At 58.6% G+C, this 115,343-nt stretch carries 80 protein-coding genes, 14 pseudogenes and 1 other annotated feature (1 of these 95 running past the window's edge); of the genes and pseudogenes, 42 read left to right on the top strand and 52 right to left on the bottom strand.

Annotated features, from left to right (window positions below):
• Positions 1 to 53: 53 nt before the first annotated feature.
• A pseudogene (locus IVA93_RS30605) lies at positions 54 to 232 on the bottom strand (DDE-type integrase/transposase/recombinase); the annotation flags it as partial.
• 130 nt (positions 233 to 362) lie between these two features.
• Between IVA93_RS30605 and IVA93_RS30610 the strand changes: the two are divergent.
• Positions 363 to 764, top strand: a pseudogene (locus tag IVA93_RS30610) (IS21 family transposase); the annotation flags it as partial.
• Positions 765 to 1,172: 408 nt separating this feature from the next.
• Here the strand turns inward: IVA93_RS30610 and IVA93_RS30620 are convergent.
• Positions 1,173 to 1,634 carry a hypothetical protein gene (locus IVA93_RS30620; RefSeq protein WP_345946784.1) on the bottom strand — a complete coding sequence of 154 codons (462 nt, stop codon included), beginning with the start codon at positions 1,632 to 1,634 and terminating at the stop codon, positions 1,173 to 1,175.
• A gap of 954 nt (positions 1,635 to 2,588) precedes the next feature.
• On the opposite strand from IVA93_RS30620, the gene IVA93_RS30625 reads away from it, so the two are divergent.
• Positions 2,589 to 3,581 (top strand): hypothetical protein, encoded by a 993-nt coding sequence (locus IVA93_RS30625; protein ID WP_247363776.1) that lies wholly within the window; start codon positions 2,589 to 2,591, stop codon positions 3,579 to 3,581.
• A 278-nt stretch (positions 3,582 to 3,859) separates the two neighbouring features.
• Here IVA93_RS30625 and IVA93_RS30630 read toward each other — a convergent pair whose 3' ends face one another.
• The 4 genes and pseudogenes from IVA93_RS30630 to IVA93_RS30645 form a co-directional block, all read right to left on the bottom strand.
• On the bottom strand, positions 3,860 to 4,180 hold the full coding sequence (locus tag IVA93_RS30630) for a hypothetical protein (protein WP_157643128.1): 321 nt from the start codon (positions 4,178 to 4,180) through the stop codon (positions 3,860 to 3,862).
• A gap of 126 nt (positions 4,181 to 4,306) precedes the next feature.
• Positions 4,307 to 4,567 (bottom strand): hypothetical protein, encoded by a 261-nt coding sequence (locus IVA93_RS30635; protein ID WP_245288554.1) that lies wholly within the window; start codon positions 4,565 to 4,567, stop codon positions 4,307 to 4,309.
• 65 nt (positions 4,568 to 4,632) lie between these two features.
• Positions 4,633 to 4,983, bottom strand: a complete 351-nt coding sequence (locus tag IVA93_RS30640; RefSeq protein ID WP_245288556.1) for a Fic family protein — start codon at positions 4,981 to 4,983, stop codon at positions 4,633 to 4,635.
• A gap of 273 nt (positions 4,984 to 5,256) precedes the next feature.
• Positions 5,257 to 5,337: pseudogene (locus IVA93_RS30645) on the bottom strand (FitA-like ribbon-helix-helix domain-containing protein); the annotation flags it as partial.
• Positions 5,338 to 5,881: 544 nt separating this feature from the next.
• Between IVA93_RS30645 and IVA93_RS30650 the strand changes: the two are divergent.
• From IVA93_RS30650 to IVA93_RS30665, 5 genes and pseudogenes are all read left to right on the top strand, one after another.
• Positions 5,882 to 6,312, top strand: a pseudogene (locus IVA93_RS30650) (integrase core domain-containing protein); the annotation flags it as partial.
• 1,036 nt (positions 6,313 to 7,348) lie between these two features.
• The gene (locus IVA93_RS30655; protein WP_083926576.1) at positions 7,349 to 7,675 is read left to right on the top strand and encodes a GcrA family cell cycle regulator; all 327 of its coding nucleotides are present in this window, start codon (positions 7,349 to 7,351) and stop codon (positions 7,673 to 7,675) included.
• Between the two features lie 1,135 nt (positions 7,676 to 8,810).
• Entirely contained in the window at positions 8,811 to 10,145 is a 1,335-nt protein-coding gene (hemN, locus tag IVA93_RS30660; protein WP_018459901.1) for an oxygen-independent coproporphyrinogen III oxidase, read from the top strand.
• 231 nt (positions 10,146 to 10,376) lie between these two features.
• Positions 10,377 to 10,502: a hypothetical protein gene (locus IVA93_RS40820; RefSeq protein ID WP_256374451.1), complete on the top strand. Its 126-nt coding sequence runs from the start codon at positions 10,377 to 10,379 to the stop codon at positions 10,500 to 10,502.
• A gap of 1,284 nt (positions 10,503 to 11,786) precedes the next feature.
• Complete coding sequence (locus IVA93_RS30665; RefSeq protein ID WP_247282780.1) at positions 11,787 to 13,340, top strand: carbohydrate porin; 1,554 nt, start codon at positions 11,787 to 11,789, stop codon at positions 13,338 to 13,340.
• Positions 13,341 to 14,123: 783 nt separating this feature from the next.
• Here IVA93_RS30665 and IVA93_RS30670 read toward each other — a convergent pair.
• From IVA93_RS30670 to IVA93_RS30680, 3 genes are all read right to left on the bottom strand, one after another.
• On the bottom strand, positions 14,124 to 15,053 hold the full coding sequence (locus tag IVA93_RS30670) for a TauD/TfdA dioxygenase family protein (protein ID WP_018459905.1): 930 nt from the start codon (positions 15,051 to 15,053) through the stop codon (positions 14,124 to 14,126).
• Positions 15,054 to 15,459: 406 nt separating this feature from the next.
• Positions 15,460 to 15,963 (bottom strand): pectate lyase family protein, encoded by a 504-nt coding sequence (locus IVA93_RS30675; protein WP_247541869.1) that lies wholly within the window; start codon positions 15,961 to 15,963, stop codon positions 15,460 to 15,462.
• 12 nt (positions 15,964 to 15,975) lie between these two features.
• Positions 15,976 to 16,701 (bottom strand): pectate lyase family protein, encoded by a 726-nt coding sequence (locus IVA93_RS30680; protein WP_247789318.1) that lies wholly within the window; start codon positions 16,699 to 16,701, stop codon positions 15,976 to 15,978.
• A gap of 360 nt (positions 16,702 to 17,061) precedes the next feature.
• On the opposite strand from IVA93_RS30680, the pseudogene IVA93_RS30685 reads away from it, so the two are divergent.
• The 5 genes and pseudogenes from IVA93_RS30685 to IVA93_RS30695 form a co-directional block, all read left to right on the top strand.
• Positions 17,062 to 17,673: pseudogene (locus tag IVA93_RS30685) on the top strand (transposase family protein); the annotation flags it as partial.
• A gap of 117 nt (positions 17,674 to 17,790) precedes the next feature.
• On the top strand, positions 17,791 to 18,081 hold the full coding sequence (locus IVA93_RS41290) for a transposase (RefSeq protein WP_245288390.1): 291 nt from the start codon (positions 17,791 to 17,793) through the stop codon (positions 18,079 to 18,081).
• A 10-nt stretch (positions 18,082 to 18,091) separates the two neighbouring features.
• Positions 18,092 to 18,649: pseudogene (locus IVA93_RS41295) on the top strand (DDE-type integrase/transposase/recombinase); the annotation flags it as partial.
• Between the two features lie 13 nt (positions 18,650 to 18,662).
• Positions 18,663 to 18,920, top strand: a complete 258-nt coding sequence (locus IVA93_RS41300; RefSeq protein ID WP_524536219.1) for an integrase core domain-containing protein — start codon at positions 18,663 to 18,665, stop codon at positions 18,918 to 18,920.
• A 169-nt stretch (positions 18,921 to 19,089) separates the two neighbouring features.
• Positions 19,090 to 19,278: pseudogene (locus tag IVA93_RS30695) on the top strand (transposase); the annotation flags it as partial.
• Positions 19,279 to 19,556: 278 nt separating this feature from the next.
• Here IVA93_RS30695 and IVA93_RS30700 read toward each other — a convergent pair.
• From IVA93_RS30700 to IVA93_RS30715, 4 genes and pseudogenes are all read right to left on the bottom strand, one after another.
• Complete coding sequence (locus IVA93_RS30700; RefSeq protein ID WP_524536218.1) at positions 19,557 to 22,712, bottom strand: Ulp1 family isopeptidase; 3,156 nt, start codon at positions 22,710 to 22,712, stop codon at positions 19,557 to 19,559.
• Positions 22,713 to 23,346: 634 nt separating this feature from the next.
• Positions 23,347 to 23,715: a hypothetical protein gene (locus IVA93_RS30705; protein WP_026233973.1), complete on the bottom strand. Its 369-nt coding sequence runs from the start codon at positions 23,713 to 23,715 to the stop codon at positions 23,347 to 23,349.
• A gap of 90 nt (positions 23,716 to 23,805) precedes the next feature.
• A pseudogene (locus IVA93_RS30710) lies at positions 23,806 to 24,155 on the bottom strand (transposase); the annotation flags it as partial.
• Positions 24,156 to 24,393: 238 nt separating this feature from the next.
• Positions 24,394 to 25,614 (bottom strand): IS701 family transposase, encoded by a 1,221-nt coding sequence (locus IVA93_RS30715; protein ID WP_247285483.1) that lies wholly within the window; start codon positions 25,612 to 25,614, stop codon positions 24,394 to 24,396.
• Between the two features lie 758 nt (positions 25,615 to 26,372).
• On the opposite strand from IVA93_RS30715, the gene IVA93_RS30720 reads away from it, so the two are divergent.
• The gene (locus tag IVA93_RS30720; protein ID WP_018455512.1) at positions 26,373 to 27,017 is read left to right on the top strand and encodes an FMN-binding negative transcriptional regulator; all 645 of its coding nucleotides are present in this window, start codon (positions 26,373 to 26,375) and stop codon (positions 27,015 to 27,017) included.
• 726 nt (positions 27,018 to 27,743) lie between these two features.
• Here IVA93_RS30720 and IVA93_RS30725 read toward each other — a convergent pair.
• Complete coding sequence (locus tag IVA93_RS30725; protein WP_018455510.1) at positions 27,744 to 33,311, bottom strand: trifunctional serine/threonine-protein kinase/ATP-binding protein/sensor histidine kinase; 5,568 nt, start codon at positions 33,309 to 33,311, stop codon at positions 27,744 to 27,746.
• 2,103 nt (positions 33,312 to 35,414) lie between these two features.
• Between IVA93_RS30725 and IVA93_RS30730 the strand changes: the two genes are divergently transcribed.
• The 5 genes and pseudogenes from IVA93_RS30730 to nolL all read left to right on the top strand — a co-directional run bounded on the left by IVA93_RS30730 (position 35,415) and on the right by nolL (position 42,491).
• The gene (locus IVA93_RS30730; protein WP_018455509.1) at positions 35,415 to 36,098 is read left to right on the top strand and encodes a response regulator transcription factor; all 684 of its coding nucleotides are present in this window, start codon (positions 35,415 to 35,417) and stop codon (positions 36,096 to 36,098) included.
• Between the two features lie 49 nt (positions 36,099 to 36,147).
• Complete coding sequence (locus IVA93_RS30735) at positions 36,148 to 36,576, top strand: response regulator transcription factor (protein ID WP_051112988.1); 429 nt, start codon at positions 36,148 to 36,150, stop codon at positions 36,574 to 36,576.
• Between the two features lie 1,204 nt (positions 36,577 to 37,780).
• Positions 37,781 to 39,043 carry a diaminobutyrate--2-oxoglutarate transaminase gene (gene ectB, locus IVA93_RS30740; RefSeq protein ID WP_018455506.1) on the top strand — a complete coding sequence of 421 codons (1,263 nt, stop codon included), beginning with the start codon at positions 37,781 to 37,783 and terminating at the stop codon, positions 39,041 to 39,043.
• A gap of 591 nt (positions 39,044 to 39,634) precedes the next feature.
• Positions 39,635 to 40,795, top strand: a pseudogene (locus IVA93_RS30745) (transposase).
• Between the two features lie 574 nt (positions 40,796 to 41,369).
• Complete coding sequence (gene nolL / locus IVA93_RS30750) at positions 41,370 to 42,491, top strand: nodulation factor fucose acetyltransferase NolL (RefSeq protein ID WP_018455501.1); 1,122 nt, start codon at positions 41,370 to 41,372, stop codon at positions 42,489 to 42,491.
• A gap of 517 nt (positions 42,492 to 43,008) precedes the next feature.
• Here the strand turns inward: nolL and IVA93_RS30755 are convergent.
• From IVA93_RS30755 to IVA93_RS41305, 7 genes and pseudogenes are all read right to left on the bottom strand, one after another.
• A pseudogene (locus IVA93_RS30755) lies at positions 43,009 to 43,397 on the bottom strand (3-methyl-2-oxobutanoate hydroxymethyltransferase); the annotation flags it as partial.
• Between the two features lie 228 nt (positions 43,398 to 43,625).
• A complete protein-coding gene (locus IVA93_RS30760) occupies positions 43,626 to 44,627 on the bottom strand; it encodes an aminotransferase class III-fold pyridoxal phosphate-dependent enzyme (protein ID WP_247368784.1) in 1,002 nt (333 codons plus the stop codon).
• Between the two features lie 177 nt (positions 44,628 to 44,804).
• The gene (gene bioD / locus IVA93_RS30765; protein WP_039799456.1) at positions 44,805 to 45,437 is read right to left on the bottom strand and encodes a dethiobiotin synthase; all 633 of its coding nucleotides are present in this window, start codon (positions 45,435 to 45,437) and stop codon (positions 44,805 to 44,807) included.
• Positions 45,434 to 46,588 (bottom strand): 8-amino-7-oxononanoate synthase, encoded by a 1,155-nt coding sequence (locus tag IVA93_RS30770; RefSeq protein WP_247363780.1) that lies wholly within the window; start codon positions 46,586 to 46,588, stop codon positions 45,434 to 45,436. Before IVA93_RS30770 ends, bioD begins: the two co-directional genes overlap by 4 nt.
• A gap of 86 nt (positions 46,589 to 46,674) precedes the next feature.
• Positions 46,675 to 47,028 carry an aspartate 1-decarboxylase gene (panD, locus tag IVA93_RS30775; RefSeq protein WP_018455497.1) on the bottom strand — a complete coding sequence of 118 codons (354 nt, stop codon included), beginning with the start codon at positions 47,026 to 47,028 and terminating at the stop codon, positions 46,675 to 46,677.
• 50 nt (positions 47,029 to 47,078) lie between these two features.
• A pseudogene (locus IVA93_RS30780) lies at positions 47,079 to 47,875 on the bottom strand (radical SAM protein).
• Positions 47,876 to 48,435: 560 nt separating this feature from the next.
• A complete protein-coding gene (locus tag IVA93_RS41305) occupies positions 48,436 to 48,936 on the bottom strand; it encodes a DUF7694 domain-containing protein (RefSeq protein ID WP_524536842.1) in 501 nt (166 codons plus the stop codon).
• A gap of 1,831 nt (positions 48,937 to 50,767) precedes the next feature.
• Here IVA93_RS41305 and IVA93_RS30785 point away from each other — a divergent pair.
• From IVA93_RS30785 to IVA93_RS30815, 7 genes and pseudogenes are all read left to right on the top strand, one after another.
• Positions 50,768 to 50,989, top strand: coding sequence for a hypothetical protein (locus IVA93_RS30785; protein WP_157642944.1), 222 nt, complete (start codon positions 50,768 to 50,770; stop codon positions 50,987 to 50,989).
• A gap of 2,025 nt (positions 50,990 to 53,014) precedes the next feature.
• Positions 53,015 to 54,235, top strand: a complete 1,221-nt coding sequence (locus IVA93_RS30790) for an IS701 family transposase (protein WP_247285483.1) — start codon at positions 53,015 to 53,017, stop codon at positions 54,233 to 54,235.
• A gap of 238 nt (positions 54,236 to 54,473) precedes the next feature.
• A pseudogene (locus IVA93_RS30795) lies at positions 54,474 to 55,234 on the top strand (IS5 family transposase).
• A gap of 865 nt (positions 55,235 to 56,099) precedes the next feature.
• A complete protein-coding gene (gene gmd, locus IVA93_RS30800) occupies positions 56,100 to 57,185 on the top strand; it encodes a GDP-mannose 4,6-dehydratase (protein WP_018455490.1) in 1,086 nt (361 codons plus the stop codon).
• Positions 57,166 to 58,143, top strand: coding sequence for a GDP-L-fucose synthase (gene fcl / locus IVA93_RS30805; RefSeq protein WP_276003505.1), 978 nt, complete (start codon positions 57,166 to 57,168; stop codon positions 58,141 to 58,143). Before gmd ends, fcl begins: the two co-directional genes overlap by 20 nt.
• Before the next feature lie 219 nt (positions 58,144 to 58,362).
• Complete coding sequence (gene glmS / locus IVA93_RS30810) at positions 58,363 to 60,189, top strand: glutamine--fructose-6-phosphate transaminase (isomerizing) (RefSeq protein WP_018455488.1); 1,827 nt, start codon at positions 58,363 to 58,365, stop codon at positions 60,187 to 60,189.
• A gap of 973 nt (positions 60,190 to 61,162) precedes the next feature.
• Entirely contained in the window at positions 61,163 to 62,512 is a 1,350-nt protein-coding gene (locus IVA93_RS30815; RefSeq protein ID WP_018455486.1) for an MFS transporter, read from the top strand.
• 474 nt (positions 62,513 to 62,986) lie between these two features.
• Here IVA93_RS30815 and IVA93_RS30820 read toward each other — a convergent pair whose 3' ends face one another.
• From IVA93_RS30820 to IVA93_RS30880, 13 genes are all read right to left on the bottom strand, one after another.
• Positions 62,987 to 63,853, bottom strand: coding sequence for an electron transfer flavoprotein subunit beta/FixA family protein (locus IVA93_RS30820; protein ID WP_018455485.1), 867 nt, complete (start codon positions 63,851 to 63,853; stop codon positions 62,987 to 62,989).
• Between the two features lie 412 nt (positions 63,854 to 64,265).
• Positions 64,266 to 66,026 carry a nif-specific transcriptional activator NifA gene (gene nifA, locus IVA93_RS30825; protein WP_157642943.1) on the bottom strand — a complete coding sequence of 587 codons (1,761 nt, stop codon included), beginning with the start codon at positions 66,024 to 66,026 and terminating at the stop codon, positions 64,266 to 64,268.
• Between the two features lie 259 nt (positions 66,027 to 66,285).
• Positions 66,286 to 67,122, bottom strand: coding sequence for an SDR family NAD(P)-dependent oxidoreductase (locus IVA93_RS30830; protein WP_026232961.1), 837 nt, complete (start codon positions 67,120 to 67,122; stop codon positions 66,286 to 66,288).
• Positions 67,123 to 68,039: 917 nt separating this feature from the next.
• Positions 68,040 to 69,068 (bottom strand): nodulation protein NodZ, encoded by a 1,029-nt coding sequence (locus IVA93_RS30835; protein WP_524536843.1) that lies wholly within the window; start codon positions 69,066 to 69,068, stop codon positions 68,040 to 68,042.
• 144 nt (positions 69,069 to 69,212) lie between these two features.
• A complete protein-coding gene (locus IVA93_RS30840; RefSeq protein ID WP_247363789.1) occupies positions 69,213 to 71,219 on the bottom strand; it encodes a carbamoyltransferase family protein in 2,007 nt (668 codons plus the stop codon).
• 189 nt (positions 71,220 to 71,408) lie between these two features.
• Positions 71,409 to 72,197 carry a nodulation factor ABC transporter permease subunit NodJ gene (gene nodJ / locus IVA93_RS30845; RefSeq protein ID WP_026232959.1) on the bottom strand — a complete coding sequence of 263 codons (789 nt, stop codon included), beginning with the start codon at positions 72,195 to 72,197 and terminating at the stop codon, positions 71,409 to 71,411.
• 3 nt (positions 72,198 to 72,200) lie between these two features.
• On the bottom strand, positions 72,201 to 73,115 hold the full coding sequence (gene nodI, locus IVA93_RS30850; protein WP_018455479.1) for a nodulation factor ABC transporter ATP-binding protein NodI: 915 nt from the start codon (positions 73,113 to 73,115) through the stop codon (positions 72,201 to 72,203).
• A 4-nt stretch (positions 73,116 to 73,119) separates the two neighbouring features.
• Positions 73,120 to 74,832: a nodulation protein NodU gene (gene nodU / locus IVA93_RS30855; protein WP_018455478.1), complete on the bottom strand. Its 1,713-nt coding sequence runs from the start codon at positions 74,830 to 74,832 to the stop codon at positions 73,120 to 73,122.
• 11 nt (positions 74,833 to 74,843) lie between these two features.
• On the bottom strand, positions 74,844 to 75,521 hold the full coding sequence (nodS, locus tag IVA93_RS30860) for a nodulation methyltransferase NodS (protein ID WP_198293358.1): 678 nt from the start codon (positions 75,519 to 75,521) through the stop codon (positions 74,844 to 74,846).
• A complete protein-coding gene (gene nodC / locus IVA93_RS30865) occupies positions 75,496 to 76,854 on the bottom strand; it encodes a chitooligosaccharide synthase NodC (protein ID WP_018455476.1) in 1,359 nt (452 codons plus the stop codon). The genes nodS and nodC overlap by 26 nt, the downstream gene beginning before the upstream one ends.
• A gap of 14 nt (positions 76,855 to 76,868) precedes the next feature.
• Positions 76,869 to 77,528: a chitooligosaccharide deacetylase NodB gene (nodB, locus tag IVA93_RS30870; RefSeq protein WP_247363790.1), complete on the bottom strand. Its 660-nt coding sequence runs from the start codon at positions 77,526 to 77,528 to the stop codon at positions 76,869 to 76,871.
• The gene (locus IVA93_RS30875) at positions 77,525 to 78,157 is read right to left on the bottom strand and encodes a NodA family N-acyltransferase (protein ID WP_018455474.1); all 633 of its coding nucleotides are present in this window, start codon (positions 78,155 to 78,157) and stop codon (positions 77,525 to 77,527) included. Before IVA93_RS30875 ends, nodB begins: the two co-directional genes overlap by 4 nt.
• Positions 78,154 to 78,570: a response regulator transcription factor gene (locus tag IVA93_RS30880; protein ID WP_247289263.1), complete on the bottom strand. Its 417-nt coding sequence runs from the start codon at positions 78,568 to 78,570 to the stop codon at positions 78,154 to 78,156. Before IVA93_RS30880 ends, IVA93_RS30875 begins: the two co-directional genes overlap by 4 nt.
• A gap of 442 nt (positions 78,571 to 79,012) precedes the next feature.
• Here IVA93_RS30880 and IVA93_RS30885 point away from each other — a divergent pair, with 442 nt between their 5' ends.
• The 7 genes from IVA93_RS30885 to IVA93_RS30915 all read left to right on the top strand — a co-directional run bounded on the left by IVA93_RS30885 (position 79,013) and on the right by IVA93_RS30915 (position 89,676).
• Positions 79,013 to 79,957 carry a LysR family transcriptional regulator gene (locus tag IVA93_RS30885; RefSeq protein ID WP_018455472.1) on the top strand — a complete coding sequence of 315 codons (945 nt, stop codon included), beginning with the start codon at positions 79,013 to 79,015 and terminating at the stop codon, positions 79,955 to 79,957.
• Between the two features lie 1,793 nt (positions 79,958 to 81,750).
• Complete coding sequence (locus IVA93_RS30890) at positions 81,751 to 82,470, top strand: MerR family transcriptional regulator (RefSeq protein WP_026232958.1); 720 nt, start codon at positions 81,751 to 81,753, stop codon at positions 82,468 to 82,470.
• A 1,340-nt stretch (positions 82,471 to 83,810) separates the two neighbouring features.
• A complete protein-coding gene (gene hisC, locus IVA93_RS30895) occupies positions 83,811 to 84,887 on the top strand; it encodes a histidinol-phosphate transaminase (protein ID WP_198293360.1) in 1,077 nt (358 codons plus the stop codon).
• A 209-nt stretch (positions 84,888 to 85,096) separates the two neighbouring features.
• Positions 85,097 to 86,125, top strand: coding sequence for an LLM class flavin-dependent oxidoreductase (locus tag IVA93_RS30900; RefSeq protein ID WP_039799450.1), 1,029 nt, complete (start codon positions 85,097 to 85,099; stop codon positions 86,123 to 86,125).
• 330 nt (positions 86,126 to 86,455) lie between these two features.
• Positions 86,456 to 86,731 carry a hypothetical protein gene (locus tag IVA93_RS30905; RefSeq protein ID WP_026232955.1) on the top strand — a complete coding sequence of 92 codons (276 nt, stop codon included), beginning with the start codon at positions 86,456 to 86,458 and terminating at the stop codon, positions 86,729 to 86,731.
• Between the two features lie 554 nt (positions 86,732 to 87,285).
• Positions 87,286 to 87,630 carry a hypothetical protein gene (locus tag IVA93_RS30910; RefSeq protein WP_247289248.1) on the top strand — a complete coding sequence of 115 codons (345 nt, stop codon included), beginning with the start codon at positions 87,286 to 87,288 and terminating at the stop codon, positions 87,628 to 87,630.
• A 1,308-nt stretch (positions 87,631 to 88,938) separates the two neighbouring features.
• Positions 88,939 to 89,676, top strand: a complete 738-nt coding sequence (locus IVA93_RS30915) for an outer membrane protein (RefSeq protein WP_018455462.1) — start codon at positions 88,939 to 88,941, stop codon at positions 89,674 to 89,676.
• Between the two features lie 608 nt (positions 89,677 to 90,284).
• On the opposite strand, the gene IVA93_RS30920 is transcribed toward IVA93_RS30915, so the two are convergent.
• Positions 90,285 to 90,878 carry an autoinducer binding domain-containing protein gene (locus IVA93_RS30920; RefSeq protein WP_247789319.1) on the bottom strand — a complete coding sequence of 198 codons (594 nt, stop codon included), beginning with the start codon at positions 90,876 to 90,878 and terminating at the stop codon, positions 90,285 to 90,287.
• An 805-nt stretch (positions 90,879 to 91,683) separates the two neighbouring features.
• Positions 91,684 to 93,030, bottom strand: a complete 1,347-nt coding sequence (metC, locus tag IVA93_RS30925) for a cystathionine beta-lyase (RefSeq protein ID WP_247289243.1) — start codon at positions 93,028 to 93,030, stop codon at positions 91,684 to 91,686.
• 375 nt (positions 93,031 to 93,405) lie between these two features.
• Positions 93,406 to 93,521 (bottom strand) — a sequence feature (AL1L pseudoknot).
• Positions 93,522 to 94,516: 995 nt separating this feature from the next.
• Here metC and IVA93_RS30935 point away from each other — a divergent pair.
• Positions 94,517 to 95,341, top strand: a complete 825-nt coding sequence (locus IVA93_RS30935) for a transglycosylase domain-containing protein (RefSeq protein WP_247563817.1) — start codon at positions 94,517 to 94,519, stop codon at positions 95,339 to 95,341.
• A gap of 132 nt (positions 95,342 to 95,473) precedes the next feature.
• Here IVA93_RS30935 and IVA93_RS41020 read toward each other — a convergent pair.
• The 4 genes and pseudogenes from IVA93_RS41020 to IVA93_RS30950 all read right to left on the bottom strand — a co-directional run bounded on the left by IVA93_RS41020 (position 95,474) and on the right by IVA93_RS30950 (position 97,113).
• A pseudogene (locus tag IVA93_RS41020) lies at positions 95,474 to 95,970 on the bottom strand (FMN-binding negative transcriptional regulator).
• Positions 95,960 to 96,067: an FMN-binding negative transcriptional regulator gene (locus IVA93_RS41025; RefSeq protein WP_346771676.1), complete on the bottom strand. Its 108-nt coding sequence runs from the start codon at positions 96,065 to 96,067 to the stop codon at positions 95,960 to 95,962. The pseudogene IVA93_RS41020 and the gene IVA93_RS41025 overlap by 11 nt, the downstream one beginning before the upstream one ends.
• Positions 96,068 to 96,131: 64 nt before the next feature.
• On the bottom strand, positions 96,132 to 96,350 hold the full coding sequence (locus IVA93_RS30945; RefSeq protein WP_524536844.1) for a rubredoxin: 219 nt from the start codon (positions 96,348 to 96,350) through the stop codon (positions 96,132 to 96,134).
• Positions 96,351 to 96,378: 28 nt separating this feature from the next.
• On the bottom strand, positions 96,379 to 97,113 hold the full coding sequence (locus IVA93_RS30950) for an MFS transporter (protein WP_247789320.1): 735 nt from the start codon (positions 97,111 to 97,113) through the stop codon (positions 96,379 to 96,381).
• 85 nt (positions 97,114 to 97,198) lie between these two features.
• On the opposite strand from IVA93_RS30950, the gene IVA93_RS30955 reads away from it, so the two are divergent.
• Together IVA93_RS30955 and IVA93_RS30960 are read left to right on the top strand one after the other, a co-directional pair.
• Positions 97,199 to 97,417, top strand: coding sequence for a hypothetical protein (locus IVA93_RS30955; RefSeq protein WP_247789322.1), 219 nt, complete (start codon positions 97,199 to 97,201; stop codon positions 97,415 to 97,417).
• A gap of 931 nt (positions 97,418 to 98,348) precedes the next feature.
• Positions 98,349 to 98,717, top strand: coding sequence for a hypothetical protein (locus IVA93_RS30960; RefSeq protein WP_247789323.1), 369 nt, complete (start codon positions 98,349 to 98,351; stop codon positions 98,715 to 98,717).
• Between the two features lie 213 nt (positions 98,718 to 98,930).
• On the opposite strand, the pseudogene IVA93_RS30965 reads toward IVA93_RS30960, so the two are convergent.
• Positions 98,931 to 99,137: pseudogene (locus IVA93_RS30965) on the bottom strand (DNA -binding domain-containing protein); the annotation flags it as partial.
• 1,200 nt (positions 99,138 to 100,337) lie between these two features.
• Here IVA93_RS30965 and IVA93_RS30970 point away from each other — a divergent pair.
• Together IVA93_RS30970 and IVA93_RS30975 are read left to right on the top strand one after the other, a co-directional pair.
• Positions 100,338 to 100,571, top strand: a complete 234-nt coding sequence (locus tag IVA93_RS30970; RefSeq protein WP_026232951.1) for a hypothetical protein — start codon at positions 100,338 to 100,340, stop codon at positions 100,569 to 100,571.
• 3 nt (positions 100,572 to 100,574) lie between these two features.
• Positions 100,575 to 100,796 (top strand): hypothetical protein, encoded by a 222-nt coding sequence (locus IVA93_RS30975; RefSeq protein ID WP_247285874.1) that lies wholly within the window; start codon positions 100,575 to 100,577, stop codon positions 100,794 to 100,796.
• 1,377 nt (positions 100,797 to 102,173) lie between these two features.
• On the opposite strand, the gene IVA93_RS30985 is transcribed toward IVA93_RS30975, so the two are convergent.
• Together IVA93_RS30985 and IVA93_RS30990 are read right to left on the bottom strand one after the other, a co-directional pair.
• Complete coding sequence (locus IVA93_RS30985) at positions 102,174 to 102,596, bottom strand: hypothetical protein (protein WP_247789325.1); 423 nt, start codon at positions 102,594 to 102,596, stop codon at positions 102,174 to 102,176.
• A gap of 19 nt (positions 102,597 to 102,615) precedes the next feature.
• On the bottom strand, positions 102,616 to 102,837 hold the full coding sequence (locus IVA93_RS30990) for a hypothetical protein (protein ID WP_247369965.1): 222 nt from the start codon (positions 102,835 to 102,837) through the stop codon (positions 102,616 to 102,618).
• Between the two features lie 836 nt (positions 102,838 to 103,673).
• Here IVA93_RS30990 and IVA93_RS30995 point away from each other — a divergent pair.
• Positions 103,674 to 104,078: a hypothetical protein gene (locus IVA93_RS30995; RefSeq protein WP_247789326.1), complete on the top strand. Its 405-nt coding sequence runs from the start codon at positions 103,674 to 103,676 to the stop codon at positions 104,076 to 104,078.
• A gap of 53 nt (positions 104,079 to 104,131) precedes the next feature.
• A complete protein-coding gene (locus tag IVA93_RS31000; protein WP_247452795.1) occupies positions 104,132 to 104,338 on the top strand; it encodes a hypothetical protein in 207 nt (68 codons plus the stop codon).
• Positions 104,339 to 104,944: 606 nt separating this feature from the next.
• Here the strand turns inward: IVA93_RS31000 and IVA93_RS31005 are convergent.
• The 8 genes from IVA93_RS31005 to IVA93_RS31040 form a co-directional block, all read right to left on the bottom strand.
• A complete protein-coding gene (locus IVA93_RS31005) occupies positions 104,945 to 105,382 on the bottom strand; it encodes a hypothetical protein (protein ID WP_247385644.1) in 438 nt (145 codons plus the stop codon).
• A 465-nt stretch (positions 105,383 to 105,847) separates the two neighbouring features.
• Positions 105,848 to 106,186: a hypothetical protein gene (locus IVA93_RS31010; RefSeq protein ID WP_247789327.1), complete on the bottom strand. Its 339-nt coding sequence runs from the start codon at positions 106,184 to 106,186 to the stop codon at positions 105,848 to 105,850.
• The gene (locus IVA93_RS31015) at positions 106,183 to 106,548 is read right to left on the bottom strand and encodes a DUF6074 family protein (protein ID WP_018455442.1); all 366 of its coding nucleotides are present in this window, start codon (positions 106,546 to 106,548) and stop codon (positions 106,183 to 106,185) included. The genes IVA93_RS31010 and IVA93_RS31015 overlap by 4 nt, the downstream gene beginning before the upstream one ends.
• Positions 106,533 to 106,808: a DUF6074 family protein gene (locus tag IVA93_RS41310; RefSeq protein ID WP_371258530.1), complete on the bottom strand. Its 276-nt coding sequence runs from the start codon at positions 106,806 to 106,808 to the stop codon at positions 106,533 to 106,535. Before IVA93_RS41310 ends, IVA93_RS31015 begins: the two co-directional genes overlap by 16 nt.
• A gap of 150 nt (positions 106,809 to 106,958) precedes the next feature.
• Positions 106,959 to 107,222, bottom strand: a complete 264-nt coding sequence (locus tag IVA93_RS31025) for a hypothetical protein (RefSeq protein WP_157642940.1) — start codon at positions 107,220 to 107,222, stop codon at positions 106,959 to 106,961.
• Between the two features lie 856 nt (positions 107,223 to 108,078).
• Complete coding sequence (locus IVA93_RS31030) at positions 108,079 to 109,560, bottom strand: RES family NAD+ phosphorylase (RefSeq protein WP_247789328.1); 1,482 nt, start codon at positions 109,558 to 109,560, stop codon at positions 108,079 to 108,081.
• Positions 109,561 to 109,632: 72 nt separating this feature from the next.
• Complete coding sequence (locus IVA93_RS31035) at positions 109,633 to 110,766, bottom strand: DUF6035 family protein (RefSeq protein ID WP_247789329.1); 1,134 nt, start codon at positions 110,764 to 110,766, stop codon at positions 109,633 to 109,635.
• Between the two features lie 338 nt (positions 110,767 to 111,104).
• Entirely contained in the window at positions 111,105 to 112,301 is a 1,197-nt protein-coding gene (locus IVA93_RS31040) for a Fic family protein (protein WP_247789331.1), read from the bottom strand.
• A 174-nt stretch (positions 112,302 to 112,475) separates the two neighbouring features.
• Between IVA93_RS31040 and IVA93_RS31045 the strand changes: the two genes are divergently transcribed.
• From IVA93_RS31045 to IVA93_RS31055, 3 genes are all read left to right on the top strand, one after another.
• The gene (locus IVA93_RS31045) at positions 112,476 to 113,042 is read left to right on the top strand and encodes a hypothetical protein (RefSeq protein ID WP_157642939.1); all 567 of its coding nucleotides are present in this window, start codon (positions 112,476 to 112,478) and stop codon (positions 113,040 to 113,042) included.
• Positions 113,043 to 113,498: 456 nt separating this feature from the next.
• Complete coding sequence (locus IVA93_RS31050) at positions 113,499 to 114,143, top strand: S1 family peptidase (protein ID WP_247363814.1); 645 nt, start codon at positions 113,499 to 113,501, stop codon at positions 114,141 to 114,143.
• 96 nt (positions 114,144 to 114,239) lie between these two features.
• Positions 114,240 to 115,280, top strand: a complete 1,041-nt coding sequence (locus IVA93_RS31055; RefSeq protein ID WP_247789332.1) for a hypothetical protein — start codon at positions 114,240 to 114,242, stop codon at positions 115,278 to 115,280.
• Here the strand turns inward: IVA93_RS31055 and IVA93_RS31060 are convergent.
• Positions 115,197 to 115,343, bottom strand: partial view of a DUF2937 family protein gene (locus IVA93_RS31060; protein ID WP_247369958.1) — the final stretch only. 462 nt of this gene lie beyond the right edge of the window; the window shows 147 of its 609 coding nt (coding positions 463-609); its start codon lies beyond the right edge, outside the window; it ends in the stop codon at positions 115,197 to 115,199. The genes IVA93_RS31055 and IVA93_RS31060 overlap by 84 nt on opposite strands.

Here is a 115,343-nt window from a genome sequence, read left to right on the forward strand (position 1 = left end):
CTGGGCCTGCGATCAGGCGCTGTCACCTTATCTAAGGAGCGGGAGCTGGCTTGGACGAAGAGATTACGGAAGGTTGAGAATATCGAGACGAAGCGCTGCAGGCTTCCCCGGCGAACGGAAGCCCTGCATCGTCCGCTCCCGCTTTCGCAGCGGCACATGGCAATTCTCGGCCCTATTGTTGAAGCCCCTGTGCGCGGTGCTCGGCATCCGGCATGACCTGCCGTTTCGTCGCTCAATAGGACCGCAGTGTGATTTTTCATGGAATAAGGACCCTGCTTGAGGGGTCGTTTTCATCCAAACGGGCCCCCCTTAACGCAAGGGCGTGACACTGCTTCCGGTTTCATCGGAGGCATTTGTTTTGGATGTTGGTTGTGAAGCCGATTGCAAAGATGCGCCGGCTTTCGCTGGTTCAAATCGATCAAGCAGATCTGCCGGGAATTGAAGGTCTCTCGGGAGGTGGTCCGCAAGGTCCCTGCGTTCGGGGCAAACGGAGTTCCGCTACGTGCGCAAGCATCAGCCGTTGCCTCGGCTGGGTGCATGGCGCGATGAGCTTGAGCGGCTTTTGGCGACCAATGCGACGAAGCCGTCGCCGGAACGGCTGACGCTGATCCGGATTTCTATCTTGTCGAGCCGGTGGCCTGCACGCCGGCGTCGGGCTGGGAGAAGGGCCAGGTCGAGAACCAGGTCGGGCTGTGCGCGAGCGCTTCTTCACGCCGAGGCTCCGCTTCAAAAACCTGGAGGAACTCAACGCCTCGCTGCTCGACCATGCATCGCTGTGCGGGAAGGCCTCGCGAAGCCTGAACTTGTCCAGCGCGCGCAGCGACGACAGCCGGAGGATCGATTGATGACACTCGTTCGCCGGCATTGCCATTTCCGATCCGGACCTCAGTCTGCGGGCGATCGCGGCACAGCTCGAGACAATGCGGGAGCGGACGCCGGGCGGCGGCTGGCAATGGGCGGCCTCGTCGGTCGAGCATCTGCTCGATCACGCGGGGCGTCTCGGTTTAACGGTGCACGAACCCGCTGACGGCTGAAAGCGGGCATCCGCCGCCGTTCTCCTGCCCTCCCGTTTCGTCCTGGTGTGACAAATAAGGAGAAATTCTACTCTCCCTCTGGCGTAACGTCGGAGCCTGCCCACAAGCGCGGAAGACCGGCGTTGTGATTCCTGATGTTCAAAGCCTTCCTTGCAGCGCGGGGAAGTTCTCTATCGCGTGCTTGACGGCGGCATCGCCTTGGAGACTGCTGACGTCGATCCGTCCCTCTTCCAAGAGAGCATCAAGGAACGACATCTCGCCGCGATCATGTTCGAACAAGGGCGCCAGTCGTTCTTGCCATTCGGCCAGCACGAGCTCGCGCCAGGCTTCCGGGCGGCCGTCCTTGTCGAACATGTCGCTCTTCACGACGGTTAGCAATTTTCCGCGGAGTTCGTTGGCGTCGTAGCTATATCCGTCCAGCGAGGCCGTCCGCCAGTTCAGGTCCCGTGTGGCCGCCCCGATCGCGAGCGTAGCGAGCTTGACCTGTTTCCAATCCAGCCCGCGGACGTGCAGCAGGCGCCATGCGTCGTAGAGATCGCGCAATGCGCAGCGCGCGGCCATCGCGACGCTTTGTCCGGCTGCGATCTCGCGCAGATCCACGACTGGGATTTTCTTCGCGGTGTAGCCGCCCAGAGGAACGGAATTCATTAGCGACGTCCCGAAGAACGGCGTGCGGTACATGTAGTTGACGTCGACCTCGATCGTGCCGGGCCGCCGATGGGCCGTCCCAGCCGTTGCCCAGCGGTGTGCACGGAAATCGGCGTTGCTCAGTCGCGAAAGAAGTCACTGACAGGCACGCCGCAGCGAGATCGACGGCCGGCCGCTAAGCGCATCCGCGACCTGGCCAGACGACCTTTTGGGGTATCCCGCTTTGAGGCGGCGCGCCATTGAGAGGTGGTGCCGCAAACGGGGCAGAGCGGTCCACGCGAAGCTGACGAGACGCGTGCCGTCCCCGGTCGCTGCATAGGAGGAAAAAGAGCGCGACCGCCTTCCGATGGCCGGAAATCATGAGGGTTCCCCCTGGTTCGACAGCTTTGAGCCGGAACGGCGCTCCGGTTACTCCGAAGGTGCGGAATTTGCACACGCTGGCACCGCGATCGCAAGTGTGCTTGCCACGATGGCGATGGCAAGAGTGGATTCCTGAAGCGTTTTCACGGGCATCCTCTCTCGGACTTGTGAATTCATTGACTTCGCCCACTCATGCGGCGAGGGGAGCGATCAGAAGCTCAACTGGGGCGATCACAAGGGATTGAGACAACGGAGCTACCTCACTTGGCCGAGGCTCCCAATGCTGGCGCCAATAAACGGAAGCCCCGGCTTGGCGCGCGCCGCTCCCTTCAGTCTCGGACGTCTGCGGAGTCCACTCCCTCAGGGGAGAGTAGGCCAAAATACAACCATAGTCGCAGTACAGAACAGAGAGCGGCGGCACAGAGCGCCGGCCGACTGCTGCGGCCCGACTGCGGCGGGGTTTCTCCTCCTTTACCCCGCCGCGCCCGAAATCAGATCTGCTGCAAACGGCATCCTCTTCTTTTCTCGCGCAATCAAGGAACAGAATTGACAGTTCAAATCGGCGTCAATGGCCACTCCATGTTCGCCTCCGGGGCGTACCGCCAGATCAATGACGAGGACGTCTTCAAGACGCTCGCCGCACATAAGCTCAAGCGATACCGCCTGACCATTCCTCTGGCGGCTGACACTGATCCATGGGCAGCGACGCGCTTCACCTCGATCGTGGGCCTTGCCGCCAACTATGGCGTCACTCTTGAACCTGTTCTGGCGCTTCCGCTAATGTGGGGCGACAAGACCGATGCCGGCAAGTATCCTGCCGGCGACGCTGCTGCGATCTACTCCCAGGGCTACAATCGGACCCTGGCGTTTGTTCGCCAGTTCGCATCTTCAGTCGGCGACTGGGAACTTGGTAACGAGATCAATCTGACCGTCCGTGATGCCAACGGCTCTCCGTTGTTCGGCAAGGGATGGACCTCTGCCGAGTTCGCTGCATATCCGTCGATGGTCGACTTCGCCAATCTCTTGCGGGGAATGTCGGACGCGATCGAGCAGGTACGCCGCGACACCGGCAGAAACCTTCGGCGCATCGTCGGCACCACATCGACGATGTTCGGCTACATCGACTTCATGAAGGCGAATGGCGTCAAGGTCGATGTGCTCGGCTATCACTATTACGAGCATGCCGGCGTGAACCCGACGAACTACTGGGGCGGAGTTCGTCCCAATTTCAACCTGTTCACAAAGCTGTCGAGCTACGGCGTTCCAGTCGCCATCAATGAGATGAATGGCGCCGAGATCTACGACTCAACGTTCGTCAACACCTCGACGTCGGCGTCGATGTCGGCCTGCAACTCAAACCTGGATGCGATGCTGGCGAGGTTCTCTCAGTATTCGTTCATCGAGTGGATTGATCTCTACGAGCTGATCGACGAGCCGGACAAGACTGGTCCCGATGGTCGGTTCGGGCTGATGTTCAATCTGTCGACCCCGAAGCCGCTCATGTCGACGGTTGACAAGTATACGGGTGGACCCCAATAGGCCGCACCAGCACCGACACCAGCTCCCGTATCGCCCTCCGGCGCCGACCTATCCGTGTCCTACCGATGCTCCTGCGTACGGGGCATCGGTCATTTCGTTTTCCTGTCGATCACCCTCATCGCTTCAGCAACCTCAATGACCGCAACCGCGCATCCGGCATCGGCCTGTTCAATGCCGGTCGCCAGCTTGGCTGGTCTCATGGGAGCAACCCTGCTCCACAGATCGATCGACGATACCCGACCTGTCGACTTGGAAGCTCGCGGTTCAGAGCGGAACGCTCATTGATCAACGCTCTTTGGCCTGTGAGCGACCAATCCGTCCTTCACGCGCTCCGCGAATGTCTCCCCAGACTTCGCTTGTTCAGCAAAGGCCACAATGCTTGCTTCCGTTTCGGCGATCTGGGTCTTCATCTGTTCGGGACGCGCGGACCATCCGCCGCCATGCGCCTGATGCCGGTCGATTTCTTCGACTGTCTGAGCCTGCACCTCATCGGATAGAACGTCAGGGGGCGGCAATGCGCAGAGCTTCTCGAACTCATCGCTTTCGCTCTGGAGCACGATCGACGAGTAGTCGGAAAATACGATGAGGGAATCGACCATCTCGTCGGTCTCGTCTAGGATCAAAACTCACGCACCCGGCGAGCCTTTGGATCATATTCTGTGGCGGCCGCCGACGAGGATTCTGATTCGACATCCAGGCTATGATCCAATGAAGATGATACAGGCTTAGCTCGCTGTTCCGGTGTCGTTCGAGAAGGCCGTTCGATAAAGCTCCTCAATCTTCGCGACTTCGTCTGGCGTTAATTGGGAGAATTCGTTGTCACGGGCGCGCTTTGAGAGTCGCCCTTCATTCTGTTGCAAGAAAAAGAGATTGTTGAGGGTGCGCTCCGGCAAGTCCATCATATTTTCGACGCCCGCTCGGAATGTATCGAAGCTCCGCAAGAACCGGATTTCCTTCGGAAGATCCTGTTCGATGGTCCTCTGCACGCATTCGTACAGAAACTCCGCGTGCGGCGTTGCATCGAAAAATCGGTAAACGTCAGCCCTATCATTCAGGACCTTGACGTTGCCCTGTGGAGTAGGCTGCCATTGGACGCATGGAAGCAATCTACTCGAAGCTTTCTAATACGTCCTTGTATTCGGCGGTTTTGTCTTAGGACGGCGGCTGAAAACCGGAAAGTGGATGCCGGCGGATTGAATCCGTCGTGCCAGGTGAGGCCATTGCCGTCCTCGAATGGATGGATGTAGACGAACCCGAAGGCCAGCACGGCGGCAGCCACGGCGGGGTCAAGCTTAATTGACGAGGCCTGGTCGAACGCGATCAATCCGTGGACGAGGGAGGCGATATCTTCGTGATGGCGCGCTGATATGGTCCGGAATGGGTCTCTGCGTCTCGTGGTCATGCTCACCGATGAAACCGCCTTCCTGCCGAAAGCCGAGCTTCACGAAACGCTCATCCACCGATGACAATGCGGTGCAGGCGCAAGAACACCGTCTCATCGAGCGGCGTCCATCCTGCTTCGCCGATGACCTTATCCCACCGCTGGATAAGATCCTGCGGCGGCTCTCGCCTTCGATGACGCAGCTCGATTTTGACTCCTTGAGGAGAAGGTTTAATTGCGCGGGCCCGCCGCAACGCCCTGGCCAGGGGGCCTGGCTCGGAACGCCGGCGCGCCCGTCAGGAGGCGCAGCCGGCCCTCGGGACGCACGGCGGCCTCCAGAATGGCGCACATTTCCGCTTCCGCGCTGCGATTGTGCTACGCCGGCGGATTTTCCCCTCGTAGGCAGCACCATTCTCAAGCGCGATCGGGCTGCACGACCGGGTCCACGAAGGTGATGTGCAACGTGATCGGCCCTCTAGAACCGTCGAGCAACACGCGAAGCCTGCTGCGCGTAGCACCGAACCCGAGAACGACTCCTTGCTTGCCGCTCAGACGCGGTCCAGCCGCTTCGCAAACGACTACACGTTCACCTACGGTCCAGTCGTGGAGCGTACTTTCACTGGCACATGTCACTTTGAGTGTCCCAGGACTTTACCCGTCCCAACTCCAACCACGCCGAAAGAGACACGCAGTTAACGATCGCACATCGGTCCCTCCGTTTCCGACACGCCTCGAAATGCTGCAAGACTCGCATAATTGCGGCCCGAGGCCTAGTCGAATGTTAGAGCTCTGCCTGGCGGTTCAGGGCCGGACTGGATCCACCAGTTGGAGTACGAACCTCCCGAAGCTGGTCTACTTTGAATTGGAGGATCCTTTTTGCAGTGGCGTTTATCCATTGGTCTAGGAGGGGCCTAACGGGCGTGTGGCGCGGGAACTGGACCGGCTGATGATCGAGCGCGGCAAGCCCAGGATGGTGGTCAGCGATAACGGCAGCGAACTCACCAGCAACGCCATCCTGGTGTGGGCCGACCAAAGCCGTGTCGAATGGCACGACATCGCGCCGGGCAAACCCATGCAGAACGCCTTCGGCTGTGGGATGAGCTGTTGAACGAGACGTTGTTCACGTCACTGGCACAAGCCCGCGTCACGCTTGGAAGTTGGCGGGCCGATTACAACGACACAAGACCACACTCGCAGCTCGGATGGAGAACCCCGTCCGAGTTCGCGATGACCTGCCACCCGCGCCGGGATCTGGCGCTGCGCTATGCCGAAGGCTCCGCGCCAGCTCCCGTCGCTGCCACCACCCAACCGGGCAAATCCAACGGCACGGCCGAACTCAGGATTGGATAAAACCTGGGGGCAAGGTCAGGCGCTCTCAGGGCAATGAGCGTTCTGTCCACCGTCGCGACGATATCCGCGACCGTGCTGTGGTCGGCATCGCGGTGGTGCTGTTCACGACGCATGACCATTCGGAGGTTGCGCCACGTTCTCCGATGCCGCGATCGGACTGACAGTCTTACGCTGCTGAGCATGGACAGGAGGACTTCATCTTAATAAAACTGGGAGTCTAATACTTCTGCGGCGGGTCCACAATTGTGACGCTTCGCTCTGACGAGAATATTGTGTGATTTGAATCCACGGCTACGATGTCGCGGTATTTTGTTATCGACCAATATGGACCGTACGGGCTGCCTTCGCAATAATGGACGGGATCTTCCCTTCGCAGCCGCTCGAAACAAGTCCAAACGGTATCACCTTCAAAACGCTTGGGCTCGCTTACATCAAAACGGCTCAGCGGGATGTCAGCCTCCTCGCAAGCGTTCTCTGCCGATAAGGCTGTCATGATTGTCTCGCGGACATTGGCGTGAAATTTTGAAAGATCGGCTCATGCGCTATTTTGCACTCGCATGGAAGCTCGGTCGAAACACAGCGAGCTGGGCCCTACAGTAACAATGTGTGACGGATGTCATGGCTCGGCTTCGCGAGAGCTCTCTGAAATTATCTTACGGCCGAAGTTACTTGGGAACTTGGTTCGGCCCCCGTCGATAAAGAAAAGTGGAAAGGCGAGCGAAGCTCCCCTATCAAGATTGGGGAGGCGCGCGAACTCGCTTTGTGGTAGTCAACATCAGGACGCAAGCACTCGCCGCGATGGCACCCAGCGGCACGCCCGGTTGCCACTCGACTACTTATATTACGCGAGCAGATGGCACCCTAATCACGGTAGGGACTAAGAAGAGAGCGCGGTGTGCCAAGGACACTCGTTTTCCTTCACTCGCGAGCGGGCTTTCTTAGAATGAATGAACAGGAGACCAAACCGGCGATCGTGCGCGAGCCGGACGAAGAGTAAACTAACCTGGGCGTCACAACTGGCACTAAAGTATCCTCCATGCGCTGGAATAGAAGAGAATTGGCACAGCTGGAAAAGCTCTGGGCCGCGGGACAGAGTGCCGCGCAGATCGCGCGTCATCTCGAGTGCAGTCGCAACGCAGTTTGCGGCAGGCTAGCTCGGTTGGGCCTCACTCGAGGTCACAAGCCACCAACAGCAAAACCCAAGATTAGACCCGCCCCGAAGCGAGGGCCGACGGCGATGGCGGCTGGTCGCGACTTCGTCGGAAAGAAGCTGTCGCAAAGGGCGCTAGATAGCCAGCCTCAGGAAATGAGCAAGCGGCAGCTTTACGCGATGCTAGCTGAGGCAGTCAGGAATACCGCGTAGAGCTATCAGGCGCGCCGCGATCTCCCGGGCCTATGCGCCGGATGGTCCATTCGGACGATTTGCTTGTTGGTTTGCGCGCTTTGTGGCTATGGGACGAACAGTGGCGTCGAGTAGACTGTTCGCGGCGGAGGCTCGATCGTAGGTCAATTCATTCAATCTCAAGAGGCTGGATGCTCTGAATTAGAAGAAGAATGCGTTCTGGTTCTTGAGCCTCGGTTTCGGCTATGCGTCTTCGGGGAAGCGCCCGACGTCCTGGCTTGCGCCGGTGTTTGGAAGTTTCTGCACACGCCTGCCCGACGAAGTACACGAGCTCGGGTGAAGCCGCTTGACCGTGAGCCTGTCCGGATGGAACCTCCGACAGGTACCGCCCCGGCGTCGGTGACAAGCTCAGCCTTGGAGCAACTTCACGGACCGCCGAGCTCTCGAGATATTGTCCGACCTCGGTCGAAGAAATAGACCCCTGCAGTGCCCAGGCACAAGACGACCACCACCCACCATAGGTGCCTTGACGATCTGTGCAAAACCGGTGGCAAGTCTGAAACGGCTGTTCAATTGCATCGATCACTTCTCGCTCGCCTACCCGGTGATTACTTTTTCCATACCAACTCGAGAACAGACTCACGCCAACAGCCGTGGCGCCGCGCGACACCGACGATCCGCGCATTGGTGAAGTCGACTACGTACCGGGATGTCCCCGAGCCGGCGCAGGATCCCTGGGTGGATGGGGAATACGCCAGGCAGAAGTCAACTACCAAACCTGGTCAGTTGCTGAAGATTGCGAGGCGACGTATCAAATTTGATCGATGAACCTCTCACGAGTCAGGTCGTGGAGCAGTTCCAGCTCTAGCAGCGTCAACGGCCCCGGCGGATGTCTCGTTGGCGAACGTCGGAGATTCGCGAAGCGGAGTTGAATCTGGGGCCCCGCCGTGGCCGTGTTGATTCGAGTATCTCGCCTGCAGCAGTTGTTCTCTGTCTTCGAGAGGAACGGCTTGCTATCCCACACCGCGTTTCGTCAGCAGATCGGCCGTCACGCAAGCTTCCAATTGTCTAGCGACATTCCGGATACTATCGGCAAAAAGGAATGCAAAAGACTTCGCTTGCGACCACAAACTTCGTAAACATAGGATAACAATCGTTGCAGACCTCGGTCCTGGAAAAGTATTGCGATGCTCGCCTTCCTTGGTACACCATTTATCCAACTGTAGCCCAGTTCTCCACGGTGGTCGGCGCCGAAGCCTGTGAGAAATGGCTGCAGCGCCTGCCGGTTAATGAGTCCGTGTCGCTCTATTTCCACGTTCCGTTCTGTCGATCGATTTGCTGGTATTGCGGCTTCGCTCGAAGCATCACTCGCCGGGATTCACCCATCCTAGAATATTTGGCGGTTCTTCGTAAGGAGATCGAGTTGGTCGGGGCGCAGGTGCCGCAACGGCTGCCTGTGAGCGACGTGCACTTCGGCGGTGGAACGCCGACCCTCATCGAGCCCGCGCAGTTCGGGGCGCTGATGGAACTTCTGCGCCGCCGCTTTGCGGTTTCGAAAACGGCCGCCATCGCTGTTGAGATCGACCCGCGCACGTTCACGCTCGCCACATCCGAAGCGTTAGCGGCTGCCGGCGTGAACCGGGCGAGCCTGGGCGTCCAGAGCTTCGATCCAATTGTTCAAAAGGCCATTAACCGCGTTCAGAGTGAGGCACAAACAGAGCGCGCTGTCGAAATGCTGCGGCAGCATGGAGTAATCCGCATCAACTTCGACCTCATCTACGGTCTGCCAAATCAGACGGTGCAGTCCTGCGTTCAGACCGCGACTACGGCGGTGGCCATGCGACCAGACCGGCTTGCGGTATTTGGCTACGCGCACGTTCCTTCCTTTAAGAAGAACCAGCGCCTGATCGACGAGGCAACGCTGCCAGACAGCCCTGCCCGTGCAGAACAGGCCGCGGCGATGGCCAATACACTGATTGCTGCGGGCTACCGCCAAATCGGACTCGACCATTTCGCCTTGCCGGACGATGAGCTCACGCTGGCGCAGAAAGCCGGTCGCCTGCGGCGGAACTCACTGGGTTACTCGGCCGACACCCGCCATAAAGTCATCGGCTTTGGCCCGTCGGCCATCGGCCGCCTTGGCGACGGTTACGTCCAGAACGAAGTTGAAGCGGGTTCTTACAGCGACCAAATCAATGCCCGCCGTCTGGCGACGGCAAAGGGCTACTGTCTCAGCCTCGAAGACCGCGTCCGGGCCGCAATCATCGAGCGACTGATGTGCGATTTCGAAGTCGACGTGCCGGCAATTTGCATGACTCATGGATTTGACCCGGTCCCTTTCCTCGGTTCACCCGAACGCTTGGCAATGCTCGCCGAGGATGGGATCGTGGAGGTGGAAAAGGGATTCATCCGCGTGAGGCAGGAGCATCGTTTTCTAACTCGCGCTGTGGCCGCCGCATTCGATGCTTATCTTGGCGCGCCGCTCTGCTAAGACCAGCCAAGGAGCGCTGATCGTATGAATGCATCACCTTCGGTTATGCGCTCAGAAGCCCGGGTAACGATTTTCGCTCACCTGGTGCACTCACGTACAGCGCCAAATTCGTAAACGACGCCGTGCGCAGCTGCGCGACGAGAGCCGACCCGGCCCTACCGCGAAGACGGCTAGGCGAGTTGCTGCCGGGAATTGGACGCCCCCGACTGCAACGCAGTCCGCTCAAGCGGCGTGACCGACAAAGTTCATCACATCACCACCATTGCCCGTGTGGCCGCGGACCTCGACCAGGACGACGACTGGCTGCGGGAGGCCGCCAACAAAATGGCGATCGAGGACGGCTTCATCTGGGTCTAGCGCGCCGGAGAAGATGAGATCTAGGCGTTCAGCGACTTCGGTATCGAAAACCTGATCAAGCTCGTCCGGATGTACGAGGATATTTCGACCTCCTCAAGCGCTGGCAGCTCGGGATACCGCAATCAGCCTGCGGTCTACGCTGGATACGAACTCCCAGCAAAGAGGAGCGCTTCGTGGTGATGCACGACGGATCCTATTGATGTGCATGGTCGCCGCTCGACCGGGATCGCTACGGACCGCTGCGTGCAATCCAGAGCAGCAGCTGGCGACGCGATGAGCTAGACCAAAGAGCACAAAAGGACCAGCGCCGGCGCGACACGGCGCCAACGATAATCGAGCACCACAGTTAGAACCGGATCCCGCGGGATCGAAACAAGTTTCCGTAAGAGCCTCGCGCAACCGAAATCGAAGCGACCTTCCCGAATAGCACCACTCGATGCTGCCATACCGGAGTTCGTCCCTGATGCCGGGACGGTCTCGCGCCGAGCGGCACGATACCTACGATTCGCACAGCGAGGCCGACGTCCCGCGCCCGGTCAACCTACCAAACCTAGCAATTGATGGAGATGACGGACACATGCCAGTCAGTGCCGGTGAAACTCGCTCGGGCCACATCAAGGACGAAGTCGCGATGCGATATAGATTCGGTAAATCCAATCGAGCTGATGGATGTTCTGTCTGGTCCCGCAGCTATCAAAACGCCTCCAATCGCGCTCTCCACCTTCCCATGAGAGCCAATCAAGGCCTCGTGCCGGCCTCAGCGAGCTTACGGGCGTCAAAAGATGTTAGCCCCTTCTGCCCGCCTGTGCTTCATCCCATGGACCGAGCTGCAGGCGTTTCTAGGGTCCGGCGTGTTCTTATGCGAGCTCAGCTACTGGCGGGGCTCTCTGTTGAAGAACATCCTCGTGGCAGCGGATTTGTCGCGAGACTCCCTGGGCTCCGTGCGCTGGCCGCCAATCTCTTGCCAGCGAACGTCACATCGAGCAGGCCACTCTCCGACTCGACACGGTGCAGCAGATGCTTGCACTCGATTAGCGATCGAGCGGCTGGGTTGCGCCGCGCTGGGTACCACCAGGTTGGCCACGCTGCGCCAGCAGTGGTGATAGCACGGAAGGCTGGGCGGGTCTCGTTGGCATAAAGATGCCGCTCGGCCTCAAGCGTCACCTACATCGCCTTGAGCGCTAGGATCGCGAACCGGCCTAGGCCGTCGGGTGGACGTGCACCTTATTCAAATCGACGGACGTGGAAATCACGATGCATTGTTGCGGTATAGCGCCAGTATCCATGCGGGCAGACTCGGCTGGCGCAGTTGCTTTCATCTCTCGACCAAGTGCGAAGCCAAGAGGGCGTATTCTCCTTTCCCTGATAGCTAGTCTCGCCTGCAGTTCGGCGGAGGCAGAACCTCGTGATATCTCTGGCCCTAGAAGTCACAGCCCCGATGAGCTCGCCGAGGCAAGAAGCCAAACAATCTCGAATCCGGCTGTAACCTTCCGAAGCGGCAGGCCCAAAGGAGCAGCGCGCCTTTCTGGAAACTCGCTGCCAAAAGCAGCTAGGTCTACCACAACGGGCGATAGTGCGGAGGTCACCGCCAAGAGCAGAAGTCAAAAGCAGAATGACCCATTCGCAAAATTCGAGAAGCTCCGCGAAAAAGGTGCGGCGTTCACTGGTCCTGGTCCTGCGGACACCGTAGATCAGGATACAGCTTCTGTCAGATCCGAGCTTTCGGATCTCGGGATTGGATTCGCTGGCTGGACCCTAAACACGTTTATCAACAATCAACTCGGTAATGCGGCCAGAAGCACCATCGCCAATCAACAATATGTCGGCCAGAATCCGACATTTAGTACGGTCAACTCTATGATCGTGACCTATGACCTCGCTCGGTTTGGAATTCCCGACGGTCAGATCGTCGTGGGAGCCGAGCATCAATATTGGACATGGAAGAGCGCCGGGCCAGACCGACTGGGAATCAATGCAGTTTCCTACTATCAAACATTGTTCGAAAGGAAGATCGAACTCAAAGTGGGTTACCTCAGGAACCAACATGAGTTTGCGGGTGCCGGAGAAAAAGTTTTTGGACCCTCGTCGAAGATGCTGTTCCAAGCAGGCATGAGCAACAATTGGGCGCCAACGCCGGCTCTTAATCTGAAATACAACTTTGACGATCGCTTATATAACAAGCTCTCAATCCAGCGCTCGCTTAGTCCGGCCGGTCAATATGCGCATGTAAGCGAAAATCCCACTGGCTTGAACTGGAGCACGCGCGACGCGGGCATTCTTTTGCTTGATGAAGTTTGCTATAAGAACAAGCCTACTCCCGGCGTACCCGAGACTTGGCTGCGGGCTGGCGTGGGCTTTAACAACAGCAGCTACACGGACCTACAGCATCCGACGCAACCGACGGCCAAGGCGAACAGCGTCTACTATGTAGCTGCGGATAGGCAATTCTGGCAGTCTGCCGTCCATGGCTCGGCATCTCGCGGAATCTATGGCGGGTTCTCTGTGATGTACGCTCCGCCTGACCTAAATAGGGCTAGTCAGTACTACGAGCTTCGCCTGTATGCGAAGGGCCTGTTTGACAGCCGGCCCACTGATCAGATGAGTCTTGTTGTCAACAACACCATCTGGAGCCATTTCGCGGTGGACGCTGCATTGGCGAAAGAGCAGCTGGCGCACCGGGACAGCACAGCAATTTCGGGACTGTATACGGCGCATCTGGCGCCCGGGATATATACAACCGTAGGACTGACGTACATCAATCACCCGACAAGCATTACCTACACGCCGCAAACAGGACACGCCCTGAATATCTTGGTATCTACGTCGGTATTCTTCTAGGCTCTGAGGACTGCGCGGAGCGGCATGTAGTCGATGTCCCACTCGCCCTTTTCAACGGTATGGGCCACCCATCACGGCGATTTTGGTATCCGCTTTGCTCCTGACGCGAAGCCGGGTACCGCGTAAATTGAGCCTTGATATCCAACGTAGCATGCTGTTGGGAATGGTAGGTTAGAGCCTTTGCTGCTTCGGTCTACGAGCGATAGGCCGACGTCGTACTTGCGCAAGAGCTATACCCTCCGGCCGCGGAATGATCTCCCATGCTCATTTGTTCAATCGAGTGCTGAGCTTGCGGCAGCGACATTGCTTTCGGATGATTGCTGGTGCAGCTCGTCAGAATCGCGCCCGAGCTCGTACTCTGCCATGACAGGCCGAAATCGTGCCCTCGGAGCTTAGTTCACGCCGAAGAGGTGTGGTAAGCGGAACCGCGACACAGATGCCAAAGCTACCCAACTACGGTAATCGCTGTATCTGTCCGACGGTCGTGGCGCTGGCCGAATGGCAATGCGCGAGGTCGACGGACACGTGCCCCCCCTTCGGCGGCAAATCGACCGGACGCGGCCGGATGACTTGCGCCACTCGAATGCTGACTCATTTTCGTCGGTCGAGACGAGCTTTAGCATCTTACTCCAGCAAGGAGGTCGCCTCCCGAGTCTGCGGCGCGTTAGCCCTCCCATCCAATTGCGCGTGGCGTTCTGCTGGGTTCACTTCTCTTCTCAAACATCTATTCGCGCGAACATGCGATAAGAGCAGTGCATGATTGGTGAATTTTGCCGAGCCTTGCTAGGCAACCTTCGTGGACGGGTGCTTCGTCGTCTTGAGGCGCGTTACACTGCTTCGACCGTCGACGCTGACGGGCGCGTCACCATCGATTGTGGCACGATGAACGACGCGATGCTGGTCACCGTAATCGTTGACCGCATAATGCTGCGTTGCGCGGTTATCCCAGATCGCGACATCGCCTTCTTTCCAGCTCCAACGTACGGTGTTTTCGGGTGCCGTGATATGAGACTGGAATAGATCAAACAGCTTCTGACCGTCGCGTTTTGGGATACCAATAAACCTTTGCACCAGATCGCCGAGCACCAGGGCGCGCTCGCTGGTCTCGGGATGTACACGGACCACCGGGTGCTCCGTCTCATAGATCGTTTTGGTAAAGACCTCATCAAAATGCTTCTGGTCGATTTCGCGAACACGGCAGGTCCCAGCGTAGTCGAAGGCGTTGCTGTGAACGGTCCAGAGTTCGTCGGCAAGCCGTTGGAGCGGCCGCGGCAGATCCAGATAGGCGGCCACAGCGTTCGACCAAATCGTATCGCCACCGGACGATGGGACCACAATGGCTCGCAGCACCGCAAGTCTAGGATACGCCGCGAGAAAGGTTCCATCGGCGTGCCATACATCGGCCCGGCTACCTCCGCGCGCGGAATCAAGCTCGATGATCGAGGCCGTTCCATTGACCGTACCGAGTGTCGGATGCGGCACCAGCCTTCCCAAACAAGCAGCAAATCGCTCCTGCTCCGCGTCATCAAGATGCCCCTGATCGCGGAAGAAGATCACCTTGTGTTCGAGCAGCAAGCTGGTGATCTCAGCGATGGTTTGGCGCGGTAAATCACCCGAGAGCTTAATATTTCCGATTTCAACACCGATGCGCGCTGCGCGCTTGACGACGTCGGTCAGTGGAATGACCCTCTCGGTCGAAGCCGTTTGTTTCATTGCGAATATTTCCAAGCTTTGCGGATTCTTCAAGCGCACTAGGGCGCGTGTGACTAGGTTTCGTAGGCGAGCCTCGCGCTACGGGTACTCTCGAGCAAGCACCATGCCAGTTGGAAAACGGAGCTGTGAACGTCCCTCAGGTACGGGACCGGGTTTGAGTCGAACAGTTTGCCAGGAACTCGATGCCACCCCCCACCCTCTTTCCAACCCACCCGGGCCGGCGGCGAAAGGTATAGGGCGCATAGTCGATAGAAAATGTACCGCTCGGCACTCGAAGAGAAAGGCCATACGGTCCTCGTGCAACGTCGGGCAGCCAGCCTTGCGCGCTGTTCTCGTCCAGTATGCGCACTCCGCTTAACAGTTTGCGGCAATCGGCCAGTCTCGAGCCGCCTCTGCGAACGGACCATCACCGGCTCTCAAGGTGTCCGGGACCTGCCTTGGCCGTGATCACTGCCGAAACAGCATCGGCTGGAAATGGGAGAGGAATAGATGACCCTGGAAGAGCTCCAAACGATTGAACTACGGCTTCATCCAGGCGAAAGCCATTGATCCGCGGCACTGGGCTCGCGATGTTCTCGATGCACCGACGTCCGAGCACGGTAAGGCAGATGTTCTGCACGGTCCGGCTGGATTTGCCCAACAAGCCAAAGATATGTCCACTACCAGTCTTTACAGGTGTTTCAATGTTGTCAAAGTAGTTGCCCTCGATCAGCACTTGCACAGATGGTCCAGCATCCACTGCATGGAAGAATCCGCCGCTCTGTTGCGCATTCGTGTTGTGGAAGTAATTGTTGAGGAGATGAATAATAGCCTGGGCACCGTCAATGTGCGGCGCCCGCCCTGAGATCTCATGGAAATAGTTATTTGCGATGGTGATCGTCTGCGGGACACCAAGAAAAGGAGATTCCAATAGTGCTCCCCGTTACAATAGGAGGAATAGGTATCGCTGCCATCGAAGTCGTTCCAGGAAATCGTACGTCGTAGGGCCAAGGCCGCCGGCAATCATCTGCCGCCCGATATTATGAAACCGGTTGTGATCGATCCAAACCAGGTCGGCTCGTGCAATTGCAATAGCATCGCCGGCAAATATCATGCCTTGATTGATATCACTGATGGTCAGGTTGCGAATAACGACGTTGCTGACCCCATTTAGGCGCAGCCCCTTCCCTTTGATTGTCGCGCTCGGGCCAACGCCGATCACCGTCTTGTTTGAGCCAATCTCCAGCGGGTGCTTGCCGGCCCTGTCGAAGCCGACCAATGTCTTCTCCTTGCCGTCGCAATGCGCATCGTTGCCATCTATAAGGAGAAGGGACTCACTTTTATACGGTGCCGAACAAGCACGGCCGTATTGGCAACCCTGCCCCTCGCCTTGCCCTTCCGTACCGGTAAAGTCTATGGTTCCGGCTACCTGAATCTCGCGCGGACTACTGTCATTGCAGCGCCCGAAGCTGTACGAACGACACAACTCATACTTCAGAGCTTTGGTTGATCTGACCTGAACTACCTCGCCTCCAAGGCCGCCCGTCGCTGCAGAGCCAAAGCCATTGAGGGCTTCCGATCGCACATAGTTCGATCCGAGCACGGAAGAGACGCCGACGACGACAGCAAGTCCACCGAGCACGCGCAACGACCGTTTGATGTGCTTCATCGTGTCCCTCATAGGCATGTGCTCTCTTTTACCCGGAAAACCCGCACGAGGACTTGAACTCTCGAACTCAAATGCTGAACTGGAATAGGCCATCAGCATCCGGCGTTAACGCCATCAGATCGTCCTCAATAAGGCAGGATCGGAATATCGGAACCATGCTACGCAACAGGTGCAGCCGCACGCTCCGCACCAGCTGTGATGGATCTGGGTAGCCATTGAGCCAATCACGGCCGATGAGAGCAGCGGTCGACCTTCGAGAGCCCCGTCAGAGGAATACTGTGGGGTGCAACACGTCTGGCCTAGGAGTTTAGTCCCAAGTTTTGATGGTGCATTCTTATCGCACGATTCGAAGGATGCGCTATGGGACAAGTTTTACACGGCTGCGCCACGACGACGGAGGCGGTCCGTCGAACAATACAAAATAGTCAAGAGAGCCTGAGAGTGCTCGCCAAGCGCTACGGGATCAACCAGAAGACTGTCGCGAAGTGGAGGGAGCGCGAGACCGTCGCCGATCTCCCGACAGGCCCCAAAGAAGCCAAATCGACCGTGCTTTCCATCGAGGAGGAGGCGATCATCGTCGCTTTCCGGCGGCATACGCTATTGCCGCTCGACGATTGCCTCTATGCGCTCCAGCCGACCATCCCGCATCTGACGCGATCATCCCTGCATCGCTGTCTCCAGCGCCACGGGATCAGCCGATTGCCGGAGGTCGGAGGCAGCAAGCCTCCGAAGAAAAAATTAGAGGCTTATCCGATCGGCTATTTCCACATCGACATTGCTGAGCTCCAGACCGCTGAAGGCAAGCTCTACCTCTATGTCGCTATCGATCGCACCAGCAAAGTCGCCTTCGTGCAACTGGTCAGGAAGACGGGAAGGACCTCGGCCTCGATCTTCCTCGAAGCTCTCATCGCGGCTGTCCCCTACAAGATCCACACGGTTCTCACCGACAATGGGATCCAGTTCACTTTCCCCCCGCGCTACGCGGACGGCCCCACGGCAAGAGAGCTGGCTCCGCAAATTCGGACAGTAGTTTGAGTGGATTTTCTGCCTGACAGCGGCGAGGATTCTTGCCGCGAATCAGGAGCGAAGATGACGAAGAAGAGCCGCCGGACGCATTCTCCGGCATTCAAGGCGAAGGTTGCTTTGGCTGCGGTCAAGGGCGACAAGACGCTGGCGGAGCTGGCGCAACTGGTTGATGTTCATCCGAACCAGATCACGATCTGGAAAAACCAGCTCCTGGAAGGCGCCGCCGGCGTGTTTGGGCATGACAAGGCATCGGCCGAGACGCCGGTCGATTTGAAGGCGTTACATGCCAGATCAGCGAGCTGGCGTTGGAAAACGATTTTTTGTCCGGCGCGCTCACCAAGGCGGGCCTGCTGAGCGCAAAGCGATGATCGACCGCGGTCATGATCTTTCTATCGTGCGCCAGGCGAAGGTCCTGAAGCTGGCTCGCAGCACGGTCTACTATGAACCTCGGCCAGTTTCGGCCGAGGACCTTGCCTTGATGCGTCGGCTCGATGAGCTGCATCTCGATTATCCCTTCGCGGGAGCGCGTATGCTGCGATCGTTGCTGCGGCGGGAGGGCGTATACGCCGGTCGCCGCCACATCGCGACGCTGATGAAGCGCATGGGGATCGAGGCGGTCTATCGTCGCCCGAACACGAGCAAGCCGGCACCGGGTCACAAGATCTACCCGTACCTGTTGCGCGGATTGAAGATCGAGGGGCCCGACCAGGCGTGGGCAATGGACATCACCTACATTCCGATGCGGCGTGGCTTCGTCTATCTCGCGGCGGTCATCGATGTGTTCAGCCGACGGGTCCTGGCCCATCGCGTCTCGATCACAATGGAGGCGGCCTTCTGCGTCGAAGCGGTCCAGGAGGCGTTGGCGAAGCACGGCAGGCCCGAGATTTTCAACACGGACCAGGGCAGCCAGGTTCACCCGCCTCGAGTTCACCGATGTGCTGCTGGACGCGAAGATCGCCATCAGCATGGACGGCAAGGGCGCCTGGCGCGACAACGTGTTTGTCGAGCGGCTCTGGCGCACGGTCAAATACGAAGAAGTTTATCTCCGCGCCTACGACAGCGTGTCCGAGGCGCGAGCGTCAATTGCCAAGTATCTGGCCTTCTACAATCAGGGAGGCCCTCACTCGAGCCTTGACGGGCGCACGCCCGACGAGGCTTACTTCGGCACGCAAGCTATGGTGATGGTCGCATGACCGTCGCCGACGATTTTGTCGTCGCTCTGGTCGGGCTACGCCCTCCCGACGCAACGACAAAATCGTAAGGCCCCGCGTTCAGCATAACCCGGCAGGAATCCACTTAAACCCCCGCGGGGCGCTGTCCAAACAACCGGGGTCAGCTCTGTCCGCCGCGTCACCAAGACCATCCATCCGCCGCGAGATGAAGCGCCGCGCCGCGGTCGAGCCGGTGATCGGTCACCTCAAGGCCGAACACCGCATGAGCCGCAACCACCTCAAGGGCCGCGCCCGCGACCGAATCAACCCCGTCCTTGCCGCCGCCGGCTTCAACTTCCACCTTTTGCTGCGCTGGTTCGAACGGCTTTTGCGGCCCTGATGCAGAGGCTCCGGTGCATCATCCGCCAGCCGCACTACGCTTGAACCAGCGCGTTGCGGGAAACTTCACGGACGACATCCTACGCCGCATCAGCGCTTTACGCCACGCTCGCCAACCTCTCAGCACGCCGGCGAATAAGACGGGCTAGCTCCGGCTCCGCTCTCGTTGTGAGACACCATCATGCTCTGCGAACGGGCCGATTGCAGACCTTCAATCGGGGCGAAGTTGCACTTCAACCCCTTCAACCAGCTGCGCGCGCTATTCAGTTGAAGCCGACATCAGCCCCTTAGTCGGTTTTGCAATGCCTGCCGGTCGACGACGAGGTTGAGGAGGTTCAGATCTGCCTGCCGTCTTCCCGCGAGCCGTCTGACCAGCTCCCGGGTACCATCGACCACAAAGACACCGCAATCATAGCCGTTCCTCTGCTCGCGTATGAGGGCATCTCGCAAATCGGCTCCCACCCGCGCTGCGAGCGTTTCTGCAGGTCCGGCATTGTATGGCTCTAAGGAGTCGTAGTGATAGGCAACCGGCCTGTCGCGATCGCGGCGATCTACCAGCAGAAACGACCAATGGGAGCCGCGGTCAAGGAGGTCCGTAGCGCTCGCATCACTCACCGGCAAGAACAGGAAGTCGGCCGTATCGTTGCCATTCAGATCGTTGACAATGCGATGGAATGCGTTCAGGGCGTCGCCCTCCGTACCATGGCCCACCTGAAAGGCGATAAGAGGATCGACGAACCGGGTCCGGGCGGCGAGGTTTGGATTGCTTTGCCGCAACTCCTGCGACAGGAGCTCGTAGTCCCGCTGGATATGCGCGTCACCCAGCCATTCCCTGGCTCCGAGCACCCGTCCGCTGCGGTCGCCGGCAGAGGCACTCGCCGTCGAAGCGCCGATCCGGGCATCAGGAACCGAGGATGGGCCAGGGTGATGGATCAGTTGGGCGTCGCGGCGTCCTCGCGGCCCCAATGCGATGGAGTAGGTCTCACCGTTGATAGAGACCGGCTGGGGAGCCATTCGCGAACTCGGCAACAGCATTCTATTGTCCAGTACATCGAGCAGGAAGTCCGGCACCGCCTGTGAGCCATGCTGCCAATCCTCGCCGACGAGATATCCGATCTCCTCGAGCTCTTGCGGCTTGCCTGATGGACCGATGAAGAACGGCGGTCTGCCGGTCGGGCTGAGCACCGGCCTTGACTGGGCGTCGTCACGCATTTCCTGCGGTGTGGACGGCAGATCAGCGAAAGAAGTCAAATCGCGGTAGATGTCTGAGGACCGAGCTGGCGCGCCCTCCGGAGTTGGCCACTCGAAGCCGGACGGCACTCGTGGAGACCAGGTGAAGCTCGAGCCGGCCGGGTCCTGCCAACCGGTCGGTCCAACCGGGCCTTGCGGCGCCGGCCACTCACTTGGATCGAAGTCGGACGGCACGCGCGGGGACCAGGTCGAGCTCGACCTAGCCGGTTCCTGCAAGCCGGCCTGCCCAAACGGACCTAGCAGCGGCGGCCACTCACTTTCGGACGGCGGAGTCGGCAAATCTCGCGCCCAGGTTGAGGTTGAGTTCGACCCAGCCCTCTGCTCAGGGAAGCTCACACCCAGCGCTCTGTTTGCCTCAACGAGTAGCAGATACTGCTTGAGCTTCTTGAGACCCACGCTATCAACTCTCCCTGTGGCTTCCCTGAAAGCCCGGAGGTCTGCGCCCAGCGAGCGCTGCTGCTCACTATTGCCGTTGATTCGACTCGCGATGCTCTCCCTACCCTCTGTGCGGAGCCAATCACTGAACTTGCGTCGGATCGAAGCAGTCTGTTGAATTATTTTTCTTCTCTGTTCGGAAGCTGGGTCGAGGTTTCTCAGCTCTTCGTTAGCCAGGCTCGCGATCAGGCTGGCGTCGTCGTCATAAGCACGAGGTCGTTGTCTGTGTCGCCTGGTCTCGAGACCCAGGTATTGTCGAAAGAGATTGAGTGGGGCGCCCGGCTTTGTGGCTTTCTGGTACGCCGAATGATCTGCGCTCAATGACCGCTGCTGCTCAGCATTGCCCTCGATGCGGTCCATGATGCTCGGCCTGCCCTCTCTTCGAAGCCAATCACTAAAAGAGCGTAGGCTGGACGCCTTCGTCGAAGCGTCGTGTTTCTCCTTGCGAGTCGCGTCGGATCCAAGCTTGGATAGAGCGTCCGTCAAAAAGTCATCGATGATGGAGACGTCCTCCGGATGAGCCGCCAATGTTTGGCGCCCCATCAGGCGGGGCCCGGCGCCGACAGCTTGGAGCCCGTCAGCCCCGATCCTGCGAAGATGAGACAATGCCACGCTGAGGCGATCATCATGATCGCCGCCAGCTTCGACGTACTCGTCGATGTCGACGGCGAGCGACCTTGGCTCGTTGAACGCCCGAGGAGCCAGGGGATCCTTGTTCTGCGCTCGGAGCCAACGAGCAAACCCGTTGAGCGCTATCATATTGTTCCTGATCGTATCAGGGGGAACCGTTCCAGTCCCGCGGCCTCTGGTGCCATCGGGAGCAACTCTGTAGCTTTTGACGTTTTCCACGAACTGGCCGATCATCCGCTCGTCCTCGGGGTGCATCGGTTGCGCTCGCGTACCCACCCAGGCTGGGGCGGATATGGGATTTCCAGCCTGGAAATTCTGGAGTGCATTCAAGGCTGGCCCCACATGGTGCCTGCTATTGGCGCTCGCCACCTTATTAAATTCATCTTTATAGGCTGTCAGCAGCTCAGCATTGCCAAGCAGGTCGTTCAGAGTGACGCCTTTGGGTTGGAGGAATTCGCTGAACTTTCGAAGAGCCATCACATAATTATCGATCGTCTTCGCGGTACGGTTCGCGCTGCCCAATGCCGTCTTGAACTCTTCAATCAGCTCCAGGTCTGCCTCGGACGGACGACTGCGCTTTGCAAAGTCCATGCGAAGCTCCGAGGAGACGACATCAAACGCTGGGCCGCCGGACCACTTCTCACGGTGGCTTCCTCCAAAGACTTTGCTTAGTCCTGATTTGACCCGAGAGAACAGTCCACGGGGCTTGTTGTCCTTCGTCCGCGCCGTAGGTTGTTCCTCCGAGGGCGCTGCGTAGCGCATGCTGCTGAATGGCCCCTCCCGCAAGTCAGACCGGTAATTATTTGCAGCCGAACCAAGATGAGCGTGCGGAACATCGACGCTGTGACGCGCGCTGCTGAACGCATTGCTCCGCAGATTGGACCTTGGCGGCATTCGCATCGAACCACCAACGTCCGTACGCTGGATGTTTTCATGCGACCGTGCGGCTGGAGTGTCGGGGGAACTACCCCCCGAACTCTCCTCAGGAGAGCGGAGTTGCAGCTCGCCCAATTGCTGCTCGAAGCCAGCTTGATCCGCCTCTTGCCGCGCACTCTGCAGCTCCTGCAGCTCGGCGTGCCAGCGCATCCAATAGTCCGGATCGTTATAGATCGGTTCCACACCACTCTCCTACTAGATGAGACGACTCTTCAAGCCGCCTGGCAGCGACACCGGCGCGAAAAGCTAGACGTCAAGATCGCCAATTGAACAACAAGGGACCGTTATCGCGCGCGCTCCGAGCTCGTGCATTGCCGCAGAAGAGCGCCCCGGATTCCTGGGCAACAGCTGAGCTATCGCCAAACCTTAAACCAACGAAACCAAATACTCGCACGGTCCAAAAAGCCATGGTGCCGCCTCCCCCCTTCCAGGCAAGAAGGGCATGCGGCCACACCGCGATCGAAACTGGGCCGCCCCATTGCTGTTGGAAGGCGTCCGGGGTTTGAGAAGTTCCCTTGCAAACTCTCTTCGTCTTCAGTTCAATGTCCTCACATTAGCTACAACCAGCCGGCCGTGCCTGCACAATCAATACTCCAACGCACCTGCGCTCTTAGGACATTGAAGCCTCTCCTTCCGATCATGAAGCTTCACCGCATGTATGATTCGGACTGTACAACCTGACGCTACGTAGACTTCAACCCCGATCGCAGAGCCGGCTCCGGAAATGAGCTATCGCCAAATTTTGGTGACGGACGGGCCGGTCATGCGGCGGCGGTTTTGGGCTGACGGTCGGTCGGCTTGGCGATGCAGCACCTCCTCAGGGCTGAGAATGAAGGCCAGTGTCTTTGGCGCCTTTGGCGCACTGAATGATCTGGTCGAAATCCCAATCGAGGCCGAGCGTGGCGCGGTAGAGAAATCGAAGCGCCGCGACGGTCACTTGCACCGAGCGTGGCGCCAGCTTCTTCTCGTTCGTCAAATAGACCGGGTAGGCGTGCCAATCGGTCGGCAAGTCGTCGTCGGCGATCTCGTGTTCGTCTGCCCGCCGCCTGGGCCGGTTTCCGTCTTCGGCCTCGAGCGCGGACCCTTTCGGAAGGGATCGTGCGCCGGCGGCGCCGCGCCGCTCATCAAGACTGTCGGTGCGGCCCCGGGTGCACACATCGAGATCGGCGCCGCCGTCGCGATCCATGGCGTGCTGCTGCCCCGATCCCGCCTCAGCCCGTCGACGCTCAGGGACGATCGCTTTCGCCTTGGGCGGGTAATCGTCGCTCCGCCTGGCATCGCTCAGCGCATGGAGTTTTGTCGTGCGGCCGCCTCGCGAGCGGCCGATTGCTTGATTGTGCTCCCCCCTTTTCCGCCGGAGGCACACCGGTGAGCTTTAATCGAGGTCGAGTCGAGCGAAAGCGCGACGGCATCTTTGCCGGGCTTGGCCAGCGCTTCAAAGATCGCGCACCATCGTCCGCGCTTTGCCCAACGATTGAAGCGATTGTAGATCCACCGCGCACCCGATTGCAGCATTTGAATGAAGCCGCTGATAATGCGCCGATCGTCGTCCCGATCCGGTCCGGTCAGTCCCGTCGGCAGGTGAGGTTCTATCCGCGCCCACTGCTTATCACAACAGGCCGCCACGCATCGCTCGTCCCCGAATCAAAATATGCGGAAGAGAATCACGTGGCGCAAATTAGGTACAGACCCTAGCATTACAGTTGCTTTTTTGATTTGAAGTGGGCGCGTTGAGCGGCAGCCTGGTGAGCTCTGCGCCAGAAGGACCATGCGATGATGTGTGCGGGTTGAATCCGCTTCCGCGCAAGTCTGATAGCAATGCGGCGGATTTCCTGGATTGACCAACGGATCAGTGGTGGGGTGGTTATGTTTTGGCTTTTGCCGGGGGGCGCCGTTTCGTTTTTTTGGGCGGTGGCGGATTAGCGCGATGTCGGATCGCGGCCATCATGGCGAAGGCGAGCATCACCAAGGACACATGACGGTGCCAGCCATGCCAGGATCTGCTCTCGTTGTGATCGAGCCCGAACTCGTTTTTCGCCGTTTCAAAGCTGTCCTCGATCGCCCATCGATGGCCTTCGACCGCGACCAGCGTTTCAATGGCTGTTCCCGCTGGGCACCAGGTGGTGAAGAAGGCGAGGTCATCATCGGCAATGCGACGACGGATCAGTAGACCGCGTGTCCACAAACCGTCATTTGCACTGTTGGACTGCTCGGCCTCGAGATCCGCCAATTCGAGATAACACCAATCGTGCAGCCGCGGTCCTTTGGTTCCGGCTCCCGCCGACAGGCGCTTCCAGTCGGATGAGCGCCGCGTCCGGGCGAGGTCTGCAGCCGTACCGGCGACCGGCGGTCGCTTGCCCCAGGATCGAAACACATGAGCGCTGCTGACCCCAAGCACGTAGCCTTTGCCTGCCCGACGTAGTTGCTGTTCGATGTTGCCAACACCGTAGACGGTATCACCGGCAACCCACTTGAATGGTACAGACCCGGCTATCGCGCGTGCGATCATTCTCGTCGCAAGCTTTGGTTTGGTCGCAAAGCCGACATCGGCAGGCACATATGTGGCTTCCAGACGATCTGGATCGTCGGTCCATTCCTTCGGAAGATACAACGCGCGATCGATGAACGCATGGCCATGACGCGAAACGTAGGCAGCGAAGACGCCGATCTGGCAGTTCGTGATCTTTCCTGCCGAACCAGTGTATTGCCGCGCCACTCCGCATGACGCTTTGCCCTGTTTGAGAAAACCGGTCTCGTCGATCACGAGCACCGCATCGTCATCCGCCAAATGCTCGATGACATAGTCGTGCACGATATCGCGCAGGGCATCAGCGTCCCAGTCTCCACGACCCAGAATCGCCTGCTGCCGCCATGGGCCGGGATCGCCAGCCGCCTCCGCGCGCATCCAACCGGTCTTGCGCTGCTCATCTCCGAGCAGACCTTCCAGGAACAGACCTGCATTCGTCGCAACACGCTCTTGCGTGAACAACGGACGTATCCGTTGCTTGATCTCTCGAAGCGACGCCGCCCACAACGCAAGCGTCGCCTCAACCGACGCGGCCCGCGCCCACGACATTCGAATCATGGTTGCCCATGGATTCAGAAGCCCGCAACAAAAGCAACTGTAATGCTAGGCTAGGAGGATGGGCCGTCGCTCTTGACGTGCTGGACCGGCGGGAGGCGCTTGAGCTCTTCGCCATTTTCGACCAGCACCAGAACGCGTGGTGCATTCGCATCCCGCGGGAAACAGATAGGCGGCGCGGCTGGGATCCTCGTCATCCTGGATTGCACGTCGGATGTTAGGCCCCTGTCTGCGATATAGGTGGGCCAGATTGGGCCTGTATGTCGCGTGCCAGACACATCGCACAGACGGACGCCTCTTATCGACTTCTTGACCGGCGATCATCACGCCGCCGGAATGGCCAAGATTTCCTTGCTTTTGATATGTCCGTCCAGTGCCGGCGCGGATCTAGCACAACCAGTCACCGCCAACCTGCGACTCGCGGCGCGGCGAGCTGATGCGGCAAGGGCTCAGCCGCAACTCTGGCGTCCCACTCATAGCTCTAAGGTGAAGCTGCTCATGTGCTGCAGTCATCGGCACGAAGAGCCGAATTCGTCTGCAGGCGGCCCGTGGAAGGCAACGGCTGGCCAGCGTGCAAACGCACCCTCCGATCTGCACCTGCACCTTTGACTCATCATAGGCTTACTGGCCCAGGGGCCTAGAGCGCGGAGGAATGAAAATACCCACCAAAACCGATCGTTTCTGTGATCCGACACGAGGCGTACCCTAGTCCGAATCATGAGTCGCCCGGCTTTCCGTCGGGCTGCCGGGGAGCTTCGTCGATGTACACGCCGCCCTCCTTCCAAGTTGTCGATATCACCGACGTTCATCGGACGATGCGCGAGGCACGCACGGCGACACTGATCACCGCTACTCACGAAGGGCTTGTTGGAACGATGCTGCCCGTAGTACTCGACGAGCGCGAAGGCTCCATGGGCACGATTTACGCCCACGTGGCGCGTGCGAATCCGCAGTGGAAGCTGACACCGGCTGGCGAGGCGATGGCCATTTTCGCTGGGCCGGAGGCCTATGTCAGCCCTTCCTGGTACGTGACCAAGCACGAGAGAGGCGAGGCCGTACCGACGTGGAACTATGTCGCTGTGCATGCCTACGGGCCGATCGAATTCTTCGATGATGCCGATCGGCTGCGAAGGGTGGTCACGCGGCTGACCGATGTGCATGAGCGCTCGGGCAAAGACCGCTGGGCGGTGTCTGACGCCCCTGCCGATTTCGTCAAAACGGAGCTGAAGGGGATTGTCGGCCTGCGATTGCAAATTACACGGTTCGATGGCACGCGGAAGATGAGCCAGAACCGCAACGCGGCGGATCGCGCCGGCGTCATCGAGGGGTTATCAAAGAGCGACCGTGACGAAGACCGTCGTGTGGCTCACCTCATTGCGATGACGAACCCGAACGACGTATTGTGAACGACGCGGTACCACCTGCATTTCTCCATATCTCGACTGCTCTCCTTCTGCACAGCGATGCGCCGGCAGCGGAGGGTTCCTGCTCGCGGCAGGTGCTTTTCACAGAGCAGAGAAAACCATACAGGACGCCATCGCTTGCGCGTCAGCTATTGCAACCGCCAACAGCGGCGCGCGGCCCCGAGGCCAACTCCGGAGAAGAAGAGCGGTACACCGGTTGCAATCCGAGGTGCGCTTCGGGGCGCATGACAGAATGCTCTGCATTGAGATCGGATTCAAGTGGGCTGCCCCGGCTCCACGGTTATCAAAGCAAGCGGTTTCGAAACCAGTTTAGTACGGAATGTTGCGATGGGCCGAACTGATCACCCACACTGAAGATCTGCACTGCCACAGGCGACGGTTGCATGCATTAAGTCGCCCTCCCGACTCAAACAAAAGATGCTTTGGAGGGCGATTGCCGTCATTCTCTCCAACAGGTGCAGCTTTCGTCTGATTCCGCTTGACGCCCTGCAAGCCTCTGAGACTTGCAGGAAGCCCTCAAAGCGTCTTGAATCCGACGTTAGGGTCAGATTGCAGATCTTCTGACAATTCGCGACAATCTGCGCACGCTCCAACACTCCCCGATGGGCAGTAAGAAACGCGAATGTCTCAAATCCTCGAGGTCTCGCCGTTGCTTCTGTCACGATGATCGGGGCTCCCGGAGCGCCCTGCTCGATGTCGAATTCGAGCCTAAGACGTTGAAGAGACCTGTTCCGACCGATCCACGCCCTCCGGCGCAACCGGCATGCTGAACTGAAAGACAGCCCCGCGAGGATCATTGGCGCCCGCCCACATCCGGCCTCCGTGCGCCTCAATAATAGAATGGCAAATGGCCAGCCCCATGCCCATGCCTTCGGACTTGGTGGTGTAAAACGCATCGAACACGCGGTCAGCGCAGTTCGGATCGAGTCCTGGACCCGTATCCCGAAAAGTGACCACTACGTTATTCGAGTCATCTGTCCGCGCACTGATCAGTAACTCGCGATCACTTTCGTTGATCTCGCTCATGGCCTCGATGGCGTTCGTGATCAAATTGAGAATCACCTGCCGCACCTGGACGCGATCTGCCCGGACGAGCGGCAACGCCTCAGTCCGTCGCGTTTGCACCCATACATCATTTTTCGCAAGTTCCGCGCGAACTAGGCCCAGCACCTCTAAAATCAATTCGTCAATTGCGAGAAGCTCCGTTTGCATAGGAGCCTTATTCATAAGAGCGCGGATCCGGCGGATCACGTTCCCTGCTCGCATACTGTCACGGACAATCAACCCGAAGGTCTGCCGAACTTCTTCCAGATTTGGGGGTTGAGCACCGAGCCAATTTAGCCCCGCCCCCGCATTACTCCGGATCGCGGCAATCGGCTGGTTGACCTCATGGGCGATTGAGGCGGCCAGCTGTCCCATTGTCGTGATCCGATTGGCGTGTGCCAGCCCCATCAGAGTCTCGCGATACCGTCGTTCGCTTTCACGGGCTTCCGCTTCCGCTCTCTTTCGCTCTGTCAGGTCGAGGACGAAGCCAACACCTTGGTCGTCTCGCGCATCGAATACGGCGACGCCAACTAGCACCGGCACGCGGCTGCCATCCTTGCGGACATACTCTTTCTCGAACTGCTGAACCGCTCCGGTCCTTTTTGCTTCTGTTCGCGCATTCAGTGTACGCTCGTGCCATTCTGGCGGTGTCAGGTCGAGACCGTTCACTCGCCCCGCGACGAGATCCTCTCGGTCGTATCCAACCATCGTGAGAAAGCTTTGATTTGCTTCGATGATCTCGCCTCCTTCGCGAATGATGAATATTCCAATGATGTTAGCGTCAAGTAAGCGCCGGATTTTCGACTCCCGTTGCTGAACTTCGCTGTACAAGCGGCTGTTTTCCAGCGCTGTTGCAGCTTGGGACGCAAGCATTTTCAGCACCGAGTTGCGGGCAGCCGAGAATATGCGCGCGGCGAGATTATTCTCCAGATAAAGTACGCCGATCAGCTTGCCCTGCGTGATCAGTGGCAGGCAAAGAATAGAACGCGCTTTGCGCTCGCGGATATACGGATCTTCCGCAAATGAAGGCTCGGCGACAGCATCTTCGAGAATGACGTTTTCGCGGACACGCAGGACGAAATGCAGCACGGACTCGGGAAGAGCCATCGGCGTTACGGGCTGTTCATTCACCTTTACAAGCAGCGCATCCGCTACCGTTGTGGCTTCCGCCTCGATCCGTGGCTCGCCTCCATGTAGCAGAATCAACAAACCTCGTTCGGCGCCGGCCTGCTCAATGGCAGTCCGCATAAGCGTGTCGATTAGCTTTTGAAGAACAATCTCGCCGGAAATCGCCTGCGACACTTTTGTTACCGTCGCGAGATCAAGATGCTCAACCGGAGCTCCGATCCTCAGGCCATTCACGGCAGGAGCGGTCTCCTCATGGCTGAGGTGGGGATTCTGCTCGTCGAGCTGACGCACTTTGCCATCTGCCCCCCAACGAAGGTAGCCGCGCCGGGCGTCCTGCAGGTAAACCCGGGATATTCTGTCAAAACCACGCGCAGCATAAAAGCGCGCTGCAAGCTCGCAAGCGATTGCCTCGTGGTGGGCGAAACCGTTACGTGCTGCGGTCTGGATTGCGTGTTCATACAGTCGCATTGCGTGTGCATCCCGGTATTCGAGCCTTGCAATTTCAGCGCCGACCAGGGCAGTCCGATTCTCAAAATTTTCGGGGCAATTCGTCGCCCATATCTGCAGCTGTCTGTAATGGGCATCAATGATAAGCCAATGTTGCTGTTGTTCGCTTTCGCCTAGCTTGTCGCAGTAACATGAGTGAGACAGCGCACCAAAGAAGTGAAACTCCGCGATCAAGGGCTCTGTCGGCATAGTCCATAATTTGGGCTCCGCCTTGGAGCGAGCATCAACAGCCGCAGCATAATCGCCGGCTAGAAATCGCGCCTGAAGTTTGCGGATCCAGTAGACGGTTTCACTAGGTGACAGCTCCAGACTCCGAGCCAACGATCGCTCGACCTCTAGCTCGTCAAACTGTTGGTCATCCAAGCAACCGAATGAGCGCGTGAGGCCGCGCATGCTTCTAATGATTGCGAGCTGAGCGGCTACGGTATCAGCAGCAAACTGAACCTTTCTATCCCGTATCGTAGCAAAGCTTTTCTCTATCTCGTTCTGCACCTCTTTCAGGGGATCTCCGGCCATCATCATATTTGAGGTTAGATGAAGCAAGCTGTACGCCTCGTAGATGACATCGCCGCTGCTGATCGCAGCTGCGAGCGCTCGCCGAATCAAAACTCGGCCACCTCTTAGGGGCTTCGTCCACGGGATCACGTTGCACCCGAAGGCCAAATAGACGGGAGCCCGAAAGCGGGAGAACTCACCGCGATCAACCAGGTCGCAAGCAAGACGACCAAATTTGTCAGCTGCTTGGTAGTCGCCGAAGCGCCCGGCCAAGATTCGGCCCAGCCATGCGTAATGGGCGCAAGAAGCATCGGTGTTGCCGTATTCGAGGCTGATGGTGACAGCTCTGCAGATGACCAAAGCGGATAAATTGGCGTCCGTGAAACCTGCGGGCGGAAGAATGCGCGTCAAGACGGCAAGCGTGGCAAGCATGGTCTGATCTGTCATCGCAGGCAACCTAGAAAGATCCTCGATTGCCTCGGGCAGCTGTGACCACATCCGCTGATATTCGGTTAATGTTTCCTGGTCCGTCGGATGCTGCGACCACTCGATCCCGACGTCGTGAAGATATTCGAGCCCTGTGAGCACTGCCCGCCCGTGCTGGCCGAGCGCCAAGTAAAGATCGACCCGCAAGCATGCGACCGTTGCTCGCTGGGGCGCGTTCAAGGCGCGCTTCGACAGTACCGACAGGAGGCTTTCTGCAATGTCCAGCTGGCCTACCAAGAATTCGCATTCAGCCCGGCTTGTCTCCAGTGCAAACGCGAGTTCGTGGCGCCTTCCCCAAGAGTGCTCCGCGAGCAGCGCAGCACCGACGGTGAAATATGTGAGTGCCGAGGCGTAGGCAGCCGACGCCCTGGCACGCTGCCCTGCGACGAAATTCAGCTCTGCGAGCTGCTCACGCTCATGACCGGAGGCAATTAGCGCGACGCCTCGATTGAGTTGGCTGACGATGTCGAAGACAGCCTCTTCGCGTTTGTGCGCAGGAACGTGTGCCGCCAGCAACCGACCGATCCGCAGATGGGCAGGAGCGCGCGAGGATTCCGGCACCAGGAAGTAGGCCGCCTCTTGAACGCGATCATGGAGGAAGCGGTAGGCTGTTCCGTGGCGCGCGATGAGTTCCTGCCGGATCGCCGGCCACAGGGTCGCATGCACCTTCTCCTGCGAAATTTCGAGCACGATCGCAAGCTCCGCCGTCCCGGCGATGTTGCCGAAACAGGCCAGCTGTTGCAGCGCGTCCTGCGTTGCCTCAGGCAGGCGGATGAGCTTGCCGAGCATCAGATCCACGACATTCTTGGTGTACGCTTTTGCGTGAATACGCTCGAGATCCCACCGCCAGCGCGCCGACTCGTGATCGAACGTCAATAGCTGCTCTTCGGCCAGTTCAGAAAGGAATTGAATGGCGAAGAACGGATTACCCATCGTCTTCTGATGCACCAACTTTGCAAGCGGGGCAGCGCGTTTTAGTCCGCAGCGAAGGGTATCCGCGACTAACTGCGCGACATCGTCTGCAGCGAGCGGCGAGAGCGTGATCTCCTCGAAATTTACGTCGGCTCTCCTGAAGGAGTCGAGCTTGCGTTTGAGTGGATGGCCTGCATCAAGTTCGTTGCTGCGGTAAGCTCCAATCAGCAGCAGGTGCAGATCCGACTGCGTCAGGAGATCCTCGATCAAGTCGAGCGTTGCGGCATCATGCCACTGCAAATCGTCGAGGAAGAGCACCAAAGGATGGGTTCGCCGCGCGAACACGCCAATGAAGCGGCGAAGCACCAGTTGGAAACGCATTTGCGCTTGCCGGGCTGGAAGCTCAGCAACTGCGGGCTGCTCGCCAATGATCAGGCTCAGATCGGGGATCAATTCGACCATCAGTCGTCCATTCGTGCCGAGCGCCTCCAGGAGCGCTTGCCGCCAGGTGGCGAGTTCGCCCTCACTTTTGCTGAGAAGAGGACGGACAAGACTCTGAAACGTCTGCACTAGCGTCACATAAGGAACGTCGCGCTTCAGTTGGTCGAATTTGCCTGATACCAACTGCCCGCGCGAGGGCACCAGTGCTTTGTGTAGCTCCTGGACGAGCGAAGACTTACCGACACCGGAATAACCGGCGACGAGCACCAACTTCGGCGCGCCGCTCTTCACCGCGCGATCGAAAGAGGCAAGCAAAACCTCGATCTGAAGGGCTCTGCCATAGAGCTTCTCGGGGATGAGCAGCCGATCAGGTGTGTCGTCTGTGCCGAGCTCAAACGGGTCGATGCGAGCGTGGTTGGCCCATGCTGCGAGACAGTGTTGCAGATCGTGCTCAAGGCCAGCGGCAGTCTGGTAGCGTTCCTCGGCGGTTTTCGCGAGGAGTTTCATCACAATCTGAGATATCGGCTCCGGGAGGGTTTGCGACTTCTCGACGGGCGGTGTTGCTTTTCTTGCAATATGACAATGGATCCACTCCGAGGGATCTGAGCCCGTGAACGGCAGCGCGCCCGTCAGCATCTGGTAGAATGTCACGCCAAGTGAATAGAGATCACTGCGACAATCGACCGAGCGATTCATTCGTCCGGTCTGTTCGGGCGCCATGTAGGGCAGCGAGCCGGCGATGAACTCGGCAGGCTCAGGCGGCACGCGCTCGCGGGACAGACGGGAAGCCAGACCAAACCCAGTGAGTCGCACCTGTTCGTCAGGACAATTGACCAGAATGTGAGCGGGTTTCAGCTCCTTGTGGACCAAGCCGTGCCGGTGAAGCTTGCCCACGGCCCTCGCGATACCCACAGCGAGGCGTAGGAAGCGCTTGGGCTCCATACGGATCCCGAGTAAATTTAGCAGTGGCTCGCCGCATGGATCCTCCAGGACCAGCATAGTCCGACCGGCTTCCCGGATGAGTTCCAACGGCCGCACCGCCCATCCCTCGTCTAGCTCCTCCCTCAGCCCGTACTCATGGGCGAGGCGGTCGAGCGTCGCTGGGTGTTCCGCGATGGGCCGCACGACAAGCACGACAGCCCTGCTGCCGTGGATTTGCCGGTGCCACCCACGGCAGAACGCGCGATCACCGTCCTCCCACAGGAGCTGGATGTCACTGTCGATACTTGAGCCGAACAGAGTTCGGCTGAGGTCCCGCGGCATTTGCCCGCCCGATCAATAAGGACTGAGCCGGAAGCTGACACATATCGGGCGAGCTTGTGAAGAGACTTCGCAAAGGGGCCGGAGTACCGATTAAGGCCGCCAAAGAGTGGACGGCGGCACGCCGAGATGCGACTTACAGACCCAATACGTGGCCCAAGCGTGTCGATCCAGCCCAATCCTGCGCGCCGGCCGAGCCTGCACAGAATCGGCGGCGGCGCTCTCGCTAGCGCAGTGTGTCGGCGAAGGATTGTATTCGATGGAGTGGGCTCGTGGCCCGTTACCCGACCATGGCGCACTGCCCGACGTGCAGCAGGGCCCAGATCGCTGCTTCGGTTCTAAGACCCGAGGAGAAGCAAGATGCTCGCTCGAGTCGCTGAACATAAACGCCGCAAGGGCGCTCAGGCTAGAAATCCCGGCGACACGAGCGGTGCTGTTTTCGAGATCGACGTTCACTCCTGGCTCCATTGTTGGAATGCGCCATGCAGTCATCGACTCTGAACCACAGCATCAAGGGCAGATCTGAAAGCCAAGTGTGAGCGAAACCGCGCCCATAACTATTCTCTTCATTCCTCCAATGATGGAGCAACTGACCCGCGACAAAGGCACCCCTGATGCTCACCGAACGCCCGTATAGGCCCTCGCTGATCGGAATGCCGCTCGCTGCCGTTCGCCGCAGGGCAATTGCCGGCCGTTGCGAAGCCGATGACCGAGAGAGTTCTCGCTGCTTGAACCGCTGTTCAAGCAAGGCGTAGGCTACCCCAAAACCGGTGAAGAGAATTGGAATTAGAATAAAGTACAGCGGAACGCCTTCTTTGCCAATTCGATAGATCTGCGCCGGCATCGTACAAACTGACGCTACGAATGACCAAGCCCCCCTTCCTGGCCGGCACGAAGTAGCGGGGAGTCACGACCTACTCTGCCTTGCTGAGCGAGCCCAGCTTTGCCACGCTGGTTGCTTCATTGGAGGCAGCATCACCACGGATGTACTGGCGATGTGGGGCGAACCCGACGCACTTTCTTCTCGACGGAGTGCGTCGGCTCGCCTTTAATGCTTCTGCCTGGCCCTGGGCCCTTAGCGGATCGATGAGCTACTGGCAGGTCTAACAACACCTTCAGGTTGACCCCTCGGGGCGCGTTTTGTCCTTCCTATGTAGGTCAAGAGCGAACCTTCAAGGTGCCGGGCACGGACCTCTGATGTCCGCAAATTCTGGTGGAAGAATCATTCTTTCGCTGGATCAGCGGTTGTTTGGCTGGTGCAGGAGAGCAAATGCAACTGCCTTTTGGCGAACCGGTCCGCAGCTGGACACCGAATGGAGTGTGTCCCGCCTCTCCTTCAGATTACGCCGCCTCATGTTGGGGTGCGAGGCTCGTGAAAGAACAACGCCACGAACGCACGTGAGCGCCCCTGCAGCAGCTCGAATTCGAGCAACTTTCCTACAAACATGACGGAAAGGACTTGAATCGCACCTTGCGTCAGGTTGTACGAAATCGGTGCAAGGTGCTTTCCTCACACAGAGCAACTCACAGGCGCTCCGACGACGGAAAAGAAGAGTTCATGTTGCTGATGCCGCTGCTACTCGCTCTGATGTCTATTTTCCTTAGCATGGGTGCGATAGTCTACTCCGCTTGCCGATCTCAACGCCGGCGGGATCGGCGCATGCACAGGCACAATCGGGCCGATTCGCTCAGCTCGCGCCCCCGCGTGCAACTACCAAGGCGACGGGCATTCTGATCGTTCAGCCGCATAATCAGCCGTCCGCTGCAGTCTCACTCGCGAAGGCCAGGCGACACGCGCCGCCGCTAAAGCGAGCGCCTCAAGTTCTGGATTCGGTGCTTCTCGATCGGCTGCTGATCGTTTGATCGGCGCCTTGGGAGCCAATCCAACGCGACGGCGGACAGACTCCAAAGGCAGTTCTCGACCAGTCGGGCGGTTTTTGCTACACTTTCCTGTCTGCGTCACGCTGGCGCGAATGGCTGACCGGTCACATACCTTGAAAATTTCAAAGATTTGCACTGCGAACGTCCTCAAAAGCCTATGCGATCAATCGAAGGTGGTCGTGAGGCAATAAGTCTACTGTAAATCGTATAAGTGAGGCTCTTATCGTGACCAAGCGCTCTGAACCCCGGAAGGAAGCCCCAAATGTCGTCGGGCCTGAGGTGAGGCCGAGCGTCTTCGTCGTCGACGATGACCTCTCAATGCGCGAATCGCTGGTCAACCTATTTCGTTCGATCGGTCTAGATGTCGTTGCTTACGGATCCGCCCGGGAAATGCTCCAGAGCGAGCTCCCTGATGTTCCTAGCTGCCTTGTGCTTGACATCAGGCTGCCTGGATTGAGCGGCCTTGAGCTCCAGAATGAGTTAGCCAAACAGAAGATTCACATTCCCATCATTTTCATCACCGCTCATGGCGATATTCCGATGACCGTCAAAGCCATGAAGAGTGGAGCAATCGATTTTCTCAGCAAGCCGTTTCGCGATCAGGAACTACTCGATGGCGTAGTCGCAGCTATCGAACAGGATCGGAAGAGACGAGGTGTAGACAAGGTGGTCAGCAGGCTCCAGTCCTTGTTTGAGGCCCTAAGTCCACGAGAGCAGGATGTGTTGAAACTGGTCGCCGCCGGGCTATTGAACAAACAGGTAGCCGCGGAACTCGGGCTCGCCGAGATTACAGTCAAAATCTATCGCGGCCACGTGATGAAGAAGATGGGAGCTCGATCGCTAGCCGATTTGATCAGGATGGCTGAGAGGCTGGGAATTGGGACTGAGCGTTTCACGGTACAAACCTAAGTATGATTTTACAATTTCGTCGTACACGCGCACCCTTCTGCTGGCCGTCATGCGTCGGCCAGCGCCTTCGCCCAACCAAGAACAGGTCGTCTTGTCTAGGTATTCAACTGTTTCCGTTATTGACGACGATCCTGCGATTCGTGCCGCACTGAACAATCTTTTGAAATCGCAGGGCCACATCGTTCATACGTTTGCATCGGCTGAGGAATTCTTGCGGTCGTCTCAATTGAACCACACGTCCTGTGTCATTGCAGACGTGCAGATGCCCATGATGAGCGGCTTTGAACTTTTGGAAAAGATGCGAGCCCAGGGCCACGCTGCACCGTTCATCTTGATGACTGCCTTCGCAGATGATCGCACGCGAGCTCGCGCGTTGAGCGCGGGCGTAGCCGGTTTTTTTGCCAAGCCGTTTGCTGACCTGGAGTTGAGCGCCTGCCTCGATGCAGCGCTTCGCGAGCAGGGTGGAACGAACGCGTGAAAGATGGGGAAGCAGTCTGGACCAAGCGCACTCGCGCGGCGCTTACGATGTCGATCAATGCGCGACTGCCCGTGCTTACCGCGTGCCAGTGGACCATCGCCTTTCTTGCCGCATTCCTGTCGTTGTTGTTGCACTTTCGGCATCTGGTTGAAGCACTTGCAACGTCGGGCTCCTGACAAGGCGCCTTTGGTATGATCGCGCAATCAGAGGAGGCGAGGCCCTCATCGGTTTAACGAGCGCCCTACCTTCACTCCTAAGATCCTTGCTGAGCTTAGCGCGAAGTGCTACGGCAGCGGCTTGCCGGCAGGACGTCGTTAGAACAAAGAATTCACCTGAAACTTGTGCCACCGCTCCAGACAAATCTGGCACCGAGTTTGCGGGAGCAGGACGGGACGATCGCGTCCAAAATCCCGCAGTCTGTCGAGGCGATCGCTTCGGAATTCACAGGAAACCCAAAGGCCGCATTTTCGATGTTGAGCTTTCGAAGGATCGAGCGGTGTACGCCAAACTCGCCAATTTGCGTTCGCTCCCAGCAACCCTTTGGCGGGCCGAAGCACCCGAACCTACGCAATCGGGTTGCAGGGCAACACAAATGCCACTGGTCGAAGCAATTTCAAGCCACGCCTTTGCTGCCGAACGCATCCACGCCACCACTCTCCGCGCCGATCCCGGCCAAACGCAAGGCCCAAAGCGGCGGCTCTGGACGAGCGATAAGCCCGCGCACCGGGCCAGATCCGCGGCGGCCCTGTCCCTTCTACTCGCCGGGACCCTGAGCGTGAGCATCCAACACACGCCTCCGGCTGGCGGGCTCCGCGGTCGCCGGGAGCGCATCGGCCCTCTGGTCGCGATGAACTTTCTCGGCCCACATACTTCCCCGCTTCCAAGCTAACCGCGCTGTATGCGCAAATTCTTCGATCGCGCGCGACTAAGCAAACCTGCCCGCGAAAGACGACTTAGCCTGGGCCCTCGCTGGATGGGGACGAAACTACTAGACATAGTAGCTTTGTTCCGCCTGGTTCCTCGGGTAAGCCGTTGGAGCTGATTTTCAGACGCCCTACGCAGAGCCCAAAGGACGACGAGAGGCGCCGGAACCGTGCGCTCATGATCCGCCAATCCTGTACAATGTTGGCCGCGCGCTTGTTCGTCGGGCAGATTTTCTTGTCGAGGAGACGACGACATGGTTGGAGGACACGAGCCGCACAGAATGAAGACAGTCGAAATGCTAGAGTCTAACGTGCGCTCGTACTCACGTTCCTTTCCTGCTGTGTTCAGCAGGGCGCGCGGCTCGATTATGTTCGCAGAGGATGGCCGAAAGGTCATTGACTTTCTGTCCGGCGCTGGAGCGCTAAATTATGGCCACAACAATCAGGAGATCAAAGCGGCAATCAGCGAGTATCTGGACTCGGACGGCGTCGTCCACGGCTTGGACATGGCCACTCCAGCTAAGGTCGAATTTATGGAGACCTTTAGCTCTGTCATCCTTCGTGAACGGAATCTTTCCTACCGCTTTCAATTTACAGGGCCTACGGGAGCTAACGCTGTTGAAGCAGCTCTAAAGCTCTCGCGTAAGATCACAGGACGTCACAACGTCATTTCTTTCACGAATGGATATCACGGTCAAAGCTTGGGAGCCATAGCCGCGAGCGGTAACCGCTTTTACCGCAAAGCCAGCAGCATTCCCTTATCCGGCACAACGTTCATGCCCTATGATGGGTATCTTGGCTCCGCTCACAGTCCGGCGGATTACGTGCGAAAGGTATTAATGGATGAGAGCAGTGGCACTGATCTTCCAGCCGCCATTCTCGTCGAAACCGTGCAAGGAGAGGGAGGCATTAACGTCGCCGGTAAGGAATGGTTGCAGTCAATTGAGGCTTTGGCAAAAGAGGTCGGAGCTATTTTCGTAGTTGACGATATCCAAATGGGCTGTGGCCGTACAGGCGAGTTCTTCAGTTTCGAGTTCGCCGCGTTGTCGCCAGACATTGTTGTAATGTCGAAATCGCTGAGTGGGTACGGTTTGCCACTATCGATGCTCCTGATCAAAGAAGCGATTGACGCATGGGAACCAGGCGAGCACACGGGGACGTTTCGAGGAAACAACCTTGCACTCGTTTCTGGCAAAGCGGCTTTGAATCTGTATTGGCGCAACCAGACGCTCTCGCAACAGGTCCGACGCTTGGGCGCATTTATGCGGCGTAGACTCGATGCTATCGCGCACCAGCACGGAAACAAGTTTGCTGTTCGTGGACGGGGCTTGGTATGTGGATTCGATTGCAAAACGACCGAAATCGCAGAGGCAACGTCACATAGAGCTTTTAAAAAGGGATTGATTATCGAGCGATGCGGACCGACCGATCAGGTTGTCAAGTTCTTGCCTGCACTTACGATCGATCAAGAAACGTTGGGACAAGGCCTAGATATATTTGAGGAGTCATTGACCGAAACATTGAATTCAGCCCGAGCAAGCTAAACTTGTAGGCACACGAGAGAAACTGTTGCTACCGACAGCATCGCCGCACAAGTCACTGGCGTGAGCCCTTGCTTGCCGCCGAAATGGTCAGGAGTTTTGAAGCGATGATCATGAAGGTGACGTCTGAAGGCCAAGGCTATTCGAGATCGGCCGAGTCGGCTTATCCGCGGAGAGCGCCTGCTGCCCTCCTCGGTCCACAACGTGAGTGCGAGCAGCACCTTTGACCATAGAACCTCGCCCTCGCGAGCGACTCTGGTCGGGGTGGCTTATTTAAGTTTTCCAGTCTGAGGTCGGCCGAAGGTCAGCTCGTTGTGCGGAATGGAGTCCAACTTGTGTATGGCTTCTTGGCGGCCAGATGCCAGCCGCACGAGCGCGGACTTTGTTAGGACCGTAGATTGAGCAGCAGCGATCCAGCCCGAGCCGTTTACAGCATAGGCGCAGCAGCAATCATCCCGCGGCCGGCTTTGCGACGAAAGCCGTCAAGGAACGCGCGGTGGGGATGTCCCGGGTTCTGTTGAATTCCTGAAGAGGTCGGGGTTGCCGTTGAGCCGGTAGGCTCGGCGTGCTGATTCCACAAAGGAGAGCGACGTGATGACGAGAGATATCACACCGGCTGGTTGGCCGGCGACCGGGCTGTGGACGAAGCGTTTGCGAAAGTGCAGGCGAGCTTTGACCGGTTCTGCCTTCCGGCAGGGATCGAGGCGCTCGGCACGATGACGGAGGCGGATGTGACGGCGGCCTGCGAACGGGTTAGGGCGTGAACGCCCGCGAGGTCACGATTCCGTCCTGGGACAATGGCGGCGCAGGAGCACTGGCTCGCTCGCTGGGCGATGGACTTGATGCTGATCAATGTGTTGACGCGCCGGTTCGCCCGCGCTGTCCGGCTGCCGGAGGGTGACGTGCAGGCATCGGCCGGATCGGGGGGTGTCAAAGTCGGCTGCCTCGCGGAGGTTCGTAGCGCTGCCGACGGCGCGGCTGGCCGACTTCATGGCGGCCGATCTGTCGGCGCTCGACCTTCTGGTGGTCCAAATCGACGGGCTGCATCTCGGCGACGATCTTGTGCTGGCCACCGCGACGGGGTCGACGGCGAAGTCAAAAAGCATCCGTGGCGCTGGTGGAAGGGGCGACCGGATTGCCGCAACGTTTCAGGCCCTACTGGACGATCTGGTTTCGCGCGGGTGCGACCCGGCGGTGCCAAGACTGTTGAGCGTTGTCGAAGGCGATCTGCCGCACCTTCGGTTCGGTCGCCACGACCCAGCGCTGCCAGATCTACAAGGTGCGCAAACATCATGGAACGCCTGCCGAAAGAGCATCATGCGGCCACCCGTCGGGTGCTGCGCCAACCTGGGAGCTCGATGGCGCCGAAAGGGCTGAAGAATTGATCCGCAATGTCGCGCGTCGAGTCGATCGGCATGGCTCGGCGTAGCTGTGAGCATCCTCGCGGGCCTCGACGAAATCCTGACTGTCGTCCGGTTGAAGTTGCCGAAGGAGCTTCGTTCATCGCTTGCCTGTACAACATCACCGAGAACATGATGCGCACCATTCGCGGTGTCACGCGCAACATCAAACGCGGGCGGGATGGCCCTGCGACGGGTCACGGCTGGCGCTCGAGGTCAACAAGGGCGTCGGACGATTGAAGGCGCATAAGCAATGATCGGTTCTGCGTGCGGCCACGATCGCAGGACGATCAAGCCCGTTGCCCACGTCACGACGGCCGCGTGGCATTCATTCCGGCAGCGTCGGCCCGGTTGAACAGCCATCGGGAGATCCCCGGCGCTGTTCACGGCGTCAGCTACGCTAACCGAGCCAGCATCTCAATCAGAAAGGGTCGGTCCTCGGCTTTTGCCCCAGTCTGCAGAGCACCGCTCTCCGTGTGCGCGTAGCACACTGCCGCAACCCCAATGTTGGCGTGCCCGAGTTCAGCATCAGAAGCGCCTATTGGCGTGAGCGCCTCGGCGGCAACCGAAGGTGACGGCCAAATGTCAAGTATGCTGGGCGGACGGAAGAAGCCCGACGCATCTGCCGGGTCTGAAATGCGTCGGGCTGAGTGGGAGACTGAGTGCGACAGTCTTCCTCCCAGAACCTGCCTCTGCAAATAGTATGCCGCGCCCGTACTGCTACATCACTACCTTGACCTAGATATCTGTTCTGCCGCGAAGTTCCTTGAGGCATTCAGAGAGGCTCGGCCCACAGCTCGTTCTTGAAGGCTAAAACAAGCTGAGCTTACTCCCTTCCAAAAAGTCCCGCCATCACCTTTCGTTTGGATCAAAAATGAGGCAGAAGAACCGAACAACGGGCCGCCGGCTCATCAACAACAGATATCTAGATGTTTCATACATTGCTACGCGTGACTGGAACGATCGCCCCGAGCTCGCGCACGACAGAGGCTAACGATCGAGATCTGAGCTTAGACTTCGCGAAAGGTGCGCTCATTCTTTTGGTGATCGTTGGGCACCTGATCCAGTATGTCATCTACCGAGACGACGGGTTTTGGTATTCGCCGTACTACAAATCGATCTATATGTTTCACATGCCACTCTTTATGGCGATAAGCGGATATCTTTCTTCTCGATCGCTGCTGCAAAAGTCGTTCACTCGAGCCGCCAGCGACCGTGCGAAGCAGCTCTTGCTGCCGATGCTGTTTTGGTGGACGTTCATGGAGACCGTTAAGCTGGCGGCATTGTGGCGCGCGACCAGCATAACGAGCGGACTTTTGGGATTTTTAGACGATTTCGCTGGCACCTACTGGTTCATCTGGGCCACGTTTGTTTCCTACCTTCTCATCAAGATTTCTAGCAGGCTCGACCAGCGATCGTGGGTCATATCTGGCGTAGCCATACTGGTCGCACTCGCGCCTCTGACATTCTCCATATCACCCCTGATCAGATTCACTTACCCATTCTTCTGCTTCGGCTTCTTGCTTGCTCAATCGAGAGAACGATGGACGAGTACATGGCGACGTCACAAGCCGCTCCTGGTCTTATTTCTCTCGATAGTCACTTGCGTATGCTTTCTAGCGTGGGGCAAGGACACCTATGTCTACAATAATCTTGGGGTAATTCACGATCTTCGGTCGGCTAAAGACGTGCTTCTGATGTTTGTTGGCTCTGCAGCTGCCTCAGCAATCGTTATCGAACTCCTGCTGCAATGCTGGAGCCTTGGCCATTCAAATCGGATGGCCCGCTTTATCGCTGTGGAGTTGGGCCAGACCACGCTGCTGCTCTACCTGGTCCAGGGTACCGTGTTCCGTCTCATGGATTTCGTACAATTCGGAGAACTTTGGGATCTCACGACCCGGTTGATCATCGCGGGTCTGCTCGGTGCCTCGATTATTGCGATCGCGCTAATGGTGCGCTCGATTGTTCGCGGCGTTCCATATCTATCTCAGCTCGTCGTTGGAATGCCGCCACGCTCAGGTCTCCCGCAGGCCAAACCTGCAATAAACTAGCTGTATTGCATTTAATTGTTTGAGTACGGCAGGGTATTGCGATGGCATCGACTTGTGACGCCCGGAACAGCGTTCGACGGCGACGGCGTGCCGCCCGTCGAGCCGGTGATCGGCATAAGAGCAACCCCATCGAAGCGTGTATTGCTCAGGTTTGTATGGCACCGGCGAACTCAGCCCATTGCGTCCGTCTGTTCAATCGAGAGTCGTGAGATGAGCTTCGCTGTACCAGTCCTCTAGCCGCCGGGTTTCGACCCAGATCTGGCGATCGAACGTAATCCAATCACACTCGGCGAAATGTTTCTTCGAGTGCCGTACTGAATCCGAGACGTCCCAGTCGTTCGAATCTCCGTCTCGGCCCGCAGTTGCCCATGCACTACCTTGACTTGGAAGGCGTCCAGTTTACGATCGAGTCGCGCAAACCGTCCGGAAGACGACATGACTCCTGCGACGCGGGGAATGCTGCGTTAAGGACATCAGCTGCCCAGCGCGAGAGGCCCTCCTGCAGCAGCTGACGGTCCTCTACATAGCCTGCGTCTGTGCCAAGCTGCAGGAAATCTCTAGCGTTGCGTATCGTGTCCTCGGGACTGATATGAAAGCTGAGAAACGGCATGTCAGCTACAAGCAGGGCGCGAGGCCTTGTTCGCGCGACCGCCTCCAAGTGGTGATTCATCATCCCATGCTGACGGGTAAAGTGTCATCACACCCAAGGCATACATTGCCGACGCTATCGCCGACAAGAATGACGTCGACGACAGGATCGGCGATACATGCCGTCACCGCATCATAACCCGTGGTCATGACGATGGTGTGCCTTTCCTCCTTGCATCATTGCAGAACTGGAATCGTGACGCGTTCAACTGACAGCTGCGAAATGTGGCTCTGTTCGATCTGATCCGGCCTCCGCATGTCTCTGGAAACGGCCTTCCTTGGAACCCACATTGCAGATGCGAGGTCACAATCGCCCATTTCGAAAGTCTATGGCAAGGCTCTCTCAAGTCGTTCGGGAAGCCGACGACAGCTCAGGATCCTTCATCTTGCGCTACCGCGCGCGTCTTCAGGCCAGCGCATCGGCAGCGTCACAGATGCGTGCATAAATTTCGTCCAGGTCACCTGCTGTTACATAATATGGCGGCATCACATAAATCGTATTACCGAGTGGACGCAGCAAGAGATTGCGGTCGTTAAGAAGGCGTGAAGCCTCGGGCCGACGCCTGCGAGATAGCCGGTATCTCTCGTCTTCAGGTCGAGTGCTGTGATGGTGCCGCTACGGCGAACGTTTGCAAAGCGCGGATCGGCGCGGAATCCTTCAATTGCCTGCTCTTGCATGGTTGCGACCGCAGCGATGCGCCGGTGACATTCCTGGCCTTTCCACAGATCCAGGTTAGCTTTGGCGGCGGCACAGGCCACCGGATTTGCCGTATACGAACTCGAATGAAAGAATGTGCGCGTACGGTCTTTTGAATAATGGGCATCGAAACTCTCTGCCCGGCAGAGTGTCACCGCGAGCGGCAGCGCCCCTCCCGTGAGACCCTTGGAATAGCACGCTATATCTGGCACAACATTGGCCTGCTCACAGGCGAAGATTGTTCCGGTGCGGCCCCAGCCCGTCATGACCTCATCGGCAATGAACAGAACGTCCGGCGCCTCGCAGATCCGCTTCATCTCTCTTAGCACCCAAGCTGGGTACATCAGAATTCCGCCTGCCCCTAACATCAGAGGCTCGACAATAAAGGCTGCGGGATTTTCGTTCCGACATGCTGACTCAAGCGCATCGAGCGTCGCCCGCTCACGCCGCTCGCAGGGAACGGGATTGAGGTCACGTCGAACAGGAGAGGTCCGTACGCCGCGTTGAAGACACCGCGGGCACCAACTGACATCGCGCCGAACGTGTCCCCGTGATAGGAGTGCTGCTACAATGATGCGTGTTCGCTCTTCGCCTATATTGTGCCAATAACCGAGTGCCATCTTCAAGGCGACTTCCACGCTGGCTGACCCGCTGTCCGAGTAGAACACGTGGTCCAAGCCTTGGGGTGTGAGTTTCAAAAGGAGCCGAGCGACCTCCTCAGCCGGATCATGCGTGTAGCCGGCGAAAATGACTTGGTTTAGCTTGCCGGCCTGTTCCTGAATCGCGCTCACGATCTACGGATGGCAATGGCCGTGAGTGACGACCCACCAGGGTGAGATTGCATCTATGATTCGATTATGCATCCGCAGTGTAGAGTTAAGCACCATCGCCACGCACAACCTTGGTCATCTCGTTGTGAAGAGCATGCTGCGTGAATGGATGCCAAATTGGCGACCTCTTGTTTGGCTTCATGGCGTGAAATCGCCGCGAATAAACGAGCCTTTGAAGACAGCCTGCAGGCTCTCTGCCGTCAAAGGAGAAATCCAGGGCAGCCGTCCTAACCAACGCACCCGCGCGATGTCACAAATTGCGCTCTCAGTCTCCGAATTTCTTTCTCCGATGAATGCGATCCCAAGAATGTCGATCTGGCGCTTTCGCAAGGCCTCTATCGAGAGCAGGGAGTGATTGATGGTTCCGAGTAGCGTGCGCGCGCAAAGCACGACGGGAAGTCGCCACCGCTCGAAGATGTCGATGTAGAGTGCACTAGAATTCAGCGGCACCATCAACCCGCCAGCGCCTTCGATGACGAGCGGTCGCTCCCCGGTTTGCGGCAGGACGAGCGAATCGGGGTCGATGCGAATTCCGTCTATTTCGGCGGCATGGTGCGGCAAGGCGGACGTTTTAAGGCGGTAACGCTCCGGAACGATCCGATCGGCCGGAAGACCGCTCAGTCGTGCGACCTGCTCGCTATCGGTCTCTCCTTCAACACCGGCCTGAATTGGTTTCCAATAATTCGCGCCGAGAAGATGGGCAAGGCCTGCCGAAAAGACAGATTTGCCGATCCCTGCATCTGTGCCGGTCACCACGATCCGCTGGCTCATCGAGATTCGCCCCCCGTCTCCTCAGCGAGGGCATCGAGCATCGCACGCACCTCATCCTCTCCGACGTTGACCGTCAGTGAAATTCGTAAACGGGCCGTGCCGGTCGGCACTGTTGGCGGTCTGATTCCTCGGATGTCAAATCCGCGAGCCTGTAGCGCGGACGCTAGCCTCATGGCGCGGGCATTCTCGCCAACGATATAGGGAAGGATCTGCGAGTTCGAAGGACTTCTCTCGCCTCGCGCAACCATCTCCTGATGCGTGAACGCGACAAGCTTCGCCAGCCGCTGTTGGCGCTCCGGCTCCTCCTGCAGGATCAACAGAGCCTCCCGTACGGCCACCGCCATTAACGGCGAAGGGGCGGTCGCGAAGATAAACGGGCGACAGCGATTGATCATGAAATCGCGCAGCACGCCAGAGGCGGTGACAAGCGCGCCGGCAGCTCCCAGCGCCTTGCCGCAGGTATGAACAACCAGGAGATTTTCGCGTCCTTCAAACGGCCCTGTGAGCCCTCGCCCCTGCTCGCCGTAAACGCCGGTGGCATGAGCTTCGTCCACAACCAAGAACGCATCGTGCCGGTCCGCGATCGCGAGCAGGTCTTCAAGTGGTGCGAAATCGCCATCCATGCTATAGAGGCTCTCGACTACGATCCAGACCTGCCCCGCTCCGCCCGCGGCACGCCAGTCGCAAATTGCGCTTTCGATAACCTGCGGGTCGTTATGGGCGGTGATTCGAAACGCGGCTCGGCCAGCTCGTGCTCCTTCGTGAATGCTGGCGTGCACCAGGGAATCAAGGACGAGCAGGTCATCCCGTTGCGGCAACGTTGTCAGCACCGCAACCTTTGCAACATAGCCACCGCCGAAGAAGAGCGCGGTCTGCGCGCCGAAGAACCGCGCCGCTGCTGCTTCGAGGCATTCGTGCTCCTCGCAGTTGCCGCCCAGAAGCCGTGATCCGCCGGCTCTGATCGAAGTACCGGCTTCAAGCGCGGTGACGATCGCTTTTTTCATCCGCGGCGCGCTCGCCAGGGCCAGATAATCGTTGGATGAAAAGTCAATCCCGGTGCGCGGCCTGAGACTCTGCAGGCGGTTCTCGTGTTTAAGCGCATCCAAGCCTGCCGCATAGCTGGTGACTTTACCCGCAATGATGGTATTCATTCTTCACTCGCTGAGCCAAGGATCGACGCCGCAAAACTCCTAACTGGCCACCAACGACAGGGCTCTACGCGATTAGCTTGTTGGATTCAAATCGGCACGATGCGATTTTGTCGATCAACCAGCACAATGCGCGGCCTGAAGATTCTTGCCTCCGCCTCGTCAACTGAGGCGTATGCAACGATGCTTATCCTATCGCCGGGCATCGCCAGTCGCGCCGCCGCACCGTTCACGTCTACCGTGCCGGACCCTCGCGGCGCTTCTGTCGCAAACGTTGCAAAGCGTGCCCCCGTCTCGAGGTTGTAGAGTTCGACGCGTTCGTTAATCAGGATACCGGCCGCGTCCAAAAGTGCGCGATCAATCGAGATCGAGCCTTCAAAGTGCAGGTCGGATTCAGTTACCGAGGCGCAATGAATCTTTCCCTTCATCAAGACAATCTGCATTTCTTACCTACGCTAGTGGCTTGCGCGCAGCACGCCGTTCTTCTGATGGCTTAAGCGAGTCCAGACGTAATGCCGAGCCGAGCTAACAAACTTGCATCACCGTCAAATTGCGGGTTTTTGGTAGTCAGCAACACATCGCCGACAAAGATGGAGTTCGCACCCGCCAAGAAGCATAGGGCTTGGAGTTCATCACTCATGTACTGGCGCCCGGCGGCCAACCGTACGACGCTCTTGGGCATCATGATCCGCGCGGTCGCCACCAGGCGCACCAGTGCAATCGGATCGGGACGCTCCGCCGTGACCTTCACCGGCACGCCATTCACCTCGTTCCACAGGTTGATCCTCGGGTGAAGTGTCCACGTTATGATTGTAGAAGTCGAGGCCGGCGTCGGCGAGGCGTGCGGCTTGCTTTGGCGTGAGCATGCCGAGCGTTACGCACGTCTCCATGCCAACACGTTTAACGGCGGCAATCATGTCGCAGACCTTATCGAGGTCGCGGTCCTTTGGACTGCGCCACGCCGCGGCCATGCAGAAGCGACTCGCCCCGGCCGCCTTGTCGCGCTGCGCGGCGGCGACCACATCAGCGCGATCCGTCGCGCGAGTCGCCTTCAGGCCAGTGTCGTAATGCACGCTCTGTGCGCAATAGGCGCAGTCTTCAGGACAGCCGCCGGTCTTTGATCTGAGCAGGCTTGCGGTTTCGACGTGGGTCAAAATTACCGCGAGGAACGGTCTGGGCCTGAACTAGGAGCTCGGGAATTGGCTGCACGTAAACCCCCTCCGCCTCGGCACGTTCGCAGTCGCGGCGGACCGGCGCGCCGTTGCGGCCGCTATTGCCTTCGACTTCCACAGCACCCTCAAGATTTTCGCTCGATCGTACAGACGACAACGTCGTGCGTAGCTCCGCAAAGCAACACTCTTGCCCTGTATTGAACGAGAAATATCGCCGAGTTGCGCGGGCATGGCGCTGATATCAGGCTAATCGCCGCCCCTCATGCAGGATTTCCCCGCGGGCGCGCCTCACTCAGGTAACTAAGCGGTGCGTCCGGTAGTTGCGCCCCCTAGGAGACTCTTCCGATGCAAATGTATTTGGCCGCGCGCCGTGTATAACGGAGCGACAGATCTGCTCACCTGGCTGACTCCTCAATGGTGTTGTTATGCGCGTCACATTCCGCACAACAAACGGCGGCCTCAACAAGCCGACTCTGCGAGCGTTACCTTCCGCCCCTTTCAGAAGTGCAGCGGGTTGGGCTCTGGGGCGCAGAGTAGTGGCTGACGGCCCCTTGGCGGGCCTTGGCCACCTAGGCTCGCTCGCCGCTGTGCTCGTCGTCCCTGGCTGTGGTGAGCAACTCCGCGGGACTCTCGATTATGTCGCCGCCGCCCGACTTGGCGTCGGCGGGGCGAGATCCGCTAAGGTGTCGCACTCATCTGCGCAAACAGAATTGCCGCTTCAGACGGCCCGAGCCCGACGATGCCCACGAAGGCTGCCGGAGGCATCGGAATGACCTGACGCGTCGGCCTCCAGAGATGCAGGCAATAGCGACTATTGTTCACATACTGCGAATGAGGAGGATGCAGCTGCATCACGCATTCCTCTTCATCCCAAAACATATCTTTAGCGAGGCACATCTCCTCCCAGTTTGGAGATCGCCGTGGCGTCGACACTGAGACATGCTCCCATCCCGGACGGATTAAGCCGATGATCTTGAGTTGGCAGCCACAAGGCCCCTGCACGAAGAAGAGACCAGAAGGGCCAGACCCTGGTGCAGTGGCGAATTGGCCCTCGCGAACGCGCCCCGCTTCCAGTCTTTCTACACTGTGCCTCCTCATGCGTCCTCCATTTGGCCGATAGAGTTGCATTCGGCACCACTCGTCTTGTCCGAGTCGCACATCGAACGGGCACCCGGGCATGGGCAGCCCCAGCTACCGCTGATCATCTGCACCGAACCTACTTGGATGAAGATCATCGGTTCTATCCGCACCGTTCACCGGGGAGTTCTCTTCGGTTTGTCTTTCGACATCTGATCGTCTCTTCAATTTTCTTGTCATTCGCGCCTTCGTTGCGAACCCGGCCTCATGCAGACAATCTGCGCAGAGATCTATGATGGCCCGTCTTGGCAAGCCGTGCCAGCAGGAGCTTCTGCTCGCCTCTTCGCCTGAACATGTCCGCAATGTATGGCGTTGAGTTCAGCAGTGCTTGGTGCAAGATGCCAGAATTCGACTGAAACGCCTCACGCCAAAATGGCGGCGGAAGCCAATTCGCGTGGCATGATCCGGCGAACCGGCTACTTTGTCACCCAAACAAACGTCCTGGCTTCAGCAACATGATGCAAAGCGCGACGCCAATGCCTCGCCAGTTCATCGAGCGAGAGGCTTTTGATTCGACGAGCTGACGGTGGGCTTTCATCTCATCCTTCTCATGTCTAGCGGTTAGCCGGCTTGCCGCCTGAGACACCGTCAATGCGTCATCTATGTGGCCGGCCCCGCGACTCAGAATGGATTCATGGTCAGAGGCTCGGACGCGCGGACCGCACTCGTTCAGCAGCCTAGCTCATTGGCCTTACCGCATGACGCAGTTTCGCAGTTCAGCTAACGGGCTATGAGCTCCAACGGAGAGACACCCGCGCCGGGGTCACAAGGCGTTGACGATCGGTGCAACCGTCCGCCCGGTGGCGATCAGAACTGCCCGTCAAGCTCATTTCTTTGCCGCCCCTCCGCGAGGCGAGCCAGCTTATCATATTCTTCAGCGACCTTGAGGAGCCTGCATCTGGATGTGTCGTCCTCGAGCGACTCCGCTTTTCTTCGGGTCGCTTCAGCACGGCTTCTCCAATGTTTGGCGTCTGAGAACAGCTTTTTTTCCTTCATGCGGAAGACGATGCAATTTTTAGATCACGAAAATGCGACACATGCCCTACGTAAGATCCCGTAGGTTGGCTTTCGCAAAAGCACCTCATTTGCGGTTATCTGCCGACCACTCTGTTGATGTCTGCGATGCGACAAGCCGCTCGCAGCAAGCGCGGCAAAGGGCGCGAATGCGCGACTCTCGACATTAGGGCTTGAATCGTACGTAGCGTCAGATTGTAGGGTCTCTTACAGTTGGCAAGCGTGCTTGGCCGTACAACAGCTTCCGGGCGACACAATTTCGAGTGTATCATTTGGCGCCCAGATTGCAGAACGCCCGCCTTGTCCCGGGCGCCGCAGTGAAGTCGCCTCGGCGAATCATTGCACGTGTGGCGACTAAGCCAGGCTGCAGGGGAACCGGATTCTAAGATCGCAGCAGCATCCTCGCGTGGCGGTTGCCCGATTTGACAGATTGCTCACGCAGAAGGTCGCCGTCCGGAGATCGGGGCCTCGCAGCTCAGAGTGGAATGGAAGTTGGAGGCCATACTCATCTTACGTAGCCGTGATGCGGCCGCGGCGAACCTGCAATAGCTTGCTCACGCCAAAACAGGTAGCTCCAGGCATACACGGTTGCCAGCATTCTCGCCAGAGATGCGTCGACTGGTCGCTCATGCCGAAGCCGCCTTCGGGTGCCTGGATTGCCTCCGCCGCCGCCTCCATCACGTTTTTCGTATCCAAAGACGGGCAACACGGCCTTCGGAGTAGCAATGACTTCTACAGCTTTGGCTAGCAAGTGGCCGTTCAACTGATGGCCATGGCGAGCGCGCGAGGTCAGACCACAAGGAAATCTCGATCTATGCTCTGTCCGAAATGTCACACAGATAACTGGTGCGAGATCGCAATGCACGATCCCTGGAGCGGCCGACCAGTGATCAACTGCAATACTTGCGGTGAGTATGCCGAATACGATTGCCTCCAGCGCAAAACAGCGCACGCGATCATCGCAGCTACCTTGGCCTGTAACGTTAGCAAAGAGGACGAGCGAGATCCGCGGGCGGTTGCTGAAACGATTTTGGATGTGCTGGAGAATGCCGGCCTAACAATCGCTCGCGCCTCAAGATGAATGGGAGGACGCCGATCAGCGCCCGCTACAAGGCCCCGGCCATCCATCAGAGAGCATTGCCAACTGCGCCGCTCGTTCCAACAGCCATTTGATTGCCTGCAAAACCGCGGTCTTTCCCCCGGCCGACCTGGAGTAGTCGGCGTAGCAAGTCTTCAATACCAACACGATTGTAGCAAACGCGCCAATCTGGACTCGAGCCGCGATGCTCTCAATGGGACCAGGGCTGAGTACCGCTTAGGCCTTCCAACGTGACGCTCGGCAAATCTTCCCACAAATATCGAATCCGCGATGATCAACCCGGCGTGGCCTGCACCTGACGACGCCTTTCGAGCTCGTCCATAGTTCAAGGTTATCTAGAACGGCGAAGTCATTGTTGGGTTACCTGACGGGAGCTTGGCTCTTTGACCAGGTTAACGGGCTGCCGATTGATCTCGTTTCCAATCTTCTCAGCCGCCGCGGCACCGACAACTCCCGGGAAGCAGTCCCATTACGATGGTGACAGCGGCAGAGCTCGGCTGGATAGACAAAGCCAATTCGCACCGACTCGCCAGAGCATTCCAGCCATGGGCGATCGATTGCGTCGCCAAGGCACCTCCTATCCACACATTTAAGTAAGCTTGATTGATTCGCTTGATCACTCGTGGCCACCGACGAGCAGCCTCCCAACTGGGGGGTCGCTATGCGCGCACACTCGAGCGGACCTGAGCTGCGCCTTCCGCAGACGATTGATACCCAAAGCCAACTGCCTTGGTGAAGCGCCTCCCGCCCTGCTCGTCTTGCGGCTGGCTCCTGGCAAACGAATACGGGTTCGACATATTCACGCGATAAGCTCGGAGGGGGATTGAATCATACGTAGCGTCGGATTGTAGAGTGCACAGCTAGGGAGCACCAATGTTCGGCCGCTTCCAGCGGAGCAGGCCGACCGCTTGCGATGAGAGGTCTTCTGCCAAAGCGGCTGAGGATCGCGCTCAGCCGAAGAACGCACCTTCTGTCCTGTCCACGCAATCGCCGGCCCCATGAAGACAAGATCGCCCACATGTAAGAAGGACCAATCCAGCCTTGGAGGCTACGAAATACGTTTGCGGGCACTGAGTTCCAAACCAGCCGCCACGAGATCGATGCGGTATCCCGGAGCGGTCATGTGAGAGGACCCGATGGATCCAACAGGGTCTTGCTCGTCGATCACTGTGAGGGCCAATGCCGGGCCATTGTTGGTTTCAAGAATGGCGATCCGGGAGCCGCGTATATGTGCGGCGACCCCGTTGTGACGGGGCCTCGCCAAAAGCTGTCATCGTGGTGCGCTTATCACCATTCCCGAATGCACGTCATGCCATGGTCGGACGGACGCAGCCTCGTTGAACGAAAGTAGACTAGATGAACAACCGTAATCCGAGACGAGTCCGCGCAAGTGCTAGGCATGGGCAGCGGTCATCGCGGGAGCAAGAGAGCTGCCGATAGATCCGCGAGCTGGGTCTGCTCGAGGTGCAGGCCTGACGATTGCCCAAGAGCCGAACGCCGATCCGGCAATGAGGCCCATCAGGACCTGACGAGCGATTATGGAGAAGCTCATGTGAGCGCCTTGGAAGAGATGATGTGGAAGTTTATACCCGCGAGGGACTGAAGATTGATCTCGGCACCATGATTGAGGGAAACACCGCGTTCGAACCCGATAATCCGGCGATTCATTTCGAGACGCGCCTCTAAAGCTTACGCTGCTTTCGGCGCATTCGAGCGGGGGCACTTGGTTTAATGACCCGGCTCGACCTCTCCACTCTCGACGAGCAGCTCATCCGACTTCCTTCTGCCGAGGGGCTGCAAATCAAGTGTGATAGTTGAGGTAGAACGCAGTTGATCCGTCAGCTCAGGCTGCTATCCGCAGAATGCTTGCTCAAGAACCGGACTTTGCCGACAAGAGAAGGGGCGCTCGGGACCAGCAAACCGCCAGTTTCAATGCAGCGGCACGTGCTCGAGGCGGCTTAGCATTACAGTTGCTTTTGTTGCGGGCTTCTGAATCCATGGGCAACCATGATTCGAATGTCGTGGGCGCGGGCCGCGTCGGTTGAGGCGACGCTTGCGTTGTGGGCGGCGTCGCTTCGAGAGATCAAGCAACGGATACGTCCGTTGTTCACGCAAGAGCGTGTTGCGACGAATGCAGGTCTGTTCCTGGAAGGTCTGCTCGGAGATGAGCAGCGCAAGACCGGTTGGATGCGCGCGGAGGCGGCTGGCGATCCCGGCCCATGGCGGCAGCAGGCGATTCTGGGTCGTGGAGACTGGGACGCTGATGCCCTGCGCGATATCGTGCACGACTATGTCATCGAGCATTTGGCGGATGACGATGCGGTGCTCGTGATCGACGAGACCGGTTTTCTCAAACAGGGCAAAGCGTCATGCGGAGTGGCGCGGCAATACACTGGTTCGGCAGGAAAGATCACGAACTGCCAGATCGGCGTCTTCGCTGCCTACGTTTCGCGTCATGGCCATGCGTTCATCGATCGCGCGTTGTATCTTCCGAAGGAATGGACCGACGATCCAGATCGTCTGGAAGCCACATATGTGCCTGCCGATGTCGGCTTTGCGACCAAACCAAAGCTTGCGACGAGAATGATCGCACGCGCGATAGCCGGGTCTGTACCATTCAAGTGGGTTGCCGGTGATACCGTCTACGGTGTTGGCAACATCGAACAGCAACTACGTCGGGCAGGCAAAGGCTACGTGCTTGGGGTCAGCAGCGCTCATGTGTTTCGATCCTGGGGCAAGCGACCGCCGGTCGCCGGTACGGCTGCAGACCTCGCCCGGACGCGGCGCTCATCCGACTGGAAGCGCCTGTCGGCGGGAGCCGGAACCAAAGGACCGCGGCTGCACGATTGGTGTTATCTCGAATTGGCGGATCTCGAGGCCGAGCAGTCCAACAGTGCAAATGACGGTTTGTGGACACGCGGTCTACTGATCCGTCGTCGCATTGCCGATGATGACCTCGCCTTCTTCACCACCTGGTGCCCAGCGGGAACAGCCATTGAAACGCTGGTCGCGGTCGAAGGCCATCGATGGGCGATCGAGGACAGCTTTGAAACGGCGAAAAACGAGTTCGGGCTCGATCACAACGAGAGCAGATCCTGGCATGGCTGGCACCGTCATGTGTCCTTGGTGATGCTCGCCTTCGCCATGATGGCCGCGATCCGACATCGCGCTAATCCGCCACCGCCCAAAAAAACGAAACGGCGCCCCCCGGCAAAAGCCAAAACATAACCACCCCACCACTGATCCGTTGGTCAATCCAGGAAATCCGCCGCATTGCTATCAGACTTGCGCGGAAGCGGATTCAACCCGCACACATCATCGCATGGTCCTTCTGGCGCAGAGCTCACCAGGCTGCCGCTCAACGCGCCCACTTCAAATCAAAAAAGCAACTGTAATGTTAGGGTCTGTACCTAATTAGCGAGTTCTGATTCCCTGGTGCCAAGTTGATTCGGCACGGGGGACTTCGATGCGCAAAGGACTGTTCTGGCTCAACGACAAGCAGTGGGCTCAGATAGAGCCGCATCTGCCAACAAACCAGACCGGCCCGGCGCGCGAAGACGATCGACGCATTATCAGCGGTATCATTCACATGCTCCAGTGCGGCGCACGCTGGCGCGATTGCCCGTCCGACTATGGCCCTTACACGACGATCTACAATCGGTTCAATCGCTGGGCTAAGCGCGGACATTGGCAGGCGATCTTTGAAGCGCTCGCCCGCTGCGGCAAGGACCGAGTGGCTTTGTCGATCGACTCCACCTCGATCAAAGCGCATCGCTCGGCGAGCGGCGGAAAAGGGGGGAGTGTGAACAGGCGATCGGCCGCTCGCGCGGTGGGCGGACCACGAAAATCCACGCGCTGAGCGACCCTGATTGCAAACCTTGCGCATTTCATCTCACTCCGGGACAAGCCGCAGACATTGCCGCAGGGCCGGCCCTTTTGAAGCTCGCGCCGCCCATGTCTTCCCTCATTGGGGACAAAGGCTACGATGGCGACGGCTTTCGCGCCGAAATCGTCAATCGCGGCGCGAAACCCGTCATTCCAAACAAATCCAACCGGGTAACCCTCCACAGCTTCAGCAAGCGCCTCTATAAAGGGCGCAATGTTATCGAGCGCTGTTTCTGCCGGCTCAAGGATTTCAGGCGTGTTGCTACTCGCTACGACAAACTTGCCAGAAACTTCTTGGCCGCCGTCCACCTCGCCGCTCTCGTCGCTTATTGGATCAATTGAGTCTGAACCCTAATTCACCCACAAGCGGGCTTTGCCTGGTCATACTACGGCCGGCCCGAAGACATGCTTGCGAGCGCGGAAAACACCCCCCGGCGGAATGGTCGCCGAACCGAGCACTGACCTTGTGAGCCATATCGTCCGCCCGCTAAACGCACCATTGTTGTTGATTCCTTGGCCACTCGCGAGCAATGAACCGCCAGATGCCTTTCGCTACTGAATTCGCCCTTCGGGGGCGCAGGGCACACTAATCGTCGCGATAACCCCCCTTGAGGTCCCATATAGCACTGGCCTCATTCATCCAGCGTTTTTCTGTGAACTCAAACAGCACGGAGGCAGTATGCGCGCCTTCACTTTTGCTTGCCAGATCACCAACTTGATTGTCCAGAAATGATCGACGATGATAAGTACTGCGCGACAGAGAACGAATTTCAATGCTTTGTTTGGCCGGCTTGCTCGCGGTTGCACTGGATGAACAGCAAGATTGGAAAACTCTTAGGCAAGGACACGAAATGAGGGAAACTCGCTGGCTCAACGTGCGAGTTGACCACGAACGGACTGTGGAACGCTTCTCGGCCAAACGGGTCTGCTTACCTCCCATCCGCGCCGCAATTTCATTGGTCGCGCCCACGCCGAGAAACGCCTGACGAAGGCCGAACGGAATCTTCCGGACTACAAACTTTCGTATAGTCCTTCAAAACCCTTTCGATGTGGAAGGTTACCTCCGTACAGTTGAGCGCTTGATGCAATGCCTATACAGAGTCCAGAACTCGGCCGTTCGAGAGCGTGACGCTTCCGCATTCGAAGAGGCCAGACGCGATTGACGTCGTCGATCGGGGACCGACATTAGCCTGCGCAGAGCAACGATTTGTCAAACCAAGAGAGCAAACGGCGGGTCGCTCTAATCACCGGCGTGACTGGACAGGACGGCGCCTATCTGGCCGAATATCTGCTGTCGCTCGGCTATGTCGTGCACGGCATCAAGCGGCGCTCGTCCTCGTTCAACACTGCGCGGGTCGACCATCTCTACCAGGACCCGCATCTCGGGGACGTGCCGTTCCTGATGCACTACGGCGACATGACGGACTCGACCAATCTGATCCAGCTGGTGCAGCAGATCCGGCCGACCGAGATCTACAATCTGGCCGCCCAAAGCCACGTCGCGGTCAGCTTCGAGAGTCCCGAATACACCGCCAATGCCGATGGGATCGGCGTGCTGCGGCTGCTGGAAGCGATTCGCATCCTCGGCATGGTGAAGGAGACGCGGTTCTACCAGGCCTCGACCTCCGAGCTCTACGGCCTCGTCCGGGAGATCCCGCAGAAGGAGACCACGCCGTTCTATCCGCGCTCGCCCTACGGCGTGGCAAAACTCTACGGCTACTGGATCACGGTGAACTACCGCGAAGCCTATGGCATGTTCGCCAGCAACGGCATCCTGTTCAACCACGAGAGCCCGATCCGCGGCGAGACATTTGTGACCCGCAAGATCACGCGCGCTGTCGCCCGTATCGAGGTCGCGCTGGAGGAGACGCTCTATCTCGGCAATCTCGAAGCCAAGCGCGACTGGGGCCACGCGCGCGATTACGTCGAGGGCATGCACAAGATCCTGCAAGCCGACAAGCCCGACGATTTCGTGCTCGCCACCGGCGAGATGCACTCGGTGCGCGAGATGGTCGAGCTATCGTTCGCCCAGCTCGGCCGCCGCATTGCATGGCGTGGAGCAGGGGTCGAGGAGACCGGCGTCGATGAGACGAGCGGCAAGACGGTGGTGAAGATCGATCCGACCTATTTCCGCCCCACCGAGGTCGATCTCCTCGTCGGCGACGCCAGCAAGGCGCATCAGGTGCTCGGCTGGAAGCCGAAGCACACGTTCGCCCAGCTCGTCGAGGAGATGATGGCAAGCGATCTGGCGGAAGCAAAACGGGAGGCGGCCCATGGCAAGCGCACCGTTTGAGCTGAAGGGCAAAAGCGTCTACGTCGCCGGCCATCGCGGTATGGTCGGCAGCGCGATTGCGCGCCGGCTCGCGCGGGAGGACGTGCAGCTCGTCACGGTCGACCGGCGCGAGGTCGATCTCTGCAACCAGACGGCCGTGTTCGAATGGTTCGCGAAAACGCGGCCGCAGGTGATCTTCCTCGCCGCCGCAAAAGTCGGCGGCATCGTCGCCAACGACACGCTGCGGGCCGAGTTCATCTACGACAACATCACGATTGCTGCGAACGTGATCCAGGCCGCGCATCAAAACGGCGCCGAAAAGCTGATGTTTTTGGGCTCGTCCTGCATCTATCCGAAGCTAGCCCCACAGCCGCTGCGCGAGGTCTCGGTGCTATCAGGCCCGCTGGAGCCGACCAACGAGCCCTATGCGATCGCCAAGATCGCCGGCATCAAGATGGCGGAAGCCTATCGCGGCCAGTATGGCAGCGACTTCATCAGCGTGATGCCCACCAATCTCTACGGCCCCGGCGACAATTATCATCCCGAATTGAGCCATGTCGTTGCCGCGCTGATCCGCCGCTTCCACGAGGCGAAGGTCGCGGGCGCAAAGAGTGTCGCCGTGTGGGGCACCGGCACGCCACGGCGCGAGTTCCTTTATGTTGACGACATGGCGGATGCCTGCGTGCACCTGATGAAGAGCTATTCGGGACCGGAGCTGATCAATATCGGCACAGGCGAGGACATCACCATCGCCGAGTTCGCCCGTGTCGTCGCCGAGGTCGTTGGCTACAGCGGCGAGATTGCCTTCGACACGTCGCGCCCCGATGGCACTCCGCGCAAGCTGCTCGACGTCAGCCGTCTCGCAAGCCTCGGCTGGCGCGCGAGGACATGGCTTGTAGATGGAATGCGCCAGACCTACCGGGCCTTCTTGGCCGTATCGGGTACATCGGACAAAACGAGAGCCTCATGCAGCTGCTAACTGCTGACGGCGCTCATTGTGCGATTGCCAGACAGTTGCTTTAGGAATCTCCCGGCGAATTCGACAGGGCTCCACGTTTTCTTGGAGTTCGAGCACCTCCGGGTGCCGCGTGCCCGATGGAGGGCAGGCACGGCTAGACTGGCGGATAACTAAAGCGAGCGAATTGGTCAGGCGCGCCATGCGGGACGCTCTGTTTTGAACTTGAGGTAAACTGACTAAATGTGCGGAATTGTCGGCATCTTGGGGCGCGGTCCGGTCGCGGATCGTCTGATCGATTCACTGAAGCGACTGGAATATCGTGGCTATGACTCAGCGGGCATCGGAACGCTCAAAGGAAACCATATCGAGCTTCGACGCGCCGAGGGCAAGCTGAGGAACCTTGAGACACGCGTTCGCTGCCATCCGCTCTCAGGCCATGTCGGGATTGGGCACACGCGCTGGGCTACTCACGGCAAGCCGACGGAGCACAATGCTCATCCCCATGCAACGGACAATGTTGCAGTCGTCCATAACGGCATAATTGAGAACTTCCGCGAGCTGCGAGCGGAGCTAAAACAGCATGGCGCCTGTTTCGCCTCTGAAACAGACACCGAGGTGGTGACGCATCTCATCGACTTTTATCTGAAAGATGGCTGCTCGCCGCAGGAGGCAGTAAAAGCGTCGCTGCCGCGGCTAATCGGCGCGTTTGCGCTTGCAATCCTGTTCAAGGGTCAACACGACCTCATGATCGGTGCGCGCAAGGGCTCACCACTCGCGATCGGACATGGAGAAGGCGAAATGTATCTCGGATCGGATGCTATCGCGCTCGCGCCCCTTACCGGCTTGATCACCTACCTTGAGGACGGCGATTGGGCTGTGCTCAACCGCAACTTCAGCGTGGTCTACGACGCACAAGGCACAGTTGTCCGCCGGGAGGTGATGAAATCTGGCGCGTCGTCGGTTCTCGTCGACAAAGCAAACTACCGCCACTTCATGGCGAAGGAAATCCACGAACAGCCAGAGGTGATCGGGCAGACGCTGGCGCGTTACGTCGATATCGCCACCGAGAGCGTGGCACTGCCGCAGGAGCTTCCGTTCGACTTCAACGAGATCGGACATATCTCGATCACGGCTTGCGGTACGGCAGGCTACGCCGGCCATGTCGGCAAGTACTGGTTCGAGCGGCTGGCTCGTATTCCGGTCGAGCTCGATGTCGCCTCCGAATTTCGGTATCGTGAGGCGCCGATGCGCAAGGGAGATCTTGCTATCTTCATCTCGCAGTCCGGCGAGACGGCCGATACGCTGGCCGCGCTCCGCTATGCCAAATCGCAAGGCCTGCATACCCTCTCTGTCGTGAACGTACTGAGTTCGACCATTGCGCGCGAAAGCGGGACAGTGTTGCAGACGCTCGCCGGACCTGAGATCGGCGTTGCCTCGACCAAGGCGTTCACATGCCAGCTGGTCGTCCTTGCGGCGCTTGCGGTCGCTGCTGGCAAGGCGCGCGGTGAATTGCCGGATAGCGACGAGGTCGATCTCGTGCGAGCGCTGATCGAAATCCCACGGCTTGTTACCGCGGCGCTTGCCAGCGAGCCGCAGATCGAGAAGCTCGCACGCGACATCGCCAAATCGCGTGACGTGCTATATCTTGGTCGCGGCACGTCGTTTCCATTGGCCCTGGAGGGGGCACTGAAGCTGAAGGAGATCTCCTATATTCACGCGGAGGGCTATGCGGCCGGAGAGCTCAAGCACGGCCCGATCGCCTTGATCGACGAGAGCGTTCCCGTAATCGTCATTGCTCCCTGCGACCGGGTGTTCGAAAAGACCATCTCGAACATGCAGGAGGTCGCCGCACGCGGCGGCAAGATTACCTTGATAACGGACGCTCGGGGAGCCGCAGAGGTATCCATGGATTCACTCGCGACGATTGTGATGCCGGAGATGGATACGACGTTCACGTCCATTGTTTATGCGATTCCGGTGCAGCTTCTGGCCTACCACACGGCCATCCTGATGGGCACGGACGTCGACCAACCCCGAAATCTCGCGAAATCGGTAACTGTCGAGTAAGGCAAGGTGATGCGACCTGGACATCGTGGTCAGATTCCGAATGCGCACAAGCCTCGGTCACATCGAATTACGATGTGCCGCCCAGCTCCTGGCCCGATGCCACCGCATGGTTTCGCGGCGGTTCATAGCCCTCGCTTACGGAGGCGAGCCTCATGTGCAAAATTTACGGCCAATCAGGTTGCGAGGCTGGCGTGGCCTTGCCTCCGGCAAGCAAGCAGTCGCGCAGGGCTTATCACGACATTCCGATTGCTTGGACCTGGTCATAATTCGTGACAAACATCCAGGTTTCTAATACGACGTGGAAGCCAGATGAAGCTGTTCGATTAAGCCCATTATCGCTGAGGAGGCCCGCTGTGATCCTCCCCCTCAGCGCGGGTTTTGGACCGCATTAGGACCGCAGCGCCCCTCGAAGTACGAGGCGCGCCTCGCTTCGAAGGACAACGTGGCACTTGCCCGAGCATGGCGATCGGCGCTATCGGACGGGCTCGATCACCAGCACGCTCACCAAATCTTTTCCGTAAACCTCAGGTTAACTTGAGCAACTCGAGGCCAAATCGCTGGACATCGGGTGAGATGCTAACGCACCTCGGCTCCAATCGCAGGCTCGCGAGCTGTTCTAGCAGACATCTCACGGCAGCTCTTCCCTGCCGCTCTATCCCATGCATCTCGTCCTTGCTTTTCATTGCATGTCGGTGCGCTCAATGAGGAATTCGGCCACGCCACAGACAACAACCTTTCCACCGAGAATTGCCCGAGGTTTCAATAGGTTGAGAGTCACTCCTGCGACGCGAGCGGAATAACGCCCGAAAAACTGTGCGAGTTTGCGGCAATTGCCGAAAATATGCCGGAAACGTCAGGCGCTTACGGGTTGGTCGATAGTGCCCTTATGGCAGATTCGCGGCCATGAAACTGCACTCGGCTGGCGTGAGATTTTCTCCAGAACCGGCCATTTCAAACCGAGAGGAAACTCGCCATGTCACCAGCGTCCATCGCGCAAGCGTCAAAGGCCAAACAGCGCATTGGCGCCATCTTACGTGCGACGAGCGGCAACTTCCTCGAGCAGTTCGACTTCTTCTTGTTCGGGTTCTACGCCAGTGCCATCGGAAACGCGTTCTTTCCATCAGGAAGCGAAACCGCTTCACTGCTTAACACCTTCGGTGTGTTCTGGCTGGGGGCGTTGATGCGACCTGTTGGCGCGATTGTGCTTGGAGCCTATATTGACCAGATTGGCCGTCGGCAAGGCCTGATCATCACGCTTTCGATTATGGCTATTGGCACCGTCATCATCGCCTTTTGTCCCGGCTATGCAACGATCGGCATTGCCGCACCCGCGATCGTGCTGTTCGGACGGCTGTTGCAGGGCTTTTCTGCGGGCGTTGAGGTTGGCGGCGTTTCCGTCTACCTCTCCGAGATTGCCACCCCGGGTAACCGCGGCTTTTACACATCGTTTCAGTCTTCGAGCCAGCAGGTTGCGATCTTTGTCGCGGCTCTTATCGGATATTTTTTGAGCGAAGCACTTCCGGCCGAAATGGTTGCCGCCTGGGGCTGGCGGATCCCATTCTTCCTTGGCTGCTTGATCGTTCCGCTTATCTTCTTCCTGCGCCGGACGCTGGAGGAAACTCCGGAGTTTCTGGTCATGAAGACCCACCCAACGGCCCGCGAGGTCTTTGCCTCCACAGTTGCGAACTGGCGCATTGTCATTCTTGGCATGATGATCGCAATGCTGACGACCACGACCTTCTATTTCGTCACAGTGTACACGCCTACGTTCGGCAAGCACGTATTGCAGCTGTCCTCGCAGAACACGCTCTTGGTGACGCTTTTGGTCGCCGTGACGAACTTCATCTGGAACCCAATTGGCGGCGCGATCTCTGATAGAATCGGTCGGAAGCCGGTCTTGCTGACCATTGCCGGCCTTGCCTTGGTGACTGTATATCCGGCGTTGTCCTGGCTTGTGACCGACCCAAGCTTTGGCAAGATGGTGGCAGTGGAGATGATGTTCTCGTTCTATTTTGGCACCTACAGCGGCGCCATGTTGGGCGCTTTGGTCGAAATCGTGCCGAAGCACGTTCGCACAACCTGCTTTTCTTTAGCCTTCGCACTCGCCGCAGCTCTCTTTGGTACCTTTACGCCGCTGGCATCGACTTGGCTGATCGATCGGACCGACGACAAGGCTTCGCCGGGTTTCTGGTTGATGTTTGCAGCTTTGCTCGGCATTATCGCCGCGCTCAGGATTTATCCAGGAAACACCAACAGAGTTGCGAAGCTGTCGCGACCCGAGGGGTCTAACGGGGCCGTAAGCGCGCAATTTACCACACGTTAGCAGCGCGCCCACGGGGGACCTTCACGTCCAAGACTGAACTGAGCGGGGTGCGTGGCGGTCCTTGCGGTGATCTCGGTAGTCCGCGTGCCACTCGGCGGGCCGCGGGCCACTGCGGAATTCATGCAGCCTCAAGACGTGCCCGTTAAGTTTGCATGGCAGCGCACGTGGAGCTCGCGCGAGGGATGTATCTCCCTCGCGCGAGCTCTGCTCGTTTTTCACCTAACCGAAAAGTGCGAGTCGCGCCGCTCGACCACACAACGCATCGAGCGTTGCGTTAGTGCTCAGCCATTCCGACTCAGCATCAGCGACGGCTCGTCCCGATACGGCTCGACATTGCATAGGAAGAAGGTGTATCGCAGCTCGCCAATTCTCAGCTAGCGGTCGAAAAGCTTGAATCGTGCCTGGTGCGCCGAGCGTCGGGCCAGCATGACCACGACCCCGGCCGTCGCTGGCTCCGCTCGATCAGCGGCGACTTCACGCACCGCTAGTTTGGGCGGATGATGTACCGCGCGCAAGCTGTGCGAGCTCCGTCTCGAGCGTAGGGTTGCGCTTGAACATGGCGTCGATCAACGCTTGCGCCGGCTGCTCGGCCGCTTCCACCCACGTCGCCTTCTCCGCTCGTGCGGAGGGCGCGAAGACACGCTTGACGACCGTCGGCGACCCCCTCAGACCGCATTTGGCCATGTCATCCACGCCGGCAGTTTGAGCGCTCCATTTTACGACGGAGGCACGGGCCGCACGCAAGGCGTCGATCATTGCACCGCGGCGAATTTGATTGCTTGCCTCTAACATGCTGATGAGACAAGGAAGCTTGGAACGCAGCACCTGGACTCCTCCTTCGCAGCGCCGTTCCGCATCGATCGTGCGTGCTTTGAAGTCCAACGCTTTGATTGTTGAAACATACGTAAGCTGCTGGACCCCGAGCCTCTTTGCAATGCCAGGTCCCACCTGCGCCGTATCGCCGTCGATAGTCTGCTTGCCAGTGAATATGACGTCTGGTGGGCCATATTCCTTGCCGATATTGCGAATCGCGCACGCCAGAGCGTAACTCGTCGCCAGCGTATCAGAGCCTGCGAAACTACGATCGGTGAGCAGGACAGCACGATCGGCACCAAATGTCAGCGCCTTTCGGAGAGATTCTTCGGCCGACGGCGGCCCCATTGTCAGAACAGTGATTTCACCGCCGAACTTGTCTCGTAGCTCGAGCGCAGCTTCCAGTGCGAACAGATCATATGGGTTGATGATCGTCGGCACGCCCTGCCGCATGATCGTATTCGTGACAGGATGCACGCGGATTTGTGCGGAGTCGGGGACCTGTTTGATGCAGACGATGCTGTGCATATGCTTCTCCTAAGATGTTGAGCAGGCTCCCCACGAATAGCAACTGTCATACCACCCCAGGCACTTCGCCGATGTGCGACGAATGCAACGGCTGGCGATTGACGGCGAGACCGTTGGGACTGCGACGAGCTGCGTAAAGCGGGACGTGATCTCTCTCATCTGAGTCGCGCCATAAACGGCCCGGCCGCGATCTTGCGCTGGTTCGACACCTAATCATTTCTCATAGGGCGAATACATTGCAAGCAGACGATGACCAGCACGCGGCTGACGCGAAGATGGCTTACGCTCCCGGCATGGCCTCCCAAGCAGAGCACATCGGTTTCGTATCCGCTTCATGGACCAGAGTACCGCCTTTTGCGCACGCTCTCCTACCGCGCCCGGCGATCGAGAGAGACGCGAGCCGACTTTTTATTCAGAAGCGCTTGATCTCGATACCGTGCCTTCTCAAGGCATAGCCAATCTGGCGCGGCGTCAGTCCAAGCAAGCGCGCCGCCTTGGCCTGTACCCACCCGGACGTTTCCATCGCGGCGACTACGCGCTCGCGATCTGTGACCTTGGCGGCACCTATGTTGGGTCGGCCGGGTGGCTCTAGCGGTGTCAGTTCGCTACCGACCGGCTGAACGTGTGCCACAGCTTGTGTCGGCGGCATGCTCAGCCTCGCGGGAAGTGAGATTATCGGGCTCGGCTGTCGTGCCACTTGCTCCAGCCCGCACTTCCATAGCGTGGCCGACAGGCATTGCCCGTGGCAGCAGGCAAAATCGTCTCTTACGATCGACGATCCGTGCGCCAGGGTCGCGGTCCGCTGCACACAGTTCTCCAGCTCACGGACATTACCGGGAAATCCGCAATTCATAAGAACGTCTATCGCACTTGACTCGAAGACCAGAGCACGGCCGTTCTCATTGTTGAAGTTCTTCAAGAATCGAGCGGCGAGAAGCGGAATATCAGTGCGTCTTTCGCGCAGCGGCGGCAGTAGCAGAGGAACCACGCTAATGCGATAATAGAGATCGGCACGAAACTCCTTCCTTGCCACCGCCTCTTCAAGATTCTTGTTCGTGGCAGCAATCACGCGGACGTCGACTTTGATCGTCTGATTGCCGCCCACCCGCTCGAACTCCTGCTCCTGAAGCACGCGCAGGAGTTTCGCCTGGAACGACGCCGAGATCTCGCCAATCTCATCCAGAAACAACGTTCCCTTGTCCGCGAGTTCGAAGCGACCCTTGCGCGCGTTGAATGCGCCCGTAAACGCCCCCTTCTCGTGACCGAACAATTCGGATTCCAGCACCGTCTCGGTGAGGGCTGCGCAATTCAGCTTGATAAAGGGGCGTTTGGCGCGCGCTGAACGCTCGTGAATAGCCTTCGCGACCAGCTCTTTGCCGGTGCCCGATTCGCCACGCAACAGAACGGTGCTATTCGATTTTGCGATCAGCTCGATCTTCTCAAGCATCGCGCGCAGCGCCGGACTGTCGCCGATAATTCCCTCGACTTGGACCTTCTTACGCTCCCGGCCATGAGGCTTGAGCTCGGACGAAGGCTGCGTCTGCAGCCGGAACTCCTCGTCCATAAGCCGCCCGCGGTCGCGCACAAAGGTGCAATGCAGCTTTGCCGTCTGGCCCAGAAGGCTTGCGACCATCGTCAGCAGGCGGAGGTCGTCCTCGAGCTGCGCATGCGTCCCGTTGTCTGCGATGCGGTCGATGCTCAGCGTACCCACAACTTTCTCGTCGATCTCTATGGGAACGCCGATGAAGGCAACACACGTATTACGGGCGGCGTCTAGCATCATCTCGACTTCCGAAAAACTGAAGATCGAATGCAGCGCTACGTTCTCGACGATGAGCGGCCGCCCCGTCGCCACAATTTGATCAATTGCTCCTTGCGGCAAGCGCCCCCCGCAGCGCGCGTCGCGCCCTTCGCTCCGGCCGTCGTCTACGATGATCTCGGGCAGCCCGTCATGTTCGAACAGACATACGATGCCGCGCCGCATCTGCACGAGCGATGGCAGCCGCTCGATGACGCTCGCCAGCTTGGCTTCGAGCCGGGATAGGCCAGTGAGCGTGTGCGCTATTTCAAAGATCGTGCTTAGCGATTTCTCTTGCGACGGCAGAATAGAAGCGGAAGGGTCCGCGCCGGAGGTTGAGTTTGGTGTTTCGCTCAGGGAAACGCTGTCCAGCATAGTGACTTCTCCGTTCCTTTCTTGATCCTCCCCATCACCTCGATCGGACTTGTTAGACTCGTGTTGCATGCCTGCCTCGATCTGACATCCAATTCTCAGGCCGGGGGCGAGAGATGACGGCTCTTCATGGCACGCCGGCAGCACTTACAGTGACTAGATTTTGCGCTTATTCTTTCCAACTCGCTGCGCGGATTCGCCCGGCCAACATGGCTTCGATCGATGAAGCTGAGTTAGTCGGGTTCGCCAGGAACGGATTCACTCACAAGTGTTGCCCGCCATTGATCGGCACTTCGGCACCCGTGACATAACTTGCCGCATCTGAACATAGGAAGAAAATGACCTTGGCGACCTCTTCGGGTGTACCCACCCGGCGTAGTGGGATCTTTGGCACAAGATGCGCTTCCGTATCAGGCGACAAAATGTCCGTCTTGATTTCGCCGGGCGCGATCGCATTGACGCGAATGCCATGTGAGGCGTAGTCGTGCGCCATTTCGCGCGTGAGACAAGCGAGCGCAGCTTTCGACGTGGCATATGCCGTGCCTGCAAATGGATGCACCCGCGCTCCGGCGATCGAAGTCACATTGACGATCGAGCCTGACGCCGCTTTTAGCTCATCGAACAGACCTTGAGCGAGCAGGATCGGCGCCACCAGATTGAGGTGGAACACGCTCATCCAGGTATCGACTGAGGTCGCCAGCGACGTGAGCCGGGCACCGTTTGGCGTTTTTGGTGAGTTTCCGGCATTGTTTATCAGTCCCTGCAGCGGTGCGCCGGCAAGGCGCTCCTTTATCTGGGCAAGCACGCGCGGTAGCGTCCGATGATCGCTCAGGTCGACTTCGATATAGCTATCCCCCTCTGAGTCCCATGGGCAGCGCACCGCGTCGAATGGTTGGCGCGCGCAAGAAATGATGCGCCAACCGGCTTCCGAAAACAATCTTCCCGTGGCGCGACCGATACCGCGCGATGCCCCGGTCAATACCAGCGTCTTCCGCTCACGCAGCGGACGGCCCGCTCCATCGGCGTGAATTGGACCACGAGGGTCCGTTTCCGACGATTTAGCTGCGACCGCGTTGTCATCTGGTAGACCTAGATTCACACGCGACTCCCTTCCGCTCCCCTCGCCCGTGCACCTGGTGCAGGATCCGGGCCAGAGCGAAGCAGGGCACAGGTGGCGCGCTTTTACGACGCAAATGGCAGGTTCCGAACATCTGGCCTGTTTGCTTTGCGACACCGGCAGCGCCGCAGCAATGGCTGTCGTCGAGCTCCCGGGTGCTGCCCACTGCGTGCGCTACGCTTCGAGCCAGAGGCTGGGGTTTCCATGGCGAGCTGACTGCGTCACCACTCCACGAGTGGTCTGTGGGTCATGCGCGCTAGACGAGATAGATTAGCTGCGGGCGGAGATCAGGATTTAATGGCCGGTTCGTCCAAGTTCCTCTCGGCCTGGTTACGCGCGGCCGCACATACGGCTCTTGAGCCATACCGATGGGCCGCCGGCCGCGCGGTTCATCACACCTCCGTCCGAAAGGACTCCGCGAGCGGAGCATGAACAAAGGCCGTCGTCCAGAAAACGAAAGCCCTGCCCAGCAAAGGCGATCCATCTACCGGACGCGCCTCCTTGCTGCTGGGACATTCTGTCGTGACTGTCTGTTACGTCAGATTTCCTCGGCGACCCGGACCGCCATTGCCGTGCTTTTCACCGTCTGGCCAGCCACGGCGGACTTGGCTGGAGGATGACAGAACTGTAAGCTTTCCGCGCGACTCGACTTGCACCGGAGGGCCCGAAGTGTTGCCGGGCAAGACCGCCGGCCCTCGCTGGCATCCGCCTTACGCTTCTCAGGCGTTCGCCCTCCCACCGCACCGCATCCATGGTAGTGCGCCGGTCAGCCGTCGCTTGCGGGACGGAAGTCGCCATCCAACGTTCCTGCGACACGTTACGAAACTCGACCGTGTCGAAGCCAGCAGTATCAGACCGATGATCTAGCCCGTCATTGTTCAGGCCCACATTCTGGCGCTTCAGGAAGCCGCGAAATGCTCGTATGGATTATCGATCAGGGTCAAGCGCTCCGGATTGCTCTGGTCGAATTCAATAATCCGTGGCACGAGCAGACGGGCATAGCGCGTGAAGGCGCTGGTGGGGGGAAAGCGGATCACGGTAGCGCACCGCGCAAGAAGATACATGTCGATGAGAGCCGAAGCTCCACCTTCAATTCCCATTTCCGCACTATGCAACGGCCCTGCCCGATCGGCCTGGAAACGTTTTGGTACGGCGAAGACATCGGGAAACAGACCCGATAGGCGATCGAGCACCTGTGCACTGTCAGTGCACAGGAAGACCTTTACAGGCTTTGGATATGGCAAAGCCTTGGCTTTACGGATTGCCATGCAAACCTGACGAAGGGCGAGCTCCGAATCGGCCCAGTACGGCGCATGCTCCATGACATCTTCGCCATTGCCGTGCCGAACATGAACGCCAATGATGCTATGGCCGCTAAAATGTTCCTCATACAAGGCGTCGATCCGCGCTTGAATCTCAGACCTGAGCTTGATGTTCCGAAAGATCAGTCGTTCGGCTGCCTCGCCACAACGCCACATCAGGCAGGCGTCACAGACAATGGTGTTGGCTTCGTTATCTTCTCTCGCCTGGAACAGCTCGGTCAGTTCGTCACGTTCTCGGAAGATCTGCTCATCCGGACGATTGATGCAGTCGATCGACGGCCTATTCCACCACCGCGGGAAGAACGGTCCGGGAAACGAGAGCTGGTTGATCCGGTCATCGCAAATCACCGGTACCCCAGCGATGTCCTCAACCGGCTCGAAGAACACCGGAAAGGCGTTGCTGAACGGTCGGTCGATGTAGCAGGAACCGCGCCAGTCAACGACGAGCGTCCGCCCGGTCCGCTGCGCGTACGACCAGGCCGACGCCAATGACCAGAGGCAGTCACCGAAGCCGGTACGCCTCCGAGAAATAACAAAGCGTTCCTTGGTCAAGTTATCAAACCCTTCTCGTTTTGCAAGATCAGCTTTGTGTGGCGCACCTAGCATCTGCGATTCCGATCCACGCCAGTGGACGGCTGGTCACCGGGACGCAAGGCGATCAACCCGCAACCCTCCTCCACGGCACCGCGCTTGGGAGGTCATACGAGAGGCCTCCAAAGAGCCCTCTTCCGCATTGCTCACCTTTTGCAATCACGCAGTCGGTGACGGATGCAGCCGTATACGGCGGAGATCCCAGAGCCCACGCAGTTCGTTCACGAGAGCTTCTCGCCTAGTCCTGTCAGTGGTGACCCTGGCGAGAAGATCGGCAAGAACAGCTTCCTTCTCAATTTGCATCAGCATGTCGAACAGGTCATGCGAGACGCGCACGCTCTCCTGGCTGGAGTGACCCATGCGGATCTCGCAGACTGTCTCCTGGCGTTCTCGGCCCGCATGAGCGCGAACCCGGTAAAGAGATACATGGGGCGGCAGTGATACAGCGAGTGCAGTCCAGCTTTCGAGCGTTGTCGCCCGCTTTTTGACGAGGAATGAACCGATTACAAGGCCATCCAGCTCGGTTGACAAAAACGCCGTAATCGCATCGGCAACGGAATCTACGATCGGTTCGGCATTGTTGTTGAACGACGTGTTAAGCAAAATCGGGACGCCTGTCCGGCTCTTGAACGCATTGATGAGTTCCCAATAGGCGGCATTGTTCGTGCGGGAAACCGTCTGCAGCCGAGCCGTACCATCGATATGCGTGATCGCGCCCAGCAAAGCACGCTTGGATTCCCGCACGCGAACGACGAAATTCATGAAGGGGTATTCTGCGCGACCATCCGGCAACTCAAAGAACGCGCCCGCATCCTCCTCCAGAACTGATGGTGCAAATGGTCGATAACTCTCGCGCTTCTTGACCATCGCATTGATCCGGTCCTTGTTCGCCGCGGGCCTCGGGTCCGCAAGAATACTACGGTTGCCGAGCGCACGAGGGCCGAACTCCGATCGGCCCTGCACCCACCCGATCACGGCGCCATCAACCATCCACTCGGCTGCTCTGGTTGCGACGTCAGCGGTCCGTTCAAACTCGAGGTGTCCGGCCCATCCCTTCAGTTCCTTTTCGATGCTATCGTCGCTGCCGACATCTGGCCCCCAATAAACCGCCTGTAGCCGCTCGCGGGGCGCAGGCTGCCCGGCCTCGTTCGACACCATCAGCGCCGCGCCCAATGCGCATCCGGCGTCATGCGCAGCCGGCTGCACGAAGATGTCTTCGAACAGGCCTGAATACAGGAGTTTTCCGTTCAGCGTGCAGTTATGGGCCACCCCGCCAGCCAGGCACAACCGTTTCATTCCGGTCGACTCACGGTAATGCCGCAGAATGTGAAACACGATCCGCTCCAGCGCCTCCTGCAACGATGCGCTCACATCTCGATGCTGTTGGGTGAACGGCATTCCCTTTCGCCGGACCTCGATATTTTGCAGCAATGCTGGGCCGATACGTTCGAGGTGAACGCGGTAGCCACCGTTTGCGCAGAGCTCATAGAATTGGGAAAAGAGCTCGCGATAGCGTGCGGGATCTCCGTAAGGAGCCAGTCCCATAACCTTATACTCGTCGAACAGGCCGTAGCCGAGATATCGGATCGTCTCCAGATAGAACAGTCCGAGAGAGTTATTCTCTGGAAATGTCATAAGCTCGGTCATTTCGCTGCCTGACCCGACAGCCAAGAGACCCGACAGGAAGTCGCCACAACCGTCGATCGCGAGGACCAGGCTATCTTCAAAACCCGACATCGCCAGAGCGCTCACGGCGTGGGCCTGATGGTGGCCTACGAATGACACCCGGGAAGGATCAACTTGGGTACCGAACTCCGTGGCTAGAAGGTGCCGTAGCAGCAGATTCGCATCTAGGGGAATTGAGATTTCCGGTTGTGAGATGAACAACCGTTCGAGCATTGCATTGCAATAGGCTTCAGTAGCGTAGAACGCAATACGATCGACGTCGCGAAGCTCCACACCCGCGGCTGCAAGACAGTATTCGATCGCACTGCTCGGGAGCTTGTTTGAATGTTTGATCCGGTTAAGGCGCTCCTCTTCCACGGCAGCGATCACGCGCCCGTCCTTGACAAGTACCGCGGCGCCGTCGTGCAGAAACGTGCCCGGCAGCCCAAGGGGGTTTTCATAGACCCTGTCGAGGCCGCCACTCAATCCTAGACACAGCATCTTGTTCTCCGTTAATCCTGAGAGGCCTGTTGGCCTATTTCGTATCGCTTGCTTTGGGAGTAGGCCGCGCGAGGCCGATCAGGCATCGCTAGCTGACGAGACGCATATAAGCGTCGCACGCGATTGGAAATTCGCTAAGCCCGATATCTCATCTCGCACACGCGATGCTTCGCTTAGATCTTATTCCTCTCACCGCATCAGGCGCTGCCGAAGGAGCACGGCCGAGACGAGGAAGGGAACTGCTGCGTAGATGCAAAGTGCGCCCACATGCAATCCGACGCTGTCAACCGGTCGACCAAGCATTGTTGGACGAATGAGATCGACCGAATGACTCAGCGGCAATAAGGCTGCGATGCGTTGAAATGAACCGGGCAACTGGCTCATTGGGAAGATCGTCCCGCTTAAATACATCATGGGCGTAAGAATAAGCGACTGGTAGAAGATGAAATAGTCGTGGCTCGGTGCAAGTGCTGAAACGACCATTGCGAGGCTCGCGAAAGTAACGCCAGTGAGGGCGATGGCTGGTAACGCATAGGGAATGGATGACCACTCTGCGTAACCCAGCGCGACGGCCACAATCGTGATCGCGGTCCCGGCGAGCAAGGCCTTGCTCGCTGCCCAGGCCACTTCACCGAGGACAATGTCGCCGAGCGTAAGGGGCGTACAGAGCACTGCCTCCCAGGTGCAATTTGTCTGCATGCGAGCGTAAGCCGCATAGATCGTTTCGAAGGTTGCGGAGACCATCGCGCTTGTGGCAACCATTCCAGCCGCCAGAAACGAGATGTATGAGGTGCCCTCAACACCACCTATGATCATTCCAAGGCCAAAACCGAGACCGAACAGAGAGCTCATCGGCTCGGCCAGATTCCCAAGAACCGATGCCAGAGCAACTTTCCGCCAAACCAGAAAATTGCGGCGCCATACCGCCATCCAGTTCCATGGATTAGCAGGGAGCGCCGGCGCAAAACGTTGCCACATCGTTCAGTCCTTTATCTCTCGCCCGGTTAGCCGCAAGAACACATCCTCCAGATTTGGAGGACGCTGCAGAAAGCGCAGATCCGTGCGGTTGACAAGCCGGAGGCGCACCTGCTCTGGATCCGTGACATAGCAGAACAGCGTCTCCCCGCTCACCTCAGCGCGCTGCACTTGGGGTCTGACCAGCGGCAGCAGTTCGTGCGGGTTACCGCCGTAAATCTCGATCACTTGGCAGCCGATCTGCTGCTCGATCAGCGCGCGAGGCTGACCTTCGGCGATCTTACGGCCGTGCTCGAGCACGCACAGGCGGTCGCACAATCGCTCCGCCTCTTCCATGAAGTGGGTGGTGAGAAGGATCGTTTTGCCGCGCCCTAATAACGAGCGCAAGCGTTCCCAAATCAGGTGACGGCCGTGCGGATCGAGGCCGGTCGTCGGCTCATCAAGGACCAAGAGCTGCGGATCGTTAATGAGGGCCCGTGCCAACGTCAGGCGTCGCTTCATGCCGCCGGACAGTTCGGCGACTCGCGCGTCCGCCTTGTTCTCCAGGCGTGCGAATTCGAGCAGTGACGGCGTGACCGCTTCCACCTCAGCCGCGCTCATGGCGAAGTAGCGCCCGAAAACGAGCAAGTTTTCGCGCACCGTGAGCTGAAGATCAAGGTTATCGAACTGTGGGACAACCCCGATCCCCCGGCGCGCCAAGCGCGCCCGCGCCGGCACTGGCTCGCCGAGCACGCATATCTTACCTGCGTCGGGCGATGCAACACCCAGGATCAAACGCGCAAGCGTGCTTTTACCCGCGCCGTTTGGTCCCAGCAGACCGAAGCACTCTCCCGGCGAGACCGTAAACGAAAGAGCGTCCACGACGACCCTGTCGTCGTAGAACTTGCTCACCTGGAAAAGGTCGACTGCCGCGGTTGACATCTGCTTACGCCATCGCGACGGACGTTGTTCCCGCCGCTTCCCCGCTTGCGCGCTTTTTTGTCCAAAGCAGGCCGTCACACCATACGTGATCGACGCGTCCCCACTGGCACGCGGCGGCAGCATCCGGGAAAAAGCCGCGTCCATGCAGATTGGCGCTGGTATTGCAAAGCAGCGGAATGGCTGTGAGCTTCTCGTATTCGACGAGAAGCTCGGCCACTTTATGCTGGGAGGTTCTAGAAACGGTTTGTAGACGAGCAGATCCATCGAGATGCACGACGGCGGGAATTTTGTCCCGCCATTCTGGTCGCGTCTGGTGATCGAACAGCATGTACGGATCGGGTATTCCAGGGCTAAAAATCTCCGCGGCACGATCCTCCAGGCATATCGGCGCTACCGGCCTGAAATGCTCACGAAGTTTGACATCGTTGAGATGATCTTTCATTCCTTCCCAGCTCGCAGCCGCGAGAATGCTTCTGCCACCCAAGGCTCGCGGCCCGAGCTCGGCACGCCCGGCAAGGAAGACCACGGGCTTGTCGCAAGCGAGGATTGCCGCAAGTTGGCCCATAGTGCAGGGCGCGCCCTCCCATTCGGGCGGGACTTCGCTGGGACGCACGGCCGGTCCGCTGTAGACCGACCATTCCAGAGCTCTAAAGCCTTGCTGTGCCGCCAATGCAGAGCAAGCAGCACCAATGGCTGAGCCGCTGTCGTTCGGAAAGGGCGGCACCCACACGAAATCGAACAGGCCTGTCGCACGAAATGCACTATTCCACTTAATATTCAGGCCACAGCCGCCGGCTATGCAGAGGTTACGCGCCCCCGCAAGATTCGAATGCCGCTCCACCACATCAGCAATGGTGCGAACCAGCAGACGCTCTAGAAACACGTGAAATGACGCAAGGACGTCTTGGGCCTGTTTTTCCTTCAATCGCATTGCGCACGCATCGAAGAAGTCGTGCAGAGCTTCAAGTGGCGATTGTGAGCTGTTGATCTCTTCAAGCTCGGGACAAGCACCCTCAGCATCCGTGGCAAAGTGCGCCTCATAAAGTTCATGAAACGTCTTAATACAATCCTCGTCGGGCGATCCCAGTGCGATATAGGCCATCAGCTTGCCGGCAATACCGAGATCCCAGCTGGTCCGGTCTGCCCGCCTGTAAGGTCCAAAGTGGTGTCCTGCCGTCGCATAGGCGTGACCTATTATCGGAAACAGGCACTCGATGAACCGGATGCCGTGGGGCTCTACATAGTAGAGGCGCGGAAACATGCAGCCGTCCCACACCAAGCAGAAAGCAGATTGTCCGGATTTGGCAAACGAGCTGGCGCAGTATGCGGATGCTACGTGCCCGGTAACATGGGGATAGCTTTGATAGGGATATAGCTTCCCATCAAGCATGAGGCCGATCCGATCGCGGGACGTCAGGGGGCTATCGCCTTGCCGTTCGACATACGGCGCGCCCTTGAGCTTGATGGTCGTCGTCCCACTAAGGACTTCGAACTGTGACTCGAACTCTCCATCCCAGCCATCAATGACGAACTGATCAACATCGCTCGGATCCAGCCCGTGCTCCGCCAAGGCGTCAACAACGGCATCCAGGTTGTCGATGGTTTGATAACGCGGATTGTTGTTCAGCTTCTCCTGTTCGACACAAAACACCACCCGGCCGTCCTCGATCAGAGCGACTGCCCCGTCGTGCGTCAACTTGATACCGCAGATGCGCATAGTAGGTCCTTTCAAGCTCGGCCGTTAGAACAAATCGAAGATCGCTCCGGATTGCGAAAGCGGACCAACAAGCAGTCTTCGTCAGCCGACTGCCCCTGGCACTGCACGCGTTCGACCTCAATGAGCGCTTCAGCCAACATCGTGATGACTGTCTCGGCGCCAGCGACATGCCCCCATCGCCTGCAGGTGGCATCACGTGCAGATCCGAAGACCAGGTGCCCACCTGGAGCAAGCATCTTCACCAGCTTGTCGATTGCGGTACGCATCCGTGTCATGTCTTCGAGATAGTAGAGAACTTCGGCGACCACGATCAGATCGAACAGCTCTTCGGTCGAGAACTGCAGAATATCGGTCGCCGCCCAGCTGATATGCGACCACCTCTTGGTCCGCTGGACCGCTCGACCGATCGCTCGCGGCATAACATCGATGACCGTGAGCCGTTTGCAGTGAGGAGCAAGCTTCTCTGTGAATGCACCGGCCGCGCACCCGATCTCGAGGCCGGTTGAGACGGCGCCGTTCGACAGCGATAGTCGTAGCAATTGGGTGTGACGCTCACGTTCGAACGGATTGTCGTCAAGCCGCCACGGGTCATCGTTGGTCAGCTCCCGTTGCAACGATTGATATGTCTTGTCCACGCTCACCACTAAATCCCCTACAAAGCTGTCAGTCAGTCGCGGCGGCAATGCCATCAGACGCGATCAGCTGCGAGGAAGCGCGCGAAAGACCTGCCCCGCGAATTGAGCCTGGCGCTTCCGATCCCGGGTTAAGGCTTGGTCCATTTGTCGCGTCTTCGATCGAGGCCTTCGACTCATCGACGTCTGATGATTTCGCTACTTTGCGCGAGAGCCAGTCGCTGTTGCTCAAGGTACAGAGCGCATAGGCTTTCATCGGGAGCAGGAGGAAGATGTTGATAGGCGTGTGCAGCGAGAAGCCGATAAATCGAAGCTCGCCGGCACGAAGGGCCGCCACGCTGCATCGAACCATGGTCATCGCGACGATGGTCAGACCGGTCCACCAGGGCACGGTGCCGGTGAGCGCGAGCTGAGCGAGCGCGGCAATCGATGAGATGGCGAGCAGCAGCGGCCCGAGGTTCTGTCCGAGCACGTCGAGCGTAAGGTACCGGTCCAGGCCGGGCAACAGGTGCAAACCCAGCAGCGTATCGCGGTAAGTGCTCCGCGCCCAGCGGAGCTGTTGCCGCAGATAGGGCAAGAGCCTGTCCGGGACCACCGTGGCGGCGATGGCGTCCGGAACGTACTCGGTTCGAAACCCTGCCTTGAGCATGAGGATCGTCAGATGGCGGTCCTCACCGAAGTCGCTCGGCTTTCCTCGGAAGAACTGCGTCTCGTACTGGTCCAGCAGCAACAGCAGCGCGGAGCGGCGGTACATGGCACACGGCCCGCAGCAGCACATGACGGCACCAAAGCGCGTCTGAGCCGCGCGCTCCTCGTTGCAAGCCAACCAGTACTCCATGTCGATCAATCGGGTCAGCCAGCTGTCGTTCCGGTTGCTGGCCATCAATTGCCCCATGGCCGCGCCGACGGCTGGATCCTGCATCTTGCGTACGAGTTTGCTGACCACGTCGCTGGCGATTTCCGTATCGGAATCGACGTTGAGCACGAGATCGCCGAACGACCGGCGTATCGCTGCGATCTGCGCCTTACGCTTTCCAACGTTACTTGGCAGCAGAATGACGGTGAACCTCGGGTCATACGCGTAGCTCCCATGGACCGGGGCCACTGCAGCGACATTTGCAGAGCCGTCATCGACCACATACACCTGCAATCGCCCTGGGTAATCCTGGCTTGCGAGAGATTTCAGGCAGGCCGCCAGCGTGCGCGGATCCTCGTTGAAGCAGGGCACGATGATATCCACGCTGGGCAGAGCTGCGCTCTCGACGAGGTCGTACGGCGGCAGTGAGGCGTCGGTTCGCAGCGCATAAAGCGCCTGCGCGGTCTTATGGACGCTGGAGAGCAACGCGTAGGAGGCAACAGCAGCGGTGCTGATGGTGGCAAGCAGGCTCATGTGATTTGATCTATTCAGTGAGTTTGAGGAAGCGACCGGATTGCAAATCCAAGGTCATGCAGTGCTGGAATGAGCTGGGCGAGCGCCGTCACGGTCTGGTCGCGCCGACTAGAGTGAAGGCAGCGTTTCAACTCGTCGGGAGGGCACCCGTCGTGCAGGAGCACGATTGCTCCCGGCCGGACCGAGGCCAGCACCGCGGCAACAATCGCCTCGCCGCCAGGACGAGACCAGTCTTGCGGGTCCACTGACCAGTGCAGGGCTGCCAGTTCGGCCTTCGCCGACACGGCGAGGGCCTCCTTGGTCCAAGTCCCATACGGCGCACGCATGTGCCGCACAGAGGCTCGCGGGCAGGCCATTCCGATGACCTTGTTCGTCGTTAGGATCTCGTATTCCACCTCATCCGGCATGCATTTGGATAAATCCGGGTGCGTCATTGTGTGGTTTGCGAGTTCGTGGCCTTCTGCAATGATGCGCTGGATCAGCTCCGGCTGGCCCGCTGCATATGCACCAATCACGCAGAAAGTGGCGGGGGCCCGATGCTGCGCCAGCACATCCAGGATAGCCGGCGTGCAATGCGGGTTGGGACCATCATCAAACGTCAGATAGACACAGCGCTCTCCGCCCGAGTCGGCGCAGTCGCTCCGCGCTTCAGTCTCGTTGTCTGCAGACGTCACAGTTCTGGCCCGTTCCGTTCAATCATCTCACCGGCCGGCCATTCGCTCATTGGCCTCGCAATCGGCAGAACGAGGCCGACCACGTCCTCCACGCGCGTCGGAGGCACAGTGAGATAGATATCCGGACGAGCGGACCGGACACGGAGCCCTGGCAGAACAGTCGCTAATCCCTGTCGCCCGAGCAGCCTGGTAATATGTTTCTGCAGGGCAGATCGGACCGTGCCAAAACCGAACGGCACCCCAAGATCTCGCAATACGGGATACATCACGCGGATGGAGTGGCTGATGCCGAGCCCCTCGAGATCCGGGCGCACCCCGTACAATCCGAGTTCAGCCACAAGCAGATCGACCTCACCCACTTTTATGAAGCGGCGCAGTGCGCCGATGTGAATCGCAACACCACGATCATCGTAGCCGATTGCGCGAATCTCAGGCCTTGCGCCGGCCCAGCTTCGATGACCTTCAAAGGGCTTTGCATTGAATGCCCCGGTCGGACCATAGGTCTTCCGGAAGAAGTCGGACAACTCAATATGGTCAGCAAGTTGAAGCTCATTCTCCCAGCACAGCCTCCAACGAACTGGAGGGCGCGCCGAAGCACCTCGTGTGGATCCGGGCGCGATCATTTTCATAGAGAGTAATTCCTATTCATTATCTGGCTCCTGACGCACGCCAGCAGTTCGCTACGCTCGAAAGGCTTGCTCAAAAACTGGAGTCCAGTTTGCAGGACTCGCCTCATATCGTTTTCGAAGCTGTCTGTGAGCAGAACGGTGGGAATCGCGCGTCCGGATGCAGCCAGATGATGGAAAAGCTCAAAGCCACTCATCACGCTCGACTGCATGTCCGCGATCAAGCACGACGTGATCAAACGGCGGCCCGATTTCAAGAACTCGTCTGCGCTCTCGAAGGGTTCGGGTACGTAACCCGCCGAAAAAACCATATCTGTCAGATCTTCACGCACTGACCGATCTGCATTCACAATGGATACGACGTCGAGCGTGTGCGCAACTCGCATCAGATTCACGAAGGACGGCTTCGCTTGCATGTTCGGCACGATTTCTCCGCAGCAAGGACGCAATCGGATGCGACCAGAACACATTTGGCACCCGCAACCGAAGGGGTCCAACTGGAGGGAAATCTACGGTCAGGTTAAGCGTTCGCTCAATTCTACAGCGGTACACGGCCGGTATAGAATGGGTTGGCGAAGCCATACGATAGTTTGCTCGTCCTATACGCCCACGCACATTTGCGGATCCCCACCGTGCTAGCTCGCCGAGATAGGACTTGCGCAACACGCGCGAAACTGCGACCGCACGGTCCAGATGTCTTGATCGATCCCTGGCGCTGGGCTGAGACGCGCTACGATTTGTAACCATTCTGATAGATCTGGCATCTCGCTAAACTATCCTTTGCTATCCTCAGTCGGTACAAATGGTAAAATCGATTGTATCGATAGAACACATTCACACGGTGGATCACTCAAGATTATGCGTTTCAAGGGCCTCGATCTGAATCTCCTCGTCGCGTTCGACGCCCTGGTGACGCAAGGCAATCTCACGGCGGCGGCAAGAAGCATCAACCTCAGTCAACCTGCCATGAGTGCTGCCGTCGCGCGGCTTCGCACTTACTTTCGCGATGAGCTATTCACGATGAGGGGTAGGAAGCTTGTCCCAACGCCGCGGGCTCAAGCGCTCGCAGCCCCAATTCGCGAGGCTCTCGCTCACATTCAGCTCTCCATCATTTCTCCGGAGGGCTTCACTCCGTCTCAATCGAATCGGCGATTCAGGATCATCCTGTCCGACTTCATGACTGTCGTGTTTCTTCGAAGAATCGTGGACCGCGTCGCGCGGGAAGCTCCGACGATCAATTTCGAGTTGCTGCCGCCCTTAGAGGAACCCGATGAACTTCTCCGGCGCGGTGAAGTCGATTTTCTCATGTATCCGGAGATGTTCATGTCGAGTGCGCATCCCAAGGCGGCACTGTTCGAGGACACGTTCGTTTGCGTGGGCTGCCCCATGAACAAGCAGCTGGCGCCGCGACTTACGTTCGAGAAGTACATGTCGATCGGGCACGTGGAAGCCCGGTTCGGGGGCTCCCTGAGGCCCTCCTTTCACGAATGGCTCTTGCTCGAGCATGGTTTCAAGATACGCACCGAGGTCGCAGTGCAGGGTTTTGGTATGATTCCGCCTATGTTATTGGGCACCAACCGTATAGCGAGTATGCCCTCAAGACTGGTCAGCCATTTCGCAGACACGATGCCCCTGCGGGTCATCGAACCTCCGCTGCGACTTCTCACATTCACCGAGGCCGTCCAGTGGCCGGCCATTCATAATACTGATCCTGCAAGCATTTGGATGCGCAACATGTTCTTGCAAGAGGCATCCATGATGGTCTCTCCGTCCGAGACCAACCAATGTCACGGCCCGTTCTAGCATTGTTCGGCCGTTTGCGATCTAATCTCGGTTAACCAGATCTACGCCAGGCTCGAGGCTCCGGTCCTCGCTGGTGTTCGGATTGGCGCGTTTGAGCGTAGTTTGATCGGGTCGGCCGCGCTCTTGATCTCGCGCTGGCGTGACGATCTTGCGCTTCATACAGCTCGTTCGGCGGCGCTCCGCCTGACTTGCCTGACACGACGGCTGCATCGCACTGTTCTACATGAGCTGAGGCTCAGAGCTCGCGAAATGATCCGGCCAGTCAGATGAACGAAATCAGGCCTTGGCACTAAAATCCCTCGAATCGTACACCGCGTCAGGTTGTAGACTAAGACCTGCGATCGAGGCTGCAAACGTGGACACTGGCAGGCACCCACACCGCTCTTAACCTGCCGGTGGGCATTCTCCTTGCCGTCTACTCTCCCGGTGATCGCAGCAGCAATGCCAAAGCACCACATCGGATCGGTGGGTGCAGGTCATCCTTTCGGATCGCGACAGTGGTGTTATTCGAGAGTGTCGTGGCGCGTCGCGCGCGGGATGCCGCCGCCGTTGGTCCCGAGTTGCGGCCACTCACCGCTGACCTCGAAGAGCTACTTCGGTGCGGTAACATGATTTGCCAATCTTACCCAAAGCATCTATGTCCAGCGCTCGCACACCAAAGCGATACTGTTCGAGAATGAAAGTGAGTGAGCTTCTGGACGAGCAAGGGACTGTGCTGCGCAACACTGATCCGGCTCACGTCTGGATATGCGAGTTATTGCTGTAGGAGCTATGGCACGTCGTTGTTTCCCGGCGCGCCCGCGCGGCGCCGGGGGCGTGTTGCCCGTTTTGAGTGTGCCTCCACGTCCGACGGATATCGGAGCGATCCTTCGAGGCTCCGTCCTCAATCGCGAGTAACGCTTCGCCAACCGCGCGAGGTGCGCTCGCGTTGAGATACATGCCGGAAATGGTTTTGCGGCCCGCCTTCTCTCATTATACTGGCGCTTTGCGTCGCAGACTTTCGCCGTTGAAGAGCAGCCATCATCTTGTGGCATTCCAAAACCCGATGTTGCCATGCGCGAACAACGCCTTCGCGGCCACAAAGCCATCAACAGACTAGCAGCGCGTCGAAAACGCTGCTAGGTGCCGAGCGGGCGGCCGCGCCACCCATCTGATCAGATCAGTACTTTGTCTGGGCAGCCGTTCGTGAAGCTGTGTCTCAAGAGCAAGCGGGATGGCATGTACCTGCTTTCGCTTCGCGTGGCGATCAGACAGCAAATGGCCGCTGCTGCGCCAGCATCCAGCGGAAATTGCACAGTTTCGGTCAGGCAGTGTTGGACAAAAGGGAAGTAAACGCCGTGTTGCACAACGGCACCACACGAACGCACCTGTCACATTCTTTCGCGCACGTCGCCGCTCCGTCTTCTTTTTGCCCTACCACAGCCAAACGGCTTCCCCACGTGCAGCGAAGGTGCCGCAATGAAAGGAGCATATTGTTGGAGAAGCCGAGCGGAGTCTACGACCCGGAGGATCTCGCGAGCTTGGGAAACCTTTTTGATCGAGCAATCGGGTCTTTACCGACATGCATGCGAACCGGCGAGAATCGCGTAGCGATCGCCAGACTTGTGATGCAACGCGCAGCGAGGGACGAATTGGCGTCGCTGGCGAACTTGATGCTTGCACTTGTCTCGGCTGATTGATTAACAGCATGCGCTCAGTGCTCCTGGGGTTCGCAGCGAGAGACCATCATCTAGATCATTGAAATCACTTGATTCTCACGTGACGTCAGGTTGTAGGCTTGCAAATTGAGGACCATGACAAAAGCCACACCACGACGGCGCCGATGGCGCATTGGAGAACTTGCAGAGGCGACCGGCGTAACGGTACGCACTCTGCATCATTACGAACATACGGGGTTGTTGACGGTCGCGGAACGTACCGGTGGCGGTCACCGCATGTACGATCGTGAAAGCCTACAACGCGTCTGTCAGATACGGGCGCTACGTGAGCTGGGCTTCTCGCTTCCTGAGATCCGCAAAGCCATCGAGGGACGGTCGTCTCTCACGGACCTATTGCGCAACCATCTCGAGCGAATTGAAATTCAAGTCGCGCGGGCGACATTATTACGGGATCGATTGCGCAATATGACGACGCAAGGTGAGACAGAAGTTAGTGTCGACGAGCTACCGGCCACGTTAGATGCAATGTCGCGGATTCAGGAACGTACCCCCTCGGCCATCTGCACATGCGCCTCTAACGCTAGCCGCGAAGATCGGTGGCGCAAGATTCGGGACGAGCTACGAAGCTGCATGGATCGGGGCGAGCCGCCATGCGGTGAGCGACCAAATGCGGTCGCGCGTCAGGCCCGTTCGCTGCTGACTGAGATCGCAGGAGTTGATTCGACTGTCTCGATGATACTGAAGGTGCTGACGCGATTGACTGAACCACACAATCTCGCCGGCTGGGATGCGAGCCTCATGCGATACCTGGATCTCGCCCTCGCCGCGCTGGAGAGCCAGCTCGGAACGAGTTGACGCACCCGGCTGCCGGACTCGGTTGCTCAAATGTCTCTAACTGAATGAGCTGATGCTGATCCTTGTCTGACTGAGGATCGTTGGCCCGTAGCAATTCGCCTGCGAATGTGCGTTGTCGACACCCTGGGAACTTTCGCTCTGCCAACCTCGACGAGCACGCTTCGAAGTACTTGATCCGTACGTAGCGTCAAATTGTACCTTCTAAAAGTATCGACGCAGCGGCGGGGCGACCTACAGAGCGCCGGCTACGCCGATGGAGACTCCAATGATCTGCACCACTTTTGGAAGTTCCCGGTGAGAGCGCTGGGCGAGAACAATTCGGTGGATGACCGTCTTTGGCCATTGCCGGCGACTCCGGCACGCTCCTTTACCTCCATGCCGCACTCGACGAAGAATGCTGCAGGGGCAGCCGATGTCGCCAAGCTCAAGGCTTCAAACCAATCTGCTGCAGGTTGCAGGCTACGCTTATGCCCCAGTTCAAGCATGGGCAGGCTCGGTCAGACGGGCGGGCACCGTCGATGCCACGCGGGTCGCTGCGGCCGAACCTCGGGCTCAATCGAAAGGGCCATTGCCACGGTTCGATTCGACTCCAAGGGAGACAATGCCGCCCCTGGGTCCATCGATTACCGCTGGCCCGATAATCCGTCGAAGGGGTCGCGCAGACCTGGCCGCCCGCACCAACACCGCACGGAGCGTTGAATGATGAACCATCCTAGGCCTCGCGATTGCGCGCTGGTCACGTGCGTCGCAGTCGCCGCAGTCGCGGCATTTCTCGCCCTCGCGGCAATGCTATCACAGCTGTCGTACGCGCCCGAACGGCCGCCCGAAGAGTACGTTCCCATTCGTCTGGTACCACTGGAGTGAGCATCACTTCCACAATCGTAAGGCCGACGAACATCGGTGGCTTCTTCCACCTAGTGACACTGATGCGCACCTCGCTCTCGGGAGTGAGCTGCCATGACCTCTTTAGAAGGAACGTAGCTTGTGGCAACATGTCAGGCGTGCGCAGTCTGTCTGCGGATTACGAGTTCAAGCCACGTTAGCCGCGCTGTTCGGCCGAGTGGACGTGGCGTTTCCTCCCCTCTTGAAACAGCTATTCGCCGGGATAACGCCGTGCGCCCGCCTGATCCGCACTGATCGCTGCCGGACTTTGAGCCGGACTCTGATCCGGTGCGGCGCTTAGATCTGAGCCCGCCTGTGGCACCCACCCTCACATTCATGCACGCCTTGCGCTTCCCGGCTCCGAATACGGGGCGCGCATCAGGTAGGCTCGATGAAGGCCGTCAACTGCTCTCGTCGATGAAAGGGAGAACATCAAATTGGATACAAAACTGCAAAATATGCTTTCCTCGCTCTCGCCGGTGGCTCGCGAATTGGATGCTCTGCCGTCCGGGCGGCCTACGCGCGACAATACTTCCGTGAAACTGAATACGAATGAGAACCCATTTCCTTTGCCAGCCATCGTGATGCGAAGCGCAATTGCAGCTCTTGAGGTGCAATACCGCTATCCAGAAGATGACAATATCAGCTTGAGGCAAGCGGCCGCAGCGGCGTACGGGATTGCCACTGATCGCGTGATGGCTGGCAATGGATCGTCTGAACTCCTCAGTCTCATTTACAGAGCCTTTCTTGCCCCGGGCGACAGCATCGCAATGATGTCGCCCGGCTTCTCATTCAATCGCAAGCTTGCCATGTTGCAAGGGGCTCGGTTCATTGAAATTCCCTGGTCTGAACCCGACTGCTTGCCGATGGACGAGCTGCTTTTCGGTCCGGCTAAACATGCCAAGTTCATTCTGCTGGCCAATCCGAACAATCCGACCGGAACCTTCGTTCCGGTCGCTGAGATCGAGCGCCTCGTTACACGGTCTGACCGATTGATCGTATTGGACGAAGCTTATGTCGATTTCGCACCTGAGGACGGCCTACGCCTCATTGAGCGCCATTCGAATCTTCTGGTCCTGCGCACGCTTTCCAAGAGTCATTCCGCCGCTGGCATTCGCGTCGGCTTCGGTTTCGGCCATCCCGAGCTGATTGGGCGGCTTCGCAACATCCAGAATGTTTTTAACATGAATGTGGTCGCTCATGCCGTAGGCATGAGCGTCCTTGCGCATCGCGACGCCTACGAGGAGAACCATCGCCACGTCAGGTCTGAGCGTCAGCGCGTAGCGGCCGCCCTCTCGGAATTTGGGTTCTCCGTAACGCCTTCCCACGCGAACTTCCTCCTCGCCCGTGTGCCGGTAGGCCAGGGTGGCAGATGGTGGCAGGCGGCGTTGCAAGACCAGAGCGTCCTCGTCGCCTTCTTTCCGGATCCCGGCCTGGAAGAGTGCATTCGGGTTAGCATCGGTACAAAGCGCCAGATGGATGCGTTTCTTGCGGCTGTCGGCAGCATTCTTAAGAAAGTGGGATGCCGTGGCTAGTGAACCCTTCCACTCAGGTCACAGATCCCCGTTCGTCATCGAACAGGACCCGCACATGATGCAGCTTCGCGACCGGCCTCAGTCAGTTGTTGTCCGGTCGGCGCATTGCGAGCTGCTGAGAACGGCTTCGCAGCATATGCACGCCAGCGAGCGCTTCTTGAACCCCAAAAACCTAGCGGACTCCGGTCCTCTCTATAGGAGATAACTGAGTGAGAAACGTTCTTCCCTCAAACCTGACCTGCGGCATTTTTGATCATCTTGACGAGGATGGTCCCGATATCGCCAGGCAATACGCGGACCGCCTCGCGCTGGCGGAGGCCTACGACCGGCTCGGTTTCTATGCCTATCATCTGGCAGAGCATCATTGCACCCCCCACGGACGCGGTCCATCGCCGAACTTGTTTCTGTCAAGCGTCATACAACGCACACGGCGACTTCGCGTTGGTCCGTTGGTCATGCTGCTCAACCTCTACCACCCGTTGCGGGCATTTGAGGAGATCTGCATGTTGGATCACCTGAGCAGCGGCAGAGTCGAGGTCGGCCTTGGTCGCGGCTCCCTCCCGATCGAACTGAGCTATTTTGGGGTTGGAGCCGATGTTGCCTCTAGCCGTTACGAGGAAGCTTCCCAAATCTTCGTTAACGCGATGAATGGCGGCCCGCTCTCGTACAAAGGGCAACATTTTGCGCTGAGCGACGTTCCTTTGACGCTTTCACCTCACCAGCGTCCTTGTCCCCCGACATGGATTGCTACAAATCGGCCAGAGTCCGCGCATTGGGCGGCGGCGAATGGCGCTAATCTGGCGTGCATGGGACCCTCTTCTGCCGTTCGCAAAGTAACAGATCGCTATCGCGCTCATGGAAACGCGAAGTATGACACCAACGGTTCAGCACCATTTCTCGCATTACTCCGCATGGTCGTAATTGCCAGCTCTGAAGCAGCCGCCCGCTCCCTCGCCGCGCCAGCCTACGAAACCTGGCTCAAGAGCTTTAAGTTCTTGTACGACCTCAATGACATCCCGCCTCCATCCAACCTGCCCCTAACCTTGGATGCCGCAATTGAGAGTGAACTGTGCGTTGTCGGATCCCGCGCTTCGGTGCGCCAAACTCTTCTCGATCACGTGGAAGAGGCAGGCGCCAACTATCTCCTTTGTCAGCTCGCCTTTGGATCTCTGTCACTGGATGCCTGCCTCAACACAGCAACTGCGATTCACTCCGAGCTCATGGCGGCGGAGCACTGATGGTGAGCCGATTCCAAGCAGTTCGCCCTTGACCATGCAATAAATGGCAACACCGAGGCCCATGAGCACCGCAGCCGGATGCATTTGTCAGGCCGCTCTTATGGCTCAAGTGGCTCTTACGCGCATGAGACCCTTTCGACTACATCACCAAGGTGTAGTCTCGACGGCAATAAATGCCGCGTCTCCCATTTTGCATGTGTTGATATTGCCCGCGCAGTGGTTTGCTTGGCCAGGTGAGTTGGCTCACGCTCATCCCGCTTTGGCGCACCAGTTCGTCGATCGCATTTCACACGAATCCAAGATGTGGCTTATCGCACGGGCGGGCCTGTCGTGACGCGGTCCCCGCAGCGCTTCGACCAGATGGACGAGATCGCGCGTAAGCTCGAGATCGTGCTGGCGGAGTTGGCTTCGCTGCGCATTCTGCTGGCTGCGCACGGAATTAGCACCCCTCCGCCTCTGCATGAGGACTACCTCACTGTTCAGCGATACGCAGCGATGAACCACATAAGCCCCGAAGGGGTGCTCTCTCGGATCCGCCGCGGCAAGCTGCGCGCGGAGAAGCGCGGTGGCCGCTGGTGGGTGAAATGCACGGTTTGCACAGCATAGCCGTGCAGTGGCGAGGACAGTTATGGTAGCCGAAACGAACCAATCCGAGATACGGAATCCAGCACGTGAAAATGATCTGCGCGTTTAAGTTGCCGCCCTTTCTGCGCTCGACCCGATGACCAATGGAGAATCAAGAGATGATCGAGGTCAACGTGGCGCACGACCAACACACCGTCGCGGGATCGGTAGGCTCGATGTCGATGCACCCAGGCAATCACAAAACGCGCGCGTGGCAGAAGTCCAACTCCGATGCCGCTGCATGTATTGTGGCAAATGGGAAGCGGCGCATACCCTCCGTTTTGCACGTGAGCCACCGCACGCTACCGAGTTACGGCTTGGAGCGCAGGAAAGAGAAGTGCCTTGCTCGCAAATCGCACCTTGCGAGTTCCGCTGAGCATATCTTGAACGTCCGTCTCACGCGGGCTGGGGTGTAGCAGCCGACATGTATCCCAGTCATTCGCCTGTTCAGGGTCGCCTCGCGCGCCGGTGCGAGACGCGGACAGGTCTAATTTCGCTGGGATAGTCCGAGATTCAGGCTGGAGAAGGAGTTGCCAATGATGTCACCAAGGCTAATGTCAGTTCTCGGGTCGACGGTAGCAGTCGAGCGTATATTTTGGAAATTTCGAGAATTGATTGATGGCGATAGCGCGATCTCACCTGAAGTTCGAGAGACGCTTCATGTAATCCTAGATGCAAAGCTTCTTTCCGCAAAAGATAAGATTATGAGCGACGCGCGCGCTGCGATTGACGCAACTCCTGATTTGCCGCAGGCGGCCCGCGATCGAGCATACCGGTCGCTCGACTTTGCAATGAAGATGTTCATGACCAGTGAACCGCGCCGCGCTGAGGATCCCTTTAACGAAGTTGGTATCTGCAGCGCTCATCCCAAGACGCGTTGATGCAGGACCCGCTCCAGCGATCGGCGCCTCACTGCCGCCGTACGACCCGGTCAAGACCGGTGCTTTGCCCAGCGTGGATGTCGTCGTGCCCTGCTTCAACGAGGGACCGGCGTGCGCTTGCCGCCTGCCTGAGGTCTCTCGCAAGCCAGGGCTTCCGGCAGTTCTGCTCCGCCGCCGCTCCGAGTTCCCGCACGCCGTGGTTCCTAATGCGGCATTCGGCCTTGCTCAAGCAAGGAACTGCCGATCTGCCACAAGAGGGCGAACGCCAGGCGCCGTCAGTTCGTCGAGCACAAAATCGGGAGGCGGCGTGGAGGGCACGCGCGTGCAGTCAGTCCCAACAGCGCGGTGCAAGGTACGACTGCTGGCCGATTTGACCCGAGACACTGACGGTGACGACGGCGAGCCGGCCGTTCACGGATGATCGGATCGGCAGCCGTGTATTCGCGACCGGCCCTGGACCTTGCAACGTACGTTTGTGTGATCTTAGCATGCGCGGAAGCCATTGCCGGACCGAATTCTAACAAGCGCTAGTGCACACCATCGACAAGGAGCACCTTTCACTCTCCTGCGGCATCTACGCCGGTTCAATGCCCGTGTCCATCTGCACTGGGCCAGAAGGCTGATCCAGAGCCACCGCACGACTTCGAATTTCATCTCGCGCAGGATCAGCGCCGCATTGACCGCCGAATTGAAATCTCTCAACTCGCCTACCTAAACCGAGAGGTTTCCAAGGTTAGGCTCTCCTCCTAGAACTCGATCCGCGATAGTCACTACAGCGGATGCATCATGAAACCTGACGAGCGCCTCGCCGAGGTCCTGGAGAATAGCGCGTGTTTTGATCATGAGGCATCGGAGGTGTGGGCGCAGTGCCTCTCACCCACTGAGCGGCTGGCGTATATTCGAAAGCATCGCTCTCACTTCCGGTTCGCAGATTACGATGACGTGATATCTGTTATACGGGGTCGGCGCTTCACCGGTTGCTCATCGCAGCTCCTTCGGTGGCGTCACAGGATAAGAGCAAGGGCGTTGCAAGGCGCTTTGCTCTTTTCGGTTGCGGTGTGGCTGGGCCTCGTGTGGGTTGCGGTGCGCTTCATCCGCTGAGATCAGCAGCTCGCTTTTCGCCGACGCCACGCAATCTGGTTCGCACGCGAAAGAGCATTGCGAAGCGTGATCCGCAACGCCGCAACCTGACGCAGGGTTCGGTTCAAGCATTCCTTTCCGACGAAATGTTGCGGTGCAGCTACAGCTATCCGTGCGGATGTTGTTAAGACGCGCGAGGCTCGGGGCACTCAAGACATGAGAGTAGAAATGAAGAACTTGTTGCTCGCGACTGCAAGCATTGTGGCGCTCGGCGCGATTGCGCCCGCATTCGGCGCGGATCTGGCTGCGCAGCCCGTCCAGCCTCTCTATGGCAAAGCTCCGCAGCTTGTTGCGGCTATGATCTATGACTGGAGCGGCTACTACGTCGGCTTGAACGGCGGCTTGGGCTCAAGCGCGAATTGCTGGGACTTCAATGGCGGCACACCTGAGGGCTGCCATGATGCGACCGGCGGTACTGTGGGTGGCCAGATCGGGTATCGAAGGCAGACGGGCCAGATCGTGCTTGGTGTTGAAGGCCAGGGGAACTGGGCTGGTTTGACCGGCTCGAATGACAGCGTCGCGTTTGCGGATATCAACCAGACCAAGATTGATGCGTTCGGCCTGATAACAGGGCAGATCGGTTATGCCGTAGACAACGTATTATTTTACGCCAAAGGTGGTGCCGCAGTGACGAGCAATACCTATCAGATTAGCTCGACCCTCACGGGCGCGCAGCTTGGGAAGAGCGACCACATTCTTTGGGGTGGTGCGCTGGGAGCTGGGATTGAGTACGGTTTCGCGCCGAGCTGGTCGGTCAGCCTCGAGTACGACCACCTATTCATGCAGCCCGGAGCGGTGCACTTCGCCGCGCCCGCAGGCGGAACCGATCGCGTCCGCCAGGATTTCGATCTTCTGACTGCCCGGCTCAATTATAAGTTCGGCGGCCCGTTTCTTCTGAAATATTGATCAGCAGTACGAACGAAGAATCGGAAGCCCCGGCCCATGGCCGGGGCTTGTTTTTGCAAGGGCAGGCTTGCTGCATCAAGCAATACCGTTATCCCAGGCGACTAGCTTGCCGCAATCCAGGCCCAAAAACCGCTCCCGTATTGATGGGTATCGGCATCCACAACCAAGCACGCTTGCGAAGATCACTGTGATCGCACGCGCGTCATCGATGCGCCGAATGGTCTACCGTCATGGCCAGTCCACGTCGGATTTAGGCGATCGTACGAACCTCTCCCGCCTCGAAAACTCGACCAACCCTCGGCGGGATACGCATCTATGCCCCCGAAGACGACGAGACGACAGGCGTGTCAGCTATTCGCGGCGACAGCATCTTCTGCACCTTGGGCTGAACGTGTCCTCGCTGTCATGTTGCCACGCTGGTCAGATCGATCGCTCGTGACTTCGACATAGGTCGGTACGGGGCAGCGGCGCCGAAACGTCAGATTAGACCGGGGCGAATCGCCTTGGCAAGGCAATGGGTACGGCTGTTCGTCTCTAGCTTTCGCATCGCGGTTCTTCAGGTGAAAGTTCACCGTATTCTCGCTGACTCTCAGGATGACTCCGATTTCCTAGGATGATTTCCCCTCTTCCACCCAGCGGAGGCAATCCTTTTCTCGTTCGGATAGGGCCACTTTCATATGGCATTTGCCCTCCGATGAGGGCGCGATTTTTGTAAATGCATGATGAAACTGCCAAGCCAATGCGTTGAGACGACTGAGGCGATACTGAGGGTCGACATCGTCGAACCTGGATGCAAAGGATACGACGCATAGCCGTCCAAATGGTCCGAACAGTGGTACGGTTACGCCGTGCTTCAGACCCGCCTCTTTGGCCTCGTTCAACACACGCACTTCGCCGGGTTGCAATCGATCTTGTGAGCGAGTTGATCCCATAGAAACGGTGACGACTGCATCGTCGTACCGAACCACAGGATCGATGGCATTGTATCGGCGTTCAGCATAGCGCTCGCGCCACGCGGAAGGAAAGCTCACCGTCACGGCGGTTGGCAGATACTCTGGCCGGCGGGTCGGCTCCGCGTCCGTCAGCGCCCCGTAAGCGACTTGACTGAAGCCCTGTTCGCTCGAGCAGCTCACAAGCAGATCGAACAACACCTCGGGAGATCGACTCTGTTTTGCGCATTCGATGAAGCAAAATAGGTCCATTTGGTGCCTCCCGCCACCGACTTAGGCAATCCGGTGCTGCGTCTTTTGAGTGGATCGATTTGGGCAGGGCCCTGCGCCACTTCGGCCTCATCTTGCTTCGAAGTGCTCGACCGAACGCGACAGTCATACTTCTCGTCACGAGCTGCAATCGAGTTGGCTGAGATCGGGTAGCTGCTCGATAGAGAACATTGTGCATGCGCCTCTTCCGGAGGAGGCGGACCTGAAGCGTCCAGCAAATGTCGTCCCAGCTGAGGCGGCAGGAGCACTGCCGCAAGCAGGAGTGTTGGAGAACTGGGCGCCACGTTCACTGCTACAATTCGGACATTCGTCGCAAGAGAGACAACCTTGTTGGTGCTAGCTGAAGAATGTATGTCGCATCGGCAAGTACGCGAAGGATCGTTTACGCCTTGGGTCAGCCTCCGCGCCTCTGCTCCGGGGGCCAGCCGAGCTAGTAGACCCGGCGCCCGCGTCATAGGGCCCAGAGGCAATTAGTCGCAGAAATGGCATGCATCCGCTGCGATATACCCGTTTGCGGTCGCGCCGTAACCGAACGGAAAGCCGGAGATTCCCGGTGGCGCGGTCGCCTATTGCCAAGCGCTCGTGTTGAAAAGCACCCGGACATGTTTGGGCAAGCGAATCATCCGAATACGGCAATGGCCTGCGGCTTAAATGAGATCCAACCGACCGCACACATGGGCGTTGTGCTCACGCACATTGACAGACAGAAGCCGTACGCATGGTTGCGATAGCGCCCCCAAGCGTCGCTCTTATCGGCCTCCTCGCACCATCAATACTGCCCTTGAAATCACCCGTCTCTGCTCTCATCCTGGTAAGCAGCGTCGCTCACGGAGTGTTCGCAGGCGGCTTGCAGCGCCTGATGCATGTCCGCAATGAGATCACTCGGCCTCTCGATGCCGGCGTGAATACGAATCAACGGTCCATCAAATGAAACCTTAGCTTCCGTTCGTGGAGGATCATCGACAGGCAGCGCAAGGCTTTCGTACCCACCCCACGACAATCCGATTCCAAAAAGGCGCAGTTTCTGGAAGAAAACCGAAAGCTGGGCCTTGGGCATAGCCTTCAGAACGACGCCGAACAGGCCACTTGCACCCAAGAAATCCCGCTTCCAAATATTGTGGCCGGGATCGTTTGGGAGCGCAGGGTGTAGAACCCGGCCCACTGCCGGGTGGTCTTCCAGGCTTTGAGCCAGCTTGATGCCATTTTCGCAATGCTGCCTCATGCGAACGGCTAGTGTCCGCAGTCCACGAAGAGCTAAATAGATGTCATCTGGCCCAGCGATCTCCCCGAAATGATGAGCGCTTGGCTGCAGGAGCGGCCACGCTTCCTTGTTAGCAGTAGCAATGCCCAGAAGGGCGTCGGAATGACCAACGATATACTTGGTCGCGGCATGGATCGAAATGTCGACGCCATGGAGAAAGGGTTTGAAATAGAGCGGCGTCGCCCAAGTGTTGTCCATGAGCACGAGCGCACCCGAATGATGCGCGATCGCGCACAGCGCGGGAAGATCCTGTACCTCAAACGTCAGTGACCCCGGGGACTCCAGGTACACAGCTCGCGTTTTTGCTCCAATCTTCGCGAGTAGATCCGAAGGTTGTGTGGGATGGAAGTACTCCACTTTGACCTTAAATCTAGTTAGAACCTCGTTCGCGAATATCCTGACCGGTTCATAGACGTTATCGCAGATCAAAACATGATCCCCGGCCTTCAGGATCCCGAGAAGCGCGTGGGAGCACGCAGAGAGCCCCGAAGGGAACAAGATCGAACGATACCCGCCTTCCAGTTCACAAATGGCAGCCTCGAGAGCGCGAGACAGCGGTGAGCCGAATCGTCCGTAGTTCGTCACTGGATTCTGCTTGCGCCTATCCCACTCTTCGAGGCTTTCCGAAACGATCGTGGAACCTCGATAGACAGGCACATTGACCATCCCGGCGTGTTCAGCCGGCGCGCGACCGAGATGAGACAATTTCGTGTTGGGCTCTGGCAAGCCTTTACCCGAAGGGATCCGATCCATACTTCTCCTATCTGGGATCGCGCCGCTTAATGCGCAGCGAATGCCCACAACGTGCAACTCGTCTCCGGCGCGACCACTCGAGAACTCTGCATCGACGCCCTCTTCGTCATCATATCCCAACGTTAGAGCAGCTCTCCTCCCGCACCGAAAGCGCGGTCAACCGCACAGCGAGACCGTGCCGGACCGCGCTCCTGAAAGTCGGAGGTCAGCTTCATGCAGATCTACAGTGGGTCCATCACTACAGCAAAGGTTGGGCCAGACGCGCGGGGTGCGGGCTGCAGGCGGATTAACCAGGACTGATCGAATGACTCGGCACCAGGCGACTTTCTTGTCGGACAAAAGACGCTGCATGTGGGCTCCTCGCCAAATCGGTTAAATCGGGACGATCTTGATGTGGGTTGACAATTGCACTTGTTATGAACTCGCGCGTTGGCGTTGTTTTTGCAGCCGCTTGGCTGGATCGCGCCGCTTGGCCGCATCGGCGTGGTAGGTCGAGGGGGCGCATCGGCAGGACCTTGCAGATCGGCTCACCCCCATGCGCCCACGATGGATCATCAAGAGGCGATCATGGCTTGGACCCGCGGTCGAGCTCCGCCATCGCAAAATAGGCGCTTGCGTTCCGTAGGATTTCGTTAGCCTGCCGGAGCTCGCGGTTCTCCCGTCGGGGCCTTCAGCTTCTCGGCCATCTCAGTCGGAACGCCGGTCCGCTGCCCGCTGTCGATCTCGCCTTCTTGACCCAGTCACGAAGCGTTTGCGGTGTGCCGCCGATCTTTGCCGCAACCGATCTCACCGCCGCCCGGCGCGAAGGATGCTCGCCGGAGAGATCCAGAACCATCCGAACCGCTCGGGTTCGGACCTCGGGTGACAATTGTCCGTCGTCTTGCTCGTGATGGCTCCATCCTCTCAGGAGTTGGAGCGTCCGACAAACCCGGGCGGTTCAAACCGATACCTGACTGAATCGAGAGCTGGACCTTAACACCACTTGAATCGTACCTAGCGTCAAGTTGTACTAACTACCGGTTCGATTCTCCGAACCCGAGACACATTCCGGCCTCAAGGTGCAGGCGCGGGACATTGAGGATCTGCGAGGCGTGCTTGAGATGATGGTGGCAGCTCTTATTGTCCTTTCGATTGTCGCCGCCGGTGGGGCTGGCTACGGCGTCCGTACTCGGCGCTTTCGCATCCGACGAGAGCGCGCGCGGCTGCATATGCCTACGGCCCACTCCGCAGAGAGTTGCAGCAGTCATCCGTCGTCGCGCAACTCGCTCGAGCAACCCGCGTGCTGGCAACCAGAAGCAGATCTTGCGGACCAGAAGCGCTCGACAATAGCCCGCGAGGGCTAAACAAATTCACACGGGCTCACCTCTCACCTGCAGAATTCGCTGCCGGCACCCTCGGCAAGGTGCAGCTGATGCGCGAGTTCTTACGTTGTGCTGCGGCGTGTCGCGGCTCCAGAACGACGACAGATGCTTTGTCTGGCGGGGACGTCCGAACGGAGCGGCGTGCCGCAGGCAGCACGCGTTTCGACGCGCTAAGTTCAAAACAATTTGAAACGCAAGTGAGTCAGATGATACCGCGAAGAAGAACCCCAATCCCAGATCGTATGATGGCTGGAGCCACGCGTGGCTCGTCGATTATGCGCGGTGCAAGGCTTGTTCCCCGATCCTTGCGCTGTACGATCATCGATCCGCTTTCGGAGGCCTTAACATTCGGGCTCATCAGCCTCATAGTGTTAATGATCGTGGCAAACCCCGTTTTTCAGAAAACAGGTGATCAGGATTGGAGCCAGGGCGACGATCCCACCCTCTGTCTGCCGGAATGTCGCACGGGTCTGACCAGCGCTTGCGCGACCTACAGCTCGATTTCAGTGAAGGAGCTTCCGGACGTCCTAGTCAAGGCGACATTGGCAACTGGGGATCGCCGCTTCTATAGCCATTTCGGCATTGACCTTACCGCGATCGCGCTCTCATTGCATGCCGCCCCGGGCACAAAGGCTGTGCGATCGTCCATTACCCAGCAGGTTGCGAGAATTCTATTCCCCTCAGATCAACCAAATTTGGAGGTCAGGATTCAGGAGGCGCTTGTCGCAATTTGGCTCGAATGGCGGCTCAGCAAGGATGAAATCCTGAAGATCTACCTAAACCGTGTGCAGATCGGAGGCGGCATCTTCGGCGTCAGTAAAGCTGCGCAGAGTTATTTCCAGAAGCAGGTTCAGGATATCGAACTTGGCGAAGCAGCCTTGCTTGCCGGCCTGATAAATGCGCCACTAGATCTATCTTCGCATGTTGCTCTTCCGAATGCGCGTGAGCGTGCAAACCTGGTTCTGGACACCCTCCTCGAGACCGGGCTCATCACCAATGATCAGCTGTTCGCGGCAAAGCAACATCCGGCACGCCTGATCTTCATGGATCAGGACGTATCGCCGAATTGAAGCGATCGAGGTGAGCGTGATCTCGCGGAAGATGATTGCCACTGCTGCCAACGAGTGGAGGGTAGCACAGCTGATTGATTGGCTATGAAGCCTGCTCCGTGTTGACGGCTGCGGCCAGCATTGCCTCGCCCATCACATTGTTCCCTGTGCCTTTAGGGCATAGCCGGCGCCGACAATATCTCGGACCTCTTTGTTCTGGCTGAGCTTCGACTTGCCTATGAGGCGTGTGACCTCGATCTCGACGCCGACGATCATCTTGAGCATCTCGCCGATGTAGTCCTTGGGGCTGTCGGTCATGTTCCAAGGATCGGCCTGTTTCGCCTCATGAATGGGCGTCAGGCGCGCGACCATGCCGCGGACATACGCTCATCATCGCGGATCATGACACGTCCGTACACATGCGCAACCATGTAGTTCCAGGACGGGACCTGCTTCTTGGACTCGACCTTGCTCGGATACCAGTTTGGCGCGATGTAGGCATCCGCGGCGCGGAAATCGATCAGAACCTCATCGCCGGTGGCGAGATCCTGACAAATAGGGCTCGTACGAGCGACATGCGAATGAAGCACGCCCTGCTGACCTTCGTGCGCATGCAGCTCGAAGGGAATATGATTCGCGTCAAAACCCACTCTTCCCGTTGGTAAAGAGGATGCCGAGCGGATTTTTTTCAATGAGATGGTGAAGTACCTCGGTGCGAGCCTCAACGAAGTGCGGAGGGACGTACATGATAACTCCTTTGGCATTGTGGGACGCCGTGCACCATAGGGTCGCGCAGCATCAACGGTTTGGTTCAGACCTCGGTCATCTCGAATTCACTTTTGCCAGCACGCCAGTCGGGGCAGATCCAATCTGCGGGCACGTCCTCCCAGCGGGCGCCGGGCGGAATGCCCTCTTCAGGCCATCCGTCTCGCTCGTTGTAAATGAGCCCGCACAACGCACACATCGAGGTCTTATAGAGAGGCGCGTCGGACGCGATCTCGGTGTTCACGTGAGCACTTTCGTTGCTCATGACAGCTTCCATATTCGTCGGGCAGGGTTCATGAGGTCGACTTAGGGCGAGTCTGGCCTATCCAACTTGTAACTGCATTTTTGCTGGTGCGATCGCGATGGGATAGATCAGGCCGGGGTAGATGTTGCCGGTTGCCGGTGTAGCTGACGAGCGAGAGGCTGATCAGCGGAACGAAGCCGCCGAGTATGCCAGTGCCGATGGGATACGGAAGCGACAGCGAGGTATATCGCAGCCGCGCCGGAAAGAGCTCGACGAGAAACGCGGCATTCGGCCCATACACCAGCACTACCAAGACGAGTTGCGCCAGGATTAGCGCGGTGACGGCCACGTAGTTGTGCGCAGCCGTGGCGCTTGCAACGCCCATGTAGATGTGAATGTAGAGCGCGGCGGCGAGCAGAAGTCCGGTGACGATCAGCGGACGACGTCCAATGCCGTCTGACAAGGCCCCGCTCACGACCACCAGGGGCGTACCGATGGCTAGGGCAATGGCGACGCAGACATTCGCCGTCAGGAAATCCACCTTGAGAACGCTCTGCAGGAAATACAGCGCGTAGAATTGCCCGGTGTACCACACGCATCCCAGACCCGCCGTCGCGCCGAAGAGAGCATACAGCGCATAACCAAATCCTTGTCTCGTGCCGAAACTTTCGCGAACCGGCGCGCGCGAGACCTTGCCGGCCTGGCGCATCTGCTCGAAAACCGGCGACTCGCTCAGCTTGAGACGAAGATTGATCGAAAACACGACGAGAAGTGCGGACAGCAAGAACGGGATACGCCACCCCCAAGCACGGAAACCTTCCTCCCCGAGCGTTAGCCGACACGCCAGCACGACCAGAATTGCAACGAAGATGCCATCGCTTGGTAAGAAGAAGTGCCTCGATGGACCTTCAGAAATTCTCGATCAGAAAATCAAAGATCTGCCTGCAGGCCCCTATAAAATCGGCCTAAAGGCGGTGATGGCGCATATTGATGTCGCCATCAAGCACTACAAGCGAGGACAATCCGAGCCAGACCAAACACTATTCACCGATGTTGTCTTTCGCTGCAATCAAGCTTTTGAGGGTTAAGGAAGCTTACCGAGTGCTCGCTGGCAAGGACCCGTCGCGTATCGCGCCCCACAAAATCGAGGAGTTCCTCGGTCAGGCTGATCTACTTCGAAAGAAAGTGTTGGATCAATTTACGCGTTACCGGACCGAATGGCGCAACCCATTCCACGCACGACTACGCTCTCGATTTCGACGAGGACGAAGGCCTGATGACAATCGTATCTGTCACGGTCTTCGCCATCGTTCTTTGCGATCAGATCGACGGGAAACTTCCTTTTGACACTGCGGCGGACCCACGAGCGCCTGCCGCCACCCCGACGACCCGGCAGGCACACCGCTGCTTGACTTAGTTACGAGCGCCTTCTCAGATTTGCTCAAGGACATACAGATGACCCTTTGGTTTCTCGCGATCAATTGAGACCGCATTATCTTCGTACGGTGGGCACTATTGCGGGCTATCTCGTCAGTGCGCTGCGCGGCGTGCCAGGTGTTAGGGTCAAACAGAGCCAACTGTTCTCTGATAGAGAGGCTGATATCGTCGTCGAGCGATCAACGGGAGTGAGCTCTACGGAGAAGGTAATCGTTGAGTTGAAGGTTGCCTCCTCAGGGAAGTCCCTACCGAGGCGCTTCCTTCGACGTAGCGCGGTCGAAAAAGCCGCTTACTTCTTGCACCTGCCCGACGTGACGGGAGCCGTCGTATTTCTATATTCCGGCAGCAATAAAACGTATGAGATTGCCGATACAACGGAGGCGCCGATAGAGAAGATGCGAATAGTCGGCGCGGCTTCGGATACAAAGTTAGTGAGCCCAAGAGATTAGAAGTGCACCGTCTGTTTGGCATGGGCCTCGGGCTTCTCGTTGGCATAAATGCGGTGCTCTTCACGGCTATGATTTTCTCGGAATGCCGGCTCACAGCCGCGATTGCCGGCGAGCGGTCCGCCGAGACACCGGAATGCAGGGAGATAACGGCTCGGATCATCGAGCGGGAAACACGCATTTCGATCACTTGTCGGCCTCCGGCGGCAGTGTCTTTTTCAAGAAGCCGGACAGGGTCTTAATCTGCGATCCAAAGTTTGTGAACGCGAGCGGCTTCCCGTCAAATGATTGGTTTGCCCTCGCCGCGACGGCAGGAAGCGCGGTCACGGGTGTCGATCCGAAAAAACTGCAGGCGGCGGCTCATCGATGCCAGAGAACCGCACTCAAGGACGACGGCGAACAAGCTAGCGTTGCTCTTCCTAACGCAGCAGTCGGGTGTCAGGCGTTCACCAGAGACGGCGGAGGCGTGGTCGTGGATGTGGCAATACCGCTGCGAAAGCATTGAACTGGTTCAACGCAGGTCCCAGCACACCGCCGCGTTGTTGCCCGCGAAATAGCCAGAGCCTGCCCGAATTGGTTAACGGGTTGTTAATCGGGGTTCGGCAGGCTTACCATCAGCGCTGCCGATCAGCCCCCCAGCCACAGGTAGCGCAAAGCGATGGCCGGCGGCAGCGATGCCCGCCGGCCATTGTCGTGACCTAGCCCTTTCAGCAGCCGAAGGCCATCCTTGCCGCAGCAACCGACGGTACCCACTGTCAGCGACCCATTTCGCGCGCTCAAGATGGCTTTCGAGCGCGGGCCGAGCGGGCGCTGGCTCACGTTCCGGGTCAATGCGCAAGATGATCCGCGATACCTCGCGCCAGTCAGCGCCTTCCGCATCGGCATCAAGCATGCGGAGATAGGTGATGCGGTGCTGTTCATCATAGAAACATGTGCTTCCTTGCGATCATTGGTTGCAGCGCCGGGACCATTCTCGGTCTTTGTGTCGCCCGGGTGGGCGCCGGCACGGGACTAAGGCCGCTGCGAAATGTGGCTGATTTATTTGCCGCGCGATCCGGGTTGACGTGATCGGTATGCGCGCCGGCGTTCCCAATTCGGCCCGCGGTAGGGCTGGTCATCCGGCGTTCTTGTGAAGCGCGCCGGGCGAGTACCGAGGCAGCGCCGCTGCGACATTCCATGCAGCCCGCGGCCGCTTCCAAGCCGCTAGGGAAGTTGGACAGGATAGCCAAATCGCCCCGCGTTTCGGGGTCCGCACCTACCGCAGCGCGGGGCCGTAGGACTGCCGGCACTCGACAGCCCGGTCATGTTGCACACTGGTTATTGATCCGGCCAGCCCAACATGCAGGCTTGGGATGGGCCGGCACCGACGCCAAACACGCGCCCAGCTGGGACCGCGGCGCCTGCGCGCCGTAACGGAAGTTCAATGCCAATGTGGAGCATCTCTCGGCGGATCGCGGCCGCCACCTGAGCCGGTAAAACAAGGCGGGCCCGGTATTCCTAGGAACCCGGGCCCACAACCTCAGCAACGTCATGGCGGCGCCGTTCGGCTGCGTGTTGGGTTCTAAGCGCCCTTGTCTCAAACCGCCTTGAGCAAGGTCAAAAACTCCCCTTCTGGCAGTCGGGCTGGTCATCGGTCGACTTGATGCTATCGGCTACAAGCGGATGCAATTCAACCTCGATGGACCAGGCGAGCATAGTTTCGCCTGACAGTGGGCACGAACCAAGCAGATGCGTCCTCCCATGCCGCAAAACAACAACCATGAACCATTTAGAAAAGATTGCCGGCTGTTCCCGTTCGTTAAGTGATCGTAAACCATGCGATGGCAACAAACCGCATGGAAACCGAACTCCCGCCTGAAACGATACTGCGAGACAGCCGTCGGCAAGAAAAGCGCAGGTCGCTTTTTAAGCACTATCACCGGCAATTTCTCGATCGTCTTCGTGACCGCGATTGGGTGTCTTCGTTAAAGCTTCCCGACAGCCCCGGAACGACGCTCGCTCGTTTACGAAACGGATGGATGGAGCGACGCTCAACGGGCAAAGGCGTCGAATATCGTATGACCGAAGCCGGTCTGTTGGAGCTTAGCCGGCCGCGGTAACTCAAAGGCGCAGTGGAGGCAACGCAGTGTCAACAGCCATGGAAATGATCGTCGCCGGCTACGTGAAGGTGCGGGACCGACGTGCCTTGACGGACCTGCTCGCGCATCGGCGCAAGATGCTGGGCGAACTACACGCTGTCTCCGGCATCGATCCCGCGAACGCTGTTCAGGCCGTCCAAGACGAAATAACAACTATCGAAGCCGGCCTAGAAGAACTCAAACCGCCGCCCGGCTCGCTCCCCGAAAACGAGTGGAGCTAGGGCGTGCGCGTTAACAAAATCAATTGGGACAAGATCGGCCGCATGACAGAGCCCGGCCGTTACAAATGCTTCTTCGGCTATCTAACCGTTACGTCAGACGACATCGAAGTGTGGACGCGCTATCCCGACGCGACGTTCACTTTGATTGTGGGGCCAACGACTGAGCAATCGGTGGGCGAAGATTACCGTTTAGGCGCGTTCGACATCGGCGATCCACAACAGTAGGCGGTTCGCCGTCGGCGATGCCTATCAGGCTGCCGCTTGCGCCGACCTCGCCAAGGCGCCAGGCCCCCATCTAGACCGCCTCGCCGGTACATCGCTGGACAAGGGCGCCGAACTTGATGCACTCGCGGCGATGCCAGCAGACGACCGGGCTTCGCTGATCCGATGGGCGGCCGCCGGCGGGATTGTCGCCGCTTGCGGTCCTGCTGGTCGGTTGGTTCAGCGAGCGCGCACTCCGTGCAGAAAGACGGCGCCGGATACCCCATCGACGCCGCTGATCGTCATGGTTGCGATGCTAAGTGAAGCCTCGCCAATCAGTTTGGAGCAACATGGTTCGGGCATTTCGCGATACTGTCATGGCACTCACTTTTCTTGTAGTCGCGGGCAGCAACATTTTGTGGGATTTCATGAATAGCTACCTCGCCTGCGGCCTTGCACTGACCGCTTCAATCACGGCCGGCTTTTGCGTCGAGCGCGACTTCATCAGGCGGCCCAATCGCGAGATGGCCCGCCTCCACCGCGAGCATTCGGCAGAAGGACCAATAGGCCGGCGCGGCTGGGAGTAAGGCCAGCTCGCTTACGAAATACGGCTCCCGTGATTGAGACGCTGCATTCCCGATCGCGGCGAGATCAGCCCTGAGCTATTCCGGGCCGCTTATCGTATGGGTCTTGAGGGGCTGGTATCCAAGCATCGCGATCGGCCTCACCGTGGCGGTCGGCAGAAGCACTGCATCAAGGTGAAGAACCGCAGCCACCCGGCGACGGGACGGGAGCTATAGATCGGCAGCACGGCTGTTCCAGAATTAACCTGATCTCGCTGCATCAAGCTTAATTTTGCAACTCGATTGCAGCATCGCTGCGAAGCGTTACCTTCTGAGCGCCGGACATTGCCCGTCTGGCTCCACCCAAGGCGAAGTCGTCGCACCACCATATTCGACGCGGCGCTTCGTTTGATTGCAGGCGGTTTCGTTTGGAAAAGCAGCCGGACCACGAACCGCTTGATCTCGTCGAGATGCGTCGGCAACTCACCGTACTGCGTTCGCAACATTCCGAAAATTTTGGAATAGCGTCGCTGTTGAACCGCTTCCTCGTGAAGATCGCGTTTCTGTCAGAGCCGAGGGACGTCGCGCACGTCCAACATCTGCGGTCTGAGTTCGCACGAACGCTACAAAAGGTTGAAGCGATCGCCTCGCGGTCCCCATCTGCGAAGCCATCAGGCGCCGTCAAGCAGCCCAAGTAACACTAACGCACAGACGTCCTTGCGCCTGCCGCCGGCGGCGCCGATGCTGGATGCAGTCGCGAAGTCGTCCTCGTCTCGCGTCCGGCGGCTTTGCGGCTAGGGGTCGCCGCCACAAGCGGCGGCCCCGCCCATGATCAGATCTAGGGAGCGCGCCGCACCGCTCGGGGTACAAACGGCAGTCTCGGAGAAAACGACTTGGCGATCGCGAGAACCGCGGCTTCGTCGGTTTCGAGTGCGATCTTCTGGGCTAGCATCACATCGCCAACTGCCAATGCCCGTTCGGGGAGGAAGCACCATCCCACCCTAGGCTCCAATTTTTCATCCAGCTCCAAAACATTGCTGATGGTGCCCTGATGAATTCGGTATCGACGGCCGGTAAGAGAACCAGTGACTTCAAAAAAGCCATTGACATCAAATTGCGCGCGCTGTTCTGGAGATAACCATTCCCGCAAAAGACGGCGTGCACGCGCTTCCGGGCCATTTTGCTCGTTGAAGCTCCGATAGAGCGCACGCAGGGCGCGCAAACGCGCGCCCTGCGCGACGTTGCGTCCGAACAAAAACATCTTCGGTGCTACGACGGTTCTAACCGCCGACTAAGTGCGGATAGAACAGCGTTTCCTCCGCTGTTGCATCAAATGTCCGTATCAGCTTGAGATCGCCGGCCGGGGTCCGAGTGGCAGCGGTAAATCCCCGGCCGGTAAACATCTTGAAGCGCCGCTCGGCCTCGGCGAGCCCCTTGGGGTCGTCTTCCTCAAAAAAATGTCTGCTGTCGCCTGTGCTGTCCATTACAATCTGGGTAGCCATGGAAGAGAACTCCGCAACGCCTAGCCTCTGATGAAGAACAAACCTCGCTGCGATCAATAGTGTTCCTGCTCTCGGCAAATTTCATTGTGCCTTCTTGTTAGTCAGCGGTCGTCTACGAACATTCTACCGTCGCGACGCTACCCGCGCCAAGGGGCTAGGTTCTTGGACTATGTTTCAACACGTCGCGCACCAATCCTCAGGAAATGGAACGAGCAGCCACGGCCCGTCCTCAATGTTATCGTTTGCAGCTACGGGTCTGCCGGTCGCGAGGGGCTCGGCTGCGAACTCTTCGACCTCAGCGGTACTCGCCGCGTGACGCTCGGCGCAGCTTAAATCACTTTGCATGAATAAAACTTCCCACCGGGGCACGATCGAATTTGCAGCGTCTTCGAAAAATATGGATCAAAAAGATCGGCACGCGACAAAATATCAGACCCCCTTGGCAAGCGATAGGAGCGCGGACCTGTCCTTTTGCATCCTAGTCGCGCGCGCCATCACGCGTTGCAGTGCAGCCAACAGCCATCTCCATTCTTTGAGAGCCGTCGCTCCATCAAACTTTGCGGGCGGCGATCATGGCCTGTGAGGGCGGCTCAACGGAGTTCTGCGCCGCGCGCCGTACCTCCCTGCCGCGCAGCGCACGGCGGAAGCGATCGCTGCTAACCCGGAGAAGTTTGACCGCGCTATCGCGGCGGAAATCGGCGTCAGTCACCCAATCGTCGCGAAAGCCCGTCGATCAACTGGAAAGCAGTTACCAGTTGCAAAACGAACCGGCCGCCACGGCAAGCAACGGAAGGCGCCGACCATGTCAGCTGCGCAGGTTGAGGCATTCTCGGTCGATGAACTCGACGCCTGCGACCGTGCTGTCGTTTGCCTATACTGCAGCGAAGCTTCAAGCGCGGCTTGCGAAGGCGAAGAAGGCCCACGACGAACTGATCTGCGCCGCCTACCGCGCGCAAGGCGATGCGCTTAATATCGAGGCGCGGGCAAAGCGTCGGCTTGCCGACGAATATGACGCAGCGCAAGCGCGGGGTGAGGTTGCGCGTCTTGGAGATAATCTGCCTAGAGTTACCACCCGGAACGCTAGCAAGCCGACAGCGGCCGACGTCGGTATCTCCCGCCAAGAATTCCATGAGGCGCGCCAGATCAGGGACGCGGAAAAGCGCCACCGCGGCGCGCCGCAAGGCCGCATTAATCGGGGAAAACCACCGCGGGAGAATTCCTCGCGCCAATCACGAGTGTAATGTCCGTCGGTGCAAAACCCGGCCGCCTCCGGAGTGTTGCAGGGGGGCTGCTATTGGCAATCATTTTGATCCTGGCTCTCGCCGGCGCGATCGTCCTTCTAGCGATCCGCATCGTCATCGGCTGGATTTCCACCGCCGGTAAACAGTTCTCCCCGGCGATCGACATAGCCGGGACGTTCTTCCTGAAACTGATCGTCGTGGTTGCCGCGGTCGCGATCTTGGCCGTCGTCGGCTTCGCGCTGATGACCTGCACCAAGTAGAGCAAGCGAACCACGACATCGATATCAGAGGCCACTTCGGGATAGAACGTCGCCTGACGATTACCTAGATCCAAGTGAACGCGACCTCGGTCAGGCATGGTTTGGCCCGAGCTCGCAGACACCGATTGCCGCGGCTTGATTGCGTGAACTCGATCGGCTTGATCGAACAGACGGCCTTCAACATGTGGACCGACAGCCCGCAATAGCTCGCGGCTTGACCCAGCCGCAGCGCCGCCGCCCAGTATGGTAGGTCGGGCTTCACGTCGCTGCTTTGACCCGCCCGGCCAGCGCGGGTATGCGTTCGTACCGACGTAGCCGCGCTTCCCAATCACCCGACCTATATGACCGTTTGGTAAAGCCATCGTCGGTCCACTCCGCAAACAACACCCGCTCGCCGTGGAACCTAATTTCGAGTTTTCTGGTGTGCGCTGGATTGTCGATCTGCCGACGCAAGGACAGCGCCATATGGTTGTATCGGAAGTCGTAAACGCGGGTCCGGCCGTCGAGCGCTTGGATAATGAAACCGGCAGCGTTCCGGAAGGATCGCTAGAGCGACCTTCACCAAAGCCTTGATGCGTTCAGAGCGGTCAGCTTGGTACATGCAATTCAGCTGGGTGTTTCGGCTATAAGCTGGTCAAGTTCACTGGCCGTAATCAGATCGCGGTGCATTAGGACTTTCGCTACACGGTCAATCTCGGCCCAGTGCTCGTCGACCAACGCTTCACAATTCTGCAAGATGACGGCCAGTATGTCGTTCGCCTGCCGAAGGACGTCCGGGGGAAGTTCAAGCTCCTCGTTCCCAGCGCCGGGCAACGACTGGCCAGATTTCAGTAGAGCAATAGAACCGGCCGCCGCTTGTGCAATCTGCAAGTCGCTTTCGGCGCCGTCAGAAAACGAGCTGGGACGCCCTGAGAAACGAACGTTCGCGACTGGTCCTGCTAATGCTACAGCGCCATCGATCTCGTACCCCGCAATCTTCGCTTCTACTGCTTCTCCACTCTCATAAGACGCCGAAGCGGTTAAGGCTCCGACCGATCCTGACATACGTATTTCCGCGCATGCTAGGCCTTGACGGCGAGCCAGCACTGCGTGGGCCGCTTCATGGTATGCCATCATCATTCGTCTTCGCCTTCGCTCGCCCATGGTTGACCTTTTTCGTAAAGATGGCCCGGAGGACGGCGGCGGAAGCCGCCGCCCCATTCGACGATGTTATGCCGCAATTCCGGCGACGCGAAGGACCGCACTTGCTAACTCGCGGCCCAGAAGCAGACCTCGCCCCTGTTCGCCGCCGCAATAGTTGCTCTTCTGCACTCCTCGAACAGCATCATGCCGCGCGCCAAGATCAACATTCCTGAGACGGTAAGCGGCGCGTGCTGGCGAATTCTATACAGCAATAATGAATTTTCTTTGCTTCTATGTGTGCTGCGTCCTTCGCGGCTTCGACACCGGAGACTTCGATAGCTCTGGCGCACTGGGCTCCGTATCGTTCCGCTGCAACAATTCGCGCTGTCAGGTCCCCTTCCAGTCGTTGCCTAGCCCGCTTGCCTCCCCAACGTTCGGTATCCCCCGGACCGCGGCGAGTGCGATGCGGAGACGATCGGGCTTGAGCAGGTCGAGCCAGGCCGCGTCGGGGTGGACCGTCCCGTTGGCATCGACGATCGTGCGATAGAGCGGCTGCCCTTCGAACCCTTCGGCTTGTTCAAAGCAACCTTGGAAGGCCCGCCGGTCGGCCGCGGACGTGATCACGATCGAAGGCGGCGGTTCGGGCCACTGTTCAGCGGCCGGCGCCCGGGCCTGCTCTAGGCGCGCCACCGGCCCGGTAAGCCAGCGTGCGGCAGCGGTGCTCATTGGTCACCGCCCGGCGTCAGAACCTGCCGCCACAGTTCGGCGCGGACCTTTGCTTCGATGCGCCGGACTTCCGCGTCGATGGTGAAATGATCAACGCCTATTTCATCCAGTGTCCGACGGATCGCGTTTAGATTTTGCCGAACATGCTGCTCGCCTTGCTCGGCAGGTCGCGTCAGAACGAATTCGACGTGGCGCTTGATGTAAGCGGCGTCCCGGAAGCGGCCGGGCAAAAGTAAGACCTTCGCCTTCGGCTCGGCGATGCGGACATGAAGCCGGGGATCGCCTTCCTGAGCCGGCGCCACTTCGCGCCGGGCGTTGCGCACGGCGCGCGACACGGCCCGTTCAGTCATGCTGCCCTCCAAGTCCGACGATCTGCGAAGACGATCTGCCAAGCGGCCTTCGCGAAAGCGTGGCAATGCTGTTCGATTTCGGCATCGGTGATGCCCAGCCCAGCGAGCCGGCCCCACTCGATGTCAAGGTGCTCGATCAGAAATTTCTCAGCGTGGTCAGCCGACGGTCGCTTGCGCATTTCGGCGGCTATGAAAGCGACGATCCGACGGTGGCGGGCCGACGGGAACGCGTAAATGTGCGCTGAAGGAACTGCCTTGCGTCGGCGCTTCATCGGTCAACTCCCGATCTGCTGGATGAAGGGCGGCGCGCTGGGGAAAGGTTCAGAGACCGCAGCGCGCCGCCGCTAGCGCCGCCCGGGTACGTCCGCCGGGTCGGCGCCGGCGCTGACGCGGGACGGAACCGCGCGCGCCGAAGTGGAAGGTTAGGCGGCGGCTTGATCGCCGCGCAGAAGCTGGAACAAATCTTCCACAGGAGCAGTCGTGTGGCGTCCGTTCTTTCGAACGCGGATCACGCCGTCCTTCATTAGCTCATAAAATCTGGTTGTCCCAATTCCAGCGACTTCGCAAAAGCGGTCGACGGGCACGTTCAGGGACAGGTTGTAAAGTTTGACGACGTCCGGGAGCGTCATGTCGCCGGGGCGAGAACGATGGGAGGTCGACAACTGGGGCGGCAATTCGCGGCGCATTGGGAGAGTTCTCCTAGGCTTCAGTTTCGTCCATGACCGCAATCATTCGCGACACTCAGAGCGTTCGTCAACGTGCCCAAAATCCAATACTAAAGCACCGAAGTTATGTCGTTGATGCGAGGTTTATTCCGGTCCGACGGATTATTGATGAAACGACTACATCGAATGGGCGGGTGCGAAATCGCGCAGCGATGTGATTTGCGGCGGTCATTCCGGGCGCTTTACCGGTTGATTTCGAGCGTAGAGAGACGAAGGCGAATGCAAGTGACGGTGCTTTCGTTTCACCGCGGCGTCGAATGCCGGCGAATGACTGCGCCGAGCTGATTACTCGGATGCGTTACGGAGACGCCGTCTTTGGCGACGAGATCGTGCAGTTCAACGGTGGCTCGGCTCATATCACTCGCGCAAAGAATGGATTTTGGCATGGGCCTAACGGTCCGCGGAACACGCATGTGAGCGCAGTTCTATTGTTACCTGAGACAGGATTGTGGAAGCTGAGAGAGGAGAAATGGCAGCCGGTACTCGCAGTTCATCCTTGGGCGGACCACCCTCTTCCGGACGAGCTACGAGAGATCAACCGATTTGAGGCGGACGACGACAGGTGGATGTTTCGGGACGGAAAGCGGTTCGCCGACATTGTCAGCCTGCCTGATCGTGGTCGCCAAAGGAAGAATGAAAGCTATTCCCTTGCAGGTAAGCGCTGGCGCGTCCCAATTCGGGCCGCTGTTCTCATCGATAGGTTCGCGGTCGTCGTAGGAATTTTCGTGCCACTGCTTGTGGCCGGCGAAAGCGCCTCATGCGTCAGCGCCATTAGTCGCCGCCGCCATCACACACCTTCTCGTGACCGGGTGTAAATTTAGAACGGCGATCGATCGTCCTTCTCCCAGCGGGAACGACGCACCTGATACTCGTCTGTCTTGAAGACGACGCCCTCCACATGGTGTACGCTGACGCTGTCCGGCTTGACGCGAAGGCTTGGCTCCCGCAGATCGGAATCGACCCGTTCTCCCGTCAACGCCGGCATGGCATCGAAGTCGGGCCATCCTGGCGATTTTTCTTTTTCTTCATCAACCTTTGCCCGCGGCGGCACCTCCTCGAATACCGAGTAATCGACTTCCCACCCCTCCGCGGTACTTTGCCCCGTCCTGGCTCTGATCTCGGTCCCGCTCGGAATTTCCATCGCCTCGACGCGCGCAGCCTTGTGGAATAGGACGACGTTGAGCACGTCTCCCGCGACCTGAACCGACGGGAAGATAATGCCATCAATGGGCACCGAGGATTCCGTTGCGAGAAAATCGGCGATGGCTTGCGTTGCCAGATACTCGAAAGGCTCATCGTCGGGCATGACCGGTTGGGTGATACGGTTGCTCAGAGATTTCAGAAATTGCGCTCGTTCCAGCCGGCGCGCAAAATCGACGTCAAAGATGCTCCCGCGCATGTGGACATTCTTGAGCGCCGTCAGATCGAGCAGCCGGAGTTTTCGGATAATCTCGAATTGCGCCACGGCAACCTTGCTTCCAACCGGAGGCCGCACCTCGGCGATGGCGGCCTTGGGATCGTTGGCGCCGTAGAACACAGAAATGCCCCGCGCATTCATGCGACCTGCCGCAGCCACCAGCGCTGGCGGCGACCCGAGCTGGAGGTCGGGCCGACACATCGCCATCTCGAGTTTGTCCTCGGACTGGAAGACCCGGGCACGAGAGAGTGTATGGAAGGGCGTTCCGGGCCCCGCATCTACGACCAGAGGCTGCCCCTGCCGCGTCCGCAAAGCATCCACCCCGTCGAAGATGGCCGCCAGATGCGTAGCTGCGGTGCGACTGAAGAAACGCGCCTCGGTCTTGAGTGAATTCTCGAACCGATACCATTCCTCGCGCCAAGCATCATCGCTGACCTTTTTCTCTTGATAGTAACTGTCGCGCGCGAACTCCGTCTCTTCACCCATGGCCGCGCTGTCGAAATCGCTATGTTCCTCCTCCAGGATTGACTGGACGTCCTGGGCCGCGTCTTCAGGGATTTCGGCGGCGTTTTGAATGGCATACACGACATCATCGCCATGTCGATTCCATTCGTAGCTCAGCTCCTTGTCGCGCTGGAGCATATATTCGTAGTCGTTTGGTTGATCTGACGTTCGATAGTAGTGCTGCTCGAACGCGGTCGCCACACGTGCGGCCATCTTGTCAAGGCTGAAGGTACGACGCGCCTTGTCGCAATAGCTGCACTTGGCGCGTTTGCCCTTTGCGCGAACTTCATCGCTTAGATACTGCTCGCCAATGCAGGCGTAGCATATGCGCTTCGCTTCGAGGTCGTCACTATCTACGGAATGCACGATATTTTCCACCTTGTTGCGCCATCGTCTCCTACCAAGCCGCTTGCCCCCACAGGCAATCTGGCCCCGTCCGCAATCCTCGACTCACTTGATTGCGCTACAGAATACGTCAAGCGCTGAGATCCGCTGCTGGCATTGCGTCAAGCTGAAGAGAATATCTCCGGGAACAAGGCCAGCGCGATCTTTCCCGACACCCTTTGGGCGATCGTCTTGCACCACTGTGCGAGCTTTGACGATCTTGTTGCGAACACTCTCGATTTCAAAGAGAGCGTCCCTGTTGGTCAGTCGGGCGAAGGTCCGAATGAGGCGCACATAGCGCTGTCGTCGCTCGACATTGAGGAAGGAGTTCAGCACCTCGACAAGATTCTGCTGCCGCGATCCGACTGGCCGACCGTCGACCAGGGAAAGTAAGCAGTTGATCAATGCATCCACATCGAGCGCGTGCAGCTCGTTGACGTCGCTCCCCGGAATCGCCACTTTGGCGACGAGTTCGCCAAACAGGATCTCACGCTCTTTCCATTTCGTACCTCCTTCGGCGAGCGCGCCGCGCCAGCGCGACAGAAAGTCATGATGCCAAGGCGGCCTCGACGGGACCGCGTTTGCGCGCCCTCCCTCGATCCAATTGAGGTCGGAAATCGTGACCAATTTCGAGCGCCATGCGTCTACATCCAGCCAGAACGCGCGCAAGATTACTTCTCGCCGCTGTCTGGAGAGGGCTATCGTTTCATCGTCAATTGAGAACAGGTTCTTGTCGTGGGAGTAGAAAATGTCCTCAAACGAACTGAGTAATCGGCCGCTCGTGGGTGGCTCAAAATTCCAGGTGAGCCAAATCAGGCGAATGGACGCGCTCTCATAGAAATCTTCGCGTTGCACGATGATGGGGATTTGCGTGGTTGCAAGTTGAACCTCCACGACGAGTGGCATGCGATCATAGATCGCGCGTACGTCCGGCCGCCGCCGTCCATTCTCTAGGATGAGATACTCATCGACAACGACGCCTCCTGCTGTCGTGCGCGGATCGTTGCTCAACAACTCACCGACGATATGTTTGATTTTAGCATGCAGCGGGCTTTCCTGCGCTCCGTCAAATTGCTGCGCGCTAACGATATCGACGCTGGCCGGCGTCCCCGTCCACCAGGGACAAAGCTGTGGGGCACCCGGGGTGGTGTTTCCAGTAAGGCTGGCCGGTCCGGCCTTCGCGCGGAGCATAGACGGCATGTCCGCATTTCGCGCAGACGAAACGCGCTTTCCTGTCGAGCCGCGCGCGCGTCGCCGCGCGACGGAGAACCTGATAATCATCCTTGCTCATCGCTATGAGCGCATCACTCGTGATGCTGTGCATCGCTGCAAGGTCAACCACTCTTTTGAGTGTCCTTCGGAGAATCGCCTCGACCATCTACCGAATCTCCCTTCGTCCGGCGTGATCATTGAGCATTTGCGGGATCGCGTGCTATGGAAAATCGCCTGTGTCTGGAAGTCCCGCCAACGGCATGACCGGCGGCGGGGCGAAGACGCAATTCGCGGCTTCACCGATTGTCAGCCCGGCATACCGGCCGTCAGGTGTCCGCACCGGGAAGAATGGGTTCTTCACCGAAGGGTCGGTTAATGATCGACAGCGCGTCGGGCGCGGCGAAGACGCGGTTGCGCGCATAGCCGGTACGCTCGTTCAAGATTTTATTCTCGACCAGTTGCTCTACCGCTTGCGAGGCTGCAGGCACCGTAATGCTGAGAAGCGAGGCCAGACGCTTGACGGTCAGCACCGGATAGTGCGGCAGAACATCGAGTGCTCGCAGGCTCGCTGAGCCCTGGCGAAATTTGCGCCGCTTTCGCCATAGATCGCCAAGTGCAGACAAAGCGTCGCGCGTCTTTAGCAGCTCATCCGTGGTGCCGACAATTGCGTCTGCCATGAATCCGACCGCTTCATGCCAATCGAGGCGCTGCTGAGCCGCTTTGAGCGATTCATAATAAGCCGCCTTGTGGGCTTCAATGTACGGTGACAGGTAAATCGGCATCATGCCTTCCGCCGCCATCATCAACGGCAGGAGGAGACGGCCGACGCGGCCATTGCCATCACGAAACGGGTGGACTGCCTCAAAATGTGCATGCGCAACCGCCATTCGCACAATGAAGCTCTGGTACGTCGCCTGCATGCCCTCGCAGCGCATGTACTTCATCGTGTCCTCAAGACACGCGGCAATGTCAGACGGCGGCGTCGGATTGTAGGTCGAGTAAGCAATATCGCCCCTGCCGCCGATCCAGACCACAACCTGGCGAAGATCGCCGGGCTTGTCCTTGTATTCTGCGTCGCCGCGCATGACGGCGTGATGCAGATCCTGCACCAAACCGCTTGTGAAGATTTCCAGTTTCTCTTGTCTGGCCCGCGGCAGGAAGTCATCGAGCGCGAGCGCGTAGTCACGCACCTGAACTACCGCCTCGACCTGCTGGGAATCTTCGCTTTCTTCACCGGACAGCAATTCGTCAAGCGTGCTGTTGGTGCCTTCGATCGCCGAGCTGCTGACAGCTTCCCGCCGTGGCAAGATGCGGCTGATCAGATACGGGTCCTTTAGTTCGGCCGCGAGCGTCTCGATGCGCACCAAGGCTGCATCCGCCGCCCTGAGCCGGGCAAGGACCGACCCCGCGGCAACCCCGTCCTCAGGCGGGGGCAGCGGAACCACGCCGTAATGCGCCGCATAGGGCGCCGGAAGCCGCTGCAATCGTTCCCGAACGGCGTGAGTGAGATTATCGCGGTTCAAGAGAAACCTTTCGCAGAAGAGCCAAGTCCGACACCATAATAAAGGTTGTTTATATATACTTCAATAAAGCGACTGGTGGTGGGCCCTATATAACGTTCTTAGGTTCCATCAAGGAACCTCTTGCCCGTACTGTCGTTACGGTATATATCGGTAACGACAGTATGGAGACATTTCGTGGCCGATCCTACGGTAGTCAGGCGAGTAAGACGCCAGCGCGACGTTCGCCTGGCTGAAGGCTGGCAGGAAGTCCGTGTGTGGGTGCCCACCGAACAAGACGCAAACGACATCAGAAACCTCGCCGCCGATCGCAGGGCAAAAGCAAAAGCGCTCGCCGGCCTTGACGAAGGAATTAAGAGCATGCCCCCAGAAACACTGCACCGCATTGCCGAGGCGATCGCATCCCAGGGCTCGGCAGCCTACACGACCCCTTCCGGTCCTGTACTGGACCTCCTCACCAAACTCGCGGAAGAGGACGATCTCGCGAGCTTCTCGCGGGCTTTCATTCTTCTGGCGCGCGCCGCACCGGCTAGAGCCGCGTTTGTCGCGGGCGCGGTGCCGGCAAAGATCTCCAACTTCCTGATCAAGCATCGCGGCGTCAAGGCGACCGCGCTGATCAAGTGGACCGAGTCGAATCCGGATTGGACTGAGGAGCTCAAGAACGCACTGCGTGATCCCGATCTATTTGTTCGTGTTGTCGAAGACTTCGCCTCTGCGATCAAGCAAGGTGCCGCCGCTCACTAGACCTTTGACAAAGAAACCGGCGCCGTTTCAAAACAGCGGCGCCGGTTTCCTTGTGACTCGGATAAGCCTTTACATTGAATGCGCCTTAGGGCGATTAGCCTTGCCGTGTTAGACTGGACGATGCCCTTTCCAGTCACCCCCGCACCCGGAGACGATCCCCGCCAGTTTCAGATACAAGGCCCGACGGGGGTTCGCCATCCGATTATCTCCTTACTGGCAATCGACAACCACACAGACCGCGTCTCTGGTCTCGGCACGGCGTTCCGGATCGACGCCTTCGGAGGATATCTGACCGCGCAGCACGTGCTTGAAGCATGGCTCGGGCCTTCGCGCCCGCGGTCGATGGTTGTAGGTCTGCTCAACCCGGGGCGGCGCGCCCCGATTGGGGTCGACCGGGATGGTCGTGATTGCGTCAGCGACCGCCTTTCGCACCCCGCCAGAAGATATTGCCCTTGATTGGCTGCTCAACCGTGCCTCGAGCCGCATGTCACTCGGCTGCATGACGCTGTCGTTCAAAGCGACAACACGCGCCTGCACGAAGTACGCGATTTTCTGCCCCTGCGGCTGACCGGAAAATGGCCCGAGATCGGCGATGAAGTCATGGCGGTGGGATTTCCCGAACTGCGTTCGATACGGGACCGCGAGATCGACACGGATGTTCTGACCGAGCGCATGTATGGGTCTATTGGCCGCGTAACGGCAGTGTTGCCGAGTGGCCGCGAACATCGGCCTTGGCCGACATTTGCGGTCGACAGCCATTGGCCAGGCGGTATGAGCGGAGGACCCGTGTTCAACCAGGACGGAGAGGTGATCGGCCTCGTCAGCTCAAGCGACGAGCCGGGAAGCGACGGTGCGCAATCCTACGCCTTCCGGTTTGCGCCGATCCCAGGTCTTCAACGCAACCTCCCTCACGTCGACCCATCGAGCCCGGGATGGGTGCGCGGTTGGGCGGTGGTGCGCAACGCTCCTTGGCATGTTGCGGCAATGACCAACGACCGCGCACGGGCAGAGGAAATCTGCGCGACGCTGGCGTCGGACTATTCGGTTCGCTTGGGCTCCCTGCGGGCTGGCTCAGATGATTTTATGAGTTCGGCCGATTAGGCGGGTCAGCTAACTTGGAAGCCGACCAGGTTGCCGATTTCACCAAGTCGTAGGCCCGACCTTTCCCACGCGTAAATTCAAGGCAGCGACGCCAAAATGAGCAAACCATTTGATCTTCTCAATCTCTATGCCCGCTTCAGCCGCGAGCGAAAGATTTCGGTCACGGCGCCGCAGACAGCCCAGGAATTTTTGGCGGCGATCGGCGCGCAGCTTGACAAGGCATTGACCGATGACATTCTGATCGCGGGCCAACGAACCGCGGCAATGTTCGAAGCCATGGTGGTGGCGCTTGGTCATTACAAGCTGATGAAGGTCGAAGATTCCGGGCGCGTCTATCCTGTCGGCAGATATCGGGCGCCCGATTTCAGAATCGTACTGGAAGACGACGAGCAATGGCTGGTCGAAGTCAAGAACGTCTACGAGGCAGATCCGGTCCGGCAAGAACGTCAGATCAGGGCACCGTCTTATCTGTCCTCGCTCGACAGCTACGCGCGGGCAACACGGGCCGCGCTCAAGGTGGCCGTCTATTGGGCCAGATGGGGCATCTGGACGCTCGTATCCCCGCACGATCTGCTGGATGAAAATGGCTACCTCAAGCTCGACATGAAACATGCCGTCCGCTTCAATGAGCTGGGCAGGCTCGGCGATATGACAATCGGCACAACGCCGCCGCTCACACTTCGGCTAACCGCCGACACGCCCAACGCCATCGGCCCCGACGGAATGGCGCCTTTTACGGTTCGAGAGGTCACGATGCTCAGTGAGGATCGTGTCCTCACGCGTGCGGACGAGCAGGAGATCGCGTGGATATTCATGAATCTCGGGGAATGGGCCGAGCAGGAGACCAAGGCCATTGTCACTGACGGAAGATTGTCGGCGATCGAGTTTTCTTGGGTGCCCGAGGAACGGCTCAACGAGGACACTGAGAGATTTGAAATAATCGGCACGCTGAGCCGGATGTTTTCCCGCCACTATTCGCAACAGGCCAATGGAGAACCGGATTCAGTGCAAATTGAACTTGAACATCGGCCCAACTGGTTCGCGCCACTGGTATCATCCGACCACAAAAGTGATGCGTTGCCGCTGTGGCGCTTCATCCAGCAGCCGCTCGCGGTGAAGACCGCGAACAAGAGTTGAGGTATAGAAACGCCGCGCGGAGTTTGACGGCTTGGTTTGCTGTCCTCCTGCCGATGAATCTCG

This window comes from Bradyrhizobium sp. 155 (genome assembly GCF_023101105.1).
GTDB classification, from domain to species: domain Bacteria; phylum Pseudomonadota; class Alphaproteobacteria; order Rhizobiales; family Xanthobacteraceae; genus Bradyrhizobium; species Bradyrhizobium canariense_D.

Coding starts and splice junctions, on each gene's coding strand:
- IVA93_RS30630 (WP_157643128.1), bottom strand. CDS start 4,180: ATGGTCGATTCCCTCATCGTATTTTCCGACTACTCGTCGATCGTGCTC.
- IVA93_RS30640 (WP_245288556.1), bottom strand. CDS start 4,983: ATGACCACGAGACGCAGAGACCCATTCCGGACCATATCAGCGCGCCAT.
- IVA93_RS30655 (WP_083926576.1), top strand. CDS start 7,349: ATGCGCTGGAATAGAAGAGAATTGGCACAGCTGGAAAAGCTCTGGGCC.
- IVA93_RS30665 (WP_247282780.1), top strand. CDS start 11,787: ATGCGGGCAGACTCGGCTGGCGCAGTTGCTTTCATCTCTCGACCAAGT.
- IVA93_RS30670 (WP_018459905.1), bottom strand. CDS start 15,053: ATGAAACAAACGGCTTCGACCGAGAGGGTCATTCCACTGACCGACGTC.
- IVA93_RS30680 (WP_247789318.1), bottom strand. CDS start 16,701: ATGAAGCACATCAAACGGTCGTTGCGCGTGCTCGGTGGACTTGCTGTC.
- IVA93_RS41290 (WP_245288390.1), top strand. CDS start 17,791: ATGACGAAGAAGAGCCGCCGGACGCATTCTCCGGCATTCAAGGCGAAG.
- IVA93_RS30705 (WP_026233973.1), bottom strand. CDS start 23,715: ATGGATCGCGACGGCGGCGCCGATCTCGATGTGTGCACCCGGGGCCGC.
- IVA93_RS30715 (WP_247285483.1), bottom strand. CDS start 25,614: ATGATTCGAATGTCGTGGGCGCGGGCCGCGTCGGTTGAGGCGACGCTT.
- IVA93_RS30720 (WP_018455512.1), top strand. CDS start 26,373: ATGTACACGCCGCCCTCCTTCCAAGTTGTCGATATCACCGACGTTCAT.
- IVA93_RS30725 (WP_018455510.1), bottom strand. CDS start 33,311: ATGCCGCGGGACCTCAGCCGAACTCTGTTCGGCTCAAGTATCGACAGT.
- IVA93_RS30735 (WP_051112988.1), top strand. CDS start 36,148: ATGCGTCGGCCAGCGCCTTCGCCCAACCAAGAACAGGTCGTCTTGTCT.
- ectB (WP_018455506.1), top strand. CDS start 37,781: ATGAAGACAGTCGAAATGCTAGAGTCTAACGTGCGCTCGTACTCACGT.
- nolL (WP_018455501.1), top strand. CDS start 41,370: ATGTTTCATACATTGCTACGCGTGACTGGAACGATCGCCCCGAGCTCG.
- bioD (WP_039799456.1), bottom strand. CDS start 45,437: ATGAGCCAGCGGATCGTGGTGACCGGCACAGATGCAGGGATCGGCAAA.
- IVA93_RS30770 (WP_247363780.1), bottom strand. CDS start 46,588: ATGAATACCATCATTGCGGGTAAAGTCACCAGCTATGCGGCAGGCTTG.
- panD (WP_018455497.1), bottom strand. CDS start 47,028: ATGCAGATTGTCTTGATGAAGGGAAAGATTCATTGCGCCTCGGTAACT.
- IVA93_RS41305 (WP_524536842.1), bottom strand. CDS start 48,936: ATGCCCGGGTGCCCGTTCGATGTGCGACTCGGACAAGACGAGTGGTGC.
- IVA93_RS30785 (WP_157642944.1), top strand. CDS start 50,768: ATGCACGATCCCTGGAGCGGCCGACCAGTGATCAACTGCAATACTTGC.
- IVA93_RS30790 (WP_247285483.1), top strand. CDS start 53,015: ATGATTCGAATGTCGTGGGCGCGGGCCGCGTCGGTTGAGGCGACGCTT.
- fcl (WP_276003505.1), top strand. CDS start 57,166: ATGGCAAGCGCACCGTTTGAGCTGAAGGGCAAAAGCGTCTACGTCGCC.
- glmS (WP_018455488.1), top strand. CDS start 58,363: ATGTGCGGAATTGTCGGCATCTTGGGGCGCGGTCCGGTCGCGGATCGT.
- IVA93_RS30815 (WP_018455486.1), top strand. CDS start 61,163: ATGTCACCAGCGTCCATCGCGCAAGCGTCAAAGGCCAAACAGCGCATT.
- IVA93_RS30820 (WP_018455485.1), bottom strand. CDS start 63,853: ATGCACAGCATCGTCTGCATCAAACAGGTCCCCGACTCCGCACAAATC.
- nifA (WP_157642943.1), bottom strand. CDS start 66,026: ATGCTGGACAGCGTTTCCCTGAGCGAAACACCAAACTCAACCTCCGGC.
- IVA93_RS30835 (WP_524536843.1), bottom strand. CDS start 69,068: ATGCTAGGTGCGCCACACAAAGCTGATCTTGCAAAACGAGAAGGGTTT.
- IVA93_RS30840 (WP_247363789.1), bottom strand. CDS start 71,219: ATGCTGTGTCTAGGATTGAGTGGCGGCCTCGACAGGGTCTATGAAAAC.
- nodJ (WP_026232959.1), bottom strand. CDS start 72,197: ATGTGGCAACGTTTTGCGCCGGCGCTCCCTGCTAATCCATGGAACTGG.
- nodI (WP_018455479.1), bottom strand. CDS start 73,115: ATGTCAACCGCGGCAGTCGACCTTTTCCAGGTGAGCAAGTTCTACGAC.
- nodU (WP_018455478.1), bottom strand. CDS start 74,832: ATGCGCATCTGCGGTATCAAGTTGACGCACGACGGGGCAGTCGCTCTG.
- nodS (WP_198293358.1), bottom strand. CDS start 75,521: ATGGCATTGCCGCCGCGACTGACTGACAGCTTTGTAGGGGATTTAGTG.
- nodC (WP_018455476.1), bottom strand. CDS start 76,854: ATGAGCCTGCTTGCCACCATCAGCACCGCTGCTGTTGCCTCCTACGCG.
- IVA93_RS30875 (WP_018455474.1), bottom strand. CDS start 78,157: ATGAAAATGATCGCGCCCGGATCCACACGAGGTGCTTCGGCGCGCCCT.
- IVA93_RS30880 (WP_247289263.1), bottom strand. CDS start 78,570: ATGCAAGCGAAGCCGTCCTTCGTGAATCTGATGCGAGTTGCGCACACG.
- IVA93_RS30885 (WP_018455472.1), top strand. CDS start 79,013: ATGCGTTTCAAGGGCCTCGATCTGAATCTCCTCGTCGCGTTCGACGCC.
- IVA93_RS30890 (WP_026232958.1), top strand. CDS start 81,751: ATGACAAAAGCCACACCACGACGGCGCCGATGGCGCATTGGAGAACTT.
- hisC (WP_198293360.1), top strand. CDS start 83,811: ATGCTTTCCTCGCTCTCGCCGGTGGCTCGCGAATTGGATGCTCTGCCG.
- IVA93_RS30910 (WP_247289248.1), top strand. CDS start 87,286: ATGATGTCACCAAGGCTAATGTCAGTTCTCGGGTCGACGGTAGCAGTC.
- IVA93_RS30915 (WP_018455462.1), top strand. CDS start 88,939: ATGAAGAACTTGTTGCTCGCGACTGCAAGCATTGTGGCGCTCGGCGCG.
- IVA93_RS30920 (WP_247789319.1), bottom strand. CDS start 90,878: ATGGACCTATTTTGCTTCATCGAATGCGCAAAACAGAGTCGATCTCCC.
- IVA93_RS30935 (WP_247563817.1), top strand. CDS start 94,517: ATGGCTGGAGCCACGCGTGGCTCGTCGATTATGCGCGGTGCAAGGCTT.
- IVA93_RS41025 (WP_346771676.1), bottom strand. CDS start 96,067: ATGTACGTCCCTCCGCACTTCGTTGAGGCTCGCACCGAGGTACTTCAC.
- IVA93_RS30945 (WP_524536844.1), bottom strand. CDS start 96,350: ATGAGCAACGAAAGTGCTCACGTGAACACCGAGATCGCGTCCGACGCG.
- IVA93_RS30955 (WP_247789322.1), top strand. CDS start 97,199: ATGCCATCGCTTGGTAAGAAGAAGTGCCTCGATGGACCTTCAGAAATT.
- IVA93_RS30960 (WP_247789323.1), top strand. CDS start 98,349: ATGCAGGGAGATAACGGCTCGGATCATCGAGCGGGAAACACGCATTTC.
- IVA93_RS30985 (WP_247789325.1), bottom strand. CDS start 102,596: ATGTTTTTGTTCGGACGCAACGTCGCGCAGGGCGCGCGTTTGCGCGCC.
- IVA93_RS30990 (WP_247369965.1), bottom strand. CDS start 102,837: ATGGCTACCCAGATTGTAATGGACAGCACAGGCGACAGCAGACATTTT.
- IVA93_RS30995 (WP_247789326.1), top strand. CDS start 103,674: ATGAACTCGACGCCTGCGACCGTGCTGTCGTTTGCCTATACTGCAGCG.
- IVA93_RS31005 (WP_247385644.1), bottom strand. CDS start 105,382: ATGTCAGGATCGGTCGGAGCCTTAACCGCTTCGGCGTCTTATGAGAGT.
- IVA93_RS31010 (WP_247789327.1), bottom strand. CDS start 106,186: ATGAGCACCGCTGCCGCACGCTGGCTTACCGGGCCGGTGGCGCGCCTA.
- IVA93_RS41310 (WP_371258530.1), bottom strand. CDS start 106,808: ATGAAGCGCCGACGCAAGGCAGTTCCTTCAGCGCACATTTACGCGTTC.
- IVA93_RS31025 (WP_157642940.1), bottom strand. CDS start 107,222: ATGCGCCGCGAATTGCCGCCCCAGTTGTCGACCTCCCATCGTTCTCGC.
- IVA93_RS31035 (WP_247789329.1), bottom strand. CDS start 110,766: ATGCCGTCTATGCTCCGCGCGAAGGCCGGACCGGCCAGCCTTACTGGA.
- IVA93_RS31055 (WP_247789332.1), top strand. CDS start 114,240: ATGAGCAAACCATTTGATCTTCTCAATCTCTATGCCCGCTTCAGCCGC.